Source organism: Microlunatus sp. GCM10028923, from assembly GCF_042666975.1.
In the GTDB taxonomy this organism is placed as follows: Bacteria; Actinomycetota; Actinomycetes; order Propionibacteriales; family Propionibacteriaceae; genus Microlunatus.
This window is the reverse complement of sequence record NZ_JBHTFF010000002.1, coordinates 336946-449324: the sequence shown is the minus strand read 5'-3', so window position 1 is coordinate 449324 and position 112379 is coordinate 336946. Positions and strand designations below refer to the sequence as shown.

Here is a 112379-nt window from a genome sequence, read left to right as displayed (position 1 = left end):
GCGGGCGAGCCGGTACCTCAGCCGCTGCGTGAGCTGAGGTACCGCAGGCCCTGCTTCAGCCAGGTCCTCGGGTTCGTGTCGAGGTGCCGGGTCCACGGCGCCGGCCGGAGCTCACCGCGAAGCAGGGACCAGTAGGCCAGGGCGTACCCGTACGCGCGCTCGGTCAGGTAGCCGAGCGACGACGTCCGCCAGCCCGTCGCTGAGGACCTGAACTCGAACGCTGCGTTCGCGCTGAAGATCCCGAAACCGAAGAAGACCGCGGTCAGGTCGGTCAGCGGCTCGCCGTCGGTGCGGTCCGGATCGATCCGCCCCTCGCCGAGCAGGCGCTCATGTGCCAGCTCGTGAGCCAGCGTCGCCACCAGCGCGACCGGCTGCCGGGCCTGGTCGATCCGAATGCCGATCACGGTCCGGCCGTCGCGACGACTCCAATGGCCGGCGGCACCCTCCGACTGGTGGGCCAGCGGGACGTTCGCCAGCAACTCCGGGTCCACCTCGTCCGGCTCGCACTCCAGCAGGATCCGCTCCGCCGGCACCCCCAGCCGGGCCCGGACCCGGTCGAACACGGCGGCGATCGAAGCCTCATCGGCCTGGTAGTCAGCCGGGAAGAAGGTCCGCTCGGGCAACACGGGCAGTCGCCGCAGCGGTTCGGCCCCGAACTCGCCGACCAGCCAGTCCAACGACTGCTCGATCCAGACCTGCTCCTCGGGGCTCGCCGGACAGCTCGCTCTGAACGGCCACATCGGCACCTCCTCGCTCGTCGCCGAGGACTATCGTGCCCTCCCTTCGCCGGTCACCGGACGCCCCGAGGCCGGAACTGGATGCTGATCCGCGGTCCGACCGGGCGGGCGGTCTTGGGGATCGCGTGCTCCCAGGTCCGCTGGCAGCTGCCGCCCATCACGATCAGGTCGCCGGGCGCCAGGCTCTTCCGGATCGTGACGCCGCCGCCGCGGGGCCGGAGCAGCAGCGAGCGGGCCGAGCCGACCGAGAGGATCGCGACCATGGTGTCCTCGCTGCGGCCGCGACCGATCGTGTCGCCGTGCCAGGCGACGGAGTCGCGGCCGTCCCGGTAGAGGCAGAGCCCCGCGGTCCGGAACGACTCGCCCAGCTCCTCCGCGTAGTGCGCCGACAGGGCGTCCCGGGCCTCCTCCAGCACCGGATGCGGCAACGCGTCGTGCTCGTCGTAGAAGCAGAGCAGCCGGGGCACGTCGACCACCCGCTCGTACATCTGCCGCTGCTCCGCGTACCACGGGACGTCGGTGACCAGGCTCCGGTAGAGCAGGTCGGCGCCGCTCAGCCAGCCCGGCAGCACATCGACCCAGGCCCCGCGGCCCAGCTCCTCCCGGGTGATCTGACCGAGCAGCGGGGTCAGCCCGATCGTCCCCTGGTCGAACAGGGATCCCTGAATCGGCTCCGGTGCCCAGTTGCGTGGATCCGGAGCGAGCGCCTGATGTCCAGCCATGGTTGCAGCATAGCCGAAGATTCGCTACTGTGTTCGATATTCCCGGGTGCGGCCGGACGCTTTCTGTGCAGTGTTCATCCTGCGAGGATTCGGGAGTGACCTATGAGTTCGACGACGACCCGGCGCGGCTCGACGCCGACGCGATCTGGGCCTTTCTCTCCACCGATGCGTACTGGGGCCGCTGGCGCACGCGAGCCGACTTCGACCGTCAGCTCGCCGGCGCCTGGCGCGTCGTCGGCGGGTACGTCAGCCACACCGGAGCCCAGGTGGCGTTCGCCCGCGCGGTCTCCGACGGAGTCTCGGACGCCTACCTCGCCGACGTCTACGTGCACCCCGACCACCGCGGCCAGGGCCTCGGCCGCCGGCTGGTCTCCACCATGGTCGACAACGGGCCCGGCGCCCTGTTCCGCTGGACGCTCGCCACCAAGGACGCGCACGGGCTCTACCGTTCGTACGGCTTCGCCGAGCCCGACGAAACCTTCATGGTCCGCCCGGCGGCTCTGGACCGGAGATTGCCGGACGAGCCCTGAGCCGGCGGGTGGCTCAGGAGCGCGCAGACATCAGCGGAGCCAGCCCGACCGCGCGGGCGGGCGCCTCGGTGTCGCCGCAGACCGCGAGCCAGTTGGCCAGCAGCTGGTAGCCGCCCTCGGTGAGCACCGACTCCGGATGGAACTGCACGGCCTCGACCGCCAACTCGCGATGGCGCACGGCCATGATCACGTTCTCGTCGGTGCGGGCGGTGACCTCGAGCACGTCCGGGAGCGTCTCGGGCATGATCGCGAGCGAGTGGTAGCGGGTCGCGGTGAACGGCGACGGCAGCCCGGCCAGCACCCCGTCGCCGTCGTGCAGCACGCTCGAGGTCTTGCCGTGCAGGAGTTCCGGGGCCCGGTCGACGACGCCGCCGTACGCGACGCCGATCGCCTGCAGGCCGAGGCAGACGCCGAAGATCGGCAGCCGGCCGCCATATTCGGTGACCAGCCGGACGCACACTCCGGCCTGTTCGGGGACGCCCGGGCCGGGTGACAGCAGGATGCCGGCGAACCCATCCGCGAAGTCCGGATCGTCGAAGCGACGGTCGTCATTGCGCCAGACCTCGACCTCGGCCCCGATCTGAGCCAGGTACTGCACCAGGTTGTAGACGAAGGAGTCGTAGTTGTCGACGACGAGGATCTTCACGGGCACCGCACCATTGTGCCCTCCGACCTGGGACGGTGCCCAGCTGCCCGGCCCTCGGCCGGCCGGATCACCGGGTGCCGGGAGTCCGGTTCTCTCCGCCGAGCGATCGGGCGTAGCGCAGTTCGGAGCCGGGATAGGCCGGGAACTTCGCGTTGGCGTCGAAGCCGGTCCGGTAGACGAGTCCGTACGCGTCGACGTAGCGCTGGAAGATGTTCACGAACTCGGAGTTGGCCAGGCCGTCCTCGAGCTGCCGGCGGTCCCCGATCGCCTTGATCTCGTACGGCGGCGCGTACGGGATGCCGTGCAGCACGACGGTGTTGCCGACGCATTTGATGCCCGTCGTCGAGATCACCCGCTGGCCCTGGATCGTCATGGCCTCGGCACCGGACTGCCAGAGGAGGTTGACGATCGCCTGGATGTCCTGCTGGTGCACCACGAGCAGGTCGGCGTCGATGCCGTCGGCGGCCACGGTCTCGGGAGCATCGTCGAGGGTGACCGAGACGGCCGGTCCCGCGACCCCCCGGAGCCCGGCGATGTCGGACTGCCGTTCCAGTTCGGCGATCCGGGCCGGATCGACGCCGGTCCCCTGCTCGGCCAGCTTGTCGACCTCCTGACGCAGTTCGTCGGCCCGGCCCCGGAGTTTCTCGCTGTTCCAGGCCTCCGACCGGACCAGTCCGGCCAGGTCGGTGTTCCGGTCGGGCCGGAGATCGGTGCCGCGGGCGCTCAGGCCGCCGACCACGATCATCAATCCGGCCAGCAGGCAGAGCACGGTCGTCGCGGTGCGCCCGAGCAGGCGCTTCGGGCCGGTGATCTGCTGCCGGTCGCGGGCACGACCGAGCACCCGGTTGACCCGGTTCAACAGGTCTCCGACCGGATGTCGCGACGCCATGCTCCGACAGTAGTGCCCCCGGAGCAGGCACCCGCCTGTGGCCGCAGAATGGCGCCGGTCCGGGGTCACTGACTACCCTGGGCAGCAACGAGCGAGGAGTATCTGTGCCCGAGTCCAAAACCCGAAAATCCGTCGAGAAGAAGAAGTCGAAGAAGGCGACGGAACCGAAGCCGACACCGACCCGGCGGGTCAGGCCGCCGAGCAGCCGGCGTTGGGTCCCGCCGACCTTCATCACGGTCGGGTTGCTCGGAGTCGCCTGGCTGATCGTCTACTACGTGGCCGGCCAGAACATTCCGGTGATGTCCGAACTGGGCAACTGGAACATTCTGATCGGCATGGGCGGCCTGGCCGCCGCCTTCGTCATCGCTACCCTCTGGCGCTGACACCGAGGAATCACACCGGTGTGATTCTCCACAGTTGGGGGTAACCCTGTGGACAACCACGGTGGACTGCCGACGACGTGAGTGGGTCCCCTGCCGCGCAGCGGCGTTCCGCCGGCAGATAGGGAAGAGGCCGGACGGACTTGGGGGCGCGCAGGCAGGGGACCACCAGCACCCATGGTGACACCCGCTAGCCCCGACTCCGGGTTGATTCTGCTGGCGTGTTCCCTGGTCAGGCGCACTTGATGGACCGAAGGCCGGCCTCCCGGCCGGGCCTGGGAGAATGACCGCAATGCCCCAATCCCGCGCCGGCCGCGGCCTCGGTCGTCTCTTCTCCAAGCAGGACCGGGAGATCTTCGCGCTCGCCGTACCGGCCTTCGCGACCCTGCTCTCCGAGCCGCTGCTGCTGCTCGCCGACTCCGCCATCGTCGGCCATCTCGGCACCACCCAGCTCGCCGGACTCGGGCTGGCGGCGAACGTGCTCGCGTTCCTCGTCGGGTTGGCCGTCTTCCTCGCCTACGGCACCACCGGCACCGTCGCCCGCCGCCTGGGCGCGGGGGACCGCGCGGGCGCGATGACCGGCGGCCTGGACGGCATGGTGCTGGCCGTCCTGATCGGCGTGCTGCTCTGCGTCGTGCTGCAGCTGGCGATGCCCGCGGTGCTCGGCATCTACCGGGCCGACCCGGAGGTCACCGCCGCGGCCACCAGCTATCTGCGGATCGCGGCCCTCGGGCTGCCGTCGGTGCTGCTCGTGCTGGCGAGCACCGGCGTCCTGCGCGGACTGCACGACACCAAGACGCCGCTCTTCGTCGTGATCGCGACCAATCTGGCGAACATCGGGCTGAACGTCCTCTTCGTGTACGGACTCGGCTTCGGCATCGCCGGCTCGGCGGTGGGAACCCTGATCGCCCAGACCGGCGCGGCCGCGGTGCTCGCCGTGCTGGTGATCCGCGCGGCCCGGCGGGACGGTGCCCGGCTGCGGTTCCGGCCGCAGGGCATCCTGTCCGCCGCCCGGACCGGCTCGTGGCTGGTGATCAGGACCGCGGCGTTGCAGGCCGGCTACACCGTCACCGTGATGGTCGCGGCGACCGGTGGCGCGACCGCGCTGGCCGCGCACCAGGTGGTCGGTTCCCTGTGGACGCTGCTCGCGTTCGCCCTCGACTCGATCGCGATCGCGGCGCAGGCGATCATCGGCACCGCGCTCGGCGCCGGCGACACCGAGCGGGGACGAGCGGCGATGCGCCGCATGATCGGCTGGGGCGTCGTCTCCGGCTTCGCCTTCGGTGCCGTCGCCCTGCTGGCCCGGCCGCTCTACGTCGGGCTGTTCACGCCCGACCCGGAGGTGGTCCGGCTGATCACCGCGGTGCTGGTCGTCGTCGTGGTGATCACGCCGATCGCCGGCGTGACGTACGTGCTGGACGGGATCCTGATCGGGGCCGGTGACGGCCGCTACCTGGCCCTGGCCGGTTTGGTCGCGCTGGCCGCGTACCTGCCGCTGGCGATCCTGGTCGGCACCAACCAGGCCGGGCTGGTCTGGTTGTGGATCGCCTGGGGCGGCTACATGGCCGCCCGGGTGATCACGCTGCTGCTCCGGGCCCGCGGCACCGCCTGGCTCCGCACCGGCGCGACCGTCTGACCCCTGGCGCGCTCCCCGGGGCCGGCCGACCGGTCACCCGGACACCCCGCCGGCTCACCCGCCTGGGTGATGCCCCGACCCCGTCTCCGGCGAGAAGGTCGACTCGAGAACGAGTCGAAAGGGTCACCATGATCAACTACCTGCAGCAGCCCGGCGGACCACCGCCGGACTGGTCGGACCGTCGGACGGATCGGCGGCTGATCATGCTGGCCGGCCTGGCCGGCCTGCTCTGCTCGGTGCTCGCCGCGGTCTGGCTCGCCGTACCCGCGACCAATCTGATGGCCGACACGACCGGCCAGTTCAACACCGCACTCTCCTTGCTGAACGGGCTGTTCGGCCCCACCGCCACGGCCGGCGCCCTGCTCGGGGCCGGCCTGGTCGGGGTCGGTACGGCCGTGATCCTCCTCGTCCGCGGGACCGCGTCGCTGCCGGCCGCGTTGGTGATCATGATCGGGATCGCCGTGTCCGTGGTGATCGGGATCGGGATCCTCAACGAGACCGCGATCATGATGGCCGGGTACCTGATGGCCCTGGTCGTGGTGGCCGGCAGCGTGCTGCTGGTGGTCCAGCTGGTCCGCAAGTTCAGGATCGGTCGCTGGCTGGCTCTGGCCGTGGTCGCGGGGATCGTGGTGATCTTCGCGACCGGGATCGTGCCGGCGCAGTCCCTGCTGGTGCTGGCCGGCCGGATCGCCGGCCTGCGCGATCGGCTCGGCACGGTGGCGATCATCTTCGGGCTCGCCGCCACGACCCTGCTCTGGCTGTTGGTCGCGGCCCGCATCGCCCAGCGGAACCGAATGCTGGACCGGCCGGCCGCCTGGGTGTTGCGGCATCGCCGGGTGATCACGATCCTGGCCGCGCTCGGCCCGCTCCCGTACTGCCTGATCCGGCTGACCTGGCTGACCCCGTGGCCGTACGGCGGCGCGGAGGGTCTGCCGCCCGACATCCGGATCTGGGGCGTGCTGCTCTCCTCCGGCGGCTGGGCCGGCTTGATCCTCACCCTCGGCCTGATCTCCCGGTGGGGCGAGGTGTTCCCGCGCTGGGTGCCGTTCTTCGCCGGGCGTCCCGTCCCGGTCTGGGTCGCGGCCGGTCCGGGTTCGTTCGTCGCGGCGATCCTGCTGGTGTCGGCGGTCCCGATGATCAGGGCCTTCGGAGCCGAGGGTGTGGTCAGTGGCCTGACCAGCGCGGTGATCTTCCCGTTCTGGTTCTGGGGGCCGATGCTGTCCCTCGCCGTCTGGGGGTACGTCCTGCACCGGCGAGCCGGCCAGACCGAGGCAGCCAGCGAGGTCGAGAGCGCCGCGCGAACGGCGGGCTAAGCCGGGGGGTCGGGCCGGACCAGTCCGGCCAGCGACTGCGCCACCCTGAGGAAGGTACGGCGATCGGCGGCGGGAAGAGGCGCGAGGATCCGCTCCTCTTCCCGCTGGATCGCTGCCTGGGCCCGGTCCCGGGCCCGCCGGCCCTTCGCGGTGATCGCCACCAGGCGGACCCGCCGGTCGTCCGGATCGACGTCCCGGGTGATCATCCCCACCTCCTGCAGGGTGTCCAGATCGGCGATGATCCTGGTCTTGTCCGCGCCGATCATCTCGGCCAGCGCCGCCTGGGTGCGGACCGGTTCCCGGCCGAGGGTGATCAAGATCGAGTAGCCCCACATGGTCAGGCCGTTCGCCTCCAGGATCGGCCGCTCCATTGCCATCAGCTCGCGGACGAACGGAAACAGCATCGCCGCGAGGTCGGGCCGATCACTCATCGCCATGATCCGACGGTACCCTTGAACAGATCATATGCGTGTGCCTATGATCTATGCATGCCTACTGACTCCTTGATCGCTCAGCACGCCGTGGCCGCCCGGCGGACCGTGGAACTCGCCGAACAGGCCACCCCCGAGCAACTGACCGCGCCGACCCCCTGCGCCGGCTGGGACCTGCGCCAACTGCTGGACCATCTGACCACCGAGAACCTCGGCTTCGCGGCGGCCGCCCGCGGCCACGGCAACGACCCGGCGCCGTGGGCCGGCGACCTGAACCGAGCCGACCCCGTCGCCGACTACGCGGCGGCCACCAAGATCCTGCTCGAGGCGTTCGCCGAGCCGGGCGTGCTGGACCGCTCCTTCGCCCTCCCGCTGCTGACCAAGGAGCGCGAGTTCCCCGGTGCGCAGGCGGTGCTGATGCAACTCGTCGACTCCGTGGTGCACGCCTGGGACCTCGCCCGGACCTTGGACCTGCCGCTCGAGTTCGACGACGACATCCTCCAGCCGGTGCTCGACCTGTCCGAGCAGATCCCCGACGACGCCTCCCGTACCGCCCCCGGATCTCCGTTCGGCCCCGCCGCCCCGTACGCCGAGGACGCGACCTCGCTGGACAAGATCGTCGCCCTGCTCGGCCGCTCCCCGTCCTGGCCGAACTAGCCCCAGGACCGGATCGGTGGGCCCGAAACGCCGGCCGGATCTTCGGGAGGTCCGGGCCGGCCCACTACCTCGCCGACGGTGACAACCGGGGTGAATTCCGCCGTGAGTTACCGGCGAGAATTCACTCAGGAGCAGGGCGGGAAGGCCCGAAGGTCGCCCGAGGGCTGGCGCAGGAGCGGGAGGACGACGGCACCGTGGAGTGCGCAGCAGTCGCGGCCGACCCGACCGAGCACACCGCGGAACGCCGGCCGACCTCGGACTGGGCCCGGCCCCCAGCCGGCTCCGACCTGGTCAGGGTGGACACCAGCAAGTTTCGGTCGCTGCCCAGCCTGGCCGCCCTCCACAGTGCTGGTGTCCGCCGGTTCCTCGGACCGGGCCAGGTCGACCGCGCAGCGAGCCGGTTCCGCAGCGTGCCAGATCCTCGCCCAGACAAGGGACGGCGGCGCTCCCTCGACCCCGGCGACTGCGCCGTCGGCATAGTTGATCAAGCTGGACTGGTGGGCGACACGACGTTGGCACCGCCGCGAGAGTCACCGACGGGCCCTTGACCGCGGCGACGCGCACTCTGCCAGGGTGGGATCGTGCGCACCAGGATGATCTCCGTGCTCGGCAGCCCCGGCAGCGGGAAGTCGACGCTCTGCGGCGCGCTGGCCGAACGGTACGCCGCAGCGGGACACGTGGTTGATCATTTCGCCGAGGAGCACATCCTGACCCGGCCGGCCTTCGCCGACGTGGCGGCGGAGTTCGCCGGCGGCGCGGGCAGCGTCCGGCCGGAGACCTTGATCACGGCCACCCGCCGCTATCTGCGCCAGTCGGAGCGTGACGGTGCCGAGTTGTTGATCACCGATGCGCTGCTGCCGTACATCCCCTCGCTGCTCGCCTGGGGCCATGACGAGCCGGCGATCGACACGATCGTCGCGGAACTCGCCCGGGCAGCGCCGCCGACCGAGGTGATCATCGTCCGGCTGGCCGACGACCCTCGGGCCACCCTGCTCCGGGCCGTCGACCGGGAGGGTCCCGGGTGGCTCGACTGGTACGTGAACAAGCTGCGCTCGGCCCCCGGCGCGCGTGGCGTGACCGACCTGGACTCCGCCGCCGACCACCTGCGGGCCGAGGCCGAACTGACCCGGCGGGTCCTGCAGCGGACCGCCTGGACCATGATCGAACTCGAGGTCGGCGACCGCGGCCCGGCCGACCTCGCCGACCGCGCCTGGGAGCTGCTCGCGGCGGAGGTTCGCTGAGTCAGGCGGGACGTACGAAGCGGTGTTCGTAGGCCCAGATCACGATGTGGATCCGGTCCCGAAGGCCCAGCTTGCGCAGGATGCTGGCGACGTGCGCCTTGACCGTGCTGGTGGAGACGAACAGCCGCCCCGCGATCTCCGCGTTGCCCGCGCCGGTGGCGACCAGGGTGACCACCTCCCGCTCCCGATCGGTCAGGTCCGCGGCCGCGGCCGGGTCGCTCCGTTCGACCCGGTCGGCGAGCAGCGCGACCAACCGGCGGGCGGTCGGTGGGGCCAGGACCGCACTCCCTTCGTGCACGGAGCGGATCGCGGCGAGCAGATCGGCGGCCGGCGCATCCTTGAGCAGGAAGCCGGCCGCGCCGGCGGTGAGCGCGGCGAGGGCGTACTCGTCGAGGTCGAAGGTGGTCAGCACGATGATCTTGGGCGTCGGGCCGGGTGCGGCGACCAGCCGGTGAATCACCTCGATGCCATCCAGGCCGGGCATCCGGATGTCCAGCAGCACCACGTCCACGGGCGTCTCGGCCAGGTCTCGCAGTGCCTCGGCACCGGAGCCGACCTGACCGACGACGGTCAGGTCCGGCTGAGCGTTGATCACCATAGCGCAGCCGGTCCTGATCAGCTCAGTGTCGTCCACCAGGTACACCTTGATCATGTCGGCACCGTCCCGGAATCCCTGCCCTGGTAAGGAAAGCGAGCCAGCACGCGGAAGCCGCCGTCCGACTCGGGGCCGGCGTCGACCCGGCCACCGACCGCGTCGACCCTGGTCCGGAGCCCTACCAGCCCGGTGCCGCCGGCCGGAACCGAGAAGGGCACCGAGCCGGCCTGGTTGTGCACCGACACCACGAGTTCATGATCATGCCAGGCGAGCTCCACGGTCGCCCGCGCCGTCGGCCCGGCGTGCTTGATCACGTTGGTCAGCCCTTCCTGCACCACCCGGTAGGCGGCCAGTTCGGTGCCGTCGCCCAGTCGCCGGGGACGGCCGACGCTGGTCTCCTCGATGATCAGGCCCGCCTCGCGGGTCCGCCGCAGCAGGTCCGGTACGCCCGTCAGCCGGGGCACCGGGCCGCGGTGGCCATCCCGCTCACCGAGCACTCCGACCAACGCCCGCAGCTCACCGAGCGCCGCCCGTCCGGTGTCCTCGATCGCGCCCAGGGCCGCCCGGGCGGCCGGTGGGTCCGCGTCGATCGCGAACCCGGCGCCGCGGGCCTGAGCGACGATCACCGCCAGCGAGTGACCGACGATGTCGTGGAACTCGGTCGCGATCCGGTCCCGCTCCCGGGCCGCGGCCCGATCGGCCAGCAACGCCGACTGCTGCCGCCGGGACCGCCGATAGGCACCGATCAGCCAGGCCGCCGCCATGATCACGACGAGCAGCCCGGTGACCAGCCAGGCGGTGGGCCCGGCCAGCCCGGGCGCCGGCTGCAGGAACGCCCGCAGCCCGATCGCGATCGCGCCGCCGACCGCCACCGCGGCCGCGACGATCGACTGGCGAGCCGGGCGCCGGGTGATGAAGTCGCACAGCGCGAGCGGCAGCAGCAGCACCGAGGGCAGCAGCAGGAAGTACGGACTCCCGGCCGCCATCACCACGACCGCCAGCGCGACCATGATCATCGCGGGTACCGGTGCCCGGCGCCGGAACAGGGGCGCGGTGTGGCCGATCAGCAGCCCGGACCCGATCACCAGGGCCGCCGGCCAGGGCGCCGAGACCACCGTGATCACCAGGGACGGGACTCCGAGCAGCAGGACCAGCGCGCCGGTGACGACGGCGTCCCAGCCGGCCCGGTGCCGGTCCGGCCAGGACGACCAGCGGTTCATGATCATCTGCAGGTCCGGCGCCGGCTGTTGCGGGTCGCGATGACCAGGAAGACGCCGAGCGCCGCCCAGCTTCCGTACAGCACGGCGGTCATCCAGCCCGAACCCGAGAAGGCCGCCACCGCCGCCGGCATCGGCCCGCCGAGGCCGTAGTTGATCATGCCGAAGATCGGCAACATGCCCTGATTGAGGGTCACCAGGCTCACCAGCCACCCGGTGGCGATCAAGCCGGCGTGCAGGAGCCGGCTCTGCAGGCCGCGCATGAGCAGCAACGATAGCGCCACCCCGCCGACCAGGATCACCGACTCGGCGACCGGAAAGCCCTCCGGATAAGGGACCGGCCGGGCGAAGGTGCCGCCGAGGAACCAGAAGAACTTCACGCCCGGATAGACCAGGGCCAGTCCGGCGGCCACCAGGGCGGGCCAGCGGGCGGGCGCCCGATCGGTGGACCGCGGAGCAGCGGTACGCAGCATGATCAGGGCGGTCGGGACCAGGGCGGCGGCCGCCGCGACCCGGCCCACGGCGCCGCGCCAGTCGACCAGGCCGAACTCGCCGGCCGGGATGCCGGTGAACCAGAAGAAGCCCCGGAAGAGGTCGAGCACGACACCGGCCGAGGCCCAGAGCAGCAGCACCAGTGCGGCGGCACCCGCCAGCATCGGGGCACGGCCGGTCGGGCGCCGGCGACGTACCACCAAGGTCAGCAGGCCCGCCGCGGCGGCCGCCAGCGAGACCCAGGCCGGGGTTGCGTAGCCGTACCTGGTCGCGTAGTCGTGCTCCGGGCTGAGTGCCGGCAGCCACGGCCGGACCAGCGCGGTCGCGGCGACGGCGAGGTAACCGGTCAGGGCCAGAGCGGGCAGCAGCCTGCTCGGCGGACGGACCGCTCGGATCGACGTAGGCGAGTTCTGCAGGGTTGTCATGCACCCAGCCTCGCCATCAGGTCCGGCCGCCACATCGGCCACGCGGCCAGCCGGCACTGGCCACGCGGCCACGTCAACCCCGGCGTCCCGACAACGACAGCGGCCCCGCACCCTGGTCGGGTGCGGGGCCGTTGCGGTGCTTCGGTTCAGCCGGCGGCGACGACCGTGACCGGCAGGTGCGCGGTGACGGCGTCGTGCAGCTTCACACCGACGGTGTGGGCGCCGACGGTCTTGATCGGCTTGCCGATCTCGACGGTCCGCTTGTCCACGGCGGGGCCGCCGGACTTCTTGATCGCGCTGACGACGTCAGCGGCCGTGATCGCGCCGAACAGCTTGCCGGAGTCGCCGGCCCGCCGCTCGAGCTGAACGGTCAGGCCCTCGATCTGGGTCCGGACCTCCTGGGCGTGGTCGAGGCCACGGATCTCCCGGGCGTCCCGGCTCCGCTTGATGCCCTCGATCTGCTTCTCGCCACCCTTGGTCCAACGGATCGCGAAGTGGCGCGGGATGAGGAAGTTCCGGCCGTAGCCGTCCTTCACCTCGACGATGTCGCCGGCAACCCCGAGGTTGTCCACGGCGGCAGTCAGAATGAGCTTCATCTGGTCAGACTCCTTCGACTCAGCGCGCCGTCGAGGCGTACGGCAGCAGGGCCACCTCGCGGGCGTTCTTGATCGCGATCGCGACCTTGCGCTGCTCCTGGACGCTCAGTCCGGTCACCCGCCGGGCGCGGATCTTGCCACGCTCGGAGATGAACTTGCGCAGGGTGTTGACGTCCTTGTAGTCGATGTTCTGGCCGGCCTTCAGCGGATTCGACTTCTTCTTCGGCTTGCGCTGAACAGGCGGTGATGTGGCCATTGTGGTGCTCTCCTTTACTGAGCCCGGCCAGGGCCTGTCTCCCCGGCCGGAATGTGCCTGTGAATAGTGGGAATGATCAGAACGGGGGCTCGTCGCCCTGCGGCGCCGCCCACGGATCGCTGCCGCCGCCGGACGGCTGGCCGCCGCGCGGCGCGGCCGGGGCACCAGTGGCCCACGGATCCTCGCCGCCGCCGGTGTTGCCGCCGTAGCCGCCACCACCGCCGCCGCCGCCGCTGTTGTTGCTGTAACCGCCGCCTCCGCCGCCGCCACCCTGGCGACCCTGACCGGCAGGGTTCCGGGTCACCTTGGCCGAGGCGTACCGCAAAGCGGGACCGATCTCGTCGACGTCGATCTCGAAGACGGTACGGCGCTCACCCTCGCGGGTGTCGTACGTCCGCGACTTCAGGCGTCCCTGGACGATCACGCGCATGCCCTTCTGCAGCGACTCGGCGACGTTCTCCGCCGCCTGCCGCCAGACGGCGCAGTTGAGGAACATCGCCTCGCCGTCTCGCCATTCGCTGGTCTGCCGGTCGAAGGTGCGCGGCGTCGATGCGACGGTGAAGTTGGCCACCGCCGCACCCGAGGGGGTGAAGCGAAGCTCCGGGTCGGCGGTGAGGTTGCCGACGAGCGTGATCTGGGTTTCGCCTGCCATCGTTGAGGTCTCCGTCAAGCTAGTACGGTCTGCGGTCGGTCTCTAGGGTGCCAGCATCTACTGACAACGACACCCCAAGCGGGCCGCAATCTATGGACAAGTCCCCCGACCGTGGTCGCGGGCCGATGCCCGGGACGCTCAGTGCAGTTCGGGCCGGATGACCTTGGTCCGCATGATCGTTTCGTTGATCGAGAACTGACGGCTCAGTTCCTTCACGTCGTCCGGGGCCGCGGTCAGGTCGATCACCGCGTAGATGCCTTCGGACTTCTTCCGGATGTCGTACGCCAGCCGGCGACGGCCCCAGATGTCAAGATTCTCGACCGATCCGCCACCGTTGGTGATGATCTTCAGGTACTGCTCGAGCGTCGGCTGAACGGAACGCTCTTCAGTATCGGGGTCGAGGATGACCATGATCTCGTACTTGCGCATGCGCGAACTCCACCTCCTCTGGTCTCAGCGGCCACGGGACGGCCCCGTGGCAGGAGGGCGAATGCAGCGAGTCGCTCGTTCCGCGAGCAACCCGCACGGTGGCACCGAAGCACACACCGACCCCGCAGACTACCCGCCCCCTCCTCCTCCACGCCAATCCACACCCCGCCCCACCCGACTGGTGCACCGATCCGCGACCGTTCCTCCGATCCGCGACCCGTGCAACGGTCGCGAATGAGTGGAACGGTCGCGGATCGCGATCGGGCTCGGGGTCGCGGGCCGGGCGCCAGGTCAGGCGTGGCGGCGGGCGGCGCGGGTGAAGGCCCGGCGGACGCGGGCGGCGAGTTGGGCGGGGCGGGAGAGGTCGGACCAGATCAGCCGGACGACCTCCCAACCGAGATCGCGCAGCGCGTCCTCGCGGAGCTTCTCGGCCACGATGACGTCCGAACTCGTCTCGCCCGGCTTCAGCAGCCGGCCGTACTTGATCAATCCGTCGAACTCGCCGAGGGTCCGCTGCTCCACCCAGGCGTAGTCACACCGGGCGACGAACTCACCGTGCTCGTCGTGTACCTCGTACTGCAGCGTCGGCCGCGGCAGTCCGGCAACGGCCATCACGACCCGCCCCTCCGACTCGCCGACGCTCTCGCTCCGCCCGTCGGCGAACTCCAGGACCCGGCGAGCCCGGCCGATCCCGGTGTGTCCGCCCAGTCCGCCGACCACGGCCGCGGCCTGGTCGACCAGCAGTCCGCGAGTCAGGGCCGCGTCGGCCAGGGCCACCGCACGACGCTCCGGAAGTCGGCGGGCGACATCGACGACCGTTCGGGCCAGGGAGGTCACCGGTCGGCCGTCCAGGATCACCCGATCCGCAGTCGTCAGCGGCCCGACGTGCAGATGGACGGCGCGCCTGACGTATCCGCCCGACCGGCCCGACCGAGTGAGATCGACTCGCTTCAGGGTGTCCCTGAAGATCGGCAAACCGTGCAGCACCCCGGCCGACAGGTGGCTGACGACGACGTCAGTACTGCTGAGTCGCAGCGTCGCGTCGATCAGCCGCCGATGCCGGTCCCGCTCACCGTCGGCCTCCTCGGTCACGTACCCGCCACGCCGGATCCGGGTCAGTTCACCCCGCCGGACCAACCGCGCGATCTCCGAGGGCCGATACCCCCGCGCGGCCAGCTGCCGCGCCATCACTACCTCGCTCACCTCTCGAACCCCACCACCACATCCGCGCCATCGCCGCTGCCACAGAAAATCTGTGGACACGCGAGATTCATCGCCGCCGGCTGTGGACAACCGCGCCATCGCGCGATCCGCGACCGTTCGTCGCAGCCGCGGCCCGCGCCGGGCGCCGGGCGCGACGCCACAGCCGCGACCGTTCGACGCATCCGCGACCGTTGCACCAGTCGCGGACCGGAGGAACGGTCGCGGATGCGAACTTGGGGGGCGGGTCAGGGGGTGCGGGATTGGGGGCCGCCGGTGAATTGGTCGCTGGTGAGCAGGTGGTACGGCTGGTTGGCCAGGTCGGGCTCGAAGCCCGGGTGGACGGTGACGCCCTGCTCGGCGTGGTCGACGGTGAAGAAGTACATCAGCGGGTACGTCGAGGCGGTGTAGGCGGCCGGGATGGTGCCCTGATAGCCGCCGTTCGACGGCTCCAGGTCGACGCTCTGGAAGGACTCGGCCTGGTTGACGTGCCGGTAGTTCAGCCGGACGCCGGCCACGCCGGGATCGGCCTGCACCGCGATGACCAGGTCCTCGCCGCGCGCGTACGTCTTCGGCGGCTCATGCCGCAGGCCGGTCCGGGCCGGGCGGAGCGGGTGCTCGATCGGAGCCGGTTCGTCGGCGGTGATGTGCCCCGGGCCGGTCGCGTCGGCGAGTTCGGCCTCCATCGAGATCACGTCCTGCTCCAGCGCCGGGAGCCGGTCGGCCCAGTGGCCGTGCTCGTTCCGCTCCGGGCCGAAGCGCAGGTCGATCGTGTAGATCCCGTCGACGATCGGCACGATCTCCGCGTACGCGCGCAGGGCCGCCCGGTGCTGGTCGACGGCCCGGCGCAGCGAACCGAGGTTGCCGGTCCGGCGCCACACGGCGTAGTCGGCCGCCGAGCGGAACTTGCCGGCGAAGTAGCGGCCCAGCCGGTGCTGGATCTCCAGGTCGACCAGGGCCCGGCGGAGCTGCGGCGACGGGTCGGCGACGGACCGCAGCGATTCCAGCGGGCCGGCGGCGGCTTCGGTCATGCCCTCGATCCAGGTCGCCACCTCGGCCGGCGTGTGCCGTCCGTCCAGCCGCCCGGCGGCAAGATCATCCGCGTACTGGTCGATGACGTAGAACTGGGTCGGGTCGAACGGGCTGACCGTGCCCCAGCGCGGCGGGTCGTCGGTGTCGCGGTAGTGCCCGGGATGGACGCCGTCGGTGATCGGCAGGTTGGTGTAGACCTCGGGCCAGTAGCCGTTGTTGGAGCCACCGACGCCGTGCACGACCGTGAGCAACGGCAGGATCCGGCTGAGCGGGGCGAGGGCGGCCGCGACGGCGTCGCCCGCGTCTCCGTACGTCTCGCGCAGGTGGCCCGTCCACTCGTCGGCCGGCGCGTCCGGGTTGTAGAGCAACCGGCCCCAGAGCAGATAGGTGTAGCGGTACTTGGTCCAGTCCTGCAGGCCCAGCTTCAGCTCCGGGTCGACGTAAAGCTCGCGGCCGCCGGGTCGGCCGGATCCCTTGCGTCCCTTGAAGAACAGCGGTTCGCAGACGTCGACGCCGCGCGCGCCGGCGAAGGTGGACAGTCGTCCGTAGCCCGCCGCGAGGGCCGGGTCGCCCCAGAGCAGCACCTTCTGGGTGCCCGGCCAGACCCGGAAGATCAGATCGGCCTGCCGGTCCTCGTTGAGGAAGTCGCCGTACCCGTAGCGGGTGAACCGGCGGGAGAACTCGGTGATCGCCGTCATCTCCTTGCCCGGCGGCACCGGCTTGGCCTCCTCCCGGCGACGGATCGTCGTCTGGTGGTACGGCAGCCCCTGGTGCTCCGCCCAGTACTTGGCGGACAGCACCGGCTGCAACGTGGGCTGGTCGACCGCGTCCAGCAGGGCTTGATCAACTCCCTTGGCGTGCATGTCGACCTCGAGCTCGCGTCCGGTCGCCGCCAGCGCGTCGAAGACCTTGCCCCAGAACGCCTCGTGACCTTGATCATGGATGCCGCCCTCGTAGTGCACCCGGAAGGTGAACCCGCTCAGCTCCGGGACCTCGGCCACCAGCCGGGTGATCGCGTCGGCGCAGTAGTCGGCATGGGTCTCCGGAGTCAGCCCGGTGATCGGGAACCGGTGCTCGGAGTCGCGGCCGTAGTCGTACGCGTGATTCCACAGGCCGAGCTGGAACTTGAGCCCGCGCCGCACGGCCTCGGCCGCGACGAACTTGATCATGTCCAGGTTGGCCCGCTGTTCGTCGGCGGACACGCCGTCCGCCCGGACGTCCCAGCCGTCCACGTCGAACAGGAACGGATAGGCGAAGCAGAGATAGTTGTCGGTCGCGCCGTGCCGGTCGGCCCCGTAGTTGTACTGCATGCCGAGGGCCAGGTGGAACCGGCTGAACCGGCAGCCCGCGATCCAGTCCAGGTAGTCGGTCCAGAACTGTTGATCACGGAACCAGGGCAGGTCCTCGTCGACGCTGGAGAAGGACCGCATGATCCCCCGCGTCGGTACGGCAGCGACGCCGCGCCGCCCGTCCAGGTGGCCGATCGCCGCGTCCAGCGACCCGTCCAGGGCGAGCTGGTCGGCCAGCCCGATCAGCGCGTAGGAGGCACCGACGGGAGATCCGGCCCGGACGGCGAGCCGGCCCGCCGCGGCGTCGTACCGGAAGTCCTCCGGTCCAAGATCATCCGCAGCGGTCACCGTCACCGCCGGATCGGCGCCGGCGGTGATCAGCTCCACTCCGAAGCGGTTCAGCTGCTCGGCGACGATCTGCCGGGACCAGTCGACCGGGGGGCCGGCGACCGACGCGTCGACCTCGAGGACGATCGGGGCGGGACGGGATTCCATGATCAGATGCTCCTTCGGCTCCAGAGGATTCGGGCTTGGCCCTTCGACGAGCTCAGGGCGCGTGAGAGGTCGGTCAGGGGACGGACTGGTCGACGCCGGTCAGGCTGAGCGTCTCGGTGTGGTGGCAGGCGGCGCGATGATCACCGGCCAAGGCACGCAGTTCCGGACGCTGCTGGACGCAGGCCTCGTCGTCGGCGTATTCGCAGCGGGTGTGGAAGAAGCAGCCGGACGGCGGGTTCGCCGGGTCCGGGAAGTTGTCCGGCAGCCGGTGCCGGCGTCCGCTGCCGCGCAGCCGCGGGTCCGGCCGCGGCACGGCGGACAACAGCGCCTGGGTGTAGGGATGCCGCGGCTGCCGGTACAGCTCGGCGGTGTCGGCCAGCTCGACGATCTTGCCCAGGTACATCACCGCGACCCGGTCACAGAGGTTCTCCACCACCGACATGTCGTGCGAGATGAACAGGTAGGTCAGGTCGAACTCTTCCTGCAGGTCGCGGAGCAGGTTCAGCACCTGCGCCCGCACCGACACGTCCAGCGCCGAGACGGCCTCGTCCGCGATCACCAGCCGTGGCTCGGTGATCAAGGCCCGGGCGATGTTGACCCGCTGCCGTTCGCCGCCGGAGAAGGCGTGCGGATAGCGGCGCAGGTGGCCGGGCGAGAGTCCGACCTTGCGCAGCATGATCGCGACCCGCTCCTCCAGCTCCGACCCGCGGGCGACCCCGGCCACCCGGAGCGGATCGCCGACGATCTCCAAGATCGTCATCCGCGGGTTCAACGAGGAGAACGGATCCTGGAAGACCACCCGGACCTGGTTCTGGTACGGCCTCAGCTCGCGGGCGTTCAGCGTGGCGAGGTCGACCACCCGCCCGTCCGGGCCGCGGTAGCGCAGCCGGCCCTCGGTCGGCCGTTCGCTGCGGACGATGCACCGGCCGAGCGTCGTCTTGCCGCAGCCGGACTCGCCGACCAGGCCGAGCACCTCGCCGGACCGGATCGCCAGGTCGACCCCGTTGACGGCGTGCACGTGCCCCGTGGTCCGGGCGAACAGGCCGGTGCCGCGGATCGGAAACCGCATCGACAGGTTCTCGACGCTGAGCAGGGCGCCGGAGTCGATCATGATCGGGCCGCCTCTCCCTGGTGTCGGTCGAGTCGTTCTCGATCATGGAGGACGCAGCAGGCCCGGCGGCGTTCGCCGAGTTCGATCATCGGTGGCTCCTCGACGTCGCACAGACCCGGGATCGCTTCCGTACAACGAGGATGGAAGGGGCAGCCGGCCGGGCGTTGCAGCGGCGCCGGCACCTGGCCCGGGATCGTGGCCAGCCGTTGCCGGGCACCGCGGCCCATCCGCGGGATCGAGGCCAGCAGCGCCCGGGTGTACGGATGCTGCGGGTCGTGGAAGATCTCGTCGACCGGACCCTGCTCGACCACCGTGCCGAGATACATCACCACCACCTCGTCGGCGATCTCCGCGACCACACCGAGATCGTGGGTGATGAAGATCATCGACATCTCGGTCTCGGCCTGCAGATCGGCCAGCAGGTCGAGGATCCGGGCCTGGGTGGTGACGTCCAGCGCGGTGGTCGGCTCGTCCGCGATCAGCAGCCGCGGCCGGCAGGACAGCGCGATGGCGATCATCACCCGCTGGCACATTCCGCCGGACAGCTGGAACGGGTAGCTCTCCATGATCCGTTCCGGCCGCGGGATCCCGACCCGGCCGAGCAGCTCCACGCCGCGCCGCGAGGCCTCCTCCTCGGTCAGGTCGAGGTGCACCCGGATCGCCTCCACCAGCTGGTTGCCGACCGTGTACATGGGCGACAGCGACGCCATCGGCTCCTGGAACACCATCGCGATCTCGCCGCCCCGGATGCCGCGCAGCCGTTCGCCCTCCGGGTCCAAGGCGACCACGTCCACCGGCTCGCCGGCTGCGGAATCCCCACCGGACAACAGGATCCGGCCGTCGACGATCCGGCCGGGCCGCTCGATCAGCCGCAGCACCGACCGGGCGGTGATGCTCTTGCCACAGCCGGACTCACCGACCACGCAGACCGTCTTCCCGGCCGGCACCGAGAGGCTCACCCCGTCCACGGCGCGGACCACGCCACCGTCGACGAAGAAGTGGGTCCGCAACCGGTCGATCTCGAGCAGGATGTCGTGGTCACCCTGGCGGCCCTTCGACAGGCTCAGGGCACGATCCTCGGTCATCGATCCCCCTCAGTTCTTGTACGGATCCGCGGCATCCCGCAGCCCGTCCCCGACGAAGTTCAGCGCCAGCACGGCCAGCACCACGGCCAGGCCGGGCAGCATCAGCCAGGGTGCGGTGGCGACCACCCGGATGTTCTGCGCCTCCTGCAACAGCACACCCCAGCTGACCACCGGCGCCTGCAACCCCAGGCCGAGGAAGGAGAGTGCCGTCTCGGCCAAGATCATCGACGGCACCGACAGGGTCAGCGAGGCGATCAGGTGGCTGCTGAACAAGGGCAGCAGGTGCCGGAAGATCATCCGCGGGGCCCGGTTGCCGTCCAGCCGGGCCGCCGTGACGAACTCCTCCTCCCGCAGCGAGAGGAACCGGCCCCGGGTGACCCGGGCCAGCTCGGTCCAGGCGAAGATCGCCAGGATCGAGGTGATCGCGAAGTAGCGCTGCAGCGGACCCCAGTCGCCCGGCACCGCGGCGGCCAGCCCGAGCCACAGGGGCAGCGTCGGTACCGACATGAAGAACTCGACGATCCGCTGGATCACCGTGTCGACCCGGCCGCCGAAGAAGCCGGAGATGCCGCCGAGGCCGACCCCGAGCAGGAAGGCCAGGGCGACGCCGAGCAGGCCGATCGTCATCGACACCCGGGTCCCGTGGACGATCCGGGACAGCACGTCGCGGCCGTTGCGGTCCGACCCCAGCAGATACATCGGCTGGCTGTCGTCGACCGGCCCGAGCAGGTGCCGGTTGCCCTCGAACAGCCCCCACATCCGGTAGCTCTCCGCCGAGGTGTCGAAGAACTGCAACGGGATCCGGGTGTCCGGGTCGACCCGGTAGATCAACTTCAGCGACTCCGGATCCATCTCGGAGGTGTAGCCGTTCACGTACGGCCCGAACCGGACGCCGCCGTCGGACACATCGACGAACTGGACCAGCTGCGGCGGCGCGTACGGATACGCCTCGTTGAACGAGTCGCTGTTGTACGGCGCCAGGAACTCGCCGAACAGCGCGACCAGGTAGAACAAGATCGTGATCACGGCACCGGCCATGGCCAGCTTGTGCCGCCGGAACGCCCGCCAGACCAGTCGCCCCTGGCTCGCGGTCGACAGGTCCTTCGCGGTGGCGGCCGGCGCGGGCTGATCCACCGGCTCCCGCTCTTCGACAAGCTCAGGGATCGAGGACGTCATGATCACCTCACCCGCCGATCCGGAGCCGGATCCGCGGATCCAACCAGGCCAGGGCGAAGTCGGACAGCAGGGTTCCGATCACCGTGAGCACGGAGACGATCAGGATGATCGAGCCGGCCAGATACATGTCCTGGCTGAGCAGCGAGCTGAGCAGCACCGGTCCGGTGGTCGGCAGCGACAGCACCTGGGCCACGATCACCTCGCCGGAGACCAGGGCCGGCAGCACCCAGCCGATCGTCGAGATGAACGGGTTGAGGGCGACCCGGAGCGGATACTTCATGATCAACTTCCGCTCCGGGATGCCGCGGGCCCGGGCCGCGATCACGTACGGCTTGCGCAGTTCGTCCAGCAGGTTGGCCCGGAGGATCCTGATCAGGCCCGCGGTGCCCGCCATGCCGAGGACGACGACCGGCACCCAGAGGTGACCGAACAGGTCGAGGATCCGGCCCAGGTTCCAGTTGGCGTCGGCGAAGTCGGGCGAGAACAGCCCACCGACACTGGCCCCGAAGAACCGGTAGCCGACGTACATCAGCACCAGGGCGATCAGGAAGTTCGGCACCGCGAGGCCGAGGAAGCCGATCGTGGTGGCCAGGTAGTCGCCGAACTTGTACTGCCGGATCGCCGAGTAGAGCCCGACCGGCAGCGCGATGATCCAGGTGAAGATCAAGGTACAGAGCGCGATCATGACGGTCAGCGGCAGCCGTTGGGCCAGCACGGTGGTGACCGGCCGGTTCAGTTGGAACGACTCGCCGAAGTCCCCGGTCAGGATGCCGCCGATCCACTTGCCGTACTGCACCCAGAGCGGCGAGTCGAGGCCGTATCTCAGTTCCAGGGCGGCGATCCGGGCCTGGTCCACCTCGCCGCCCTGGGCCCGCATCTGCGCGATCAGGGTGGTCAGGTAGTCGCCCGGCGGCAGCGAGATGATCAAGAACGTGACGATGCTGATCAGGAAGACCGTCGGGACCATGTAGAGCAGTCGGCGCACCACGTAGCTGATCATGATCATGACTCCAGGTAGTAGGTCGTCATGTTGGTGACCGCCGGGTACGGGCACTTGAAGGACATCCACATCTGGTCGTCGCCCGGCACGTTGCGCAACCGGTTCGTCCTGACGCAGAAGGGCTCGCCCGGCAACGAGATGCCCATCGTCCAGAACTCGGCCCGGGCGATCTCGATCACCTCCTGGATCGCCGCGTACTGCGTGTCCCGGTCGGCCGTGCCGACGACCCGCTCGCGGTAGATCGACATCTGCCGTTGCATCACGGCGGGTGGTGGTTCGTTCGGCTCGCCGCCCTCGTACCAGCGCGACCACAGCGGCGCGTACGACGATCCGCCGGTGGCGAACAGCCAGCGCGGATCGGCGAGCAGGTCGAGATAGCCGATCTCGCCCTTGTCCAGCGTGCAGTCGTAGTCGTTCGCGTCCAGCCGGGTCGAGACCAGCTCCGAGCTCGCCGTCTCGATCCGCAGCTCGATCCCGACCTGCGCCCAGGTCCGCTTGACGAACTCCATGCAGTCGATCAGGTCCTGGTAGCGCGACTGGCACAGCACCGTGATCACGATCGGCTTGCCGTCGTCGCCGAGCAGCCGTCCCTCGCCGTCCCGCTCGGTGTAGCCGGCCCGGCCGAGATGATCACGGGCCAGCTCGAGGTCGAACTCGGTGTACTGGGTGCCGAAGGCCTCCGCGTCGTAGAACGGGACCTCGGGTCGTGGTGCCGTCTGCCACGGCCGGCCCTGGCGCAGATAGACCAGGTCGATGATCTGCTGCCGGTTGATCGCGTGCGACAGGCCGATCCGGAAGTCCTTGTTCTGGAACATCTTCCGGCGGACCGGGTCCGGATGGGTCAGATTGATGCAGATCCCGACCGTGTTGTGGTTCGGCTCCTGGACCTTGATCAACTGGTAGTCGCCGAGGTCCTGTCCGTCGCTGAGCACCGGCCGGTTCTTCGGGATCGTGATCTCCTGCCGCTGGTAGAGGTCGACGTCCCCGTTCGCGGCGGCGAGCAGCAGCGGCCCCTCCTCGGCGAAGAAGGTGAACACCACCGAGTCGAGGTACGGCAGCTGGCTGCCGTCCGGATCGACCTTCCAGTAATAGGGATTGCGCTCCCACACCTGCCGGCCGCCGTCACCGTGCGGATTGCGCGGCACCCAGGCGCTGAGCACCGGCAGGTCGATGTTCTCCAGTTCGTCGATCTTGGCCAGGAAGTCCTGGCTCCAGTCGTCCGGGAGGTCGGGGTTGATGCCGCCGTGGAACTGTTCCAGGTAGTGCCGCGGCAACAGCCGGAACGGCGGCCCGTGGATCGCGATCTGCTCGAGAAACAAGGAGTTCGGGCTGTCGAAGGCGAACCGGACCTCCCAGTCGCCGCTGGCGCTGACCCGGACCGGGCGGCCGCCGGCGGTGAGCGCCCGCGGCTCCACCGGGGTCACGCTCTCGTTCCGCAGGACGTTCTCGTACCACCAGGTCAGATCGGCCGCGGTGAGCGGCTCACCGTCGGACCAGCGCATCCCTTCGCGCAGGTGGAAGACGTAGAGCGCCCCGTCCCGCTCCACCTCGTACGCCTCGGCGATGTTGGGGATGATCTCCCGGTACCCGGGATCCCAGGTGATCAGATGATCATGGACGACGGTCATCCAGAGCCAGCTGGCGTCGGTGCTCTCCAGCACGGTCTGCAGCGCGCCGCCGTACACCCCGATCTGATCGAGCGGTTCGATCACCCGGGGGTTCCGCGGCAGTCGCTGCTCGACCGGCGGCAGCGCCCCGGCGGCCACCTGCTCGGCCAGCGTCGGCGCCTCGGTTCCCTTGGGCCCGGCCTTCGCCTCGTTCCGGTCCGGCTCCAGGGAGAAGAAGGCGCAGCCGCCGAGACCGGCCGCACCGGCGGTCACGCCCGCCAGCGAAAGGAAGGCCTTGCGATTGAACACCGGCTGCCGGGAAGGTCCCCCGGGCCAGGGCGTCGAGCGACCCTGCCACATCGGCGTCATCTCCCTCGATGAGATGCCGTTAATCCGCTGTGCAACATCACTACTCCGCACTGCGGAATTCGTGATTTAAGCTTAAACGCTGATCGGTGGTCGGTCAATGGGTTGTCGCGGCACTCCGCCATCCTTGGACGCATGGAGACGTGGAGTGATCGGACCAACGGCCTGGTGGTGCTGCCGGACGGACGCCGGCTTCGCGGGCGCGGGCTCCGGCACGGCCGGCCGGAGGGTTCGGAGCGGCCGCAGCTCGGCGTCTATCTGACCGGCAAGCCGCATCGGGAGGACGGCTGGGAGTCGGTCTGGATCCGCTGGCCGGACTTCCGGCTGCCCCACTCCAGGACGGAGGCGATCCGGGTGCTGCGGCGCGTTCATGATCATTCGGCGACGCAGCGGGTCGAGCTCGCGTGCGGCGGTGGGATCGGCCGGACAGGTACGGCGGTGGCGATCATGGCCCGACTGAGCGGAGTGCCGGCCGCTGAGGCCGTCGCGTGGACCCGGGAGCACTACCACCCGCGAGCGGTGGAGACCACCTGGCAGCGCAGGTTTGTCGCCCGGGTCGACCTCGACCACGGCTGATCACCGGCCGCTGGTTCGGCCGCGGACTACCCTCGGTGCCATGACCGAAGACACCTCGCGGCCGGGGCGGGTCCGGTTCCCGGATCTCAGCCCGCGCGCGTACGAACACCCCGCCGACCGCGGTGCCCTGGTGGCGCTGCGCGCGATCCCCGGCTTCGACCAGGTGCTCAAGGCGATCTCGGGAGCGATCGGCGAGCGCAGCGTCCGGCTGGCCTTCCTGGCCACCTCGATCCGGGTGTCGCCGCGTCAGTTCTCCGAACTGCACCAGGTGCTCTCCGAGTGCGCCACGACGCTGGACCTGCAGCCGGTGCCCGAGCTGTACGTGCACCGCGACCCGGTGCCCAATGCGATGGCGATCGGGCTGGACAAGCCGATCATCGTGATCAGCACCGGCATGCTCGACATCGTCGATCATGAAGGGCTGCGGTTCGTGGTCGGGCACGAGGTCGGGCACGTGCTGTCCGGGCACGCGCTCTACCGGACGATGCTGTTGCAGCTGATCGCGATCGCGAACTCGATCCAGTGGATGCCGATCGGCGCCTGGGGCCTGCGGGCGATCATCCTCGGCCTGAACGAGTGGTTCCGGAAGTCCGAGCTGTCCTGCGACCGGGCCGGGCTGCTCTGCGGCCAGGACCCGAAGGCCGCTCTGCGCGTCCACGCCGCGCTCGCCGGGGCGAAGGATCCCGACGAGATGGACACCACGGCGTTCCTTGATCAGGCCAAGGAGTACGAGTCCGGCGGCGACATCCGGGACAGCTTCCTCAAGATCCTGCAGACGGCCGACCTGACCCACCCGATGGCAGCACTGCGGGCCGCGGAGCTGCAGAAGTGGGTCCAGGACGGCTACGAGGACGTGCTGGCCGGCAACTACCCGCGCCGCTCGGCCGACAAGGACGCCCCGCTGAGCGAGGACGTGAAGGCGGCCGCAGCCTCGTACCGGAAGGACTTCGAGACGTCGGCCGACCCCCTGTTCAAGGTGCTCAACAAGGCGGGCACGGTGATCAGCGGCGTCGGCGGCAGTGCCGCGAACCGGATGCGGGACTGGTGGAAGAGCGGTCCGGGCAGCCGGCCCAACGACGATCGCTGATGATCATGACCGGCTTTCAGGGTGCCGCGGCCGGCTGGCCGAGGTGCACGACGTTGCCGTCGAAGTCCCTGACCTGCGCCGTCCGTTCGCCCCAGGGCTGGTCGGTCGGCTCCACGTCGACCGGCACGCCCGCCGCCCGGAGTTGATCAACGGCGGCGTCGCAGTCGTCCACGTACAGCCAGAGGGCGAACCGGCGTGACGGCTCGGTCGCCTCGGGATCGCGACCGATGCCGAGCTTGGTTCCGCCGAGGGTCAGCGATACGAAGTCCGGCGGGCCTTCGTCCGGGAATTGGTAGGTCACCTCCGCACCCACCAGGTCGCGGTAGAACCGCAGCGCGTGTGCCACGTCCGGCACGGCGATGATCGGAAACGATTCCCGGTACATCCGTACTCCCTTCGTCGAGGTTCACCCCTACCACGTCCGGGCCTGCCCGAAATCGACACCGGAGCCGTGTGTACCATTTGGTACATGAAGGTGGAACTGGAGAGCGCGATCGATGCGCCGGCCTCGGTGGTGTGGTCGATCATCGCCGACGTCGAGCGCTGGCCGGAGTGGACCGCGTCGATGACCTCGATCCGGCTGCTCGACGAGGAACTCAGGGTCGGCGCCAAGGTCGAGGTCGTCCAGCCGAAGCTGCCGAAGGCGGTCTGGACCGTGAGCCGGCTCGACGAGGGCAGCCGGTTCGACTGGACCGCCGACTCGACCGGGTTGACGACGGTCGGCCGCCACTCGGTCGAACCGACCGCGACCGGTTCCCGGGCGGAGTTGGGCTTCGAGCAGACCGGACCGATGGCCGGGCTGTTCGGGCTGCTGCTCGGCAAGCTGGCCCGGAACTACGTCGCGATGGAGATGGCCGGCCTCAAGGAACGGTCCGAGGCCACTCGGTGACGGGTCGGCAGGCGCTGCTGGACCGCGCTGTCGACTATCTGTCCCGGTCCGGGATCGGTGACATCAGCCTGCGCCGGCTGGCCGAGGAACTCGGCACCAGCCACCGGATGGTGATCTACCACTTCGGTTCCCGGGACGGGCTGCTGACGGCGGTCGTCGCCGAGGTGGAGCGACAGCAGCGGGACCTGCTCGACGCCGTGATGGATCCCGACCTGCCCACCATCGAGCAGGGCCGCGACTACTGGCGGGCGGTGGTGGCGGCCACCGAGCGGCACGGCCGGTTGTTCTTCGAGCTCGGCGCCCACGCGATGCAGGACCGGGAGCACGCGCGTCCGCTGCGGCGCGGGCTGATCGATCCCTGGCTGCCGCCGCTGGAGGCGTTGTGCCGTGGGCTCGACGTACCGGAGCAGGACGTGATCCCGACCGCTCGGCTGGCCCTGGCGACCGCGCGCGGACTGCTGTTCGACCTGTTGCTGACCGGTGATCGGGTCGAGGTGGACGCCGCCGCCGAGCAGCTGAACCAGTTGCTCGTACGAAGATCGTTGCGATCTTGAACGACATTGCCCGATCTGCCGGATCCGGCGGCCCGGTGGGTGCAGAATCACGATCATGAAGCAGTACCCGGTTCGGCGGGCGACGGCGCCGACCCTCCACCTGCTCGCGAGCCCCGACGGTTCCGGCACCTCTGACCTCGCCCGGGAGCTGGAGCGGAGCAATCCTGCGGTCCGATTCACCCTCGACGAATGGCTGCAGCAGCTCTATCGGCTGCCGGACGACGATCCGGGCTACGGCAAGCTCGCCGAGCGCTGCACCGACCTGATCTGGGACATCGCCTGCCAAGTGCTCGGCGCCGGTGTCGACGCGGTGCTGGACTGGAACCAGTGGAGCCGGTCGGAGCGGGAGGCCTGGCAGGACCGGGCCCGGATCGCCGGTTTCCGGGCCGCCCTGCATCTGCTGCCCGGCCGGGCCGAGCAACCGGACCGGCGCTTCGAGGAGCCCTGCTCCGACGAGGAGCTGGAGATCAGGATCGTGAGTCCGGAGCGGAAGCTCCCGACCAGCCTGGACTGAGCCGGCGGCCCGCGGGTCGGGTGTCGGTGCCGGGCACTAGGGTCGGCCGGGTGACTGACACGCTGACAGCAGAGACCCTCGCCATCGGCGGCCACGGGGAGCAGGACGACCCGATCGCGGAGGCGGTCGCCCGGCAGGCGAACCTGGCGCAGTTCTTCCTCGGCGACCCGCAGGGCTGGAAGGCGCCGACGGTCGCCTATGCCGGCGGCGCCGCTGCGCTGCGGGAGGCGGCCGAGGCCGCCAAGATCACGTTGTACGTGCACGCGCCGTACGTGTTGAACGTGGCGACCTCGAACAACCGGATCCGGATCCCGAGCCGGAAGCTGCTGCAGCAGACGGTCACGCTGGCGGCCGAGGTCGGCGCGGCCGGGGTGATCGTGCACGGCGGCCACGGGCTGAAGGACGACGACCCGGAGGGCGGCTTCGACAACTGGCGCAAGTGCGTCGACCGGCTGGACGCGCCGGTGCCGATCCTGATCGAGAACACCGCCGGCGGCGACAACGCGATGGCCCGCCGGCTGGACCGGATCGCCCGGCTCTGGGACGCGATCGGGGAGGCCGAGGGCGGCGACCGGGTCGGCTTCTGCCTGGACACCTGCCATGCGCACGCGGGCGGCGAGGATCTGACCGGGGTGGTGGACCGGGTGAAGGCGATCACCGGCAGGGTCGACCTGGTGCATGCCAACAACTCCCGCGACCCGTTCGACTCCGGCGCGGACCGGCACGCCAACTTCGCCGACGGCGAGATCGCGGGCGAATCGCTGCTGCACGTGGTGACCACGGCCGGGGCGCCGGTGATCGTCGAGACGCCGGGCGGCCGGGAAGGTCAGGCCGCGGACATCGCGTGGATGCGGGAGCGGCTGACGTAGGCCCGCGCCGGGTTACGGACATCGCCACGTCAGCGTCGCGTCAGATCGCGGTGAGTCCCGCCTCGTAAAACGGTGCCACCGGCACCGAGCCGGCCGACGGGGCGCTGGTCAGGGTTGACGCTTCCTCGTCGTCACTGCGCGAGGAAGTGAGACTGCGATGCGAACGAATGTGCTCGCCCGACGCGAGCCCCTCAGTCTGCGCCTGGCCGCCGTTGTGGTGGCGTTGGCGCTCGGACTCTTCGGCGGGGTGGCCGCGCCGATCCTGACCGGATCCGAACGGCCGGCGTACGCGGCGGCCACCCGGGCCGGTATTGCGGAGACCGCGAACCGCCAGGTCGGCTACCAGGCACCGGGAAGCCAGTGCCAGCCGTACGGTCCGTTGTGCGATGACTGGTGCGCCATGTTCGCCACCTGGGTCTGGGAGAAGTCCGGCGTCGCCGGTGCTCCGCGGTCGACGTACGTGGCGACCGGGATCGGCCAGTGGGGCGTGTCGAAGGGCCTGTTCAAGCGGCGCCCGGCCGGCCAGCGCGGCAATCCGCTGCCCGGCGACATCGTCGTGTACGGCGAGCCCGGCTCCGGTGTCGGCGGTCACGTGTCGGTCGTCTACTCGGTGAACCGAGACGGCACGATCACCACGATCGACGGCAACTACAGCAACGCGGTCAAGAAGCGGACGATCAATCCGGCGACGGCCCGGGCGGGCGGCCGCAACGTGTTGATCTCCGGCTATGTCGCACCGCCCGGGGTGACCGACACTCCTCCTCCGCCGCCGAAGCCGACCGGCACGGTGGGCGACTTCTCCGGTGACGGGTTCTCCGACGTCCTCGGCGCCGATGCGAAGGGCAACCTCTTCTACTACCCGAACAACTCCAACGCCTCCGGGAAGTTCAAGCCCGCCCTCGGCATCCGGGCCGCGATCGACCACGGCTGGAGCAGCTACCCGCACGTGATGTCCGCCGACTTCTCCGGCGACCGGCACGCCGATGTCCTCGCCGTCGATGTCAAGGGCAATCTCTTCTACTACCCCAACAACTCACGGGCCGGCGGGAAGTGGAATCCGGCGCTCGGCAAGCGCGCCCAGCTCGGGCACGGCTGGAGCACCATGAAGTTCGTCCAGGCGGCCGACTTCTCCGGTCACGGCCACGCCGATCTCATCGCCGTCGACGCCAAGGGGACGATGTTCTACTACCCGAACAACTCCAAGGCGACCGGCACCTGGAAGCCCGCCCTCGGCAAGCCCATCGTGATCGGCCACGGCTGGAACACCATGAAGTTCGTCCAGGCCGCCGACTTCTCGGGTGACAAGTACGCCGACATCATCGCGGTCGACGCCAAGGGCGGGATGTTCTATTACCCGAACAACTCGAACGCGTCCGGGAAGTTCAAGCCGACCCTCGGCAAGCGGGCCCAGATCGGCCACGGCTGGAACACGATGAAGCATCTCCAGGCCGCCGACTTCTCCGGCGACAAGCACGCCGACATCGTCGCCATCGACGCCAAGGGCGGCCTGTTCTACTACCCCAACAGCTCCCGGGTCACCGGGAAATGGCAGCCCGCCCTCGGCAAGCGCGCCCAGATCGGGCACGGCTGGAACACGTTCCAAGCCATCGCCTGAGCTCCGACCCGGAAAGGAAATGATCATGAAGTCTCGCAAGATCTTGAGCCGGTTCCGGTCGGTGTTCGCCGCCGGGCTCGCCGTGACGGGGATCGTCGCGGCCGGGCTGGTCACGGCGCAGCCCGCCCAGGCCGATCCGCAGTCCTACTTCGCCAAGACGGTGCCCGGTGCGCAGGCGACCCAGCAGGAGTTCCGGGTGCCGGCGTCGGTGACCCTGGCGCAGTCCGCGCTGGAGTCCGCGTGGGGCGCCAGCAAGCTGTCCAAGAACGACAACAACTACTTCGGCATCAAGTGCGGCAGCGGTGGTGATCATGGTCCGATCGCGATCGGCTGCCACGACTACCCGACCGAGGAATGCACGCCGGGTTGTCACACCGAGCACGCGTACTTCCGGGTCTACCGGAGCACCACCGACGGGCTCCGCGACTACGGCCGGATCCTGTCCACACTGCCCCGCTACGCGGCTGCCTTCAAGTACGTGAACAACCCGGACCAGTTCGCCCGCGAGGTGCAGAAGGGCGGCTGGGCGACCGATCCGGATTACGCGAACAAGCTGATCTCGATCATGAAGAAGTACAACCTGTACAAGTACAACACCGGAGCCCCCAGCCCGAAGCCAGCCGGCACGGTGGGCGACTTCTCCGGCGACGGCTTCTCCGACATCCTCGGCGCCGACGCCAAGGGCAACCTCTTCTACTACCCGAACAACTCCAACGCCACCGGCAAGTTCAAGCCCGCCCTCGGCATCCGCGCCACCATCGGCCACGGCTGGAGCAGCTACCCCCACCTGATGTCCGCCGACTTCTCCGGCGACCGGCACGCCGACGTCCTCGCCGTCGACACCAAGGGCAACCTCTTCTACTACCCCAACAACTCCAACGCCACCGGCAAGTGGAAGCCGGCCCTCGGCAAGCGGATCCAACTCGGACACGGCTGGATCGGCATGAAGTTCGTCCAGGCCGCCGACTTCTCCGGCGACGGCCACGCCGACCTCATCGCCGTCGACACCAAGGGCAACCTGCTCTACTACCCCAACAACTCCAAGGCGACCGGCACCTGGAAACCAGCCCTCGGCAAGCCCATCGTGATCGGCCACGGCTGGAGCACCATGAAGTTCGTCCAGTCCGCCGACTTCTCCGGCGACAAGCACGCCGACATCATCGCCGTGGACACCAAGGGCGGGATGTACTACTACCCCAACAACTCCAACGCCACCGGAAAGTTCAAGCCCGCCCTCGGCAAGCGGACCCAGATCGGCCACGGCTGGAACACCATGAAGCACCTCCAGGCCGCCGACTTCTCCGGCGACAAACACGCCGACATCATCGCCGTCGACACCAAGGGCGGCATGTACTACTACCCCAACAATTCAAGGGCCACCGGCACATGGCAGCCCGCCCTCGGCAAACGCACCCAGATCGGCCACGGCTGGACCACCTTCCAAGCCATCGCCTGCCCCCCCCCCCCCCCCCCCCCCCCCCCCCACGACGAACCACCGGCAGCCACCCGCTGCCGGTGGTTCGCCACACTGTCTACCCTCGTGACTCGATCACCGCCCGGTCACCCGATGACGGCGAACATGATCAGCGACCGGCTCGAGGCGGCCCCCAGAGGGAAGCCATGATCAAGAAAGCGGTCGGAGTCCGGGGGTGGGTGCGCGGACGTGGACGGGCCTGGCGGGAGCCCGCATCGCAGTACTGCGGCAGCGGCACCCAGACCATCGCGGGCGGATGGTTGTCCGCGCACCCACCCCCGGACTCCGACCGCGACACCAAGCCTCCCCCTGTCCGGACCACGACGGCACTTCGACAACAAGCCCAGTGCACCGGGGAACAAAAGGCAGATGCACGAGTTCAGGTTCGCGGTTAACCTCCATGATCATGGCGACCCTGGAGATCAGAAGGCATAGTCTGCGCAAGACCGGCGGCGGGTCGCAGCTTTCCCAGGCCGGAGTCGATCTTGCTCGGCGGCTGGGCCGGACGATGGGCCCGTACGACATCGTCGCGACCAGCGTGGTGCCGCGGGCGCGCGAGACGGCGCTGGCGATGGGATTCGCCGTCGATCAGGAGATGGTGACGCTCGGCACCGACCCGGGGCTCTACAGCGAGAGCGAGCAGGCCCGGCTCGACCAGGCCGAGCAGCCGTTCGTCGCCCTGGCCGAGTTGATCAAGTACGGCGGCGCCTATCACCACTACGCCCATTCGGTGTCCGCACTCTGGCGGGACCTGATGACCCCACTGCCCGACACTGGATCGGTCCTGGTGGTCGGGCACTCCGGCGAACTGGAGGCGGCGCTGGTGGCCTGCCTGCCGACCGCCGACTACAGCACCTGGGGTGGCATGTTCGGCAGCTGCGAGGGCGCCCGGCTGACGTACACCAACCATTTCACCGACGTCGAGTTCCTCCGGCTTTGATCATGATCGAACCCGACCGCGAGCTCTCCGCGTTGCTGGCCCGGCACTGGTCGATCGACGCGGTGCTGACCGAGCCGGCCCGTGGCACGAACAACCTGATGCGGATCGTGCACGCGGCCGCCGACCCGGCCGGCCGCCCGCTCGGCCTGATCCGGGTGTACCAGAATCTTGATCTTGACCGGGTCCGCCGGGAGCACCGGCTGCTGGACCGGCTGGCCGGCGCCGGGTTGCCATTCCGGGTGCCGCGGCTCCGGCCCGCCGACGACGGCCGGACGGTGATCGAGACCGGGACCGGGCCGGTCAGCCTGATCGACTGGATCGACGGTGACCGGCCGGACCTGGACCGGCCCGAGGCGTTGCGCGCGGCCGGTCGAGCCCTGGGCCGGCTGGATGCCGCCCTTGCTGACGTACCCGCGGCGGAGGCGCCGTTCGACTGGACGACTCCCGATCTTGCGCTGGCCGGGATCGACGACGGACGGATCGACGCCCTCGCCGACGCGGGCTTGGCGGCCGAACAAGTGGCCTGGCTGCGCGACCATGCCGGACCGCCGCCCCGGCCGGACGGGCTGCCGCTACAGGTGATCCACGAGGACTTCGCCGCCTCCAACCTGCTCGCCCAGGGACCGCCAACGGTGATCGCCGGCGTGATCGACTTCGAGGTCGCGGGTCGTGATCTCCGCGCCAACGAGCTCGCCATCGCGCTGGACCAGACCGGCGCCCTGGACGGGCCGGACTGGCAACAGAAGACCCGGGCACTCGCCACCGGCTACGGCGAGGCGGTGCGGCTCGAGCAGGCGGAGATCACCGAGCAACCACGGTTGATCATGGGCCGGACCCTCGGCACGGTCGGCTGGCGGACCGGCCGCTGGCTGGCCGGCCACGACACGCTCGCCGAGGTGGCGGACCGGATCGAGGCAGCCAGGACGGCCGAGCGGTGGCTGGCCCGCAACACCACCGAGCTGGTCGAACTGCTGCACGAAGGGCTCTCCGGGGCGGACCTTGCCGTTACCCTCGACCAGTGAGCCGCACCGTCTATGTCGCCTCCGTCGAGGGGCAGACCGGTAAGTCCGCCGTCGCGCTCGGCCTGCTCGACGCGCTGATCAGAGAGGTCGGATCGGTCGGGGTCTTCCGGCCGCTGATCAGTGCCGCCGGAGAGCAGGGCCGGGACGTGATCTTGGACCTGCTGGTCAACCGGCCCGGCGTCGAGCAGACGTACGAGGAGGCCGTCGGCGTCGGCTACGAGGCCGCCCGGGCCGATCCGGACGAGGCGCTGCACCAGATCGTGCAGCGCTGCGCGACGCTGCGGGAGCGGTTCGAGGTGGTGCTCGTGCTCGGCTCCGACTACACCGACATCACCACCGCGACCGAGCTGACCTTCAACGCCAAGATCGCGGCCAACCTCGGCGCCCCGGTGGTGCTCGTGGTGCACGGCCGGAACCGTACCCCGGAACAGATCCGGGCCGCCGCCGACGGCGCGCTGGCCGAGTTCCGGGCCCAGCACGCGCAGGCCGTCGCGGTGATCGCGAACCGGGTCGATCCGGACGCCGTCACCGAGGTCGCCGCCGCCCTGGCCGGACCGCCGGAGGCGCCGCTGGTCGCCGCACTGCCGGAGAGCCCGGTGCTCTCCGCGCCGACCGTACGAACGCTGGCCCGGGCCGTCGACGGCCAGCTGGTGCAGGGCACGGAATCCTGGCAGGACCGCGAGTCGCAGGACATCATCGTCGCGGCGATGACCCTGCCCAACGTGCTGGACCGGCTCACCCCGGACGCAACGGTGATCACCGCCAGCGACCGGGCGGATCTGATCCCCGGCCTGGTCCTCGCCCATCAGTCCGGCACCTTCCCCGCCCTGGCCGCGATCGTGCTGACCGGCGGCTACCCGCTGCCGGACTCGATCCGCCGGCTGGCCCGCGGCATCGAGCAGGACCTGCCGGTGCTGCTGACCGAGCTCGGCACGTTCGACACCGCGGAGCGGCTGTCCCGGGTCCGGGGACCGATGACGAAGGACTCGACGACCAAGATCGAGACCGCCCGCAGGCTGTTCGCGGAGAACGTCGACCAGGCGGCGCTGCTGCGGGCGATCGAGGTGTCCGGGTCGCCGGTCCGGACGCCGATCATGTTCGAACATCAGGTGATGGAGCGAGCCCGGGCCGAGCGGATGCACATCGTGCTGCCGGAGAGCACCGACGACCGGATCCTCGAGGCGGCGGCGATCATCCTGCGCCGCGGCGTCGCCGAACTGACCCTGCTCGGCGACGAGACCAAGATCGGCTCCCGGGCCTCCGGCCTCGGCCTGCAGCAGGACCAGGCCAAGATCATCTCGCCGCACGACCCGGAGCTGGTCGAGCGGTTCGCAGCCGCCTACGCCGAGGCCCGCGCGCACAAGGGGATGACGCTGGAGAAGGCGCGTGAGGTGATCACCGACGGCGCGTACTTCGGCACCATGATGGTGCATCTCGGCCTGGCCGACGGGATGGTCTCCGGCGCGATCAACACGACCGCGCACACGATCCGGCCGGCCCTCGAGTTCATCAAGACCAGGCCCGGCGTCGACGTCGTGTCCAGCGTGTTCCTGATGTGCCTGGCCGACCGGGTGCTGGTGTACGGGGACTGCGCCGTGATCCCCGAGCCGACCGTTGATCAACTGGCCGACATCGCGATCGCCTCGGCCGAGACCGCCCGACAGTTCGACGTCGAGCCGCGGGTCGCCATGCTGTCGTACTCGACGGGGAGTTCGGGCACCGGCTCCGAGGTGGACCGGGTCCGGGCCGCCACCGCGCTGGTGGCCGAGCGGGAGCCGGACCTGCCGCTGGAGGGCCCGATCCAGTACGACGCCGCGATCGACCCCGGCGTCGCCGCGACCAAGCTGCCGGACTCGGCGGTCGCCGGCAAGGCGACCGTGTTCATCTTCCCGGACCTGAACACCGGCAACAACACCTACAAGGCGGTCCAGCGCAGCGCCGGCGCCGTCGCGGTCGGCCCGGTCCTGCAGGGGCTGAAGAAGCCGGTCAACGATCTCTCCCGCGGCGCGACGGTCGACGACATCGTCAACACGGTCGCGATCACCGCGATCCAGGCCCAGGCGGTGGCCCGGTGAGCGGGGAGCGCCCGGTCCTGGTGATCAACGCGGGCTCCTCGTCGGTCAAGTACCGCCTGCTCGTCCCGGACTCCGGCGAGGTGCTGGCCGACGGAACGATCGAGCGGATCGGTGAGCACGGCGGCGAGCTCAGCCACGAAGTCGGCGGCGAGACCCATGCCGGTGATCATGGTGCCGAGGACATCGGCGCCGCGCTCGAGTTGATCACCGAGCAGTTCGCGACGTACGGCCCGGACCTTGATCACCTGGACCTGCTCGCGGTCGGCCACCGGGTCGTCCACGGCGGACCGGACTTCGCGCAGCCAACCAAGATCACCGACGAGGTGCTGGCGACGCTCCGGGACCTGTCCGGGCTGGCGCCGCTGCACAACCCGGCCGCCGTCGCCGGCATCGAGGCGGCCCGGCAACGGTTCGCCGACCTGCCGCACGTCGCGGTCTTCGACACCGCCTTCTTCGCCGACCTCCCCGAGGTCGCCCGCACGTACGCGATTCCGCGCGAGCTGGCCGAGCGGCACCGGATCCGGCGCTACGGCTTCCACGGCACCTCGCACGACTATGTCGCCGGCGTCGCCCGCGCGTTGATCAAGACCGACGGTCCGGTACGGCAGATCACCTTCCACCTCGGCAACGGCTGCTCGGCCGCGGCGATCCTGGACGGTCGCCCGGTCGAGACCTCGATGGGCCTGACCCCGCTGCAGGGACTCGTGATGGGTACCCGCTCCGGCGACGTCGACCCCGGCCTGCACAGCTATCTGTATCGCGAGGCCGGTCTCGGCCCGGACGAGGTCGACACCCTGCTCAACAAGGAGTCCGGGCTGAAGGGCCTGGCCGGCGTGAACGACTTCCGCGAGGTGCTGCAACGACGCGCCGAAGATGATCACGACGCGACGCTGGCCTTCGACGTCGTCGTGCACCGGCTGACGCACTACCTCGGCGCCTACTGGGCGATCCTCGGCGGCCTCGACCAGGTGATCTTCACCGGCGGGATCGGCGAGAACAGCCCCGACCTGCGCGCCGCCGTCGCCGCCGGGCTGGCCGGCCTCGGGATTCACGTGAATCCAGAGCGCAACACGGCCGCGGCCGATCGACCCCGGGTGATCTCCCCCGACGACTCCGGCGTCGCCGTGCTCGTCGTACCGACGGACGAGGAGCTGGCGATCGCCCGGCAGACCGCCGCCCTGGCGGCCTCCTAGTGCCGGCCGATCCGGTCCAGGCCCTGCTGGTCGTCGACGTTCAACGGGCGTTCGTCACCGGCACCGGTGCGGCACCGTACAGCGAGCAGCTCCTGGTGAACCTGGGCGGCTTGCTGGACCGCGCCCGACAGGCCGGCATCCTCATCGTCCAGCTGCAGAACGACGGTCCGCGCGGAGCCGTCGACGAGCCCGGCCAGCAGGGCTGGGAGCTCTACTTTCCCGCGACGGAGTCGGACCACGAGACCGTGGTCCGGAAGTCGGCCGACGACGGATTCGACGGGACCGCGCTGGACGAGATCCTGCGGCGGCACGCTGTCGACCGGGTCTGCGTGGTCGGCTTGATGTCCGAGATGTGCGTGCTGGCCACCGCGCGCGCCGCCCTCGCTCGGGGCTTCGGCGTCGTCCTTCCGCACGACGGCCACGCGACGTTCGACATCCCACCGGCACCGGGCGCCGACGAGGGCGTACCCGCGGCGATGGCGTCCCGGCTCGCCGAGTGGGCTCTCGGCGACGAGGTGGAGATCATCGCCTCCACGGCCGACGTCTCCTTCACTCCGGGGCGAGACTGAAGCCATGGAACCCACCGTCATCTCCGTCCACCGCAGCGGCGGTCACACGTTCGGCAAGCCGGTGTGCGAAGCGATCGAACTGATCGAGGGCATCGGCGTCGACGGTGACGCGCATGCCGGCGTGACCGTGAAGCACCGGTCTCGGGTGGCGAAGAATCCGTCCACCCCGAACCTGCGGCAGGTCCACCTGATCCATCGCGAACTGTTCGACCTGGTCGAGCGCGCCGGCTATCGGGTGGCTCCGGGTGAGCTCGGCGAGAACATCACGACCGGCGGTCTCGACCTGCTCGGCCTGCCCGTCGGCACCCGGCTCCGGATCGGAGCGACGGTCCTCGTCATCACCGGGCTGCGGAACCCCTGCGAGCAGATCAACCGGTTCCAGCCCGGCCTGCTGAAGCAGGTGCTGCGGCGCAACGGCGAGGGCGAGGTCGAGCGGCTGGCCGGAGTGATGAGCATCGTGGCCCGCGGCGGTACGGTCCGCGCCGGTGACCCGATCATCGTCGAGCGGCCCGCAGACCCACACTTCCCGCTGACCCCGGTCTGACCGGGCGGCGATCAGCGGGCCGGCGGGGTGAAGTCGGCGGGGCGCTCCCGGTTGAGCCGGTCGATCGCGGCCGCGGCGCCGGCGATCCGGACCGGATACTGCAGCGAGGCCAGGGCACGGGTGAAGTGGCGGTGCGGGGCGAGGTCGTACGAGCGCCAGTACGGCAGGGTCCGGCGCAGCGAGCTGACGAAGGCCGCCGCGACCTCGTGATTGCCGTGCCGGCCGAGCTCCTCGTACATCTCGAAGACGGCCGGCGGCAGTCCGGCCGGATCGTCCTGCTCGAACCGCTCGGCGGCGAGTTCGGCGCGGGCGATGAAGCCGCCGAAGTCCTCCTCCGACATCGCGCCGAGCGCCCGCGGCAGCAGCCAGGTCTGCAGCAGGCGGAGCAGGTCGACCGCGGCGAGATACTCCTCGGCGCTGAGCACCGAGACCCGGCGGGTCCGGTGCGGCTGGCCGTCGATCAGCCCGACCGCGATGAGGACCCGAATCGCCTCCCGGACCGGCGTACTGCTGACGCCGAGCCGCGCCGAGATCTCGGTCTCGCGGACCGGGTCGCCGGGCTTCAGTACGCCACTCAGGATGTCGTCCTGCAGCTGCTCGACGACCTCCTCGTGCCGGGTCCGCCCCACGGCCTCCGGCGGCCGGTCGGGCCCTTCGGCGAGCTGCGGCAGCACGGCCCGCATCCGGTCGGCGAAGCCCGTCATGAGCTCCGTGTACGCACTCGCGGCGAGCCGCAACTGGCGGTCCCGCAGCGCCGTGGCGATCCAGCGCAGCTGCGCCGACCATCCGGACCACGGCGTCCACACCTCGGCCGGGAAGAGGATCAGCGACCCGGCCCGGCGCACGGTCTCGTTCAGCTGGCGGCCCAGCTGCGGCTGGCGGCAGGTCTCGGCGAGCAGGTCGACGAAGCCGACCGCCTCGCCGATGACCGCGCCCGGATCCTGCCGGTCGAGGGAGTTGGCCATCGCGTCGGCGCCGTCGGCGAGCCGGTCCAGCTCGACGCCGGGCGCCCAGCGCCCGGCCCGTTCCAGCGCGGCCGGGATCAGGACGCCGAGCAGTTCGACGATCCCGACGCCGCGTTCCGGGCTCAGCTTCATCACGCGGCGCCGCCGGTTCCGGCCGCCCTCGATGTAGCCCTCCGAGATCAGCTGCCAGACGGCCTCGCGGACCGGGGTTGGACTGACGCCGTACCGCTCCGCCAGCTTGACCTCGTTCACCGGGTCACCGGGCTTCAGGACGCCGGTCAGGATCTCGGCACGCAGTCTGGGCAGCACGGCCTTCGGCTCCGGCACCTCGCCCGCCTTTCACCCCGATCGGAACCTACAGAATCTCGCCTTGGCCGGCCGCATTCTGCAGCGTCCGCCGAAGCTGGAACGACCACCGTAGCCCCAACCCAGACGGGGAAACCGGGCACCCACGCCGTCAAGTTGCCGAGGCTCCGACAGAATCACCCGCCGGTCCGGTCCGGATTCTGTAGTTTTAGCACCGCTGCAGGCACCCCACGAGAGCGGCCAATTCGGGTCTGGTCAGGGCGGACAGCCGCCGCTGCTGCAGGGCTCGGACCAGCGGATCGGCCCGCAGCGCCCGCACCCGGTCCCGCACCGGAGGGCGGTTCGCCGGCGGCGACCGGAGCCACTGCTTCAGTCGCAGGCCGGAATGCTCCCGTACGGCCACGGCGAGCAGATCGAGCAGCGGGTCCGGCCGGGCCAGCGGCAGCAGCCGGACCCAGGCCGCCGAGCCCGCGATCGCCGGGGTGAAGGCCGATCCGGGCACGGTCCGGCGCACCGCCACCGAGAACCGCGCGGTCACGTCGAGCGTGATCACCGAGTAGTACGGATCGGCCGGCATCGCCGTCGCGGCCGCGGCCCAGCGGCGGCCGACGCAGAGGTCCGCTGCGCGCAACCGGGGCAGCCGCCGGGCCAGCCCGATCACGTGGTGCAGCGCCGAGAACGGCGGGTTGGCGATGATCCGGGTGACCGCGTCCAGCTCGGCCGGATCGAGGTCCTGGATCCGGGCCGAGCGCAGGTCGACGCCCGGCAAGCCACCGAGCGCGGCCAGGCAGCGGGGATCGGGCTCGACGGCGATCACCGAGCGCGGCCGGTGCCGCAGGATCGCCCCGGTCAGGGCGCCGGTGCCGGCGCCGACGTCGAGCACCACGTCGTCGGGAAGGATCTCCGCGCCGGCCACCAGGTCGGCGGCCAGGCGCGGATCGAGCAGATGTTGATCAAGGTCGGGATCGAGCGGAAAAGGGCGTGCAGGCATGCGTCTCCGAGGGCAGGGGTGGGCCCATCGGCGACAAAGGAGAGGTGCCCGGGCGGGCAGCAGCGTCCGACGGACCCGGGAAAGGTGTCGACATCGACGCCGGCGGCGCGCGTGCTCGGACGCCGGGTGCACCCTCGGTGCACCGACGGAGGAGGAGTTAGCGGGCCGACCGGCCCGTGTTGACGCGACGCATGATCCGCTCCAGCCACTCGGCATTGGGGACAGGGACACCGTCACCCTAGGCCCGCCCTCGGCGAGCCTCCACCGGTTTTCGCCGGCGCTCAGGCCAGCTCGGTGTACTCCAAGATCAACTGGCAGAACATGGCGTTGGCCCAGGAGAACCACGGGCGGGTGAACCGGGTCGGGTCGTCGACGTCGAAGCCCTCGTGCATCAGGCCGGTGCCGCCGTCGGTGTCGATCAACAGCTCGATCAGCCGCCGCTGCTCGGCGGGTTCGGCGCTGGTCAGGCCCTGCACGGCGAGCGCGATCGGCCAGACATAACGGCGCGGCGTGTGCGGGCTGCCGATACCGGAGGCCGCGGAACCCTCGTAATAGAAGGGATTCTCGGGGCTGAGCACCAGCGCCCGGGTGGCCTGGTAGACCGGGTCGTCCAGGTCGACGCAGCCGAGCCAGGGCAGCGACAGCAGGCTGGGCATATTGGCGTCGTCCATCAGCAGCGTGTTGCCGAGGCCGTCCACCTCGTAGGCGTACACCTCACCATGATCGGCATGCCGGACGATGCCGTGCCGGCGGACACCGTCGGCCAGTTCGCCGGCCAGCCGCTCCGCGTCGTCGGCCAACTGCTGGTCGCCGCCGATCGCGGTGGCCAGCTCGGCCAGGTGCCGCAGTGCGGTTGCCGCGAACAGATTGCCCGGCACGTTGTAGCCGTAGGTGCAGGCGTCGTCGCTGGGCCGGAAGCCGGACCAGGTCATCCCGGTGAAGCCGACCGGCGCACCGAGGCCGTCCCGGGACAGGGTCTCGGTCTCGATCCCGACCTCCCGCACGAAGCGGTACGCCGAGCGCCCCTCATGGTCCTGCTCGAGCCGGAGCTGATCGACGATCACCCGGGCCGCGGCCCAGAACTCGTCACCGGCGAAGTCGGTCCGGCCGGTCAGCCGCCAGAACCGGTACGCCAGCCAGAGCGGGAACGCGAAGCTGTCGATCTCGTACTTCTGCTCCCAGATCCGCGGGTCGTCACACAGATCGCCCGGGTGCCCGGACCCGGTCGGCGCCCGGTTGAAGGCGTTCGCGTACGAGTCGACGGTGATCAACCGGAACTGGGTGCCGATCACGCCGGCGATCAGGTCCGCCATCGGCTCATGATCACGGGCCAGGCCGAGATAGGGCGCGAGCTGGGCCGACGAGTCCCGCAGCCACATCGCCGGGATGTCTCCGGTGATCACGAACGGCCGGCCCTCGTCGTCGGCCTGGATCGTCGTCTCGATCGTGTTGCCGAAGCTGCGCCGGAACGCCTGCCCGATCCGCTCGCTGCCGGTGCGTTCCGTCACCGAGTTGACCAGGTCGTCCAGGAGTACGGCCGGCAGTGCCTCGGCCACGAGATTCGGCATCACCCGACCAGCCTGATATAAGTCCATCGATTTGTCATTTCTTGGGCTACGGATTTGGGCACGCCGCGGCCACCCAGTGACAAGACCTAGGGTGTCTGCCATGGCGACAGCTCTGATCACCGGCGGCACCTCCGGCATCGGCGCCGCGTTCGCGCGGGCCCTGGCCGCGCGCGGCACCGACCTCATCCTGGTGGCGCGGAACGTCGACCGGCTGAAGCAGGCGGCCGACGAACTGTCCGAGCGGTACGCCGTCGCCGTCGAGGTCCTGCCGGCCGATCTCGGCGTCCGCGAGGACGTGTTCCGGGTCGCCGACCGGCTGACCGACAATGAGCGGCCGGTCGAGATCCTGGTCAACAACGCCGGCTTCGGCCTGCACACCAAGCTGACCGCGGAGGACCCGACCGCGCACGAGCACGGCATCGACGTCATGTGCAAGGCGGTGCTGACCCTGGGCGGCGCGGCCGGGCGCACCATGGCCGACCGCGGGCACGGCCAGATCATCAACGTCTCCAGCACCGCCGGCTTCGTGGTGCTCGGCAACTACTCGGCGATCAAGGCCTGGGTGACCTCCTACTCGGAGGGACTGGCGGTCGAGCTGCGCGGCACCGGGGTCACCGTCACCGCCCTCTGCCCCGGCTGGGTCCGGACCGAGTTCCACGAGCGGGCGAACCTGAAAACGTCCAAGATCCCCGGGCCGCTCTGGCTGGACGCGGACCGGGTCGTCGAGGAATGCCTGGTCGACGCCGCCCGGGGCCGACCGGTCTCGATCCCGTACAAGCGCTACAAGGTGTTGATCTTCCTCGCCCGGCATCTGCCGCGGCGGGTGATCGGCGCCGTCTCGGCCCGGATCTCGTCCGGCCGGCGCTGACGATCATGGACTGAGGGCGGCCCGGGTGCCGTCCAGGTAGTCGGTGATCCGGACCAGGATCCGCGGATGGATCCGCAGCCCGCCGATCGCCGCCGGCCGGAACCAGCGCACCTCGTGCGACTCCGGACTGACCCGCAACGCACCGCCGACGGCACTGCATTTGACGCAGACCGAGAATTCCTGGCGCACCTCGCCGTCGTCGTACGCCATCACATGGCCGGGATCGGAATAGACGGCGATCACGTAATCGGCGACGACTTCCAGCCCGGTTTCCTCGAGAACCTCACGCACGGTGCCGTCCCGTACCGATTCACCCAATTCGATCGCGCCGCCGGGAAGAGCCCAGAGTGAATTGTCGACGCGCCGATGCAGCACAATACGGCCACGCTCATCCGTGACCACGGCCGACGACGCGACCACCAGCGCATTCGGGGCGGGACCTTCGCCGTTGTCGTAGTCGACCCGCCCCATGGTCAGGCCCAGTCCTCGTCGGGCACCGGAGTGGTGGTCAGCCAGACACTCTCGAAGTGGTCGGTGAACCTTGTGAACAAGCCATTGTGGCCGTTCCAGCGCAGCCGCAGCGTGGGCGCCTGGGCGCCGGGCGTGCCGTACAGGTGCGGGGTGACCAGCATGTGATCATCAAACCGGAAGATCGAGTTGTAGAGCGGGACATTCTGATAACGAAATTCGAGATTCGCCTGGGTTCGCAGTTTGCGGAAATACTTCAGGGTGGTCCCGATCCGGGCGACCAAGGTGATCGGATGCTGTTCCTCCTGATCCCGATTCGCGACATGCGGCGATCGCGGATCGGCAATCACCAGGCGTACCCGACAGCCCTGCGCGCATTTCTGCGCCAGCGTCGACAACAGTTCCGGATGATCGAGCGGCAGGAAATAGAGCGTGTAGCCGAGCAGGTCGATCTGGCGTTCCGCGCCGGTGATCATCGACCACCAGTCACCCGCCGGCACGCTCGACCGGTACGGATAGGCGGCAACCAGGTCGCCGGTCGGCGAACCGTCCACACTCTCCGGCCGGGACTGTGGCCACAGCCGGCCCTCGTCGGTGCCGAGGTGCTTGGCGACCAGGTAGCGCTGGCGCGGATGCGGCACCCGGCCGCCGATCCAACGACTGACCGTCTTCGGGTCCCGGCTGGTCATCGCAGCAAGATCATGAATGGACACGCCCGCCCGTGCCATGGCAGCCCGCAACTGCTCGTTCGTCATATCGACCCCGCACATCTCGAATGTTCGTGTTTCCTCAAAAATACCTCAAAAACGTCCCAAACGTCCTCAAACTGTGGTAGCGGCGTCCCCTCGACTGACGAGAGTGTTTGGGGCATGACTTCTGCGGACCCCCGATCCGTGCTCGACCGCGCCGTAATGGCGACGCACACCTCCCCCGATCTCCAGGAATGGAGCCCCGAACACGCCGCTGTCGCCGAACAGCGGGTGCAGCTCTGGTTCGGCCCGCACGTGCTGCGGACCTACCGGGCCGAGTCCGGTGCCGCCGAGGAATACGCCCGGGCCATCGGCCGGCGCTTCCCGGGCCTGCGGGTCACCCTCGACCGCGACGTGGCCGACGGCATGGAGCCGCTGCCCGGCGAACAGCTCTGGTCGCTCACTCCCTGAGCCACGCTCGGGACTCGATGGGCGGGGCCTGCGCAAGCCTGCTTTGGTCAGGCGGGATCACAGATCCGGCAGTGCGGGAATACAGTTGACCTCGTGTCGAGCACCAGCAGCTACACCTCACCGATCCGGGCGGGAGCACGGTTCGTCACCCAGCGGCTGCTGATGAAGTCCCTGGTCTGGTCGATCACGGACGTCACCGTGCTCGGCCGGGAGCGGCTGAAGGGTGTCGACTCGCCGGTGATCGTGGTGTCCAACCACGCCAGTCACCTGGACACGCCACTGATCCTCGGCTCGCTGCCGCGCAAGCTGTCCCGCTGGATGGCGGTCGGTGCGGCCGGCGACTACTTCTTCGACGTGAAGTGGCGCCGCGGCGTGACCTCGCTGTTCTTCAACCTGTTCCCGATCAACCGGGCCGGGCAGAAGGGCAAGAGCGAGCGACGCGGCATGGCCAGCATGCTGCTGGACGAGGGCGTACCGCTGCTGCTCTATCCGGAGGCCACCCGCTCCCGTACCGGCGAAATGGCGCCGTTCACCGCCGGACCGGCCGCGCTCTGCCGCAGCCGCGGCGTGCCGTGCCTGCCGATCGGCCTGGTCGGCGCCTACGACGCGATGCCGTACGGCGCGAACTGGCCGAAACGCGGTCGCCCGTCCGTGTACGTCAACTACGGCGCACCGATGACCGCCGAGGATGACGAGACCGTGCCGGAGTTCGCGGCGCGGATGGCCAAGGAGGTTCGTGGCCTGATCGACGAGGCGGAAGAGCACCGGGCCGCGCGCGGCCGCTGATCACCACCGGCGCGCCAAGGGGCGGCCTACGAAGGGATGTTGGATGCCAAACGTCAAGCACATGAAGTGGTGGGGCTGGGGAGTCGAGGGTGTCGGCTTCCACCACGAGGACAAGCCGGGCATGGCGCCGTTCGTGATCAAGGCCGTCGACCTCGATCTCAACGAGGTGCCCGAGCTGACCGTCGACTTCGACGGGCTGGACATCCCGGAGTCCAGGATCGGCGCCGATCTGCTGGCCCGGCTGACCGACGTCGTCGGCGCCGAGAACGCGGTGACCGAGCCGATGGACCGGATCGTGCACACGTACGGGAAGAGCCTGCGGGACCTGGTCCGGCTGCGCAACGGCGACATCCCGCGGGTGCCGGACGTGGTGCTGTACCCGGCCGACGAGGACGAGGTCCGGGAGATCGTCGACGCGGCCGTCGAGGCCGACGCGGTGCTGATCCCGTTCGGCGGCGGCAGCAACATCGCCGGTTCGCTGGAGGCCCCGACCGGTGAGACCCGGCCGGTGATCTCGCTCGACCTCGGCCGGCTGAACAAGGTGATCGACGTCGACGAGACCTCGGGCCTGGCCCGGATCCAGGCCGGCACCCTCGGCCCCGATCTCGAGGAGCAGCTGGGCCAGCGCGGCTGGACCCTCGGCCACTTCCCGGACAGCTTCACCCACAGCACCCTCGGCGGCTGGGTGGCCACCCGGTCGTCCGGCATGCAGTCGGACAAGTACGGCGACATCGCGCAGATCGCCCGCGGCCTGCGGGTCGTCCAGCCGGGCAAGCTGCTGGTGCTGCGGCCGTTGCCGGGCACCTCGACCGGGCCCAGCGTGCGCGAGATGATCTTGGGCAGCGAGGGCCGGCTCGGCGTGATCACCGAGGTGACCGTGCAGGTGCACCGGCTGCCGGAGGAGCGGCTGGTCCTCGGCTATCTGTTCCCGAACTGGGAAGCCGGCCTGGACGCCATGCACGCGATCTCGAAGAGCGACGCCACCCCGTCGATCACTCGCGTCTCCGACTCCCACGAGACCGGCTTCTCCTTCGCCACCAGGAAGAAGAAGCCGGGCTTCTCGCTGTCGTCCATGATCAGCAAGGGCCTGATGTCGGTGCTGGAGAAGCGCGGCTGGGACCTTGATCAGGTCTGCCTCTCCTTCATCGGGTACGAGGGCAGCAAGGAGCATGTGGCCCGGCAGAAGAAGCTGGTCAAGGACATCGTGAGCAAGCACGGCGCGATCGTCCTCGGCAAGGGCCCGGGCGAGCTCTACGATCAGAAGAAGTTCGACACCCCGTACCTCCGCGACTTCCTGCTCGACCGCGGCGCGGCCGGCGACGTGTCCGAGACCGCGGCGCCGTGGTCGCAGCTGAAGACGCTCTACTACGCCGTGGTCGCGGCCGCGAACTCCGCCTTCGACGAGATCGGCGTCAAGGGGTGGATCATGTGCCACCTCTCCCATTCCGAGCACTCCGGCGCCTGCCTCTACTTCACGTTCGCGTTCAAGTTCGACAAGATCGATCCGCTGAAGCAGTACGACGTCGTGAAGCAGGCCATCCAGCAGGCGTTCGTCGACAACGGCGGCACCCTGTCGCACCATCACGCGGTGGGCGTCGAGCACGCTCCGTGGCTGGTCGAGGACCTGTCGCCGGCGGGTGCCGAACTGATGACCGGGCTGTTCACCTCCTTCGATCCGAAGGGCAACTTCAACCCGGGCAAGATCACCGGCTAGGGCACCGCTAGAGGGCGCTGGCCTGGGCGGCCAGGTCGGCGCCGAAGTCGCGCAGGATCGGGACCAGCTCGGCCGGCCGGAGCAGGTCGAGTTCTTGATCATCCAGCCCGATCAGTACGGTCTCGTACCGCCCGCGGGCCGGGTTCTCGAACTCGGGGCCGTGGCGGGCGCCGTCGTCCAGGGTGATCAACTTCGCCAGGGCGTAGCGCTGGATCGCCCGGCGCGGTGTGTTCACGTACGCGACGTAGGCGGTCGGCCCGATGATCACCTCGGCTCCCACCTCCTCGCGGCACTCGCGCGCGGCCGCCTGGTCCCAGGTCTCGCCCGGCTCGACTCCCCCACCGGGCGTGGTCAGGTACGGCGCCCGGCCCGACCGGATTCGCCTGATCAAGATCAACTCGTGCGCCGGCCCGAAGAGCAGCACCCGGCTGGACCGACGCAGCGGCTTGGCGTTCATGATCATCCTTCCTCCGCAGGATCGGTGACGGACGCCGCCACCGCGGTCAACTGATCCAGTACCACCCGGACGGCCTGCCGGGCCGCCCGGTCGGGCCGAGCCAGCGCGCCGAGATAGCGGGCCGCCCGTTCGTCGCGCAACGGGACCAGGGCGAACCGGCCGGCACTGCGGTCCCGGGTCGTGTAGCGCGGCAGCAGCGCGATCCCGTGGCCGCCGGCCACCAGCCGCTCCATCAGCGGCAGGTGGGTCGTCCGCAGCAACACCCGCGGCGCCACCCCCGCCTGGGCGGCGATCGCGGTCAGCACCCGGTCGATCGGGAAGCCCTCCGGCGGCGCGATCCAGTTCTCGTCCATCACGTCGGCCGGGGCGACGCTGCGCCGACCGGCCACCCGGTGCCCGAGCGGGACCGCCACATCCATCGGCTCGCGGAGCAGCTGGACCACTCGCAACCCGCCGCGGGCGGTCCGTCGCTGGTCCGAGCGATGCGCGACCACGATGTCGTAATCCCTGGTCAGCGGCGCGAACTCGGTCTGACCGACGTCCTCGTCGCCGAACTCGAGCGCGATCTGCGGAAACGCGCGGAGCCGTTCCAGCAGCCCGGGCAGCAGCAACTCCGACGCCGAGTGGAAGAACGCGATCCGGACCCGGCCGCTCGCCTCGGTGCGGTACGCCAGCCAGGCCGACTCGGCCTCCGCCCACGCGGTCAGCACGCCGACCGCGCCGTCGGCGAGGGCCCGGCCGGCGTCCGTGAGCCGTACCCCGCGGCCGGATCGCTGCACCAGCTCGGCGCCGACCTGCCGTTGGATCACCTTGAGTTGCTGCGACACCGCCGACGGGGTCCGGCCGGTCGCGCGCGCCACGGCGCTGACCGAGCCACGGTCGGCCAGCTCGCGGAGCAGCACCAGGTGGGCCCGGTCCAGTCCGCGCCACGAGCCGTCCATGAAGCCAAGCTACAACTACCTGGCAGAGAATTGTGATTGTCCTTCACGATCATCGGGGCGCAGACTGGCCGCGTGTCCGTCCGCGATCGCCTACTCGCCCTCTTCGTCGTCGTCTGCTGGGGTCTCAACTTCCCGGCCACCGCGATCGCTCTGCAGCACTTCCCGCCGTTCCTGATGGGTTCCCTGCGGTTCGCCCTGATCGCGGTCCCGACCCTGCTGCTGGTGCCCCGGCCGAAGGTGCCGCTGCGCTGGCTGCTCGGCACCGGGCTCGGGCTCGGCGTACTGCAGTTCGGCTTCCTCTACGTCGGCATGGCGGCCGGGATGCCGAGCGGGCTCGCGTCGCTGGTGCTGCAGGCCTCGGCCCCGTTCACCGTGATCATCGCCGCGGTCGCGCTGCGGGAACGGCTGTCCGGGCGGCAGGTGGCCGGCATCCTGGTCGCGGTCGGCGGGCTCGCCGTGATCGCGTTCCACCGGGCGCAGTACGCCAGCCTGCTCCCGGTGATCTTGACCCTGTGTGCGGCGCTGGGTTGGGCGATCGGCAACATCTGCAGCCGGCAGGCCGGCGCGCCATCACCGTTCCGGCTCACCCTGTGGATGTCGGTGGTGCCGCCGATCCCGTTGTTGATCATGTCGTTGATCTTCGAAGGCCCGGCCCGGATCGGCCAGACCATGATCACCGTGATCACTCCGGAGGCGGTGCCGGCCGTGTTCGGTCTGCTCTACATCGTGTTGATCGCCACCTTGATCGGGTACGGACTCTGGAACGGCCTGCTGGCCCGGCACCCGTCCAGCGAGGTCGCTCCGTTCTCGATGCTGGTGCCGATCGTCGGCGTCGCCTCCTCCTGGCTGGCCTTCGGCGAGCAGGTCGGGCCGGTGGTGATCATCGCCGGCCTGGCGGTGATCGGCGGCGTGCTGTGGGCGTCGAGAAAGGGGCGACTCAGGGGCGTCCCGGACCCGGTTCCGGCGGCCACGGCTCTAGGCTCGGAGCATGGCAGGCTTCTCTCGCGTGGCCTCCCGGCTGTACGCGCTGTTCACCCGGAATCCGTCGACGGCCCGAGTGGTGGTCGAACAGGCCCGGCTGCAACCGACTGACCGCGTCCTCGAGGTGGGCTGCGGCGCCGGCGGTGCGGTCGACCTGGCCGCCCAGGCGCTCGGACCCGATCGGGTCGCCGCGGTCGATCCGTCACCGGCCTTCGTCGAGATGGTGTCCCGCCGGGTGCCCGGCGCCGACATCCGGGTGGCCGGCGCCGAGGACGTACCCTTCGATGATCAACGGTTCACGGTGATCTTCAGCGTCGCCTCGATGCACCACTGGGACGACCGCGCCGCCGGGTTGGCCACCCTCACCGCCAAGCTCGCCCCCGGCGGCCGGATGCTGATCGCCGAGCGGCTGCTCAAGCGGCCCGGGCACGGCATCACCCCCGATCAACTCGCCGAGGTCGAGGCCGAACTGACCGAGCTGGGCCAGATCGGTGTCCACACGGTCGAACGCAAGGCCGGACCGCGCCAGCTGGCGATCATCCGCTCCACCCGGCCGCTCGCCGCGGCCTGATCAAGGTTCCGAGCGTGCGCGGTGATCAACTGGTGGTACTGGTCAACGGTGTCCCCGCGGCCGGCAAGTCGACCCTGGCGCCCCCGCTCGCCGAGGCGCTCGGGCTGCCCTTGATCAGCAAGGACGTGATCAAGGAGGCCCACGCCGACATCCTCGGCGCCGAGCCGCCGGACGGCCGGCCGCAACGGGACTGGAACCGGGCCCTCGGTGCCGCGGCGTCGGAGACGATGTGGGCCCTGCTGGCCACGGCGACGCCGGGTGCCGTGCTGGAGAGCTCCTGGCGCGCTGACGTACGGGAGCTGGTCGTCGCCGGCCTGGCCCGCGCCGGCGTCGACCGGGTGGTCGAGGTCTGGTGCGACGTCCCGGCCGAGCTGGCGCGGCGTCGCAACGAGGAACGCTGGCCGTCCCGGCACCCGATCCATGGTGTCCGGATGACCGACCAGGAGCGGACCGGAGTGGAGCGGCACGCCGAACCGCTGCGGCTCGGGCCGGTGATCCGGGTCGACACCACGCATCCGGTCGACGTGGCCGGGCTGGCCGCCCAGGTCAGGGCTGCGCGGGCCTAGTCGGCCCCCTCTCGACCGGGTCTCTGCCGGCCGCGGTGTCGCCAGAACTCTTGAGCTGGACCGCTGGAGGCCGTTCCAACGTTGAACCGGTCGAGTTCAAGAGCTTTCGCGACAGCCACCCGACGCGACCTCAGTTCACGCGACCTCCGGGCCGGCGGTCGCGACCCGGTCCAGCCAGTCGCCGAACAAGGCCCGAGCCAGGGCCGGCTGCTCGGCGTCGAGGCCGTGGCCGGCCTGGTCGAGCACTGCGAACGTCGCCCGCGGATAGCGCTCCAGGATGGTCAAGGCGTCGCGGTACCCGGTGATGTGGTCCTGCCGGCCGGCCATGATCAGGCAGGGGTGCGGGAAGTCGGCGACCTCGACCGGGAAGCTGCCCTGGTAGCCGGCCGCGATCCGAGCCGTCACCTCCGGGTCGGCCAGGTCGAGCCCCGGCTGGACGTACGTCTGGAAAGCCCGCCAACTCTGCTCGGTCTGCACGACCAGCAGGTCTTCGGTGTCGAGGTCGGCGCCGAGCCGCTCCGCCAGACCCGGGTCGCGGACCAGCACCTGACGCGGCGGCAGGTCGCGCTCCTCGTGCCGCGGCAGGATCACCGGGACGATGATCGCCAGCCCGTCCAACCGGTCGGCGTGCGCGACGGCGAGACCGCGGGCCAGGTAGCCGCCGTAGGACTGGCCGACGACGGCGTACCGCCCCGGGACCAGGGCCTCGACCGCCGCCCGGAGCACCCGGAACACGTCGTCGCTGCTGGCCACCTCCGGCGCCGCGGTCCGCCCGTGACCGGGCAGGTCGAGATAGATCCGGCGCCACTCGGGCCGCTCCTCGAACACCGGCTCGAACGGCCCCGAGAGCACCCGGTGATCCACCGTGAACCCGTGCACCAGCACCACCGTCGGCGCCGCCGGATCGTCCGGCCCGGTGATCACGTGGTGCACCCGAACACCCTCGACCTCGACAAACGGCATGCTTCTCCTCCCCTTGGTTCGCATCGCTATATCCCCCGGTCCCACCATGCTCCCCCACCGCCACGACGGGAGTGGTGCGGTCCAGCCCAGCGGCCGCGGCCGGGCCTCCTCCTGGCGCGGCCGGATCAGGAAGCGATCGAAGACCACCGGTCCACGTCGCTCCCGAGTCGCCGCGATCTCCAACCCTTCGTGCCGACTCGTCCCGCACCGGATGCTCGCCGACTGTGAGGTTGCGACCCCGAACGGGCGCCGCAGGGCGGTCACAACCTCACACTCGATGAAGGACCGCCGCCATGACCCCCACCCCGGCCAAACGCCCACCCGTCACCTCCGCAGCGACACGCCGCAGAAACGCCTGCTTTTGTGCCCAGTCGGCGGTCTGTTTATTTGGGGTTAGAGGGCGAGGGTCCAGCGGATGGGGTCGAGGCAGCGGAAGGAGGCGATGCCTCGGTGGTGGATGCGTTCGCCTTCCGCGGCCTCGCCGAGGGCGGAGACGGCGAACAGGCGGTGGGCGAAGGGGCGGCCGTGGTGCGGGGCGGTCATGGTGTTGAGGAAGCGTTCGGCGCCGAGGCGGATCAGCAGGCTGCGGACCTCGGCGTCGAGCAGGGCGCCGTCGTCCTCGTCGTAGCGGAGGGCGGTCAGGCCGGGGTCGCGTTGGAAGGCGGCGCCGGGGTTGGCCATGATCCGGCTCCATTCGGTGCCCTGGACCAACCGGAGCGCCTGCATGGTGTCGAACTTGGACAAGATCATCGCGATCGGCGGGGTAGCGGAGCCGAGCAGCAGGATCAGATTCTCGAGTACGGTCTCGGGGCTGCCCGCCTCGTGCAGCTGCGGCGGCAGCAGGTCCTTCAGCATCTCCCGGACCTGGTTGACCGCGGTCGGGTCGAACATGAAGAAGACCGAGTCGGCCTGGGCGAAATAGCTCAGGTGATCAACTCCGACGGTGCTCGCCTCCAGGTCCTCGCCGGCCACGTCCCGGATCACCAGGTAGCGGCGCTGGCCGTCGATCACGCCGAGGCTCAAGATCAACGGCTCCCGCTGGTACGCATCCGCCACGCCGGCCGCGGCCGTCGGCGGCATGATCCCCCGAGCCTCGAACAGGGGCCGCTGGTAGACGTCGGTGTAGATCCGGCGCGAGGTGTCGGTGGCGAACTTGAGCGACGAGCCCATCCGGGCCAGCAGGTAGTCGAGCTGTTTGATCATGACGCCGATGTAGACGCTCTTGCCGGTCGCCCGGGCGCCGGCCAGCGCGATGCAGGTCGCCGACCCGAGCCGCCACTCCGGCGGCAGCCCGTAATGACAGTGCGGGCAGACCTCGACGCCGGGCTGCTGGCAGGAGTGGCACAGGTGGGCGTCGTCGGGCAGCCGCCAGTGCTTCACCTCGGGATTGCGCCGGACGCTGTGCATCGGCCCGATCCGGACCGCGATCCCGGTGTGCGCGGAGCCGACCGGGTCCTCGTACTCCTGGCAGCGGCCGGACCGGCAGGCGAACACCCACTCGCCGTCCGGCAGTCGCCGGAAGCAGCGCGGGCACTTCGTCATGATCATGGCGTTCCGATCAGGTTTTCGGCACCGATCAACGCCCCGGCGGCGGCCAGCAGCGAGGCGACGATCCGCCCCACCTGGTCCCGGTCCAGCCGTTGATCATCAGAGAGTACGGGCACCCCGGTGGATCCGTCCCGCAGGGGTCCCGGCGACTGTGCCTCCCCGACCACGACGGTGCCGGCGAGCCGCTGCCCGGGCCGGGCCGGCGGGACGGCGTCGGTGATCAGAAAACACGCCACCCGTTCGCCGGCACCGGCAGCGAACTCGCCGATCCGGCAGCCGATGTCGAGCGGTCGGTCGGCCAACCCGGTGATCATGGACTCGGCGAACTCGGCGGCCGGGCCGGCCGGCACCGGTACCGGCTCCCAGCCGACCAGCGTGCCGTGCGCGGTCTGGTCGCCGGCAATCACCACGCCCAGGCCGGCGAAGAGCTCCAGGCAGGGCCGGACCAGCCGGTCGGCCGGCAGTCGTCGCATCGAGGCCGAGGTGTCCAGCCCGACCACGAGCCGGACCTGGCGCTCGGCCGGGAGCCGGGGCACGCCGAGCACGCCGCGGGCCGCGTCCCGGGCCATCTCGGCGGTCGCCGGCAGTGCCTCGTCGTTGACCATGCCGATGGTGCTGATCTTGATCCGGCCGGCGTCCGGTTCCATGATCACGATGTCCCGGCGGCGCAGCCCGGACAGGTCGACCGCGTCCAACACTGCCCGGTCCGCCTCGCCACCGGCCGGGCTGTCCGGTCCGAGCGCGACCGTGACCACGCTCTGCGGCCCGAACGCCTCGCCCTCCGGCAACAGGCTGACCTGGACCGGCTGGTCGATCACCGGCACGATCACCTGGTCCGGCCGGCGCACCGTACGGACCGGGCCGTTCCGGCCGGCGACCTCGACCCGGTGACCGAACGGCCCGCCGCCGACCGGCTGGACCCGGATCGCGATCGGCAGCGCGTCCACCCGGACCGAGTGGCCCTCCCGGAGCAGATAGGTGGTCATGATCAGTTGTTCCTTCCGCGGCGGAGGAAGCCGGGCCGGTCGCCCTGCGCGATCACGCGCAGCCTGGCGTCCGCCTGCCGTTCCAGAGCTCGCCGGTCGACGTCCATCCGGGCGTACCGCTGAGCCAGCCGTTCGGCGGTGACCCGACGCGCCTGTTCCCAACGGTTCCCGATCTGGTTCCCGGCCCAGTCCTGGACCAGGGTGTTCAGCAACGACTTGCGGCTCGAGGTGAGCGAGCCGACCCACTGCTGCGCGGTCCGGTCCACCCCGCCGAGCGCGAAGCCGCTGTCGGCCAGCAGCGCGGCCCGCAGCCAGCGTTCCTTGCGCTCGGCCGAGAACAGGTTCTTGATCAACAACGCCGAGTCCAGCTTGAGCTCGAACCCGCGGCCGGAGTTGATCTTGCTCCGGAGCCGCTTCGCGGCGGGCAGGCCCAGCTCCCGTACGGCATCGAGGACGAGGGCGCAGAGCAGCGCATCGGACGCGTCCTCGGCCAGCCGGCCGGGCAGGTCCCAGGCCCAGAGCGCCCCCGAGATCACCGCCTGCACCTCGGCGTCCGGCGGGCTGCGCCGGTTCTGCAGCCAGTACTGGTCCCGGGCCAGCAGCCGCAGCACCAGCAGGTCGGCACCGACCTGGCGATCCTGGTCCAGGCCGCGCAACAGCGGGTCGCGGAGGTCGTCGATCAGCCGGGTCAGGTCCTCGCTCGGCGGGGCCGACTTCACCGTCGGCGCCCACTGCCGGACGCCGACCGCGGCCGGCCAGCGGCGCCGGATCAGCAGCAGATCCCCGGCCGGCCAGGCACCGCCCTCGAACGCGCGTTCCAGCTCCGGCGGCGGCGACTGGTAGGGCGCCAGCGCCCGGAGCGCCGACCAGGCCACCAGCGGGCGCTCGGCCGGATGCCGGTCCGGGTCCGTGGTCCACCGGTGGTACGCCAGCTCGGAGCGCAACGGGTCGTCGTCGCCGACGGCCAGCCGGCCGAGCGGCGGCGGCGCACCCTCCTCCGGGTACAGCCACTCGGCGACGGGCGCGGCGAGGCGGCGGCCGATCGTGCTGCGGACCACCCACTCCTGCCCGGCCAGCACCGGCCGGATCACCCAGGTCAGGGCCCGTTCCGAGACCGGGCCGGTGCGTTCGATCAGGGCAGGCCCGAGCTGTTCCGGGCCGAGCAGGTGGCAGCAGCGTTCGAAGGCGTCGACCAGCGGCTCCGGCGGCTCCCGGTGGTCCAGGCCGCTCCGGGCCAGCAGGTCGATCAGGTGCAGCACCGCGGTCGCCCGGTCCGCGTCGGTCAGTTCGGCCGCGGCGATCGCGGCGCAGGCGTCGGCGACCCCGGCGATCAGCTCGCGCTCGGTCACCGCGGACAGTCGCGGGACCGGGTCGGGCAGGGCGGCGGCGCCGGGCCGGGCCAGCCAGGCCGGGTCCGCCACCGCCCGACGGACGTACGCCTCCATGATCAACTGGGCGGTCTGGCGGCCGACCCGGGCCAGCGCCGCCGGATTGCCGGCGACCCGCCAGGCGTCGACGACGGACTGGCCCAGGCCGCGCCCGATCAGCTCTCGCGCGGTCCGGTGCAGTTCCTCGTCGTCGGGCAGCGCCGACCGGCCGGCGGCCTGCTGCGGCCCGGTCCGGGTGACCACGGCGGCCGCCTCGCGGACCGCGTCGGCGAACCGTTCACCGGCCCGGCCGACCGCCATCGCCAGCGGCCAGGCCACCGCCTCGGCCGGCAGTTCGGCCCCGCCGAGCCGGCCGGCGACCCGGTCCAGTTCGGCCAGCGCCCAGGCCGCGCCCGCTTCGTCGCCGAAGATCACCTGGGCCAGCACCGACCACTCGGTCACGGTGATCCGGTCGCCGGCCGCGGTCCGGTGCGGCTCGCCGTCAAGATCACCGATGGCCAGCGGTTCCGACTCGTCGATGATCACCACCGGCGTCTGGGCGCGCAGCGGACTGCGCGGGTCGACTGCGGCGGCGTTGATCTGATCTTGGTCGACGACCGGTACACAGACCAGTTGCACCCCTTGATCGAAAGCGTTCGGGACGGCAGGGATCCGTTCCAGGGTTGAGAAGGAGAACCCGGCGGCCTGCCGGGCCGCCATCAGCAACGACACCGCACCCGTCCACAGCGCGGCCCGGTCGGTCGATTCGGTGATCAACACGATCCGCGGCCCGCCAGCCAGGGCCGCGGCGGTCGCGTCGAGCAGCGCCGCCAGCACCCCGAACCGGAACTGGGTCGGGTCGAGCAGGAATGTGATCACCGAGTCCGCGGTGATCATGGTCCCCGGCTCCGGGCGCGGCCGGTCGCCGAGCCGGGCCCGGCTGACCTGATCGGCACCGTACGGGGCGAGCCAGTCCGGCGAGCGCCAGAGCTGGATCGGCCGCACCGCCGCCGGCTCCGCGACCCCGGGCTCCCGGTCCAGCACGACGTGGGTGAAGACGTTGCCGGGCCGGCCGGTCGCGTCCGGGCCGGCCGGGCCGGCGTGCCACCAGGCCGTCGGTCCGGCCCCGGCACCGGGCTCGACCGGCGCGTAGACCATCCGGCGCGGCAGTTCGGCGATCTGCTCCGGGGTCGGGAACCGGGGAATCTCCACCCCGGCGTCGAACTGGGTGGCCACCCGGGCCCGGAGCTGCTCCCGTTCCTCCCGGCTCAGCGCACCGTCCTCCTGGACGATCTGCCAGCCGCCGGAGCTGATCCTGGTGCCGGCGGCGTTCACCCCGTGCAGCGAGGTGTAGGTCAGCCGCCCGTACCGCGGCGAAGTGTCGGGCATCGGTCAGCCCAGCCGCAGCGCGTCGACCGGCGGATCGAGGATCGCGACCAGCGAGGTCCGCTCCGGCGGCAGGTCGGCGAACAGTCGCACGTAGCCGGTCCGGCCCCGGACCGAGGCCTTCCAGGCCACCTCGCTGGGCCGGGTGCCGATGCCGTCCGGCCGGAACCGGAGCACCGGCCGGGTCACCTCCTCGATGTCCTCGGTGACCTCCAGTTGCTGGCCGTCGCCGGGGTGGAGCGGCAGCCGGGTCGGATGGTGCACCAGCACCAGCGGCGGGCAGTTGCCGATGTCGGACTCGCTGTACAGCCGGACCAGCACCCGGTCCGGCTTCAGCAGCAGGGTGCGGCGCAGCTCGAGCACGTACCGGATCCGCATCAGGCCCGGATAGCCCACCTCGACCGGCACGCTCTCCCGCCGTTCGCCGCCGACGAAGGAAACCCCGGTGATCCGGACCGTCGCGCCCCGGTTCGGCAACGGCCGGCCGAACTGGACGCCGCCGAGCTGGTTGTAGAGGTCGGTCGAGCACTCGACCGTGCCGGTCACGTCGCCGCCCTGCAGGATCTCGGCCAGGACGGTGGCGGCGCCCGGCGGCCAGCCGAACTTGAGCACCTGCTGGTCGCACCGCTCGACGATCACCGGATCGTGCACCGGCCGGACCCGGACCGCCGGCACCGTCCGGCCGACCCGGGCAATGCCGTCCAGCACCACCACCGGGGTGAAATAGGCGCGGTCCCAGCGGCGCGGCCAGGGCACGTTGCGCATCCCGACCCGGCCGTCCGGCTGCGGGCTGATCGGGTGGGCCAGCCGGTCGGCGTCGGCCAGGTTCATCTGCGGCAGCGCCGACTCCGGGTGGCTGCCGTGTTCGGCGCCGGCCAGCGGCCGGTTCTCGGTGCGGTAGACGAACACCCGGCCGGCCGGCTGCGGCGACCAGAGCAGGTCGAACTGCCAGTCGTCATCGTCGCCGTGCTGGGAGACCTCGAGATCCTCGATCGGGTCGACCACGGCCGAGACGCCGACCTCGACCGTGACGGCGCCGGACAACTGCGGGACGCCGTCGACCTCCGCCTCGGTGCAGAACTGGTACAGGTAGCGGCGGCCGCGCTCGGCGTCGTTGTCGACGAAGCCGCCGAGGTTGGGGTCGCCGGCCAGGATCCGGTACTGCGGGTCGGGCTGGCCGGGCCGGGCCCGTTCCACCGGGGTCCGGTAGATGTGCACCCGGTCGATCCCGTACCAGACCGACCACTGGCCGATCACCCGTCCCTCGTCCTCGCGGAGTTCGACGTCGACGACCCGGCTGACCACGGCCTTCTCGGCGATCAGCCGCGGCTGGCCGCGCCGGGCCAGCGCCAGCGTCGGGCCGGTGTTGCACCAGACCTGGTAGTAGCGGATCGCCGCCGTGAACGGGCGGGTGTCGAGCGTGCCGCGCTCCGCGTCGCCGAGGACGACGCCGACCAGGTCGGCCCGGTCCGGGGAGTACGGCCGGTGCTCGTCACTGGACACCACGCGGTACGCCGTCGCGCCGGCCAGCCCGCTCGGCTGGTCCCAGGCGAGCCGGACCCCGTCGGCACCGGTCAGCGACCGCAGCACCACCGACGACGGTACGGCCTCGCCGGCGAACCCGGCCGCGTCGAGATCGGAGCCGAACTCGTACGGGGCGAAGCCGGCCGCGAGATCCGGTGGCTGCACGCCGGTCGGCGCCGCGTTCAGGTCGGCCGCCCGGCGCGGCCCGGGCCGGTCCAGGCCGAAACCTTCCGGTTCCGGCGGATGCTCCGGCCGCGGCGGTACGGGCTCGGGCGGCGGCACGGACACCGGAACCTCGGCCGCGCTCGGCGCCGAGCTGGGTGGAACCGACGTCGGGCTGGGCGACGTCGCGGGGGGCGCCGGACTGTGGCCGCTCGGCACCGGGCTGGTGGGGTTCGACGACGGAGCCGCCGTGTGCTGGCTCCCGCTGACCGGCATGTCGTCCAACTCGGCCGGCAGCGTCGGCGTCGCCGGGCCGGACGAGGTCGTGACCAGGCGCTCCAGGTCCGGCGCGTACTTGCGCAGGGCGGCCGGCAGCATGGCCGCGATCTCCGCCGCCCGGCGCTGGCCGGACCGGGCGACCGCGCGCAGGTAGGTGTCCTTGATCTCGCCCAGCTGCAGCCGGCTCTCCAGCACCTCGCGGTCCCGCCAGGCCTTGAGCCGCTCGAAGGTCGGGTCGACCGGCGGCGAGCCGCCCAGGGTGTGATCGTCCATCAGAACACCTCGTCGATCTCGGGCATCGGCCACCGCGTCCGGTCCCGATCGGCGTCCGGGGTCCCGGAGCCGGGCACCGCGGCGAGCTCGTACGCGGCAAAGGCCTCGGTCAGCTGGACCAGGACGGCGGCCCGGCTCAGCTCGCGGCCGGTGCCGCGGAACCAGTGGCTGACCACCCGCTGCCGGCCGGCCACCCTGGCCTCGGCACCGAACCCGACCGGGTCGAGCTGCTGGCCGTGCCAGGCCTCGGCGGGCTGGTCCAGTCCGGCCATGAATTCCGGGTACGGCCGCGGGGTCTGGTCCTGGCCGGCGATCCGGACCGCGGCCACCAGGGACCGGCCCAGCTCGCTCTCCGGCAGCGACCGGCCGACGGCCTGCCACAGCGCGCGGCCGCCGTCACTCAGCGGATCACCGTCCGCCGCGCCGGCCGTCTCGAGCAGATCGGCCCAGCGGACCAGCAGGCTCCCCTCGCCGGCCTGCTCGGCGTACATCCGTTCCGGGGCGTGAGCCAGATCGATCGCCTCCGGGCCCAGCCGGCCGGGCGCCGATTCCAGCAGCGCCTGCCAGGGCCGACTCAGCCAGCCGGCCCGGAACACCTCGCGCCGGATCACCGTGGCCGCCTTCGCCACCGCGTCGGGCTGCAGCTCGGCCACCCCGATCCGGGCGGACAGCGGCAGTCCCGCGGCCGGCAGCCGCAGCAGCGGAGCGCCGGAGCCGGGCACCGCCGGCCGGCCGAACGGTGCGGCCAGCACCACGCCGGCGATCCGGGACCAGGCCAGGAACTGCTCGTACCCGGCGGCCAGCCGGTTCAGGTCGCGCAGCACGTGGCCGAGGTTGACCCGGTTGGCATCGGTCTGCGAGGCGGCGTCGCGGCGCCGGTTCAGCTCGCGGAACAACTCTCGTTGACTGACGAAGAACACGGCACAACTGCCGAGCAGCCAGACCACCACCGCGGCCACGATCGCGATGGTCACGGTCTCCCAGGTCAGCCCCTCGAACCCGCCGAGCAGCAGCAGGATGATGATCACCACGGCCAGGCCGATCAGCAGCCCGCGCATCCACCAGGTCAGCCGCTTCATCTTCCGACGCAGGTCGTCCGACGGTTCGTCATCGGTGCCCGCCTGGGCGAGCGAGCTCAGGATCGCCTGCGCCTCGTCGCGGACGTCGGAGACGGCGCGGCCGAGTCGCTGCCCCACCTTCACCGCGTACGCCGAGCGATAGCGACCCTGCCAGCCGTCCAGTCCGGCCCGGGCCCGGTCCAGGTCCGGGGTGAGCTGGCCCTCCGGCGGATTCAGCCGGGCCTGGGTGGCCTGCATCCCGAGCAGGTCGTACGGCGCCAGCTCGCCTCCGCCTGCCTGGCCGGGCGCCTTCCACCGGTGCTGCGGGCCCGGCACCACCTGCGCCGGATCGGCCAGCACCGCGCGGTCCGCCCCGACCTGGAGCGGCGGCAGGTCACCGATCCGCTCGCCGCCGTCGGCCAGCGTGTACGCGCCCGCGAGGTAGTCCTGCCAGAGCGTCGACAGGTCGTGCCGGCCCGCGGACAGGCCCTCGCCCGGCCCGGCCGACTCGCCGATCACGCCGGCCAGCTCGTTGGAGGCCCGGGCCCAGTCCCGCCAGTCGGCGCCGGTGCCGTCCGGGCGGATGCCGCGGACCACCACCGAGTACGCCGACGGGGCGCGGCCGAACACGCTGCCGTGCACCGCGGCCGCCGCGGACGAGGCCAGCTTGTTGGTGATCGCGGCGCGCCACCGCATCGGGGTGTTCTTGATCGCCGCCCAGATGAACGAGAACAGCATCCGCAGCGCGGCCAGCGCGCCGATGTCCTTGACCGGGCTCGGCGCCGGCTGGACGCGGGGCCCGCGCAGCACCGCGCCGTGCTTGCGCCACAACGCGTCCGCCATCGTCCGGGTCGCCGTGTCCACGTCGTCGCTGCCGGCACCGTTTCCGCCCTGGGGCTGGCCGATCCGGAGCGACTGGGCGCCGGCCACCCGGACCGCGGGCAGCCCGCCGGCCACCGACGTCACCCCGTCCCGGATCGCCTGCTCGACCTCCGACGCGTCCAGCGACCGGAAGAAGACCCGGCCGACCCGGACCGTCCGGCCGGGCGGGACCGCGACGTCGTCCAGCGGCGCGTCCGGCACCCCGGACCAGAGCCCGGTCAGGCCGGCCACCGCCGTCGCCGCCGGGCCGCCGATCACGGCCGGATCGTCGCTCGGCTCCAGCACCTGGTGGCCCAGGCCGGGACCGCGGGCGTCCTCCGGCGAGATCACCACCGTGTGCCAGCCGTCCCGACCAAGATCATCGGCGGCTGCCGTACCGCCGGGTCGGGTGATCACGCAACGCAGCCGCTCGATCTGGCTGGCGCCGCTGGAGCGACGGACCAGGTCGACCAGCTCGCGTTCGGCTTCCACGTGTTCGTCGACCGGCTCGGGGCCGGGCAGCACCGCGGCCAGCGAACAGACCCGGACCCGGTCGTACTGCCGCCCCGCGAGCACCTGCTGCACCGTCACCGGGCGACCGGCGCCGTCCTTGATCAACTCGCCCGGCGTGACCAGTTGATCATGGGCAAGTTGATCATGGATTCCGTCCAGCCGGACCCAGCAGAACTCCTCGACCAGGCCGAGCGCCGACAGGTCACGCAGCGCGTCCCGGGCGCCGGTGAGCACGCCGTCCGGGGCGGCCAGCAGCACCAGATTCGCACTCATGGAACTCAGTACACCCCGCCCTCGGGCAACTCGATCGTCGTCCGCGGCGCCGGGCCGGGCTGGCCGTCCAGGCCGCCGCGGGCCGCGTCCGGGGCGGCGACCGCAAGCTGGTACGCGTCGTCCAGGAGCCGGGTCAGCTGCCGGGCGGCCCAGTGGATGTCCGGCGCAAGATCACGGAAGATCGGCGTCTGGCTGGCCTGGTCCCGGCTGCTGATCGTGGCGAACGCGCCACCGCCCGGCGCACCGTCGACCCCGGCCGGCATGAAGTGCACCGACGCCAGCGTGCCCGGCCCCTTGGCGCCGTTCAGCCATTCCTTCGCGGCGTCCCGGCGCTGCTCCGGCGTGGTCGCGTCGGCCAGCGTCTGGACCCGGGAGGCCACGCCGGTCTCGGCGCCGCCGTCGCGGATCCAGGCCGCCAGCCGTTCCCGGCCAGACAGCGGCACGATGCCGCCGGCGGGCCGGAGCGCGTTGCTGTCGTACAGGGCCCGGAGCAGGCGGTACGGCCGCAAGGACGACAGCACCGGCGACTCGTGCACCCGGGCGATCGCCAGCAGCTGGGACTCCAGCACCGCGGGCAGCCAGTCGTACGGGGCGACGAACTGCTGCGGCGGCGTCAGCATCGGGTACGGGAACTCGACCCACTCGCCGGCCGCGCGGTCCAGGATCCGCACCCCGCTGTCGTACGGGGACGGCGGGATGATCAGCTCGCCGACGATCTGGCCGAGGTACCAGCCGGCGACCAGGGTGCGCCGCTCCACGTTCGCCATCGGCAGTGCCGCATCCAGCGGCCGGGACCGGCGGTGCGACCAGAAGGCGTCCCGGCCCTGCGCCGTGGTGGCCCCCCACTGCTCGGCGATCGGCCGGAGCACCGAGGAGAACGCCAGCGGCGAATACAAGGGATAGGAGCCGAAGATGTCGATCCGGCGCGGGTTGCCCTGATCGGTCAGCGCCGCGCCCAGGTTGTCCCGGCTGGACGAGTCGATGCTCGGGTTGTCGACCAGCACCCGCTCCAGGTCGTCGGCGATCGGCAGCTCGGCGAACGGCACGTCGGAGAACTTGTAGCGGTACTCGACCGGCTGGCCGCCGTGCAGCAGCCGGACCACCTGCTCGTCGACGCCGATCAGCGGCATCGCCAGCGCCAGCGCCTCGGTGAACTTCGTGGTCACGTCGCGGATCCGGGCCAGCCGTTCCGACTCGGCGACCTCCGGGCCGTTGATGAAGTCCCGCAGCGAGACCGCGCAGAACCGCTGGAACGACTGCTCGGACCGGGCCACGAACGCCCGCGCCCGCTCCAGCACCTCGCCCGGCTTGGCGTGCACCTGGAACCGGGCCCGGCTCGGGATCAGCGCGTCACCGGTGGCCGGATTGGTCGGGAAGACCCGGGACCGCCAGGGCGCCGTCTGGACGACCAGGTTCGGCTGGTGCGGGTCCAGGGCCGGCGGCCGCTCGCCGCCGGTGGTCTCCCAGATCCCCTCGATGACCTGGGTCGGGACCAGCTGGGCCGGGCTGTTGCCGGCGTCGTCGGTCGGCACCGCACGGGCCAGGTCCGCCGCGTACTGGGCGGCGAAGTCGCGGGCCGGGGTGAGCAGCACCTCGTTGCCGGCCTCGTCGAACCGGCTCGGCACCTTGACGTCGGCGTCGGACGGCCAGGCCGCGTACTGGTCGGTGGCGAGGCGAGCCAGGCCGTCGTGCTTCACCTGGGAGCCGCGGCCCTGCTCGAGGATCCGCTGGGCTTCCCGGATCGCCTCGGTGAGCGGGGTCAGCACATCCGGGATGAACGTGGCCAGCGCGTCCGCGGTCAGCGCCGAGGCCCGGGTATAGAGCTGCGTCCGTACCTTGATCCGGACCCCGTCGACCAGCCGCTCCACCAGCGTGTCACCGCCGGTGATCGCGCCCTTGATCGCCGCGACCGCCTGCTGCAGTTCGGACGGCAGCTCGGCCAGGCTGCCCGGATCGGTCCGGCCGAGCGCCTCGGTGCCGGGGATGACGACGCCGCGCAGGTGCGCGTCGAGGCGTTCCAGCACGGCGGCCGCGTACGGCAGGCCGAGCCGGCTGATCCCCTCGGTGAGGACGGTGACCAACCGGTCCAGCAGACCCTGCTGCCAGGCGAACGCCCAGTCGTAGGCGGCCTTGCCGGCGGCCTCGGCCAGCACGTGGCCGCGGGACCGTGATCGTTGCTGGACGGCCTCCAGCCACTGCCGGGCCTGCTGCCCGCCCGGAGCCGGAAGATGCGGTACGTATTCGGCGTCGACCACCCGCCGGGCGGCCGCGTCGGCGTCGGCCCGGGGCAGCGCGACCGTGGTCATCCAACTGCCCAGCTCGGCACCGGCCCGCTGCCCGGACCCGAGGCCGACCGGCAGCTGCAGCCGCTCGCAGAGGCGGGCCCACTGGCTGTCCACCAGGGCCTTCACCTGCTCGGTGCCGGAGGCCGAGTTGCCCGGCTGCAGGTGGCCGTCGAGGAGCCGGTCGACGGCGCCGCGGGCGATCCGCTGCGCCGCGTACTCCGCGTACCGTTCGCGGCCCATGCTCAGGCTCGCGAAGCCGTACGAACCCCAGGGGATCGGGTCCAACTGGGCGCCCCAGGCCAGGTAGTCGCTGTCCGGCGGGACGCTGCCGGTGTTGCCGAGGTCGAACGAGACGAACTGGGTACTCGCCACCTCGCTGATCATCATGCCGCCGAGGCCGCGGGCCAGCCCGCGATAGATCGCCTTCGAGCTGCCGTCGCCGAACATGGTGCGCTGGGCGCCGATGAACCGGCCGATCGGGAACACCCGGGCGAACGGGATCTCGGTGCCCTGGCCGTCTCCGTAGCCGAGGCCGGAGAGGATCTCCACGTCGTGCCGGCGGGCGGCGCCGGTCTGGCCGGCGACGATCTCGCCGAGCATCGCCAGCGCGTTGGCCCGGACCCCGCTGCGGGCGGACGGCGGCAACGAATCGAAGATGTCCGGCGCGACCATGAAGACCGCGGTCAGCTTGGGGTTTACGCCCGGGATCAGGGTCAGCAGCCGGCACACGTCGAGCGCCATCGAGGCCCCCGAACCACCGGCCATCGACGTCACGACCAGCACGATCGGCGTCTCGTTCGCGTTGAACGTCGACCCGACCGCGTCGGCCAGGTGCCCCATCTCGGTCAGCGTCTCGACCCGGGCCAACTGCTCCCACGCCGACTGCAGCCCCTGGTGCACCTCGCCGGCCCGAGCCAGCGTGATCATCCGGCCGATCGAACGATACTGCCCCGCCCCGACATCGATCGGCGTCGCCACCGACTGCGGCTGCCGCGGCGCCCAGCCGGCCAGTTCGTCCAGCGCCCGCGCGCCGAGCAGCTTCTGCGACACCGCATAGTCGAGGTCCGAATAGGAGCCGCCCTTGGGCCCGAGCCCCAGATAGCGCCCGCCCTGCTGCGGCACGTTGCCCAGCCCGTCCGGGCCTGGCTCGGGGCCCGACGGCACGTCCAGATGGACGAACTGCCAACCCGCCGGCAGCGTCAGCCGCCGGTCGATCGCAGCCAGGTCGGAGGCCAACTGGTCCATCAGGTAGGCCAGGGTTGCACCGCCGGAGCCGCCGCACCCCACCACCAGAAACCGTCTCACGCCTACCGCGCCCCTTTCGTCGGTTCGGGACCCCAAGTTTTTCACGCTCATCCCGTACGGACCCCAGGAATCACCCGGACCCCCAACCCCAATTCCGCCGACCCGGCACAACCGCAGCCCTTTTGACGGCGTGTCGCTGCGGAACTGCCGTGTGGATGGGCGGTGGGAGTCCGGGGTGAGGGGTGCGCGCGGAGTCAGATCAGGCGGCGCCGATGCCGCCTTGCCGAGGCTGCCGGGTAGTACGTGGCCCGGCGCGACAGCGCACCGATCTTGATCACCGGTCGCCGCCGCTGTGCTTTCATCAGGATGCAGGCCGAACGGTTACCTCGGCACCTCGGGACTCGTCATGAGCATGACGGAATTCGCGCAAGGAAGGTAACGAGATGACCGGATCAGGTCCGCACGAAGCACTGGCGGGAGCCTTCGAACAGCAGCGCGAGCGCCTGGTGGCGGTCGCTCACCGGATGCTCGGGTCACGGGTGGATGCCGAGGACGCGGTGCAGGAGGCCTGGATCCGGCTGGCCCGACAGGACGCGGACGCGATCGACAACCTGGCCGGCTGGCTGACCACCGTGGTCGGCAGGGTCTGCATCGACGTGCTGCGCTCGCGCAGGACCCGGGGCGAGCTGTCGTACGACGACGAGTGGCCCGAGCTGGTGGTGACCATGCACGGTGGCACGGCACCCGAGGATGACGCTGTGCTCGCCGAATCGGTCGGTACGGCGCTGCTGGTGGTGCTCGACACTCTCACGCCCAACGAGCGGCTGGCGTTCGTCCTGCATGACATGTTCGCGGTGCCGTTCGCCGAGATCGGCGAGGTCATCGGCCGGTCGACCGACGCGACCAAGATGCTGGCCAGCCGGGCCCGCCGGAAGGTGCAGGGCACATCGCGGCCGGCGGAGGAGCCGCGGCGGCAGCGCGCCGTGGTCGACGCGTTTCTCGCCGCGGCAAGAAACGGGGACTTCGAGGGCTTGGTGCGCGTGCTCGATCCGCAGGTGACCTGGCGCACCTATCACCCGCAGGGCGTGCTGACCACAGTCGGGGCGGCCGAGGTGGCTGGTCCGATCCTGCGCGGCATCCGGTCGATGACCTCTGCGCTCCCGGTCCTGGTCAACGGCGAGCCCGGGTTTGTCGCCTGGGGTGCGAGAGGCAAGGTGCTCGGCGTGGTGGCGTGCACGGTGGTCGACGGCCGGATCGTGGAGATCCTGACCGTGAGCGACCGCAAGCGCCTCGACACCATGGATCTGCCCGCGCGACCCGAGTAGCGCAGGTCGAGCGCGGGGCCTGTTACGTCTTGGCGGGGCGCTTCGTCTTAGTGGTGCAAGCAACCGAAGACGAAGGAGATCGCGATGGAAACCCGGATCAACCCCATGCACAACGAGGTCGGGTCGAAGTGGGCCAGGCACATCATCTCGTCGAACAAGACCATCGCTGACTCCGCGCTGCCGAAGGCGGTGCAGGAGCTGGTGAAGATCCGCGCCAGCCAGATCAACGGGTGCGGGGGCTGCCTCGACATGCACACCAAGGACGCCGCAGCCGCCGGCGAGAGCCTGGTGCGGATCAACTTGGTCGGCGCCTGGCGGGAGACGACCGTCTACACCGAGGCGGAGCGGGCGGCGCTGGAACTCACCGACCAGGGCACCCGCCTCGCCGACTCCAGCGGCGTCACCGATGAGGCGTGGGCGAACGCGGCGAAGCACTTCGACGACGATCAGCTGATGGCCCTGGTGGCACTGATCTGCACGATCAACGCCTTCAACCGGCTGAACGTGATCACCCGGACGCCCGGCGGCGAGTACCAGCCCGGACAGTTCGGCTGACCCGGACCTTCCCCCTCAGGCTGCCTCCGGCGCCTCTAGATATTTCCAAGGAGAAGACACATGAACCTCGCACTGTGGATCGTCGCCGGCCTGCTGGCCGCCGTCTACCTGTTCTCCGGCTTCGGGAAGCTGTTCGTGCCACGGGAGAAGATGGCAGCGATGACCGACTTCGCGCGCTGGGTCCTCGACTTCAAGCCCGGCACCCTCAAGGCCATCGGAGCACTCGAGATCCTCGGTGCCGTGGGCCTGATCGTGCCCGCCTTGGTCGGCATCGCGCCGATCCTGGTACCGCTGGCGGCCAGCGGCCTGGCGCTGATGATGACCGGCGCGGTGATCATGCGGATCCGCCGTGGCGAGACCAAGGCCGCGCTGGCGGACGGGCTCTACCTCGTCCTGGCCGCCTTCGTGGCGATCGGCCGCTTCGCCCTCACGGCGTGAAGCAGGCGTGCTCGTACACGCCGCCCCACCGCCGGAGCTGACATTCGGCCCGGTCGCGGCCCAACCCGCTCGGCCCACGCCACCGTTGGGCCCAACTCATCGCTCGGTCAGGGCCGGCGCTCGGGACCGGAAGCGTCGTCGTCGAGGTCGTCGAAGTCGAAGGACCAGTCGTTGTCGCCGGCCCGGGCGGGCGGTGCCGGCTGATCGTGCCGTGGCGGCCCGGCGGGCGGTTGTTGATCTTGGCCGGGTTGAGGATGCGGGCTCAGTGGAGCCTGCTGATCTTGACCAGGTTGAGGATGCGGGCTCAGCGGTGCCTGCTGAGCTTGGCCAGGTTGAGGGTGCGCGCTCGGCGGTGCCGGTTGATCTTGACCGGGTTGAGCGTGCCAGCCCGTCGGCGCCTGCTGAGCTTGACCGGGTTGAGAGTGCCAGTTCGTCGGCGCCGGTTGATCTTGGAACGGCTGATCGGTGGACGGCGTCGGGGCAGGCCCGTCGAACGGTCCGGCGGCCACCGGTACGGGCGCGTCCGGCCCGGCGCCCGAGGCATGGAGGCGGGCTACCAGGTCGGGGACCTTGCGTTCGATGTCCTCGGCCATCGCCTGCAGCCGGTCCGGGGTCAGATCGGCACCGATGAAGATCAACAGCTCGGCGCGGTCGGGCGGGCCGGACGGGTCGTGCTGCACCACCCAGGTGTTGTGGACGGCGAGCGGCAGGCGGGCGTCCCGGCCGGGACCGTACGGATTCGCGTCGGTCGACGAGGCGCCGATCAGGCCGGGCGAGGTCACCACGACGAAGCCGGCGCCGAAGGGCGACCGGCCGATCGTCGTACGCAGCGTCGCCCCGTCCGCCTCCGCGGTCCGGGACCCGGAGTTGGACAGCCGCACCATGTCGGTGAAGTCGGCTTCGGTGAGCCGGAACGGGCCGCCGTCGCGGAGCACCCGGCCGCCGGTCGGGCCGGCCTCGACGGTGATCGGGATCCGCCGGGCCAGCAGGGCCCGGCTCGGGATCGTCGCGGTCAGCCACTTGGCCAGGTAGAGCAGGCCGAGCGGGATGCCGGGGCCGAGGATCAGTGCCGCGATCAGCGCGGCGGCGAAGTTGATCGGGTTCAGCGGCCGGCGCAGGTCGGCGGTGAAGTCGATCTTGACGTCCATCGTCCGGCCCGGCTCCCGGTCCGGCGACAGTTTGATCGTCACGGCCCCGTTCAGGCTGCCGTTGCCGCCGTCGGCGGTGGTCAGCCGCAGCGGCAGGTCGGCCGTCTTACCCTCGTCGATCCAGAGACAGTTGCGCGGTTCGTTGTTGCCGGAGGTGATCTTGACCTCGCCGATGCCCTCCGGACCCGACTGGATGTCCAGGTCCGACCCGGCCTCGGCCCAGACGCAGCCGGGACCGGTCACCGGCAGCGTCGCCGTCAGGTCCGCCGGACCCTCGGCCGAGCCGAAGTTGATCTTGCCGGCCGGCACCGGGAAGCCTTTCGCGGGGCCGATGGTGACCGGGACATCCACGATCCGCGGCGCCAGCTGGGTGCCGGGCACCCGCTTGCCGTTGGCGTCGACGGCCGCGGCCGTGGTGATCGCGAGGCCGAGCCGGAGGGTGGCCCGGCCCGGGGGCACCTTGGTCAGGTCGATGGTCCGGGGCGCCGTGATCTCGCCGGCGCTCGCCTGGTCGGCCAGCACGATCTGCTTGCCGCCCGGCACGGTCAGCACCGCGCCGAAGTTCGCCGTACCCAACAAGGAGCCCGGGTCGATCGCCTTGCCGTCGGCGTTGACCAGGCCGAACCTGACGTTCTTGATCGTTTCGCCGGCCCGGAGCGTGCTCTTCTTCGCGTCCGGCCAGGCCGGGTAGATGTCGCCGGACACCTGGATGTTGGTACGGGAGCGGGCCTTCGGCGACTTCGCCTTCGGGTCGACGAACACGACCGCCCACTGACCGGTCCAGTCCGCCCGGCCCGGCCGGGCCAGGTCGATGCTCACCGTACGGTTCGACTGCCAGCTGTAGTTGATCTTGATCCCGCCGGACTCCAGCTCGGTGGCCCGGCCCGGCTCGCCGCGCTTCAGCGTGATCAACTTCCCGTCCGGCCGGACCAGGACGACGGTCAGCCCGTCGACGTTGGCCGAGCCGAGGATGTGGACCGAGTTGAGCGAGTTGTCCAGCACGAAGGCGTGCCGCTGCCGGCAGACCTCGCCCTGGCAGACGCCGGCCTCGGTCTGGGTCGGCTCGCTGGACGGGTCACGCAGCCGGTCGAACGCGAACAGCAGGTCGTCGATGTTGCTGGCCAGGGTGAATTCGCCCGGCGGCGGTTCGGTGATCTTGCCGCAGGTCTCCTCACCGGAGGCACCGGTCGCGATCGACCGCATGGTGTCGAAGTCGGACGCCTTCGCGTCCGCCCCGCGCAGCCCGATCGCGAACAGGGTGACCCGGTTGCCGCGCAGCTGGTCGGCCAGCCCGCCGGGCCGGCAGAGGTCGCGCCGCGCGGTCGTCTCGGCCTCCCGGACCCGGTCCTCGGTGTCCAGGTCGAGGTCGGGCGCGTACGGCTTGTGCTCGCCGTACCGTTCCCGGTCCTCGGCGGTGCGGCGCAGGTCGAGATCGAGGGTGCCGTCGGTGAACCAGACGATCGCCTGGCACCGGTCCGGGTCCTTCGCGGTCCGCGCGGCGAGCGCCTGCCGGGCGCCGTTCAGCCCGTTCCAGTAGTCGGTCTCGTAGCCGGAGTTGCGGTCCCGGAACGAGTCCAGGGCCGAGGTCAGGGTGCGGGTGCCGTCGCCGGCCAGCCGGACCCAGCCGCCGACCTCGTTGTAGTCGGAGGCGAACCCGGCGACGGAAACGTCCAGGGCCACCTTTCCCTTGCCGGTGAACGCCTCGAGCTGGTTCAGCAGATAACCCGCCGCGGTCACCCGCGCGCCGTCCGGGTCGGTGGTCTTCAGGCTGCCCGACTCGTCCATCAGCACCACCAGGTCGCCCTTCTGCTGCGACATCAGGCAACCGCCGAAGACCTCGATCGCCGACTTCTCCTTCGCCGCCGCGGGGGTCGCCGGGAGCACCACCAGACCCAGCACCGCAAGGGCGTACGCAAGCACACCCAGCATCAGCCTGTGGGTCCGGCGGCGGGTCGTGATCACAGGCGACCCACCCAGAAGGCGATCCGCAGCGCCGCGACGATGACGGCCACACCGCACAGGACCAGCGCCGCGACATAGGCGGGCCGCACCCAGGTCGGCGCCGCGTACACCGGCCGGGCCCGTTCCGCCGTGTCCGCCTTGATGAAGTACGCCAGCACGCCGATCGCCACCGGCCCGGCCAGCACCCAGGCCGTGATCGCGAGACCGGGGATCGCGCCGAGCAGCGCGGCCAGCAGGAGAGCAACCAAGGAGATTCCCGCCGCCAGACCCAGGTACGGCAGCGGCGGCCGCGCGATCTCCAGCGCCGCAACGCCTCCGACCGTTCCGGAACCGGTCCAGTCGGTCCCAGCGAGGCCACCCTGGTCGCCGCCCCCGCCGAACGGATCACCCGACGCCACACCACGCGAGACGTCCTGGCCACCCGGGCCGAGCAGACCGGAGCCGCCCGGGTCGCCCGCGCCGGAACCGTCCGGCCGCCGAGCCTGCTGCGGATCCGGATCGGCGAACTCGGAGAAATCCCACGGGTCGGGGTCAGGCACTCCGCCACCTCCAACCGTCTGTCGTCAGGTGGAAAAGCTACCCGAGTCGGGAAAGCCCGTGGGCCCGCCTTCCCGGGCTCGGACGGTTTTTCACGTTGCGTGAAAAACTGGCGCTTCCCGCGAGAAGTAACTCACGGGAAGCGACAAGAAGTGTGGGGAAGTAGGGCCAGTGGGATGCGTACGCTGACCGTATGAGCCACGACCCGGCCGGCTCGCCGCGACCGTTCGACTTCGGCGACGACCCTGCGCCCGCGGAGCCCGGCCGTCCCGCCAGTCATCCGTTCGAGGACCAGGCGGTCGAGCCGCCGGGCCGGCGCCGGTTCTCCTGGGTGGCGCTGATCATCGCGGTCGGGGTCGCCGTCCTGGTCGGCGTCGGCGGCTACGTCCGTACGGCCGCGTACGCCGACGGCTGGGACGTCGACTCCGGGATCCGCTGGATCGCACTCACCGTGCTGTGCGTGATCGCGATCCTGGTGGCCATCGTCCTCGGCATTGTCGCGGTGGTGCGGGGCCGGCCGTCCGCGTCGGGCGGGTCGCGGATTCCGCTGCTGATCGGCGTCATCGCGCTGGCCGCCGCCCTGGTGCTGCCGTGGGTCGCGTTGGTGCTCGGCTCCTCGCTCGCCCCGCTGCCGCCGGCCCGCTGAGGCCCGGAACGACCGGCCCGTACCCACAAGACAGTCGCCGGAACGGTTCGGCGGGAGCGGCGGACGGCAGTATGGTCTTGCCCCGTGGCCATCACCGTGCGCACCATCACGACCGAGGAGCATGTCGCGTTCAATCGCGAGCAGCCCAGCGTGAGCTTTCTGCAGACACCGGCGTGGGCACGGGTCAAATCCGAATGGCGCGGCGAATCCCTGGGCTGGTTCGACGAGGGCGGCAAGCAGATCGGGGCCGGGCTGATGCTGTATCGCCAGCTGCCCCGGATCAAGCGCTACCTGGCGTACCTGCCGGAGGGCCCGGTGATCGACTGGGAGTCCGACGACATCGGCGCCTGGCTGACCCCGCTGGCCGAGCACGCCCGCCGGCAGAAGGCGTTCGGGATCCGGATCGGCTGCCCGCTGGTCGCCCGTCGCTGGCACACCGAGACCGTCAAGGCCGCGATCGCCGACCCGAAGCTGTCGCGACTCAGCCAGGCGTCGCCGGATGTCGTCAACCACGCCGCCACCCGGACCCGGAACCAGCTGCGCAGCCTCGGCTGGCGCCCGCCGAACGCCGAGCAGGGCTTCGCCGCCGGCCAGCCGCAGTACGTGTTCCAGCTGCCGATCGCCGACCGCACCACGGCCGAGGTGCTGAAGGGGATGAACCAGCTCTGGCGGCGCAACATCAAGAAGGCCGACAAGCTCGGTGTGACGGTCCGGCAGGGCACGGTGGACGACCTGCCCGCCTTCCACACGCTCTATGTCGAGACCGCCGAGCGTGATCACTTCGGCCCGCGCCCGCTGTCGTACTTCCAGACCCAGTTCCGTGAGCTGCAGGCCGAGGACCCGGACCGGATCCGGCTCTACCTGGCCGAGCACGAGGGCGACCTGGTGGCCGCGACGACCTGGATCCGGGTCGGCGACCACGCCTGGTACTCGTACGGGGCAAGCTCGACGGCGAAGCGTGACGTCCGTGGCTCCAACGCGATCCAGTGGCGCATGATCACGGACGCGATGGTCGCCGGCGCGACGGTGTACGACCTCCGCGGGATCACCGAGAGCGTGGACGCCGACGATCCGCACCTCGGCCTGATCCAGTTCAAGGTCGGCACCGGCGGCGACGCGGTCGAGTATCTGGGCGAGTGGGATCTGCCACTCAATCCCGTGCTGTACAAGGCATTTGACCTGTACCTCAAACGGCGCAGGTAACCTGATCGCCGTGACGGGACTTACGCTGCGTCTGGACGCAGCCCGCTGGCGGATGCATCTGCAGACGGTGGCCGGTGCCACGCCCGGCCTGGTGCCGGTCGCCAAGGGCAACGGTTATGGGTACGGGCTGCGTCGGCTCGCCGCCGAGGCGGAGCAGACGATCGGGGTGGACACCATCGCCGTCGGGACCGCCGTCGAGGTGGCCGAGGTGCACGACGTGTTCGGCGGCGACATCGTGATCTTGACGCCCTGGCGGCCGGACGACGAGCTGGCGACCGAGCTGGCCGGCGACCCGCGGATCATCACCACGGTGTCCCGGGTGGCCGACCTGGAGGCGTTGACCGACCTCAACCGGGATCCCCGGGTGCTGCTCGAGGTGCTCACCTCGATGTGCCGGCACGGGATCTTCCCGGACGAACTGCGCCGGGTCCGGCCGCTGCTGGAGCACATCAGGTTCGAGGGCTGGACGATCCACCTGCCGATGCTCGACGAGGGCCGGTACGCGGAGGCGGAGCGGCTCGGCCGGACGGCGCTGGAGGCGGCCCAGGGTCCGCTCTGGTTCTCCCACCTGCCGGCCGAGGACGTGGCCGCGGTGGCCCGGCAGCTCGGCGGCGCCGGCGCGGCCGCGGTGCCGACCCGGCTGCGGCTGGGCACCCGGCTCTGGCTCGGCGACCCGTCCAGCCGGACCTCGACCGCGACCGTGCTGGACGTGCACCGGGTCAAGCGCGGCCAGCGGGCCGGCTACCGTCAGCGCCCGGTCTGGGCCGACGGCTGGATCCTGGTGATCGCCGGCGGCACCTCGCACGGGATCGGGATGGAGGCGCCGACCCCGGCGACCTCGGTCCGGCAGCGAGCGGTCTCGGTGGCCACCGGCTCCCTCGCGGCGGCCGGCCGCGCCCTGAGCCCGTTCACCGTGAACGGGAAGAAGCGCTGGTTCCTGGAGCCGCCGCACATGCAGTCGAGCCTGGTCTTCCTGCCGGCCAAGGAGACCCCTCCGGCGGTCGGCGAGGAGGTTCCGGTGGAGCTGCGGCTGACCACGGCGACCGTCGACCAGATCGTCGAGGCGTAGCCTCCGACATCCCCCGGTGCGGCACCGTTCTGTGCCAGTCTGTGCCGCGTGACCCAACCCCCTCCGCAGTACGCGGCGCAGCCCCCGGCCAAGGATCCCGCTATGGTGATGGGGATCGTCGGTCTGATCCTGGCGTTCTTCTGCGCCATCGTCGGACTGGTGATCAGCATCATCGCGTTCCTCAAGTCGAGGAAGGCCGGCTTCACCAACATCCCGGCCCTGATCGGGATCATCGTCGGCATCCTGGCGACCGTCGGCTGGAGCATCGGCGGCGTCAACCTCGGCAACGTCGTCGCCAAGTGCGGCGAGCTCGGCCCGGGCGTGCACCAGGTCGACGGCGTCACCTTCACCTGCAGCTGATCCGTCGAACCTGATCGATCAGGTTCGAAGAAGCCTGCGGGGACCGGACGAATCTAGAGTCCGGTGCCATGAGCACGACTGAGGCGCCGGCCAACCTCTCGTACCGGGAGGTGCTGCGGGACCGTCGGGTGGCCGGCCTGCTGCTGGGCGATCTGCTGGCCGGGATCGGCACCGGGATGATCATCGTCGCGATGCCGATCCAGACGCTCGCCATCCACGGAACGCTGCCGCGGGCGATCGCGATCGGGCTGGTGGAGGCGGCACCGTTCGTCCTGTCCACCCTGCTGGCGCTGGCGATCGGGCTGGGCCGGATCCGGGTGCCGCCGCGGCTGCTGCTGATCGCCGACTGCGTGCTGCGGTCCCTGACCTTCGCGACCTTGGGGGTGCTCGGGATCACCGGCCGGCTGACCCTGCCAGTGCTGATCGGCGGGCTGCTGGTCGGCGCCGTGTTCCGGATGGCCGGCTCGTCCAGCCGGCGACTGCTCGCCACCGAACTCGCCGGCGACACCGGCCGCTACGCCGCCAACGGGCTGCTCGGGCTGAACGCCAGCTTCGCGCTCTACATCGTCGGCCCGGTGCTGGGCGGCGTGATCGCGACGACCACCGCACCCGGCGTCGCCCTGCTGATCGACGCGGCCGGCGCGCTGGTGCTGCTGGCCGCGGTGATCATCGTCGTACCCCGTTCGGTCCGGCCGCCGCAGCCCGATCCCGCGGACCCCGCGCGGCCGAGGTCCGGCTGGCAGATCCTGTTGCGCCGTCCGGTGGCCGCCCGGCTGCTGCTGGTGGTGTTCTTCTTCAACCTGCTCTACATGCCGATCGAGATCGCGCTGCCGCTGCTGGTCCGGGACCGGCTGGCCGCCGACGCCGCCGCGCTCGGCCTGCTCTGGGGCGCGCTCGGCGTCGGCGCGCTGGTCGGTGCGGCGCTGGTCAACCAGCTCCGCCGGCTGCCGCAGCAGCAGTTGCTGATCATGATCATCGGCCTCTGGGCGCTCTGCCCGATCGCCCTCGCGTTCGTCGGCTCACTGCCCCTGGCCCTGGTCGTGTTCGGACTGGGCGGCCTGGTCTGGGCACCGTTCACCCCGGTCGCGTACAGCTTCCTGCAGGCCGGCCTGAAACCGGACGAGCAGCAGCAGGTGGTGACCCTGTGGACCACCGGCTCCGTGGTCGCGGCACCGCTCGGGTTGTCCCTCGGCGGCCCGCTGGTCGAGGGTGCCGGAGTCACCGGCGGCCTGGTCCTCTCCGGCGCGCTGACCCTGCTCCTGGTCCCGATCGCAGCGCTGGCGGTGCTGCGCAGAGCCGAGCATCCGGAGTGAAGTTCCGCCGTGACCAACGAGCATGACCATGCGGTTGCGTCTGCTGCGAATATTGCGGATACTTCGGATACACGGATCGGAGACCATTATGAGTACTGCATCGCTTCCCCCGTCGCTGCCGGATGAGGTTGCGGTCAGGGAGGCCGATGTCGCGCTACGACGCATCAAGAGGTACCTGTCCAGCCACACCGAGGAGCAAGTGATCCGCGTTGTCGTCGGGGGCGACCCTGATGAGACGCTGGCGGTCCCGCGGAATGCCATCGAGATCCTCGCCAGGATCCTGACCCACATGGCTGCTGGGCAAGGGGTCTCAGTCGTTCCGGGACGCGCCGAACTCACCACGCAGCAGGCGGCCGATCTGCTCAACGTGTCCAGGCCGTACCTCATCAGCCTCCTGGAGAGCGGCAAGATCGCCTTCCGGAGGGTCGGTAAGCATCGCCGGGTTCGAGCGGACTCCCTGATGGAGTACAAGCGCAAAGATGATCATGAACGGCGCACAGCCGCCGATGAGCTGTCGGAGCTCAATCAGGACATGGGACTGTACTGATGCCCTTCGTCGTCGTCTACGACGCCAACGTCCTCTATCCGAGCTGCGTCCGCGACCTCCTCCTCCGAGTTGCGCGCGCCGGATTGGTTCAGGCCAAGTGGACCGATGAGATCCTCGACGAGGTCTTCCGCAACATCAAAGCGAACCGACCGGATCTGGACCATGCTCGGCTCGACCGGACACGGACACTCATGAACAAGGCCATCGCAGACGTCCTGGTCACCGGCTACGAGCCATTGATCGAGGTCCTCGATCTTCCCGACCCAGATGATCGCCATGTCCTCGCAGCGGCGATCAAGTCCAGTGCGCAAGTGATCGTCACAGAGAACGTGAAGCACTTCCCGCCGGAAAGGCTGAAAGCGTGGACCGTCGAGACTCAGGGAGTCGATGACTTCGTCCTGGGCCTGATCGACCTCGACCTCCCGAAGGTCTACGCCGAGGTGCAACTCATGGCCAGCATCTGGAAGAACCCGCCGAACTGCACCGTCGAGGATGTGCTGAATGCCCTCGAACACGCTGGTCTGATCGAAAGCGTGGCCGCGCTACGCGAACGGGGCCCGTTCAGGCCCTGAGCTTGGCGCGCAGGCGGGCGGTGTCGGCGTCGGTCCAGCCGATCGACGTCAGGTACGGCAGCACGCCGCCATGGTTGCGGTCCAGGTGGCCGAGCACGTGTTCCATGGTTTCCGGGCGGGTGTGGTGCGAGGACAGCGGCCGGCCCTCAAGATTCGCCGCGTACGTCTTCGAGCTGCGCAACCGGTCCACGATCTCGGCGACCTTCTCCGTGCTGGCGGCGTAGTCGGCGATGATCTCGGCGCGGTCGGCGCCGGCGACGGACAGGGCGAGCGCGACGACGGTGCCGGTCCGGTCCTTGCCGGCGGCGCAGTGCACCAGGGCGGCGCCGGGCGCCTCCGCGATGTCGCGCAGCGAGGCGAGCACCGAGTCGGGCCGGTCGGCCAGGTAGGACAGGTAGAACGAGGCGGAGGCGTCGGAGACCTGGACGCTCGGCTCCAGGTCGATCCAGGGCAGCGCTTCGGCCGGCGCGGCCTCGACCTTGTCGTGCGGCTGGTCGCCGCGGACGTCGGGATCGCCCTCGCGGAACATCGAGTGGTGGTGGATCCGCACATCGCCCCGGCCGTTCAGCGGTCCGGGGCCCTCCGACTGCACCTCCAGCGTCGAGCGCAGGTCGATCACGTCGGTCAGCCCGTACTGGAGCAGGGCGGCGATGTCGTCGACGGTCAGGGACTGCAGGTTGTCGGACCGGAGCAGCCGGCCGGACTTGATCTTGTCCCCGTCGTCGGTACTGATCCCGCCGACGTCACGCAGGTTCACCAGGCCATCAAGATCAATCCAGTTCGGAGTCACGCCTGTGAGTCTAGTCGGCGGCTTTCTCAACCCCGGCGGTCGTAGGAGCGCTGCGCCCGGTCCACCTCGTCCATGTTGGCCTCGGCCCACACCTTGAACTGGCTCATCAGCACCGCCAGCGAACGACCCAGCGGAGTGAGCGCATAGTCAACCCGGACAGGGACCTCGGCCGTCACGCGGCGGGTGATCATGCCGTCCCGTTCCAGCGTGCGCAGGGTCTGCGTGAGCATCTTCTGGCTGACCCCGACCAGCCGTTGGGCGAGACCGGAGTAGCGCAGATCGCCCTCGGCCAGCGCGGTGATCACCAGGGTCACCCACTTGCTGCTCAGGCTGTCCAGCAGCCGCCGGCTGGGGCACTCGGCGAGGTACGCGTCGTACGCGATCTTCGCCTCCTGCCGGCGCTGCGTCGCGGTCCGGGTGGCCATCGGACTCACCTTCTTCCCACTTACGCACTTTCAGGTGCCTACTTCCCGATGGGAAGTTACCTGCTCAGACTGAAGGGCGTCAACCGAAACGAAGGGAGTTCCCATGAAGGCCGTTGTGATCACCGAACCCGGCGACGTCGAGGCGCTGCAGCTGATCGAGGTGGAGCCGCCGGAGCCGCGGACCGGCGAGGTCCGGCTCCGGGTGCTGGCCGCCGCGGTCAATCCGGTCGACCTGGACACCAGGGCCGGCTTCTTCCACCGCGCCGGCTGGATCACCGGCGACCGGGTCGGCCTGGGCTGGGACGTGGCCGGGATCGTCGACCGGGTCGGACCGGACGTCGCCGGCCTCCGGCCCGGACAGCTCGTGGCCGGGCTGTTGGACCGGCTGGACGTTCCGATCGGCACGTACGCGGAGCAGCTGGTGCTGCCGGCCGCCTCCGTGGCCCCGGTGCCGGACGGGCTGGGCGCGGTCGCCGCGGCCACCGTTCCGCTCAACGCGACGACGGCGATCCAGGCGCTCCGCCTGCTCGACCGCTCGGCCGGCGACCGGTTGTTGATCACCGGTGCCGCCGGGGCCGTGGGCGGTTACGCCGTGCCGCTGGCGAGCGCCCAGGGGTGGCGGGTCACCGGGCTCGCCCGGGCCGAGGACCGCGAGTTCGTGCTCGGCGCCGGGGCGTCCGACGCGGTCACCGAGGTCGAGGACGGAGCCTTCGACGCCGTGCTCGACGCCGCCGTCCTCAACGACGCCGCGCTGGCCGCGGTCCGGGACGGCGGGACGTACGTCAGCCTGACCCCGGCCGCCCTGCCGGCCACGGACCGTCCGGTCAAGATCACGGCGGTCCGGGTCTCGGCGAACGCCACCGATCTCGCCGAGGCCCTCCGGCTCGCCGCCGCCGGCACGCTCTCGGTCCGGGTCGCCGGCACATTGCCGCTGGCCGAGGCCGGCACCGCACACCGCTGGCTGGCCAAGGGCGGCGCCCGCGGCCGCTGGGTCCTGCTCCCCTGACGTACGTCAGCTGGCCCAGTGGCCGGTGAAGAACAGCCAGCACCACCAGAGCATGATCAATACCGACAGCGTGAACGCGGTCACCACCAGCACCCGGTGCACGATGGCCAGGGCCGGCCGGCGCGGCTTCCAGGTGCCCCAGCTGGCCACCATCAGCCAGAGCGGGAACCACAGCAGCACGGCGCGATTGACCGAGAAGAACCAGTACGACATCGAGAACGCCAGCACCTGCACCGCGACCCAGCTGGCCTCGGCCCAGAGCCGCCGGACCAGGCACCAGACGGTGACCACCACGCCGAGCGCCATCGACGCGACCTCGAACCGGAACACCTCGGCCCAACCCGGATGATCGGCATACGCCCCCGGCTCGATCGCCGGCAGCGTGTTCAGGAAGGACTGCCAGGGCCAGGTGAAGCCGCGCGCCCAGCCGGACTCCTGGGCGGCGAACCACGCCGTCCAGGAGCCGGTCAGCAGATAGAGGAAGATCACGAAGCCGGCCAGCACCGAGGCCGGGATGATCAAGAACGCCAACCGCCGGAGCCGGGCCGGCCAGCCGATCTTGCGGGTGGTGATGATCATGACGAACAGGGCGCCGATCAGGAACAGCCCGGACACCCGCAGCGTGCAGGCCAGCGCGGTCAGGCAGGCGGCGGCGAACCAGCGGTCGGACCGGGCGCGATCCCAGGCCCAGAAGGCGGCGGCGCAGAACAGCGACTCCGTGTACGGGACGGTGGTGAACACCGCCGTCGGCGCGAACAGCCAGGCGATCGCCGCCCACTGACCGCCGAGCCGGGCCAGCGCCGCGGCCGCGAAGGCGGAGCCGATCGTCGACAGGATCACCCCGGTCACCGCGACCGGGATGCCGAACAGCAGGCCGAGCGAGAGCAGCCCGGGCAGTCCGGGGAAGAACGCCATCAGGTTGGGCGCCGAGAGATAGCCGCCCTGGGCCAGCTGTCCGAAATGCTGGACGTCCCAGTTGCTGACCATCGAGGTCAGGGTGCGCTGCTGGGTCAGCGCGAGCAGCAGCGCGACCAGGCAGATCAGGCCGCGGCTGAGCAGCCAGGCCTGGACGACCGCCCGGCCGCCACTGCGGGCCAGCAGCCGTTCCGGCAGTCCGGTCGCGAACGCCGGCAGGCCGCGCGGCGCCGGCCAGCGCCGGGACCGGACTCGGGAACGCGCCGGGCGGGCCCGCGCCGGGGCCGCCGGCGTCGGGTCACCCATCGGGGTCGGGGCCGGCCGCCCGGGCCGGCACGGCCGAGGTCGCCGCCGGCCTGGACCACAGCCCGGCCAGCGACCAGCCGCGGTCGGTCGCGCGGTCCAGCACCCCGCCGCCCGGATCGTCGGCGCCGCCGGCCCGGACGATGTCCCGTTCCGGGCGCAGCGCGTCCAGCACCACCTGCACGACGAGGTAGCACTGGACGACGATCCGCAGGATCACCGCGACCCAGTAGAGCCGGTCCGCCGAGCCGTCGGCCGGCTTCAGGACCCCGGCCAGGTGCCACCAGATCGCGGCGAAGTAGAAGAGTTCGGCGGCCGTGAACAGCCACCAGTCCCGCCAGCGCGGCCGGGCCAGGATCAGCAACGGCAGCAGCCAGAGCACGTACTGCGGCGAATAGACCTTGTTGGTGATCAGGAAGGCCGCGACGACCAGGAACGCCATCGCCCCGAACCGCGGCCGGCGCGGCGCCGCCATGATCAGCCAGCCGATGGCCAGGCAGGCCGCCAGCAGCAGCACGGTGTTGACCAGATTGAGCGCCGGGACCGGGTGGCCGGCGAGCTCGAAGACGTACCAGAGCGAACCGAGATCACCCTGCCGGTCCGAGTTGAAGGTCCAGAACGCCAGCCAGGATTCGGGCGCCAGCAGCACCACCGGCAGGTTGACCAGCGACCAGCTGATCATGAAACCGCCGAGGGTCGCGAACAGGTCGTTCAGCTTCTTCGTCCGTACGCAGAGCAGGATCAACGGACCGAGCAGCAGCACCGGATAGAGCTTCGCCGCCGTGGCCAGGCCGAGCAGCACCCCGGCGACGATGGGCCGCTTGCGGGCCCAGAACAGGCAGCCCAGGGCGGTCAGCGCGATCACCAGCAGGTCCCAGTTGACCTGCGCGGCCGCCGCGACACACGGCGAGGCGGCCAGCATCATCGCGTCCCACGGCCGCCCTTCGACCGTACGCACCTGGGCCCAGACCGCGACCAGGAACAGCACCCCGAGCAGGACCTGGTTGACGTCGACGAACAACAGCGTGGAGGCGACCTGTTGCTGATCGCTCAGCCCGGTGCCCTGCGCGCCGCCGAGGAACCGGGTGATCAGCCGCTCCAGCTCGAGGAACCAGCCGGTCAGCACCGGATACTCCAGCACCGGGAAGTCCGGGCTGGACTGCAGGTACGGCGTCAGGCCGGCCATCAGCCCGCGGCCCTGATAGAGCAGCCCGATGTCGGAGTAGCACATCAACCGGAAGTGGTCCGGCGCCTGCCCCGGCATCGTGATCCGGCACGGGATCCGGAAGATCATCCCGACCAGGTACGTCAGCGTCGCGACCGCCAGCGTCACCCGGACCGGACTCCACCAGACCCGCCCAGCCGCCGCCCGCCGCCCGAGCGGCCCGCCGAGCCGGTGACTGACCAGCCGGACGAACCCGTCCTCGGCCGACGGCTCCGTCACGACATCCCTGGGCCGGGCCGGCTGATCAACAGTCATCGGAGGTGACTTTACTCATGACATGCCAGACTGGCGCATGAGCGATTTCGACGGCCGGACGGTGTTGGTGACCGGAGCGAGCGGCGGGATCGGCGGCGCGACCGTACGGCAGCTGGTCCGAGCCGGCGCCGAGGTGATCGCGAGCGGCCGGTCCGAGGAGAGTCTGGCCGCGATCGTCGAGGAGACCGGGGCGCGGCCGCTGCCCTTCGACCTGACCTCCGAGGACAGCATCCGGACCGCCCTGGACGGCGTCGACCTGTGGGGCGTGGTGAACTGCGGCGGCTTCGGCGGCGAGATCGCAACCCCGACCGAGACCGACATCGCCGTGTTCGACCAGGTGATCAACGTCAACGCCCGCGGTGCCCTGCTGGTGATCAAGTACGCCGCCCGGACCATGCAGCGGCTCGGCCGGGGCGGCTCGATCGTCAACGTGTCCAGCCAGGCGAGCCTGGTCGCACTGCCCGGCCACATCTCGTACGGCTCCTCGAAGGCGGCCCTGGACAACATCACCCGGGTCTCGGCGCTGGAGCTCGGCAAGGACGGCATCCGGGTCAACAGTGTGAACCCGACCGTGGTGATGACGCCCATGTCGGCCTGGTACTGGGGGCGCGAGGACATCGAGCGCCCGTTCCTGGAGGCGATGCCGCTCGGTCGTTGGGCCACCGAGGACGAGATCGCCGCGCCGATCGTCTTCCTGCTCAGCGACGCCGCGTCGATGATCACCGGCGTGAGCCTGCCGATCGACGGCGGCTACAGCTGTCGCTGACCCGGCGCACCGCTCAGCCGGTGCCGTCCGATGTCGCGTCGCTGCCGAGGATCGTCCCGCTGGAGTCCGAGCGGCCGCTGCTGCCCGAGTCCGACGATCCGCTCGAGTCCGAGCTCCCCGAGGAACCGCCGGAGTCGTCGGTGGACCCGCCGGAATCGCTCGAGCCGTCGGAATCGGACTGGTCGTTCGAGCCGCCTGAGTCGGAGCTGCCGTCCGAGCTGCTGTCGGAGTCCTGGCCATCCGAATCGGCGTTGCCGCTCGGCTCCTCGCTGGGTTGTTCCGACGGCTCCTCACTCGGCTGCTCCGACGGCTCCTCGGTGGGCTCCTCCGACGGCTCCTCGGTGGGCTCCTCCGACGGCTTCTCGGTCGGTTCCTCGCTCGGCTTCTCGGTGGGCGTCTCGCTCGGCTTCTCGGTGGGCGTCTCCGTCGGCTTCTCGGTCTCCGGCTTCTCCGTCTCCGGCTCCCGGGTCTGCTCCTGCTGGTCATCGCCCGGATCGTCGTCCCGGGGCCGGTCCAGATTGACCCAGGCCGGCTCCTCGAAATCCTCCACCGGCTGGTCCTTGGTGGCCTTCTTCATGTAGTCGGCCCAGGTCAGCGCCGGATACGTACCGCCGAAGAAGGTCTTGTCACCCGGCCGGGCGTAGTCGTCCAGATTCGCGTTGCCGCCGTCGCCGGCGACGTACATGACCGAGGTCGAGATCTGCTTGGTGTACGCGACGAACCAGGCCGACGTGATGTCGTTCTTCACGCCGTCCTTGGTGCCGGTCTTGCCGGCGACCGGACGGTCCAGCGTCTGCACGGTCTGGCCGGTGCCCTCCTCGACCACGCTGGACAGCGCGTACGTGACGTCGTGCGCGATGTCCTCGCTGACGGCACGCTTCTCGGCCGGCTTGGCCTCGTAGATCACGTTGCCGGCGGCGTCGGTCACCGAGTCGACCACGTGGTTGCCGACGTGAATCCCGTCATTGGCGTACGTGGCGTAGGCGCCGGCCTGGTCGAGCGGGCTCACCTCGGCCGCACCGAGGGCGATCCGGGTGTTCTCGTCCCAGCCCGGTCCCTTCGGCGCCCCGGCCGCCTCGGCCGCCTTGCTGATCTTGCTCGGGCCTTCGTCCATCTCCACGGTCAGGTCGACGAACGCGGTGTTGATCGACTCCGCGGTGGCCCGGCGCAGGCTGACCGAGCCGTACTCGTAGTCGAACTCGTTGCGCACCCTGACCGGATCGCCGTCCGGGGTGAACGAGTTGCCGTTGAAGTACGAGCGGAGGCTGTAGCCGTCTTCCAGGCCGGCCGCGAGCGCGTACGTCTTGAAGGTCGACGCGGTCGGCCGCGGGGTGGTCGCCCAGTTCCGCGAGTTCGCGACGTAGTCCGGGCCGCCGTAGGCAGCCAGCACCCGGCCGGTGCCGACCTCGACCGACGCGATGGCCGCGTGCAGATCGGACTTCTTCTCGTCGGCCGCGTCGGCGGCCTTCTTGGTCCACTTCTGCGCCGACTTCACGGCCGCGTTCTGGGCCGCCTTGTCGAACGTCGTGGTGATCTTGAGGCCGCCGCCGTTGATCGTGCTGGAGTCGAAGCCGGCCGCCAGCAGCTCGGCCTCGACCATCTTGAGCAGGAAGCCCTTCGGCCCGCCGTACCGCTGGTTCTTCTCGATCTCCGGGAACTTCGGCAACGCCTTGGCGTACTTGGCCGCCTCGGTCGGCGTGATCGCGCCGGTCTCGGCCATGCTCTGGGTCACGTACCGGTAGCGCTCCAGCAGCCGCGGATTGTGGCCGTCGTCCACGTCCGGGTCGAACACGGTCGGGTTGTTCAAGATCGCGGTCAGCGCCGCCGCCTGCGGCACCGTGAGGTCCTTGGCGTCGACGTCGAAGAACGACTTCGCGGCCGCCTGGATCCCGTACGCACCACGACCGAAGTAGATCGTGTTCAGGTAGCCCTCGAGGATCTGTTCCTTGGTCAGGTCCTTGTTGAGCTTGTAGGCAAGGAAGACCTCCTTGAACTTCCGGGCCAACGTCTGCTCGGAGGTCAGGTACATGATCTTGATGTACTGCTGGGTGATCGTCGACCCGCCCTGCAGCGAACCACCGGTGAGGATGGACCAGGCGGCTCTGATCATGCCCGGGATCGAGATCCCCGGATCGGTCCAGAAGTCCCGGTTCTCCGCCGACACCAACGCGTCCTTGATCGACCGCGGCATCTCGTCGAACGTCAGCGGCTGCCGGTTCTGGGTGGCGAAGCTGCCCAACTGGGCCTTGCCGTCGTTGTAGTAGACGAAGCTGGTCGCGGTCTGGAAGTCGGCGTTCGGGTCGGGCAGTTCGGTGGTCTGATAGCCGACCACGACGATGGCGGTGGCGCCGATCAGCCCGATCAAGATCAGGGCGACCAGGCTGCGGACGATCCGGCGGGCCCAGCGGCGGCCCTTCGTCTGCTTCTTCCCCGACGTGCTGGCGTTCTCGCGCGACCCCGAAGGGCGCTCAACCATAGATGTCCTCGACGGTTTGCTGCCGACGCGGGGGCTTGCGCTTCACCCCGTCCCCGAGCAGGTACGACATGATCATGAAGTTCCAGCTGCAGCCCCGGCACACTTCGACCACGACGACCTTGAACTCGCCGAACTCGTGCGCCATCTCCTCCAGCTCGGCGGTCCGCTTGATCCGGCCCGAGTACTGCCCGAGCTGGTCGCCGAACACGTAGTGCAGCTGGGTGAGTTCGGTCGAGTCGCAGACCGGGCAATTCCCGTCCACCGACTCGCCGTGATGCTTCGCCGCCCGCAGCAGCATGGGGTCGGCGTCACAGGCCTCGCGCCGGGCCAGCCGACCGCCGGGACGCCGCAGCGAGGCCAGGGTCGACCGACGCTGCAACGCGTAATCGACGACCTCCCGCTGGGACCACATGGGCTCAAGGGTACGTGCCGATTTCGGCGTTGGCGATATCGAAGTTGGGGTCGGACGGAGAGGACGCACAAGCAGAAATCACGGACGGGGCGGTGCCAGAGTTCCCGAGCGAGTGGACATCGTCGGCCGTCGGGCGGCGTGTCGTGACGACCGTCACGCTCTCGTACGGTAATGCGGTCCGGCACCTTGTCACGATGAATTTCCAATTTGTACGATGAATTCATGTCCGACCGCATTCGTACCCTGAAGCTGTCCCTGGCCTACCTGCCGCTCGCCGTACCGATCAGTGACGCGAAGGTGCTCACCGGCCGGCAGCGCCCGTTGACCCAGGTGGCCCTGCTGTTCGCCGAGATCACCACCGAGGAAGGCTTCGAGGGACTTGGCTTCAGCTATTCGAAGCGGGCCGGCGGGCCCGGGCTGTTCGCCCATGCGCGGGAGATCGGCGGCGACGTGATCGGCGAGGATCCGAGCGACATCGGCAAGCTCGGCACCAAGCTGGTCTGGGCGGGGGCGTCGGTCGGTAGGAGCGGCCTGGCCACCCAGGCGATCGCCGCGATCGACGTGGCGCTGTGGGATCTCAAGGCCAAGCGAGCCGGCTTGCCCTTGGCCAAGTTGCTCGGCGCGCACCACGATGCGGTGCCCTGCTACAACACCTCGGGCGGATTCCTGAACGCGCCGCTCGAGGAGGTGCTGGAGAACGCCGCCGGTGCCGTGGAGCGGGGCATCGGCGGGATCAAGATCAAGGTCGGGCAGCCGGATCAGCTGGCCGACCTGGCCCGGGTCGAGGCCGTCCGGACCGCGTTGCCGTCGTCGGTCGCGCTGATGGTGGACGCCAATCAACAATGGGATCGCGGGACCGCGCTGCGGATGGGCCGGCAGCTCGAGTCGTTCGGGCTGGTCTGGATCGAGGAGCCCCTGGACGCGTACGACGCCGCCGGGCACGCCATGCTCAGCGCGCGGCTGGACACCCCGATCGCCAGTGGCGAGATGCTGACCAGCGTGGCCGAACATCGGGCCCTGATCTCGCAGAATTCGGTGAGCTTCCTGCAGCCGGACGCGCCGCGGGTCGGCGGGATCACGTCCTTCCTGCGGATCCTGGCGCTGGCCGACGAGGCCGGACTGAAGGTGGCGCCGCACTTCGCGATGGAGCTGCACCTGCACTTGGCCGCGGCGTATCCGGGTGCGGTCTGGGTGGAGCATTTCGACTGGCTGGAGCCGCTGTTCCAGGAGCGGCTGGAGATCGCGGACGGGCGGATGCTGGTGCCCGATCGGCCCGGGATCGGCGTCTCACTCAGTGATCAAGCCCGGGCCTGGACCGTCGAGGCGGCCGAGTTCGGTGGCTGAATCCCTGACTCAGCGGGTCGTCGGAGAGTTGACCCGGGAGATCGCGGACGGGGTGGTGGCGGCCGGCGAGCGACTGCCGACCGAGGCGGCCCTGATGCAGCGGTTCTCCGTGTCGCGGACCGTGGTGCGGGAGGCCGTGGCGCGGCTGCGGGCCGCTGGGCTGGTGGATTCACAGCAGGGGCGCGGGACGTATGTGCTGACTCGGCCCAGCGGCGTGCGGTTCGAGTTCGGCGAGGCTGCCGCGCGGGGCGTGCCCGAACTGCTGGAGCTGGCGGAATTCCGGATCGGGGTGGAGTGCGAGGCGGCGGCCCTGGCGGCGCGGCGGCGTGATGATCAAGATCTGGTACGGCTTCGGAAGGCGGTCCAGGAGCAGCGGGCGGCCGTCGATGCTCCCTCACGTTCCATCCAGGCCGACTTCGACTTCCATCATGGGATCGCTCGGGCTTCGCGCAATCGCTACTACGCGGACCTGCTGTCCGCGATCGGGCCGATGATGATCATCCTGCCCAAGGGGCGACGGAAGGCCGGGCGGCCGGCCGACCCGGTCGGAGCCGAACACGACGCGATCCTGACCGCGATCGATGCCGGCGATCCCCAGGCCGCCTCGGCCGCGATGCGTACCCATTTGATCAACTCCGCCCACCGCCTCCGCCGCGAGTGACTCTGTCAGTGCGGGAATCTAGAGTCGGATCATGATCGACACCGCAGCCCTCGCCGAACGCTTCCTGACCACGCTGGAGGCGCGGGACTGGGAAGCCTGGCAGGCCTTGCTGGCCGAGGACGTCGTGTACGAGTTGCCGCAGACCCGAGAACGGATCCGCGGCCGAGCGGCGTACCTGAGGTTCAACGAGACCTACCCCGGCGACTGGCACCTGACCCCGAAGGTGATCATCGGCGACGGGCAGCGGGCCGTGATCTGGTTCGGCTGGCTCGTCCGCAGCCCCGAGGGCGACGAAGCCGCGGATGCCCAAGTCTTCTTCGAGTTCAACGATGCCGGCATCATCACGAAGGTGACGGACTTCTGGCCGGAACCCTACGAGCCACCGGCCCGCCCGGAGGGCCTCATCGAGCGCTGGTGATCACCGAGCGGCGCGCGCCCGATGGCGCCGGACGGCGTCCCGGTTGGCGCAGGCCGGACTGCAGTACCGCTGCCGCCCGTTTCGGGTGAGATCCACGTACACGCGATCGCAGTCGTCGACGGCGCAACGCCCGAGCCGGTTCATGCCCCGCCCCGCCAGGTGCAGCGCCGTGCCGGCCGCCATCATCGCCCCCACCTGATGCCCGACAGTGATCTTGTCCGGCCGATAGTGCAGATGCCACCCCGTACCGGCGTGATCGGTCAACGTCGGAAAGGAGCAGTAGGCCTCGGTCATCGCATTCACCCGCCTCCCCCGCTCGTCGGAGTCCGCGGCATCGACGACCGCCAGCCACTCCCCGACCGCCCGCTCCACCTTCCCGAGATCGTCGTCGGTGATCGGCAGCTCCCGTACCAGGCCGTGATCATCACAAACCTGCCGCAGCTCGTCCGTCGAGGTAGGTGGCCGGTTCGCCAGATCCAGTGCCATCACCACACCATCGACGCCGTAAGGGTTGAGTTGCATAATCCCATTACAGCATCCTTGGTGCATGACCGCGACCCGCGACCACGAGCACCACTGGCAGACCGCCTCCGAACACACCACCAGCCAAGGCCGCCTCGCCTACCAGTCCTGCCCCTGCGGCCGCTGGCGCATCCTCCGCCTGCACACCCTCAGCACGGTCGTCGCCGGAGCCCGCTGACCCCGGGTTTCGCGTTGGCCCGACCCGCCCGCGATGCCGTACCATCGAGCGTCGAGCAGCTTCGGCCGCTCACGGGGCCATGGCGCAATTGGTAGCGCATCTGCTTTGCAAGCAGAGGGTTAGGGGTTCGAGTCCCCTTGGCTCCACCAGGCGAGTTCGTGCGAGGTCAGCTACGGCAGCTGATCAACGAGCGAAGGGGTCCCGTTCATGAAGCAGTTGCTCCTGTCCGAGAAGCCCCGCCCACCGTGGCGGGGACTGTCACGGACGGAGTTCCTTCATGGCTCATTCTCCCCACAAGCAGTGGAAAGGCTGTCAGCTCTGCAAGCCGCACAAGCACCGCGCTCACGGTAGGTCGGTACGTGAACCGTGGTCGGTGCTGCGCAAGTTCGGCAAGAAGCGTCGGGTGCGCCGAGGCGATCTCGGTCGGTACGAGTGGTGATCAACGGTTTGCCCGGACCGTGCGCGACAGTGGTGGCCGGCTCGAAGTGACCATCCGGCCGAGCAGTACCGCGACGGGCGGCCGACGCCCGCCGTGGACCGGCTCGAAGTCCGAATCTCGATGCTTTTCGCCAGGGCGCAAGGGTCGTCTCGCCTAAGCTGCTGATCAGCCGCCGAGGAAGGGCCTGATGATCAAGCAGATCGATGTTGTGGGAGCCGTGGTGATCAGGGAGGGCAAGGTGCTGTGCGCACAGCGAGGTCCCGGTGGCGCGCTCGCAGGGCTGTGGGAGTTCCCTGGTGGCAAGATCGAGACCGGCGAGACTGCGCGGGAGGCATTGGAGCGCGAGATCCGCGAGGAGCTCTGCTGTGACATCACGGTCGGCGACGAAGTCACCACCACGGTCCATGACTATGACTTTGGGCGCGTGACCCTGACGACCTACTTCAGCGATCTGATCTCGGGCGACGTCCGGCTCACCGAACACTCCGATGTCCGTTGGCTTGAGCCAAGGAGCCTGGCCGACCTCGACTGGGCTCCGGCGGATCTACCGGCTGTTGAACGCGTCATCAAAGCCTTCGCTTCATGAGACCGGACCTCAACTGGGCCAGCCAGTTCCGAGTTGCCGTCGACTATGGCTATCTCGAAGCAGAAGGACGAGAGCCTCCCCAATACCACCCGAAGCTCGTTATCAATGAGAACGAGCTCTCGATGCTGCATGCCCTCCGCGCCGAACTAGTACGATCGTCCGAGTTTCTGTTCTCAGTCGCATTCGTCAGTCCGCGCGCGATTGCTCTGCTCAAGCAGGAGCTTGTTGAGTTCAAAGGCAGCGGAAGCATCGTGACATCCGACTACCTGTCATTCAACTCGCCCGCGGCGTTCCTTGAGTTGCTCGCCCTACGGAAGGTGGGCATTGATGTGCGCCTTCACCGATCTGACAAGTTTCACCCGAAGGGTTACATCTTCAAAGATGGGCGTGCCGTCACCGCGCTCGTCGGTAGCTCCAATCTGACGGAGAATGCCCTAGCCCGAAATCACGAGTGGAACCTCAGGGTAACTGCCGCCCCAGCCAGCGATCTGGCGCACCAATTCGACCATCTCATGAGAGCACAGCTCGAGGACTCCGAGCCGCTCACCCAAGAATGGATCGACGCCTACTCCGACACCTACTCGCCGCCGCCCTCTCGCCAAGGCCGGGGTTCCAATTCGGTGATCACACTCGACCTTCCGGGTCAGATCACCGCAAACGCGATGCAGGAGTCCGCACTGGCTGCGCTTGCGCAGGTACGAGAAGCAAACGAACAGCGAGCGATCATCATCTCCGCGACCGGAACCGGCAAGACCATTCTCTCGGCTCTGGACGTGCGGGCGTTCAATCCTCGTCGACTACTCTTCGTAGTTCACCGTGAACAGATCCTCGACAAGACCATCGAAGAGTATCAGTTGGTCCTTGGTGGCATTCCGACCGAATACGGAAAGCTTACGGGTGGCGCCAAGCAGAGTTCATGTCGATACGTCTTCGCGACAGTGCAAACTTTGTCTCGGCCCGACGTTCTCAGCTCCTTCGATCCCGAAGATTTCGAATATGTGATCATCGATGAGGCTCACCGATCCGCGGCACCCACGTACCGGCGAGTGCTAGACCATTTCAGGCCAGCCTTCCTTCTCGGAATGACGGCGACTCCCGAACGAACGGACAGCCTCAACGTCTACGAGCTGTTCGACTACAACGTGCCATACGAGATCCGCCTCGGCGAAGCACTCGAGGCGGACATGCTCGCACCATTCCACTACTACGGAATCACTGACATTGCGGCACAGGACGGAACCATCCTTGACGCCGATACAGACCTCACCCAGCTGACTTCATCGGAACGTGTCCAGCACCTCCTGCGCACGATCGACACGTACGGTCAGGCTGCCGTTCGGCCACGCGGGCTGATCTTCTGCAGCCGAAAGGATGAGGCCAGGGCGCTTTCCGCGGCGCTCAATGAGCTCGACCTCCACGGGCAGCGGCTTCGTACCGCTGCAGTCACCGGCGACGATTCGACCGAGCAACGAAATTCGGTCGTTCGATCCCTGGAGCGCGGCGATCTCAATTACATCCTCACCGTCGATGTCTTCAACGAGGGTGTCGACATCCCCACGGTGAACCAAGTCATCATGCTACGGCAGACTCAGTCAACGACTGTCTTCGTGCAGCAGCTCGGGCGAGGACTCCGTAAGGCTGCCGGCAAGGATTACCTCGTCGTGATCGACTTCATCGGAAACTATGCCAACAACTTCATGATCCCGATGGCTCTTTTCGGCGACGAGTCCCTCAACAAGGAGTCGCTACGCCAGAAGCTGATCTCCGCCGAAGAGATCGGCGTCCTCCCCAATCTGTCGAGTGTGCGCTTCGACCAGGTCGCCCAGGAGCGTGTGCTGCGCTCGATCGCGTCGACCAAGCTCGACAGCTTGCCCCGGCTGAAATCTGCACTTGAGACGATGCGTAACCGTGTCGGTCGCATCCCTTCACTCTGGGACTTCCTGCGCTTCGAGGCCACCGATCCGGTGTTGCTGGCGACGAGGCGGCGGCACTTTCCCGAACTCGTACAGGCTCTGCTGAAGGAGCCTACCGGGCTGACGGTGTATGAAGACAAGCTTCTGTACGCCTTGTCGCACGAAATCTTCACGGCGAAACGCCCTCACGAACTGGCGCTGCTGTCTCAACTCCTTGATGGAGCAACGACGGTCGAGGCCGCCATCGACCGCCTGGAGTCCGAAGGAATCAGCACCACGCCTTCCCAGATCGAAAGTGCCATTGACTCCCTGACCTTTGCGAAGCATGCCGAAGCTGACCGCGCGAAGTTCGTCCCGCTCGCCGTCAGGCGGTCTAATGGCTCGATCCAACTGGTTGATCCGTTCCGAGTGCGGTACCTCACCTCAGATGCCTTTGCCAGCGCCGTTGACGATTTGATCCGCACGGGACGCCAACTCGTATCCTCTCGCTACGGCCTGCGAGGGCTCTTTGCGCCCGGCAGGCAGTACACCCGAAAGGAGACAGCTCGAATTCTCGGCTGGCCACGCTCGTTCGCCGCAACGATCTATGGGTACAAGGTCGACGCGAAGACGGGCGTGTGCCCGATCTTCGTCACACTCCAGAAGTCGGAAGATATCTCTGCAACGACCGCGTACGAAGACGCGTTGCTGGGTGCCTCGACGATGCGATGGTTCAGCAGGAGCAAACGGACCCTTCGGAGTGCCGAGGTACGCGCCGTTGTCTCCGGCGAGGTCGATTTGCACGTGTTTGTCAAGAAGAACGACAGCGAGGGTTCCGACTACTACTACCTCGGGCAAGCAACACCTGCAGATCCTGAGGAAACGACGATGAAGGACAGCGAGGTCAGCATCGTTCGCATGCTCTTGCACTTCGAGACACCCATTGATGCCGCGATGGTCGACTACTTCCGACCGGAGATCACTGGCTGATCGGACTCCTCTATTTGAGGATCACGGTCCGGTCATACGCATCCAGGTCCTGCAGGGTCTCCAGGTAGACGGAATTGATTTCAGGCAGGTTCGAGCGGGCGAAGAAGCGTGCATCGACGGTTTCGTCGGTCTCGCTGAGCAGCGATCCTGACCAGCGGTCGACTCGAAAGGCAACAGTGAACAGCTGGTGCTGCCCGCCGTAGGCGTTGGTGAACCAGAAGCGCTTCTCGGTGTAAAGCGCGAACGGGGTGGCGGCTTCGACGGTCAGGCCGGTCTCCTCGCGGACCTCGCGGACGAGGGCCTCCCAGATCGATTCGCCTAGCTCCAGCCCGCCCGCCGGCATGGCCCAGGCGCCGTTGTCGGATCGGCGGATGAGGAGAAGTCGATCTTGGTCGTCCATGATCACGGCGCGCGGGCCGGGGGTGATCAGTCGGCGATCGCCGACCACCTGACGCAGGGATCCTACGTAGGAGTCCTCGTACGACATGGGCTACCCGCGCAGCTCTCGTACGCGTACGGCCAGCCGCTTGGCCTCGTCCTCCGACAGCTTCGCGCCGGCCCGCTCGAGGAGGTCGGGTAGATCGTCGGGGTCGTAGTCCTGCCGCTTCGGTTCCTCGCCCACGCGCCCGATCGCCGTGTAGTCGAGGGTCACGGTAAGGAGGGTGGGAGTGCCGTCCGGGTCAAGGCCGTGGCGGTTGAGCATCAGGGAGGAGCGGAAGTGGGTGGTGGGGGCGGTGCTGGTCCAGTGGTGGCCCATCTCGACGTCGACTCGGCGGACCGGGAGCTCGTCGGTGGAGTGCATGAACTCCCAGTCGCCGGCCCGTTTGCGCCACAGTTGCCAGGCTCGGCCGCCGAGCTCCTCCGAATCGGAGACCCGGATCTGGTGGGGCCAGAGTCCGCCGTCGATCTCGGCTCCGTCGGCTAGCTCGATCGGGATCAGGGGTGGGATGCCGATGCCGGGGTCGCTGAGGTAGCGCCGGCCGTCGAGGGTGACGATCAGGACCAGGTGGGTGCGCGGCGACGCCGCAGCGTCGCCGACGCGGGCTAGGCGGGGTTCGACGTCGTAGCCGAGTTCGGTCAGGACGGCGTGGAAGAGGGTGCCGTGCTCGAAGCAGTAGCCGCCACGGTGCCTGCGCACGAACTTGTCCTGTACGGCAGCGAGCGAAACTCCGGGGTGCTGCTCCAGCAGGACGTCCAGGTTCTCGAACGGGAAGGTCCGGACGTGTGCGGTCTGGAGGCGGCCCAGGGCCTCCAGGGAGGGCGGTTCGGCGGTGGCGCCCGTCCGGGCCAGGTAGGCGTCGAGATCGAGGTCGGCGGTGTCCCAGGTCATGGAGACATCATCCATGGTGCGAAGCTTGATCATCATGAAGACCGTGTACGTCGTCACGCATCCCGAGGCCACCCATCATGTCGACGGCCTGGTCGGCGGGTGGTACGACTCCGACCTGACCGAGCGCGGCATCGCCCAGGCCGGCAAGATCGCGGAGGCCCTGGCCGCGGAACTGGGCGACGCGACGCCCACCCTCTTCACGTCCGACCTGCTCCGCACGCGGCGTACGGCCGAGATCATCGCCGGCCGGCTCGGGGCGCCGCTGACCGTTGATCCCGATCTACGGGAGCGCTCGTTCGGCGAGGCGGGTGGGAAGCCGCAGGCCTGGCTTCAAGATCATCTCGTGCCGGCGACAGACAACGAGGACTGGACGCGCCACGACGAGGGCATCCCGGGTACGGAGACCAGGATGGCCGTCGTCGAGCGCGTCTATGCCGCCCTGCAACGGATCCGGGACGATCCGGCCGAGCACCAGGTCGTCGTGACGCACGGCGGTACGGCGAGCTACCTGTTCGCGGCCTGGATCGGGATGCCGGTCGAGGCCGCGGCCGGCGCCTACTTCCGGGTCACGTCCGGTGGGATCAGCCTGCTCCGCAAGGATGATCACCATCGTGCGTTCGAGCTCGCCCGGCTCAACCGGACCGATCACCTCGGCTAGGACCAGGTCACCGGGAGGGCGTGGACGCCGTAGAGGTTCATGTCGGACTTGACCTTCACCTCGTCGGCCGGCACGGCCAGCTTCAGGGTCGGGAAGCGGCGCAGCAGGCCGGTGAAGCCGGCGCGCAGCTCGATTCGGGCCAGCTGCTGGCCGAGGCACTGGTGCACGCCGTGGCCGAAGGACAGGTGGCCGCGGGCGTTCCGGCGAAGATCAAGATCGTCGGGATTCTCGTACCGCAAGGGATCCCGGTTGGCCGCCAGCAGCGACACGACGACCGTGGAGCCGGCCGGGATGGTCTCGCCGCCGACCTCGAGATCCTCGGTGGCGTACCGGTAGAAGATGTCGGCGATCGACAGATACCGCATCAGCTCCTCGACCGCACCCGGCATCAGCTCCGGATCGGAACGCAGCGCCTCCAGTTGATCAGGATGCTCCAGCAGCGCGAAGGTACCCAGGGCCAGCAGGTTGGCGGTGGTCTCGTGGCCGGCCAAGATCAACAGGAAGGCCATCCCGACCAGTTCCTCGATGCTCAGATCCTCCTGCACGGCAAGATCGGAGAGGATGTCCTCGCCCGGTTCGGCACGCTTAGCGATCACCAGCTGGGCCAGGAACGATGACATCGCGCCGAACGCGGCCATCTTGTCCTCGAGGTTGATGTCCCGCTCGAGGAACCTGGCCGAGTTCACCTGGAACGTCGCGCGATCTTCGTACGGGACGCCGAGCAGTTCGCAGATCACCAGCGACGGGACCGGCAGCGCGAACTCCTTCACCAGGTCGACCGGCGGGGTGAGCGTGGCGAGATGATCAAGCTGCCGTTCGGCGATCTCGGCGATGTGGTCCTCGAGCTGCTTCATCCGGCGCACCGTGAACGCGCCGGTCAGCTTGCGGCGCAGCCGGGTGTGGTCCGGCGGATCCATCGCGATGAACAGCCCCGGCTGCTGCGGCGACGGCTCGGTCTGGACGGGCATGCCGGGCGTCTCGAACGGGACGTGGACGATGCCGAGGTCCTGCCGCGAGCTGAACCGGGTGTCGGCCATCACCTGCCGGACCGCCTCGTAACCGGTGATCAGCCAGCCGTCGTGGCCGTCCGGAAAGCGCATCGGACAGACCGGCCGAGCCTCGCGCAGGCGGGTGATCTCGCGCGGCGGGTCGAACGGACCGGCGTCGCGTTCCGTGGGGAGGACTTGCGGGACGGGTACGGACTCAGTCACCGGATTTCCTTTCGTAGCTGTCTGCTGCGACCAGCCTGTCCGCCGGACCTGACACGGGGCTGACACGGCTCAGTCACCGGCCCTGTGCGAGGGTACGAACGTGGATGATCATGCCGGAAAGGTCGCGCTCGTCACCGGATCCTCCCGGGGAGTCGGCGCCGAAACCGTTCGAGGTCTGGTACGTCAGCGGGTCGCGGCCGTCGTCAACTATCGCGACAAGGCCAACCGGGCCAACGCGCTGGCCGAGGAGCTCCGCGCCGAGGGCGGCACCGTGCTGACCGTCCAGGCCGATGTCACCGAGCCCGCGTCCCTCGCACGGCTGCACGACGAGATCGCCCAGGAGTTCGGCGGCCTCGACTTCCTGATCTTGAACGCCTCCGGCGGAATGGAACGCGACGCCGACGAGACGTACGCCATGCGCCTGAACCGCGACGCCCAGGTCGCCCTGGTCGACACGATGCTGCCGCTGCTGCGGCCGGGCGGGCGGATCGTGTTCGTGACCAGCCACCAGGCCCACTTCTACGGTCAACGTGCCGTTCCGGACGCGTACCGGCCGGTGGCGGAGAGCAAGCAGGCCGGCGAACGTGCCCTGCGGGAGCGGATCCCGGCCCTGGAGGCGGCGGGCGTCAGCCTCACGGTCGTGTCCGGCGACCTGATCGCCGACACGATCACCGTGAAGATGCTGGAACGCGCCCAGCCGGGCACCGTCGCTGCCCGCGAAGCCGGCGCCGGCCGAGTGCTGACCGTTCCGGAGTTCGCCGATGCCGTCGTCGCGGCCGCCCTCGATCCGGCGGCGCCGAGCGGGGAAACGATCTTCGTCGGCGGCGCCGACTATCTTCGCCAAGCCGACGGGTGATCCGATGTCACAGGCGGGCGGGCCGTTTCGTCTTCGGGGTGGTCACGCATCCGATTTCGACGGAGGAGTCACTATGAACGCTCGACTGCAGCTCATCGGCAACCCGGCCGCCATGCCGGTCATGAAGGCCATGATGGGCGCCCACAAGGCCCTGGCCGGCTCGTCGCTGCCGGCGAGCCTGCAGGAGTTGGTCTCGCTGCGGGCCAGCCAGCTCAACGGCTGCGGGCCCTGCATCGACATGCACACGAAGGAGGCGGCGGCCGCCGGCGAAACGTCGGAACGGCTCAACCTGGTCGCAGCCTGGCGGGAGGCGACCGTGTTCACGGACGCGGAGCGGGCCGCCCTCGAACTGACTGAGCACGGCACCCGGCTCGCCGACAGCCCGGAAGGGGTACGCGACGATGTCTGGCAACGTGCCACCGAGCATTTCGACGAGGATCAGTTGACCACCCTGGTCATGTTGATCGCCATGATCAACTCGGCCAACCGGATCAACGTGATCACCCGGCAGCAGGCCGGCGGCTACCAGGCCGGTGCTGCGGCGGCACATCTGGCCGCGGCCGGCTGAGTCCGAGCGGAGTGATCGAGATGGGTCGGGCCGAAGAGTTCCAGGAGCTGCGGTCGCTGCTGTTCGCGATCGCGTACCGCATCCTCGGAAGTGTCAGCGAGGCCGAGGACGCGGTGCAGGACACCTGGCTCCGTTACGAAGCGGCGGACGTCACGCCGACGTCGCCGAAGGCCTATCTGTCGACCGTGGTGACCCGGATCTCGATCGACCTGCTCCAGTCTGCGCGGTCCCGGCGGGAGACCTATGTCGGCCAGTGGCTGCCGGAGCCGCTGCTGACCGACCCCTACCAGGATCCGGTGCGATCGGCGGAACTGGCCGACTCCGTGTCGATGGCCGCGCTGCTCCTGCTGGAACGGCTCAGCCCGCTGGAACGGGCCGTGTTCGTGCTGCGCGAGGTGTTCGGGTACGGCTACGAGGAGACCGCCACCGCGGTCGGCCGCTCGGCTGCGGCCTGCCGTCAGCTCGTCGTACGGGCTCGGCGGCACATGGCCGACGGCCGGACCCGGTTCGAGGCCGACAGCCGGGCCCACGACGAGCTGGCGAACCGGTTCTTCGACGCGATCCGGATCGGTGATCTTGAAAGCCTGCGCGAACTGCTGGCCGCCGACGTCCAACTGGTCGGGGACGGCGGCGGCAAGGCCCCTCAGCTGGCCCGGACCGTCCACGGCGCCGACAAGGTGGCGCGGGTGGTGGCGAGGAACTTCCCGCCCCTGTTCGAACTCGACATCACGCTGGACCGGCACGCGATCAACGGACAACCCGGCGCCATTCTGCGGGTACGGGACGGCGGCGTGATCGGGACGATCACCCTCGACGTCCTGGACGGACGGATCCAGGCGATCCAGTCCGTGATCAACCCGGACAAGCTCGGTCACCTCGGCCCGGTCGCCGATCTGTGGGCTATCCGGGACGAGGTCAATCGGCGGGGTCGGTCGCAGCCCTCGTGAGGCTCGATGTCGCCGACAGCGCTTCGACCCAGGCGAAGTCGTCGGCCGTGTCGCGAGCCGGGGCGATCCAGCGCAGATAGGGCTCCGCGACGGCCAGCAGTTGATCATGCCGGGTGCCGGGTGAGCGCAGGCTGAGGCCAACCCCGTACTGGGTGCCGTTGGTCGCCAGCGGCCCGGACAGACCGGCGCAGTCGAGGCCCGAGCGCGCGAGCAGCGCCGGCCCCTCCGCGAAGATCCAGCCGACGCGTCGGCCGGTGGCGGCGGAGTCGAGCTGGTCCAGGAAGGCGACGCGCTGATCTTCGCCCAGATAGCTGAGCAGGGACGCGGTGAAGACGAGGACCGGCTCGTCGCCGGGCCGTTCGGTGATCAGTGCCGCGGTGTCGGTCACGGCGTCGCCACGAACCAGGCGGACGTCGGCCTCCGTGTCACGGAAGGCACTCACGGCGTCCTGCAGGGTGGCCAGGTCGTCGATTCGCTCCGGCCAGATGAACGCCTCCAGCCAGTCCCTCGCGTCCGGATCCTCGAGGTCGACCGGTTGTTGATCAAGGCCGACTCGCTGCCGAACGTCGAGGGAGTCGTCCGCCCAGAGTGCGCCGGAACCGGGACCGCGGTGCGCCGTGGAGATGATCACGGACGAGTCGTCGGCGCCGGGCAGCGGAGTGCCGTCCAGGTGATAGGCGTACCGGTCGAAGATCAGATTGAGTCCCGCGCTCGCTCCGACCTCGACCAGGTGGCCCGGGCCCGGCCAATGCCGACCGACCTGGTGCAGGCCGAGCCGCAGCGCGAAGCACCGCCGGATCTCGTTGGTCTGGGTCGACCGGGTCGCCAGCACCTCCCGCAGGGCGGGTTCGTGGTCGCGGCAGAAGCCGGCGAAGGTCCGGAACAGCCTCGCGTCGACCGCTCGGGTGCCACCGTGGATCGGATAGTACGCGCGCAACTCGGCGGCCGGGTCCGCGCTCAGGAGCAGGTTCACCGCGGCGAAGAGCAGGCTCGGCCGGCGCTGGTCCGGCGGCGCCGTCGACGTCAGGTCCAGGAGTTGATCATCGTCAGCGATCGACTCGCTGAGCGCCGCGTACACCTCCGACCGGCCGCGGCACTGGGTCTCACCGAAGATCCGGAACAGCCTGCTCAGTCGCTCGGTCGACATCGGCACTGCTCCAGCCTAGGCCCTTCGACAGGCTCAGGGAACGTTCGGCTTCGACTGGCTCAGGGCGCTGCCGGCGTCGGGTCGAACTGGCCGCCGGCCAGCTTGATCACGCCGGATTCGATCAGGATCGGGAGGCTGAGCAGGGCGCCCCAGGAGTGGAAGGGTTCGCTGTTCGGGCGGTCGCAGCCGTGGCCGTGTTCGCTGGAGTAGTTCTCGTGGATGTGGCGGCTCTCCCGCCATTCGACCATGGCCAGTGCGCCGGAGCGTTCGGCGAGCCAGCCGGCTTCCTCGGTCAGGCCGGCCCGGCGGAGGCCGAGGTAGGTGAGGAAGTTGATCGGGGGCCAGGCTCGGCCGATCCAGTACGAGTGCTCCCGGTCGGAGATCAACAACTCGGACCGGGGCGAGGACGGGAGGACCCACTCGCCGCCGAAGCCGTCCTCGGTACGAAGGTAGGCGTCGGTCATGATCTTGGCCCGGCCGTCCGTGCCGCAACCGGCGAACAGCGGGAAGAAGCTGGCCGGCGACAGGAACTCCGTCGGCTGGCCGGACTCGGTGAAGTGCCCGCGGTACGTGCTCGACGGCTCGTCCCAGAGCAGTTCCTCGATCAGACCGCGCACCGTGGCACCACGCGAGGCCAGCTCTGCTGCCTCCTCGGTCCGGCCCAGCTCGGAGGCGATCTTGCTCAGCGCCTCGCAGTCCATCGCGTACTGGGCGTTCAGGCCGACGTCGTGGACGCCGAGCAGGCCGGTCTCCGCGTCGAACGGGATGTCACGGAAGGCCGGATGATCATCGGCGCCGGTCTCGCAGGTGGCGCCGAAGTGTTTGCCGATCCGCGGGATGTCCTGGGGTGACGGGAATTCCGGCTCGAAGACCGTGGTGCCGGGGCTGATCATGGTGCCGTTGTGCCGGACCCGCCACCACCAGCGGTTCCAGCCGAGCAGGATCGGGTAGACCTCGTCCAGCAACCAGCGTTCGCCGTGCCGGCGGTACAGCTCCCAGCAGACCATCGAGCCGACCGGCGGCTGCGAGCCGTCGTACGTCTTCCGGCCGGTCCCCTGCGCCACGTTCGGCACGAAGCCGTCCGGCACCACTTCGCGGCACATCTCGACGACGTTGGCGTACGCGACGTCGGTGCTGGTCAGGTCGGCGAGCAGGGCGTTGAAGAAGTTGTCCCAGCAGAACAAGGCGAAACCGCCGCGCTTGCCGACGTTCCAGAGTCGGCTCACCGTCGTCACGACCCGGTCCTTCGACGGCTCGTAGACGTTGTTCCAGGAGATCGCGTCGCGGACCAGGTCGCGGTGCTCGGCAAGCTCATCACCGGCCGCGGGCGCCGGGCAGTGCCGCTGCTCAGCCTCGGCCAGGATGCGGTCGATTTCCTCCAGGCTCCGCCGCGGCCCGGTGCCGATCCCGATCGGCCCGGTCAGTTCCACGGCCAGGTACGGCCCCAGCTGATCGGCGTACGGATCCTCGATGACCGGGCCGGTCGACCAGACGGTGGCATGATCACCGACCAGGGTCTCGTCCCCGCGTCGCACGGTCCCTCGCTTGTTCCACAGGTACGCGGCACCGATGATCAACAACGCCGGGCGACGCTGATTCGTCAACGGGTCGACCTTGATCACCAGCTCGTCGGTGCCGGGCACCTGCGCCGTCGTCACCTCGATGGTGATCTCGGCCCAGCGCACCGTGACCCGGGTGTACTCCCCCAGCGGCGCGTGCGGGCCGAGCGTTACGTCCTCGTCGTCCCAGCCGCCTTCGACGGTGCCGCGGCGGCCGATCTGGGCGGTGGTCAGGGTGGTGCCGCGGTAGAGCTCGTGCAGCCCGAGCGAGATGCCGAAGCCGTACGGGAGCAGGACCTGGCGCAGCACGCTGCGGGTGTCCCAGGTGTTCCAGCCGGCGCGCAGTCGATCTTGAACCGCGGTGTAACTCACGAGACGTCCTTCAAGTCCAGGGCGGCGTCCAGCAACGCCTGCGTGTACGGGTGTTGCGGTGCGTTGAACAGGTCCTCGGTCATCCCGGTCTCGACGATCTCGCCGGACTTCATCACCAGCACCCGGTCGGCGATCTGGCGTACCACGGCAAGATCATGACTGATGAAGATCATCGCCAGCTCGCGCTGCGCACGCAGGTCGGCGAGCAGCCGGAGCACTTGGGTCTGCACGGAGACGTCCAGGGCCGACACGGCCTCGTCGCAGACCAGCAGTCGTGGCTGCAGGGCCAGGGCGCGGGCGATGCTGACCCGCTGGCACTGGCCACCGGACAGCTGCCCGGGATAACGGTCCACCAGGTCCGCGGACAGCCCGACCGCGCCCAGCGCCGCGGCAATCGCCTCCCGGCGATCACCGGCCGGGGCCACCGCCGGGTGGGTCTGCCAAGCCTCGTTGATCAGGTCCGCCACCCGCATCCGCGGGTTCAGCGACGACGCCGGGTCCTGGAACACCATCTGGATCGCGCGGCGGTCCGCCGCCCGGCGACGGCGCAGCAGCGGCCGGCCGTCGAAGATCAACTCGCCGGCATCCGGGCGCTGCAGCCCGACCACGCTGCGAGCCACGGTGGACTTCCCGGAGCCCGACTCCCCCACGATCGCGACCGTCTCCTCCGGCCCGACGGTGACGTCGGCACCGGCCACGGCGACGGAGCGGTCCCGTCCGAATCCCTGTCCAGGAACGGGAAACGTGACCCGGAGACCCCGGACTTCGAGCAACGGCATGGTCATCGTGACACCTCCTCGGCGACGTGGCAGGCGGCCATCCGGTCGGTGCCGACCATCCGCAGCACCGGCCGTTCGGTGACGCAGCGATCATGGGCCAGCGCGCACCGGGTCCGGAACGGGCAGCCGGTCGGCCGGTCCGCCGGCGTCGCCGGAGCGCCGGGCAGCGGATCGGCGATCGCGGTCCGGGTCCGGACCGCCGGGACGCTGGCCACCAGCGCCCTCGTGTACGGATGCGCGGGCCGACGCAACACCTCGACGGTCGGCCCCTGCTCCATGATCGAACCGGCGTACATCACCGACACCCGGTCGGCCACATGCGAGATCACCCGCAGGTCGTGACTGACGAACAGCATCGCCGAGCCCTGGTCGGCCCGGACCTGGCGCAACATCTCCAGCACCCGCGCCTGCACGGTCACGTCCAGCGCGGTGGTCGGCTCGTCGGCCAGCACCAGCGACGGCCCGGTGATCATGGCCATCGCGATCATGGCGCGCTGACGCATGCCGCCGGAGAATTCGTGCGGATAGTTGCCGATCCGCCGCTGCGGTTCGGGAATCCCGACCCGGTCCAGCATCTCGATCACCCGGCGCTGGACCTCGGCGGCCGGCACCCCGCGCCGGCGCAGCACCTCGCCGACCTGGCGGCCGATCTTCATGGTCGGGTTCAGGCTGGACATCGGGTCCTGGAAGATCATCGAGATCTCGGTGCCGCGCAGCCGGCGCCGCTGGGCCGCGGACGCGGTCAGCAGCTCCTGGCCGCGCCACACGACCGAACCGGACACGTCCATCGCCGTCGGCAGCAGCCCGATGATCGCCCGCGACGTCAGCGACTTGCCGCTGCCGGTCTCGCCGATCAGGCCGAGGGTCTCGCCGGCGTCGATGGTCAGCCCGACGCCGTCCAGCAGGGTCAGCCCACCGACGCTCACGGTCAGGCCGTCGACCGTGAGCAGCCGCTGACCCGGCTCGGTCACGGTCGGCTCGGCCCTGGTGTCGGAGGCGGACATGATCACGACCCGGCGACCTTCGCGGCGCGGAAGTCGGGCAGGCCCTGCGGGTCGAGGGTGAAGCCGCTCACCTTGTCGTTCCAGGCGTAGGAGGTCTTGACGAACATCGGGAACATGCCGACGGCGTCCTCCCAGATGATCTTGCCGGCCTGCGCGTAGAGCTCCTCGCGCTTCGCCTGGTCCGGGTTCGAGCCGGCCTCGGCGAGCAGCTTGTCCAACTCCGGATTGCAGTACCCGTTGCGCTTCGCGGCGCAGGTGTAGAGCCGGCCGAGGTTGGTCGACGCGTCGAAGCCGGCGGTGCCGACCTGCTGGAAGTTGATGTCCCAGCGCATCGCCAGCAGGTCCTCGATGAAGACCGCCTGCTCCTTCTCCTTGGCATCGACCTTGACACCGATCTTGGCCAGATCGGAGACGATCGCCGAGACGAACGGCTTGAATTGCGACTGGTACTGCAGCTCGTAGGTCTTGTCGAAGTCGAAGCCGGCCTTGGTCAGCGCCTGCTTGGCCGCCTCCGGGTCGTACGTGACCGGAGTCTGCGCCGCGTAGCCGAGCACGGTCGGTGCGATCGCCGAGTCGGCCGGCGTCCCGGTCTCCGGGTAGATCTGCTTGATGATCGTCGCGAAGTCGACCGCCTGCCAGAGCGCTCGCCGTACCTCCGGCTTGTCCTTGAAGAACGGCTTTTCGCTGTTGAACCAGATCAGCACGGAGCCGGCGCTCTGCACGGACTCGGTCTTGATCGTTCCGGCGCCGCGCAACTCGGCGAGTTGATCATCGGGGACGCCCCAGACCACGTCCACCTCACCGGTCTGCAGCGCGGTGAGCCGGGTCGAGATCTCCGGGATCGTCCGCAGCGTCAGCTTGGTCAGGGTCGGCGCCCCGCCGAAGTACTTGGCGTTGGGCACCAGCACGACGTCCTGCCCGGCGGCGAACGACTCCACCTGGTAGGGCCCCGAGCCGACCGGCTTCTCACCGACGGCGCCGGCCTTGGCCGGGGTCTCGGACGGCAGCACGTAGAACGTGGTCAGCTTCGACGGCAGTGCGGCGTCCGGCTTCTCCGCCTTGAAGATCACCGTAGTCGGGTCGGGCGCGTCCACGGTCACGCCGGGGAAGTTGGCCGCGGGCGGCGAATCCAGCTCGAGGAAGCGCTTGAACGAGGCGGCCACGTCGGCCGAGTCGAGCGCGCTGCCGTCGGTGAACGTGGCGCCCTCGCGCAGCGTGAAGGTCCAGCTGTCACCGGTGTCGCCGGCCTTCCACTCGGTGGCCAGGTCGCCGACGATCTTGCCGGTCTCGTCGGTGGCGGTGAGCCGGGAGTAGATCTCCTTGGCCACCAGGTCCATGCCGGCGGAACCGCCGCTGGCCGAGTGCGGGTCGAGGTTCTCGACCGGATACTGACCGCTGGCGACGACCTCCTGGGCCGCGGCGCCGCCGCCGTCGCCCCCGGTCCCGCCGGTGGTCGTCGTACAGGCGGAGAGAGGAAGCAGCAGTGCGGCTGCCGCGACCAGGCCTTGAACCAGTCTGACGCGGGTCATGATCATGTACCTCCGTTGGTTACGTGGGAGAGCAAGGTCATCGGCTGCGGGCCCGGCCGAAGCGGGCGGTGAGTTGATCACCGAGGATGCCGACGCTGACCACCAGGACGGACAGCGCCAGGCCGGGCCAGGCGGAGATCCACCAGGCCGTGGCGAGATAGGCCCGACCGGCGGCGACGGTCTGGCCCCAGGAGACGATCGAGGAAGGCAGGCCGATGCCGAGGAAGCTCAACCCGGCCTCGGCCAGCACCACCAGGGCGAACTCGAGGGTGGCCATCGCCACCAGCGGGCCCGCCGTGAACGGCAGCACGTGCCTGATCAACAGCAGCGGACCGGGCACGCCCATCAGCCGGGCCGCATCCACCCAGTACCGCTCGCGCAGGGTGAGTACGACGCCGCGGGTGACCCGGGCGAACGAGATCCAGTTGGTCACCGACAGCGCGATGATCACCAGCAACAGGCTGCGGGCGAAGATGCCGGCGATGACGATGGCCAGCACCAGACCCGGGAACGCCTGCAGGATGTCGATGCAGCGGGCCAGCACCGCGTCCACCCAGCCGCCCCGGAAGCCCGCCACCGCACCGATCAGGACGCCGACGCCGAGGCTGATCAGGACGACGCTGACGCCGATGATCACCGAGGTTCGGGCCCCGTGGATGATCTGGCCGAACAGATCCCGGCCGAGCGCGTCGGTGCCGAGCAGGGCCGTGCCGCCGGTCGAGGTCACCGCTCCCGGTGGCTTGAGCCGGTCGGTGAGCGGCGTGGTGATCGGGTCGTACGGAACCAGGGCCGGCCCGATCACGGCGGCCAGCAGGTAGAGGCCGATGATCACCAGCGGGCCGATCATGCCCGGCGACCGCAGCCGTACCCGCCGCTTGGCGGCAGGCTGGGCCGAGGCGACGTCGTCGGCAGCAAGGGTCGCCGTCATGCCGTCCTCCCGGTACGGATCCGCGGGTCGAGGACCCGGTAGACGAGGTCGGTGGCCAGGTTGAGCAGGACGATCACGCCGGCCACGATCAAGGTCGCCGCCTGCACCACCGTGTAGTCGCGGTTGCCGACGGCCTCGACCATCAGCGTGCCGAGCCCCGGCCAGGCGAACACGTTCTCCACCACGACCGCGCCGCCGAGCAGCGCGCCGATGTGCAGGCCGATCACGGTGATCACCGGGATCAGTGAGTTCTTCAGCGCGTGCCCGAGCACGGCCTGCCGGAGCGTCAGGCCCTTCGCGTAGGCGGTGTCCAGGTAGGCCTCACCCATGTTCTCGACCAGACTGCTCCGGGTCACCCGGGCGACGATCGCCACGAACGGGAACGCCAGGGTCACCGCCGGAAGCACCATGTGCAAGGGCGTTCCGGTGCCTGCACTCGGGGTCAGCCGCAGCCACAGCGCGAAGATCAAGATCAGCATGATGCCGATCCAGAAGGTCGGGAACGACTGCAGCATGGTGGTCAGCCCGGAGACGATCCGGTCCGCCCAGGTGTTCGGCCGCATCCCGGCCAGGATGCCGAGGGTGAGCCCGACGGCCACCGCGAGCGCCGTCGAGGTCAGGGTCAGTTCGACCGTGGCCGGCAGCCGGTCGAAGACGGCCTCGATCGCCGGCATCCGGAGCCGGTACGAGTCGCCGAAGTCGAGCCGGACCGTGTCCAGCAGGTAGTTCCCGTACTGCACGAAGATCGGCTGATCGAGCCCCAGCTCCGCGCGCAGCCTGCTGATCTGGTCGGGCTCGGCGTCCGGGCCGAGCAGCACGGCGGCCGGGTCGCCGGGCGCGACCCGGATGATCACGAAGATCAGGGTCGCGGCGCCCCACATCACCAGCAGCCCGATCGCGAGCCGCCGGATGATCATGCCGATCATGGCGATCCTCCCGGTTCTCCGCAGGAGTTGCCGATCACCAGCGTGCAGTCCACGATCGTCTGCTGCGGCTCGGCGGCGTCCAGCATCCCGATCAGCGCCTGCACCGCCCGGCGGGCGATCTCCTCACGGGGCAAGGCGAACCGGGTCCAGTCCAGGTGACTCGGTTCCCAGGACGGCGGATCGCCGAGCAGCGCGATCGACACGTCGCCGGGGATGCTCAGGTTCGATCGTTCGGCCAGCGCGTCCAGCGTCGAGACCAGCGTGTGATCTTCGCTCGGTTCGATCAGCAGCGCGGTGGCGCCGTCGGCGAGCCAGCCGCGGACCCGTTCCTCGGTCAGCTCGGCGGTCGACGACAGCTCGTCGACGATCACGGCCTCCGGTGCGAGGTCGTACCGCTTCCGGGCACTGGCCAGGCCGGCCAGGCGGTCCAGGGTCGGTGCCGTGTCCTCCGGCTGCCGCAGGTAGATCATCCGGCGGTGGCCGAGGCCGACCAGGTGACCGATCAGTTCCTCGGTCGCGGCGATGTAGTCGGGCGCCACGTACGGGATCGCCGCGCCGGGCGCCTCGCGGCGGCCGATGAAGACGAACGGGAAGTGTTCGGCGGTGAGCTGCTCCAGGTCGGCGGTCCGGACGTGCCGGCCGATCATGACGCAGCCGTCGGCCATCCGCAGTCGCTGCAGCCGGTCATCGGCCAGCGGCCGTCGGCCGCGTCCCGCCGAGGTGAACAGCAGCAGGTCATAGCCCTGCTCTGCGCACTCCTCCTCCACCCCCTGCAGGAACGGGTAGTAGAAGTCGCGGTCGTCGGTCGGGAACACCGACTCGAACGTGTACAGGCCGATCAGGTGGTTCCGGCCGCCACGCAGGCTGCGGGCCGCCGGGTTCACCGTGTAGCGCAGCTCGGCGGCCGCGGCCAGCACCGACTCCCGGGTCGACTCCTTGATCAACTGTGCGGAGGCGCCGCCGTTGATCACCATCGACACGGTCGCTTGGGACACCCCCGCCAGCTTGGCGATGTCGAGCTGGGTCGGCCTGCTGCGCCGGCCCTTCGGGGTCGCCGGCTCGGTCTGCTTGGTCATTCGATCCGCTCCCATCTGATCGCGTCCGCGGCGACGTAGCCGTCCGCGTCGTCGCTCAGACTGATCATGGTGGACAACCCGGCGTCGAGCTCGAACTCACCGAGTGTCTGCCATTCCGTGCCGCGCGGATCCCAGGTCCCGTGCTGTTGTTGATCAATCCGTACGACCTCGTCCGGACGGCCGTCCCGGTGCACGGTGAACGGCGCGTTCGTGGCCCGGTTGGGGAACGGCAGGATCGCCGACTGGATCCGGTAGCGGCCGGCGGCCGGGATCGACGGCTTCCAGCGCACCACGGACGAGCCGGTGCCGGCCGGGTGGTGCCGGTAGTTGCTGCTCCACGCGCCCTGGGTGCCGGCGGAGGAGGTGCCCCAGGTGCCGCTGACCAGCTCCCAACCGAGCTGGACATTGTCGATGATCAACTCGGTCGGCCGGTCCGGCGCCGCCGCCTTGATCAGGGACAGGCTGTCCAGGCCGAGGGCCGTGCCGCCGCCGCGACCGGCCCCGGTCACGGTAACCCGGAGCCGGTTCGCGCCGCGGGCCAACCGCACGGTGCCGAGATAGGCCGGCTCGTAGCCCGGCGCGGACTCGCCGGTGGAGTCGAACGCGGTGGCCACCGGCAGCGGTGCGCCGTTCAGGCTGATCGTGAAGGCGGCACCGTCCAGCGGTCGGAAGTAACGCAGCTGCAGCTGGTAGTCGCCCGGGTCGGCGGCGAACTCGTACTCGACGAACTGGCCGGCCGTCGCGCCGGCCACGTGCACCCGGGCGCCGTGCCGGGCGATCGGGTCGTTGATCTTGGTCGGTCGCAGGTCTCCGGCGACCGGGCGGGTGGCGGCGAAGGCGATCACCCGTTCCCGGTACGGCATCGGGTCGCCGAGCCCGTCCCGGCCGCGGGTCAGCCACTCCAGGTTGAACCGGGCCAGCGCCACCCGCCGCGGGAAGCTCGCGATGTCGCCGTCGCAGCCGTACAGTGCGATGATCGTGCCGTCGGACAGCCGAGCCAGATCACAGTAGTAGGAGCGTTCCGGCGTGATCACCCGGGAGAACCAGAGGCTGTTCGCCTCGTCGTAGCTGACCGACACGGTGAGGTTGCGCCGCACCGGCGCGTCCGGCCGGGCGAAGAGCATCCGGTCCAGCTCGTCGCTCCCGGGCCCGCCGGTGTAGCGGACCAGCGACGCGTCGACTGCGTTGAACACCCCGGTGGCGCCGTCCAGCTTCGGGTCCGACCAGGTCTCGCCGCCGTCCGGACTGATCGCGACGATCCGCGGCCGGTTGCCGCCGGAGCTGGCCCGCGCGTTGACCAGCACCGTGCCGTCGGCGCGCTGCACCAGCCGGGCCTCGTTCAGCGGATAGTCCAGCGACACCGGGATCTCGGCGCCGGCCACCCAGGTCGCTCCATGATCATCGCTGTAGATCGCGGAGACGCCGTAGTAGCGCTCGTTGACCGGCGTACCGAGGATGATCCGCCGGTGCGACACGTTGATCAACAACCGGCCGCCGGCGAGCTGGATGCCGTGGCCGGGTCCGGGGCCGTGCAATGCCCACTGGTAAGGGAAATGCTCGAACATGCCGGACAGGTCGCGCGGCTCGCTCCAGGTCGCGCCGTCGTCGTCGCTGGAGATCACGTACAGGTCGCCGCGATCACCGGAGCAGGTGGTGTTGCCGTCCAGCCTGATCGAGAGCATGTAGAAGCAGAAGACGGTGCCGGTCTCGGCATCGACGACGAAGGCCGGGTTGCCCCAGGACTGCCCGTCGATGGACGGGACCAGCACCTGGGTCGGCTGCCAACTGTCGCCGCCGTCCAGGCTGCGCCGCAACAGGAGGTCCCGCGGCCCCGCGTCGCACACCTCGTAGCGGCCCTCGGTCGCGGCCAGGATCACATCGCCCGGCAGAACCGCGAGGCCGTGCACGTGGTAGTTCTCCAACGGGTCGAGCTCGGCGTCCCACAGCGTCACTTCGTCGAACGACGGCGGGCGCCGGCCGGCGGCGACCGCGACACCGGGCAGCCCGGCCCCCAGCGCACCCAGGGTCAGGGCACCAACGGTCGAGGCGGTGAAGGTGCGGCGGCTCAACGTCGGGCCTCCTGCGGAAGCGGTCATGCGGGTGTCACTCCTTCGTGTCACGGTCAAGCGGAGAAGTTGATCAAGGCCTCGTCGTGCGGTTGGACGAGATCGAGCAGGCGGCGGCGTTCGTCGTCGTCACAGGCGAGCAGCGGCGGCAGTGAGTCCTCGTACGGCAGCACGCCGCGGGCCGCCAGCAACGCCTTGATCGTCGGCACGCCGCGCCGGATCCGGTGCACGCCGACCAGCTCGGTGATCAGCGCCTGGGCGGCAGCGGCGTCCTCGATCCGCCCTTCCTGGTAGGCGGTCCAGAGCTCCGCGACCGGCCGCGGAGCCAGGTTGGCGATGCCCAGCACGATGCCGTCGGCACCGGACTGCAGCGCGCTCAGCGCTACAGTCTCGCCGCCCTGGGCGACGCCGACGCCGGCCGCATGGGCGGAGTCGATCAAGGTCCGGTGCAGCTCCGGGTCGCCGGAGCTGTCCTTCATCCCGACGATCCCGGGCAGCTCAAGCAACCCCGCCAGGGAGCCCTCGGTGAGCGGCGTCGCGTAGGTCGGGCTGTTGTAGATGATCACCGGCCGGCCGAGCTCGGTGATCGCGGCGAAGTGCTTGATCACTTCGGCGTCCAGATGCCGGAAGTACGTCGGCGGGCTGCAGACCAGGCCGTCCGCGCCGGCGTCGGCGATCGCCTCCGCGCGCAGCAGCACCTCGGCGGTGCCGGGCGCGGTGATGTTGACGAGGATCGTGTGATCGGAGCCGTACGCGTGCCAGGCGGCGACCGCGTCCCGGACGAACGGGCGCAGCCACTCGGTCGGCACCAGCGGGCCCTCGCCGTTGCTGCCGAGCAGCATGATCCGTCGGATGCCGGCGGCGGCGAACGCCCCGTACAACTGCTTCAGGCCGGTCGCGTCGGGCCGCATCACGCCGGCCACCGGGGCCAGCGGCGTGATCACCGGAACGGTCACGCCGGTGACCAGGTCGCTACCCTCCCTCTTCATGATCATCAGTAGCCCTTGATCTCCGGCCAGGCGGTCTCCACCCCGGCCTGGTCCAGCAGCGTGGAGAACTCGGCGAACAGCTCCGGCTTCTCGCCCACCTCGCCCGGTGACCGTCCGGTCGCCAGACAGTGCGCGGCGAGCCGGCCGGCGACCTCGCCGACGTTCCACTCGACGGGGTGCAGCCGGTAGCAGCCGTTGGTGATGTGGGTGGTGCCGAGGTTCTTCGCGGCGGCCAGCACGTTGGTCACCCGAACCGGCAGCAGCGCGCCGAGCGGGATCTGGAACGGACAGCTCGCGACGTCGATGTAGTTGTCGCCACCGGTCGACGGATGCAGGTCGATCCGGTACATCCCGACGCCGACCGAGTCCGGATAGCTGCGAGCACCGGCGTCGCCGCGGACCGCGTACGACAGGTCCTGCTCGACGATCGTCGTCCGCGCGGCGAGCCGGCGCGATTCACGGATGTAGGGCAGCTTCGCGAAGCCGTCCTCGGTGCCGAGCACGTCGCCGCGCAGCCGCAGTCCCGGCCAACCGGTGCCGCCGTCCGGCCGCGGCGCCTCGGTCTGCAGCCAGTAGAGCATCGAGCGGCTGAGTTCGCGGGCGCCGGCCAGGTGGCGCTGCCGTTCCTGCTCGTCCGCGCCGATCAGGCTGCCGTCGAGGTAGTCGATCATCGGCCAGTTGACCAGCGTCACGTCGCTGGCCAGGAAGCCGGGCCGGAACACCCGGCGGGACAGCACCCGCCGGAACGCCCACAGCTCCTTGTCGCCGGGGTCCTTGCTCTGGTCGGCGACCACCGGGCCGGTCTCGGCGTTCGGCAGGAACTGCCGGGTGACGGTCTCGAGCGTGCGCGGGTCCGGCGCGGTCAGGCCGACCTGCGGGCCGGGCCAGCCGTTCGGCACGAAGGAGGCGATCCGGGCGTAGTCGGCCGGCCGGTCGATCGTGTGGTCCTCGCCGTCCCGGTGCTCCAGGGCGAAGATCCAGGACATCGCCTGCTGGTTGTCCGGCTGGGCGACGTCGGGCGCGGAGGGTTCGCCGGTCACATCGCGCGACTCGAACCCGGTCACGTGCTCGACCCCGGCCAACGCCAGCAGGTCACCCAGCTCGGTCGCGTCCAGGAAGTAGGGCGCCGTGACCGTGGTCTCGACCCCCGCCAGGTCGCGCACCGTGACGGCGGTGACCCGGTCCCCGTCGGCCGCCGCGGCGACCGGGCGGTGCTCCCGCAGCACGGTCAGCCGGCCGGCCGCGATCAGCGGTCCGACCAGGGACTCGATCACCAGAGCGGCGACCCGCGGTTCGTGGCAGAGGCGGCTGACCCGGCCGTCACCCGGATTGAGGTACGGATCGGCGGCCGCCTCGGCGGTCAGCGGATACCAGCGGCGGTAGTGATCGCGGATCTCGTTGCGCAGCCGGCGGTAGCTCCGGGTGCAGCCGAACTGCTCGATCCAGGCGTGCTCGTCCGGCGGCACGCCCTGGCTGGTCAGCTGCCCGCCGAGCCAGTCGGACTCCTCGGTCAGCACGACCCGGGCTCCCGACTCGGCGGCGGCGAGCGCCGCGGCGACGCCGCCCAGCCCACCGCCGATCACGGCGATGTCTGCGTCCAGCTCTGCCACGGTCACCTCTTCGTCCGACGTTTGTTGGTACGTATAAAACCTCGGTCTGACCTTCCTGTCAATACGTATCAAGACCCCTAACTTCCGCCGACCGGGCACAAAAGCAGGCGTTCTGGCGGAGTGTCGCTGCTGTTGTGCCCAGTCGGCGATCGGGCTTGGTTGGGTGAACTCGGGGGCCAGCTGGACCGGCTTCACGGCCGGGCCGAGCGACCCTGTGGTGGAGCTTGAATCAGTTGCCGAGTCGGCTAGGCGCGGCACGGGACCGTGCAAGGTTGCGCGCTGAGCTATCCGGTCACAACTGAACAGTCCGCGCCGAAACAAGTCCCGTGCTTCGGACCGGCGCGCAACCGTAGAT

106 protein-coding genes and 1 tRNA gene are annotated in these 112379 nt (G+C 70.1%); 50 read left to right on the top strand and 57 right to left on the bottom strand.

Annotated features, from left to right (window positions below; genetic code table 11):
• Positions 1-17: 17 nt before the first annotated feature.
• Positions 18-740: a hypothetical protein gene (locus tag ACFQU4_RS06280; protein WP_377488225.1), complete on the bottom strand. Its 723-nt coding sequence runs from the start codon at positions 738-740 to the stop codon at positions 18-20.
• Between the two features lie 50 nt (positions 741-790).
• On the bottom strand, positions 791-1459 hold the full coding sequence (locus ACFQU4_RS06275; RefSeq protein WP_377488222.1) for an alpha-ketoglutarate-dependent dioxygenase AlkB: 669 nt from the start codon (positions 1457-1459) through the stop codon (positions 791-793).
• 95 nt (positions 1460-1554) lie between these two features.
• Between ACFQU4_RS06275 and ACFQU4_RS06270 the strand changes: the two genes are divergently transcribed.
• Positions 1555-1989: a GNAT family N-acetyltransferase gene (locus ACFQU4_RS06270; RefSeq protein WP_377488220.1), complete on the top strand. Its 435-nt coding sequence runs from the start codon at positions 1555-1557 to the stop codon at positions 1987-1989.
• Between the two features lie 13 nt (positions 1990-2002).
• Here ACFQU4_RS06270 and ACFQU4_RS06265 read toward each other — a convergent pair whose 3' ends face one another.
• Positions 2003-2641 carry an aminodeoxychorismate/anthranilate synthase component II gene (locus ACFQU4_RS06265; RefSeq protein WP_377488218.1) on the bottom strand — a complete coding sequence of 213 codons (639 nt, stop codon included), beginning with the start codon at positions 2639-2641 and terminating at the stop codon, positions 2003-2005.
• 61 nt (positions 2642-2702) lie between these two features.
• A complete protein-coding gene (locus ACFQU4_RS06260) occupies positions 2703-3524 on the bottom strand; it encodes a DUF881 domain-containing protein (RefSeq protein ID WP_377488215.1) in 822 nt (273 codons plus the stop codon).
• A 104-nt stretch (positions 3525-3628) separates the two neighbouring features.
• Here ACFQU4_RS06260 and ACFQU4_RS06255 point away from each other — a divergent pair, with 104 nt between their 5' ends.
• The 3 genes from ACFQU4_RS06255 to ACFQU4_RS06245 all read left to right on the top strand — a co-directional run bounded on the left by ACFQU4_RS06255 (position 3629) and on the right by ACFQU4_RS06245 (position 6853).
• Positions 3629-3907 (top strand): cell division protein CrgA, encoded by a 279-nt coding sequence (locus tag ACFQU4_RS06255; RefSeq protein ID WP_377488212.1) that lies wholly within the window; start codon positions 3629-3631, stop codon positions 3905-3907.
• Between the two features lie 289 nt (positions 3908-4196).
• Positions 4197-5540: an MATE family efflux transporter gene (locus ACFQU4_RS06250; RefSeq protein ID WP_377488209.1), complete on the top strand. Its 1344-nt coding sequence runs from the start codon at positions 4197-4199 to the stop codon at positions 5538-5540.
• A 128-nt stretch (positions 5541-5668) separates the two neighbouring features.
• Positions 5669-6853 carry a hypothetical protein gene (locus tag ACFQU4_RS06245; RefSeq protein ID WP_377488206.1) on the top strand — a complete coding sequence of 395 codons (1185 nt, stop codon included), beginning with the start codon at positions 5669-5671 and terminating at the stop codon, positions 6851-6853.
• Here the strand turns inward: ACFQU4_RS06245 and ACFQU4_RS06240 are convergent.
• Positions 6850-7290, bottom strand: coding sequence for a MarR family winged helix-turn-helix transcriptional regulator (locus tag ACFQU4_RS06240; RefSeq protein WP_377488203.1), 441 nt, complete (start codon positions 7288-7290; stop codon positions 6850-6852). The two genes, ACFQU4_RS06245 and ACFQU4_RS06240, sit on opposite strands and share 4 nt — an antisense overlap.
• Positions 7291-7341: 51 nt before the next feature.
• Here ACFQU4_RS06240 and ACFQU4_RS06235 point away from each other — a divergent pair, with 51 nt between their 5' ends.
• Together ACFQU4_RS06235 and ACFQU4_RS06230 are read left to right on the top strand one after the other, a co-directional pair.
• A complete protein-coding gene (locus ACFQU4_RS06235) occupies positions 7342-7941 on the top strand; it encodes a TIGR03086 family metal-binding protein (protein ID WP_377488200.1) in 600 nt (199 codons plus the stop codon).
• A 581-nt stretch (positions 7942-8522) separates the two neighbouring features.
• The gene (locus tag ACFQU4_RS06230) at positions 8523-9182 is read left to right on the top strand and encodes a hypothetical protein (protein ID WP_377488197.1); all 660 of its coding nucleotides are present in this window, start codon (positions 8523-8525) and stop codon (positions 9180-9182) included.
• 1 nt (position 9183) lies between these two features.
• Here ACFQU4_RS06230 and ACFQU4_RS06225 read toward each other — a convergent pair whose 3' ends face one another.
• The 14 genes from ACFQU4_RS06225 to ACFQU4_RS06160 all read right to left on the bottom strand — a co-directional run bounded on the left by ACFQU4_RS06225 (position 9184) and on the right by ACFQU4_RS06160 (position 24112).
• Positions 9184-9834, bottom strand: a complete 651-nt coding sequence (locus ACFQU4_RS06225; protein WP_377488194.1) for a response regulator transcription factor — start codon at positions 9832-9834, stop codon at positions 9184-9186.
• Positions 9831-11003, bottom strand: coding sequence for a sensor histidine kinase (locus tag ACFQU4_RS06220; RefSeq protein ID WP_377488191.1), 1173 nt, complete (start codon positions 11001-11003; stop codon positions 9831-9833). The genes ACFQU4_RS06225 and ACFQU4_RS06220 overlap by 4 nt, the downstream gene beginning before the upstream one ends.
• Positions 11000-11911: a hypothetical protein gene (locus ACFQU4_RS06215; RefSeq protein ID WP_377488188.1), complete on the bottom strand. Its 912-nt coding sequence runs from the start codon at positions 11909-11911 to the stop codon at positions 11000-11002. Before ACFQU4_RS06215 ends, ACFQU4_RS06220 begins: the two co-directional genes overlap by 4 nt.
• A 146-nt stretch (positions 11912-12057) precedes the next feature.
• Positions 12058-12507: a 50S ribosomal protein L9 gene (gene rplI, locus ACFQU4_RS06210; protein WP_377488185.1), complete on the bottom strand. Its 450-nt coding sequence runs from the start codon at positions 12505-12507 to the stop codon at positions 12058-12060.
• Positions 12508-12526: 19 nt separating this feature from the next.
• Positions 12527-12763 (bottom strand): 30S ribosomal protein S18, encoded by a 237-nt coding sequence (gene rpsR / locus ACFQU4_RS06205; protein ID WP_179752559.1) that lies wholly within the window; start codon positions 12761-12763, stop codon positions 12527-12529.
• A gap of 76 nt (positions 12764-12839) precedes the next feature.
• A complete protein-coding gene (locus tag ACFQU4_RS06200; RefSeq protein ID WP_377488181.1) occupies positions 12840-13415 on the bottom strand; it encodes a single-stranded DNA-binding protein in 576 nt (191 codons plus the stop codon).
• 138 nt (positions 13416-13553) lie between these two features.
• On the bottom strand, positions 13554-13844 hold the full coding sequence (rpsF, locus tag ACFQU4_RS06195) for a 30S ribosomal protein S6 (RefSeq protein WP_377488178.1): 291 nt from the start codon (positions 13842-13844) through the stop codon (positions 13554-13556).
• Between the two features lie 291 nt (positions 13845-14135).
• Complete coding sequence (locus tag ACFQU4_RS06190) at positions 14136-15047, bottom strand: type IV toxin-antitoxin system AbiEi family antitoxin domain-containing protein (protein WP_377488175.1); 912 nt, start codon at positions 15045-15047, stop codon at positions 14136-14138.
• A 245-nt stretch (positions 15048-15292) separates the two neighbouring features.
• On the bottom strand, positions 15293-17860 hold the full coding sequence (locus ACFQU4_RS06185; RefSeq protein WP_377488172.1) for a hypothetical protein: 2568 nt from the start codon (positions 17858-17860) through the stop codon (positions 15293-15295).
• 73 nt (positions 17861-17933) lie between these two features.
• Positions 17934-18971 (bottom strand): ABC transporter ATP-binding protein, encoded by a 1038-nt coding sequence (locus tag ACFQU4_RS06180; RefSeq protein WP_377488169.1) that lies wholly within the window; start codon positions 18969-18971, stop codon positions 17934-17936.
• Positions 18968-20056 (bottom strand): ABC transporter ATP-binding protein, encoded by a 1089-nt coding sequence (locus tag ACFQU4_RS06175; RefSeq protein ID WP_377488166.1) that lies wholly within the window; start codon positions 20054-20056, stop codon positions 18968-18970. Before ACFQU4_RS06175 ends, ACFQU4_RS06180 begins: the two co-directional genes overlap by 4 nt.
• Before the next feature lie 9 nt (positions 20057-20065).
• Positions 20066-21232, bottom strand: a complete 1167-nt coding sequence (locus ACFQU4_RS06170) for an ABC transporter permease (protein ID WP_377488163.1) — start codon at positions 21230-21232, stop codon at positions 20066-20068.
• A 7-nt stretch (positions 21233-21239) separates the two neighbouring features.
• Positions 21240-22238, bottom strand: a complete 999-nt coding sequence (locus ACFQU4_RS06165; RefSeq protein WP_377488160.1) for an ABC transporter permease — start codon at positions 22236-22238, stop codon at positions 21240-21242.
• Entirely contained in the window at positions 22235-24112 is a 1878-nt protein-coding gene (locus ACFQU4_RS06160) for an ABC transporter substrate-binding protein (protein WP_377488157.1), read from the bottom strand. The genes ACFQU4_RS06165 and ACFQU4_RS06160 overlap by 4 nt, the downstream gene beginning before the upstream one ends.
• Before the next feature lie 228 nt (positions 24113-24340).
• On the opposite strand from ACFQU4_RS06160, the gene ACFQU4_RS06155 reads away from it, so the two are divergent.
• The gene (locus ACFQU4_RS06155; protein WP_377488154.1) at positions 24341-24781 is read left to right on the top strand and encodes a protein-tyrosine phosphatase family protein; all 441 of its coding nucleotides are present in this window, start codon (positions 24341-24343) and stop codon (positions 24779-24781) included.
• Positions 24782-24821: 40 nt separating this feature from the next.
• Complete coding sequence (locus ACFQU4_RS06150; protein WP_377488151.1) at positions 24822-25868, top strand: M48 family metallopeptidase; 1047 nt, start codon at positions 24822-24824, stop codon at positions 25866-25868.
• Between the two features lie 16 nt (positions 25869-25884).
• Here ACFQU4_RS06150 and ACFQU4_RS06145 read toward each other — a convergent pair whose 3' ends face one another.
• Positions 25885-26253: a VOC family protein gene (locus ACFQU4_RS06145; RefSeq protein WP_377488148.1), complete on the bottom strand. Its 369-nt coding sequence runs from the start codon at positions 26251-26253 to the stop codon at positions 25885-25887.
• 84 nt (positions 26254-26337) lie between these two features.
• On the opposite strand from ACFQU4_RS06145, the gene ACFQU4_RS06140 reads away from it, so the two are divergent.
• The 12 genes from ACFQU4_RS06140 to ACFQU4_RS06085 all read left to right on the top strand — a co-directional run bounded on the left by ACFQU4_RS06140 (position 26338) and on the right by ACFQU4_RS06085 (position 38126).
• Positions 26338-26757: an SRPBCC family protein gene (locus ACFQU4_RS06140; protein WP_377488145.1), complete on the top strand. Its 420-nt coding sequence runs from the start codon at positions 26338-26340 to the stop codon at positions 26755-26757.
• Positions 26754-27311: a TetR/AcrR family transcriptional regulator gene (locus tag ACFQU4_RS06135; protein WP_377488143.1), complete on the top strand. Its 558-nt coding sequence runs from the start codon at positions 26754-26756 to the stop codon at positions 27309-27311. Before ACFQU4_RS06140 ends, ACFQU4_RS06135 begins: the two co-directional genes overlap by 4 nt.
• Positions 27312-27366: 55 nt before the next feature.
• Entirely contained in the window at positions 27367-27825 is a 459-nt protein-coding gene (locus ACFQU4_RS06130) for an AAA family ATPase (RefSeq protein WP_377488140.1), read from the top strand.
• A gap of 50 nt (positions 27826-27875) precedes the next feature.
• On the top strand, positions 27876-28694 hold the full coding sequence (locus ACFQU4_RS06125; protein ID WP_377488137.1) for a deoxyribonuclease IV: 819 nt from the start codon (positions 27876-27878) through the stop codon (positions 28692-28694).
• A 157-nt stretch (positions 28695-28851) separates the two neighbouring features.
• Positions 28852-30309, top strand: coding sequence for an FG-GAP-like repeat-containing protein (locus tag ACFQU4_RS06120; protein ID WP_377488134.1), 1458 nt, complete (start codon positions 28852-28854; stop codon positions 30307-30309).
• A 25-nt stretch (positions 30310-30334) separates the two neighbouring features.
• Entirely contained in the window at positions 30335-31933 is a 1599-nt protein-coding gene (locus tag ACFQU4_RS06115; RefSeq protein ID WP_377488131.1) for a glucosaminidase domain-containing protein, read from the top strand.
• 250 nt (positions 31934-32183) lie between these two features.
• Positions 32184-32723 carry a hypothetical protein gene (locus tag ACFQU4_RS06110; RefSeq protein WP_377488128.1) on the top strand — a complete coding sequence of 180 codons (540 nt, stop codon included), beginning with the start codon at positions 32184-32186 and terminating at the stop codon, positions 32721-32723.
• A gap of 2 nt (positions 32724-32725) precedes the next feature.
• On the top strand, positions 32726-33745 hold the full coding sequence (locus ACFQU4_RS06105) for a phosphotransferase enzyme family protein (RefSeq protein ID WP_377488125.1): 1020 nt from the start codon (positions 32726-32728) through the stop codon (positions 33743-33745).
• Positions 33742-35820 (top strand): phosphate acetyltransferase, encoded by a 2079-nt coding sequence (gene pta / locus ACFQU4_RS06100; protein WP_377488122.1) that lies wholly within the window; start codon positions 33742-33744, stop codon positions 35818-35820. Before ACFQU4_RS06105 ends, pta begins: the two co-directional genes overlap by 4 nt.
• Positions 35817-37013 (top strand): acetate/propionate family kinase, encoded by a 1197-nt coding sequence (locus tag ACFQU4_RS06095; protein ID WP_377488119.1) that lies wholly within the window; start codon positions 35817-35819, stop codon positions 37011-37013. The genes pta and ACFQU4_RS06095 overlap by 4 nt, the downstream gene beginning before the upstream one ends.
• Entirely contained in the window at positions 37013-37582 is a 570-nt protein-coding gene (locus ACFQU4_RS06090) for an isochorismatase family protein (protein WP_377488116.1), read from the top strand. Before ACFQU4_RS06095 ends, ACFQU4_RS06090 begins: the two co-directional genes overlap by 1 nt.
• 4 nt (positions 37583-37586) lie before the next feature.
• The gene (locus ACFQU4_RS06085; RefSeq protein WP_377488113.1) at positions 37587-38126 is read left to right on the top strand and encodes an MOSC domain-containing protein; all 540 of its coding nucleotides are present in this window, start codon (positions 37587-37589) and stop codon (positions 38124-38126) included.
• A gap of 11 nt (positions 38127-38137) precedes the next feature.
• On the opposite strand, the gene ACFQU4_RS06080 is transcribed toward ACFQU4_RS06085, so the two are convergent.
• The 3 genes from ACFQU4_RS06080 to ACFQU4_RS06070 form a co-directional block, all read right to left on the bottom strand.
• Positions 38138-39418, bottom strand: coding sequence for a GntR family transcriptional regulator (locus tag ACFQU4_RS06080; RefSeq protein ID WP_377488110.1), 1281 nt, complete (start codon positions 39416-39418; stop codon positions 38138-38140).
• A gap of 187 nt (positions 39419-39605) precedes the next feature.
• On the bottom strand, positions 39606-40388 hold the full coding sequence (locus ACFQU4_RS06075; RefSeq protein WP_377488107.1) for an rRNA adenine N-6-methyltransferase family protein: 783 nt from the start codon (positions 40386-40388) through the stop codon (positions 39606-39608).
• A 281-nt stretch (positions 40389-40669) separates the two neighbouring features.
• Positions 40670-41956: a glycoside hydrolase family 125 protein gene (locus ACFQU4_RS06070; protein ID WP_377488787.1), complete on the bottom strand. Its 1287-nt coding sequence runs from the start codon at positions 41954-41956 to the stop codon at positions 40670-40672.
• A gap of 100 nt (positions 41957-42056) precedes the next feature.
• Here ACFQU4_RS06070 and ACFQU4_RS06065 point away from each other — a divergent pair, with 100 nt between their 5' ends.
• Positions 42057-42824 carry an SDR family NAD(P)-dependent oxidoreductase gene (locus tag ACFQU4_RS06065; protein ID WP_377488104.1) on the top strand — a complete coding sequence of 256 codons (768 nt, stop codon included), beginning with the start codon at positions 42057-42059 and terminating at the stop codon, positions 42822-42824.
• Positions 42825-42827: 3 nt separating this feature from the next.
• Here ACFQU4_RS06065 and ACFQU4_RS06060 read toward each other — a convergent pair whose 3' ends face one another.
• Entirely contained in the window at positions 42828-43295 is a 468-nt protein-coding gene (locus ACFQU4_RS06060) for an NUDIX domain-containing protein (protein ID WP_377488101.1), read from the bottom strand.
• 2 nt (positions 43296-43297) lie between these two features.
• The gene (locus tag ACFQU4_RS06055; RefSeq protein ID WP_377488098.1) at positions 43298-44020 is read right to left on the bottom strand and encodes a hypothetical protein; all 723 of its coding nucleotides are present in this window, start codon (positions 44018-44020) and stop codon (positions 43298-43300) included.
• A gap of 141 nt (positions 44021-44161) precedes the next feature.
• Between ACFQU4_RS06055 and ACFQU4_RS06050 the strand changes: the two genes are divergently transcribed.
• The 3 genes from ACFQU4_RS06050 to ACFQU4_RS06040 all read left to right on the top strand — a co-directional run bounded on the left by ACFQU4_RS06050 (position 44162) and on the right by ACFQU4_RS06040 (position 46952).
• The gene (locus ACFQU4_RS06050; RefSeq protein WP_377488095.1) at positions 44162-44452 is read left to right on the top strand and encodes a hypothetical protein; all 291 of its coding nucleotides are present in this window, start codon (positions 44162-44164) and stop codon (positions 44450-44452) included.
• Positions 44453-44545: 93 nt separating this feature from the next.
• On the top strand, positions 44546-45238 hold the full coding sequence (locus ACFQU4_RS06045) for a lysophospholipid acyltransferase family protein (RefSeq protein ID WP_377488092.1): 693 nt from the start codon (positions 44546-44548) through the stop codon (positions 45236-45238).
• A 43-nt stretch (positions 45239-45281) separates the two neighbouring features.
• A complete protein-coding gene (locus tag ACFQU4_RS06040) occupies positions 45282-46952 on the top strand; it encodes an FAD-binding oxidoreductase (RefSeq protein ID WP_377488089.1) in 1671 nt (556 codons plus the stop codon).
• A 7-nt stretch (positions 46953-46959) separates the two neighbouring features.
• Here ACFQU4_RS06040 and ACFQU4_RS06035 read toward each other — a convergent pair whose 3' ends face one another.
• A complete protein-coding gene (locus ACFQU4_RS06035; protein WP_377488086.1) occupies positions 46960-47415 on the bottom strand; it encodes an NUDIX domain-containing protein in 456 nt (151 codons plus the stop codon).
• The gene (locus ACFQU4_RS06030; protein WP_377488083.1) at positions 47412-48350 is read right to left on the bottom strand and encodes a LysR family transcriptional regulator; all 939 of its coding nucleotides are present in this window, start codon (positions 48348-48350) and stop codon (positions 47412-47414) included. The genes ACFQU4_RS06035 and ACFQU4_RS06030 overlap by 4 nt, the downstream gene beginning before the upstream one ends.
• 72 nt (positions 48351-48422) lie before the next feature.
• Here ACFQU4_RS06030 and ACFQU4_RS06025 point away from each other — a divergent pair, with 72 nt between their 5' ends.
• The 3 genes from ACFQU4_RS06025 to ACFQU4_RS06015 are packed head-to-tail and all read left to right on the top strand — an operon-like array spanning position 48423 to position 50468.
• Positions 48423-49442 (top strand): EamA family transporter, encoded by a 1020-nt coding sequence (locus tag ACFQU4_RS06025; protein ID WP_377488080.1) that lies wholly within the window; start codon positions 48423-48425, stop codon positions 49440-49442.
• Positions 49339-49902, top strand: a complete 564-nt coding sequence (locus ACFQU4_RS06020; protein ID WP_377488077.1) for a class I SAM-dependent methyltransferase — start codon at positions 49339-49341, stop codon at positions 49900-49902. The genes ACFQU4_RS06025 and ACFQU4_RS06020 overlap by 104 nt, the downstream gene beginning before the upstream one ends.
• Before the next feature lie 14 nt (positions 49903-49916).
• A complete protein-coding gene (locus ACFQU4_RS06015) occupies positions 49917-50468 on the top strand; it encodes an AAA family ATPase (protein ID WP_377488074.1) in 552 nt (183 codons plus the stop codon).
• Positions 50469-50603: 135 nt separating this feature from the next.
• Here ACFQU4_RS06015 and ACFQU4_RS06010 read toward each other — a convergent pair whose 3' ends face one another.
• The 7 genes from ACFQU4_RS06010 to ACFQU4_RS05980 form a co-directional block, all read right to left on the bottom strand.
• Positions 50604-51431: an alpha/beta fold hydrolase gene (locus ACFQU4_RS06010; protein WP_377488071.1), complete on the bottom strand. Its 828-nt coding sequence runs from the start codon at positions 51429-51431 to the stop codon at positions 50604-50606.
• A gap of 393 nt (positions 51432-51824) precedes the next feature.
• A complete protein-coding gene (locus ACFQU4_RS06005) occupies positions 51825-52979 on the bottom strand; it encodes a hypothetical protein (RefSeq protein WP_377488068.1) in 1155 nt (384 codons plus the stop codon).
• Complete coding sequence (locus ACFQU4_RS06000) at positions 52976-53965, bottom strand: hypothetical protein (protein WP_377488065.1); 990 nt, start codon at positions 53963-53965, stop codon at positions 52976-52978. The genes ACFQU4_RS06005 and ACFQU4_RS06000 overlap by 4 nt, the downstream gene beginning before the upstream one ends.
• 2 nt (positions 53966-53967) lie before the next feature.
• On the bottom strand, positions 53968-56721 hold the full coding sequence (locus ACFQU4_RS05995; RefSeq protein WP_377488062.1) for a hypothetical protein: 2754 nt from the start codon (positions 56719-56721) through the stop codon (positions 53968-53970).
• A 3-nt stretch (positions 56722-56724) separates the two neighbouring features.
• Complete coding sequence (locus ACFQU4_RS05990; protein ID WP_377488059.1) at positions 56725-58956, bottom strand: hypothetical protein; 2232 nt, start codon at positions 58954-58956, stop codon at positions 56725-56727.
• A complete protein-coding gene (locus ACFQU4_RS05985; protein WP_377488055.1) occupies positions 58956-61661 on the bottom strand; it encodes a hypothetical protein in 2706 nt (901 codons plus the stop codon). The genes ACFQU4_RS05990 and ACFQU4_RS05985 overlap by 1 nt, the downstream gene beginning before the upstream one ends.
• 5 nt (positions 61662-61666) lie before the next feature.
• Positions 61667-65251 carry a tubulin-like doman-containing protein gene (locus ACFQU4_RS05980; protein WP_377488052.1) on the bottom strand — a complete coding sequence of 1195 codons (3585 nt, stop codon included), beginning with the start codon at positions 65249-65251 and terminating at the stop codon, positions 61667-61669.
• A gap of 383 nt (positions 65252-65634) precedes the next feature.
• Between ACFQU4_RS05980 and ACFQU4_RS05975 the strand changes: the two genes are divergently transcribed.
• The 3 genes from ACFQU4_RS05975 to ACFQU4_RS05965 all read left to right on the top strand — a co-directional run bounded on the left by ACFQU4_RS05975 (position 65635) and on the right by ACFQU4_RS05965 (position 67509).
• Positions 65635-66516, top strand: coding sequence for a sigma-70 family RNA polymerase sigma factor (locus tag ACFQU4_RS05975; protein ID WP_377488049.1), 882 nt, complete (start codon positions 65635-65637; stop codon positions 66514-66516).
• Positions 66517-66600: 84 nt separating this feature from the next.
• The gene (locus tag ACFQU4_RS05970) at positions 66601-67071 is read left to right on the top strand and encodes a carboxymuconolactone decarboxylase family protein (protein WP_377488046.1); all 471 of its coding nucleotides are present in this window, start codon (positions 66601-66603) and stop codon (positions 67069-67071) included.
• 60 nt (positions 67072-67131) lie between these two features.
• Positions 67132-67509 (top strand): DoxX family protein, encoded by a 378-nt coding sequence (locus ACFQU4_RS05965; protein WP_377488043.1) that lies wholly within the window; start codon positions 67132-67134, stop codon positions 67507-67509.
• A gap of 107 nt (positions 67510-67616) precedes the next feature.
• Here ACFQU4_RS05965 and ACFQU4_RS05960 read toward each other — a convergent pair whose 3' ends face one another.
• Together ACFQU4_RS05960 and ACFQU4_RS05955 are read right to left on the bottom strand one after the other, a co-directional pair.
• Positions 67617-70586 carry a VWA domain-containing protein gene (locus tag ACFQU4_RS05960; protein ID WP_377488040.1) on the bottom strand — a complete coding sequence of 990 codons (2970 nt, stop codon included), beginning with the start codon at positions 70584-70586 and terminating at the stop codon, positions 67617-67619.
• A gap of 29 nt (positions 70587-70615) precedes the next feature.
• Positions 70616-71158 carry a hypothetical protein gene (locus ACFQU4_RS05955; RefSeq protein ID WP_377488037.1) on the bottom strand — a complete coding sequence of 181 codons (543 nt, stop codon included), beginning with the start codon at positions 71156-71158 and terminating at the stop codon, positions 70616-70618.
• A gap of 191 nt (positions 71159-71349) precedes the next feature.
• Here ACFQU4_RS05955 and ACFQU4_RS05950 point away from each other — a divergent pair, with 191 nt between their 5' ends.
• From ACFQU4_RS05950 to ACFQU4_RS05920, 7 genes are all read left to right on the top strand, one after another.
• The gene (locus ACFQU4_RS05950) at positions 71350-71802 is read left to right on the top strand and encodes a hypothetical protein (protein ID WP_377488034.1); all 453 of its coding nucleotides are present in this window, start codon (positions 71350-71352) and stop codon (positions 71800-71802) included.
• A gap of 84 nt (positions 71803-71886) precedes the next feature.
• Entirely contained in the window at positions 71887-73005 is a 1119-nt protein-coding gene (locus ACFQU4_RS05945; RefSeq protein WP_377488031.1) for a lipid II:glycine glycyltransferase FemX, read from the top strand.
• 10 nt (positions 73006-73015) lie between these two features.
• Positions 73016-74074 (top strand): alanine racemase, encoded by a 1059-nt coding sequence (locus ACFQU4_RS05940; protein WP_377488028.1) that lies wholly within the window; start codon positions 73016-73018, stop codon positions 74072-74074.
• Positions 74075-74122: 48 nt separating this feature from the next.
• Positions 74123-74434 (top strand): hypothetical protein, encoded by a 312-nt coding sequence (locus ACFQU4_RS05935; protein WP_377488025.1) that lies wholly within the window; start codon positions 74123-74125, stop codon positions 74432-74434.
• 68 nt (positions 74435-74502) lie between these two features.
• Entirely contained in the window at positions 74503-75747 is a 1245-nt protein-coding gene (locus ACFQU4_RS05930) for an MFS transporter (RefSeq protein ID WP_377488022.1), read from the top strand.
• 88 nt (positions 75748-75835) lie between these two features.
• The gene (locus tag ACFQU4_RS05925) at positions 75836-76294 is read left to right on the top strand and encodes an excisionase family DNA-binding protein (RefSeq protein ID WP_377488020.1); all 459 of its coding nucleotides are present in this window, start codon (positions 75836-75838) and stop codon (positions 76292-76294) included.
• On the top strand, positions 76294-76866 hold the full coding sequence (locus ACFQU4_RS05920) for a PIN domain-containing protein (protein WP_377488018.1): 573 nt from the start codon (positions 76294-76296) through the stop codon (positions 76864-76866). Before ACFQU4_RS05925 ends, ACFQU4_RS05920 begins: the two co-directional genes overlap by 1 nt.
• On the opposite strand, the gene ACFQU4_RS05915 is transcribed toward ACFQU4_RS05920, so the two are convergent.
• Positions 76856-77656 (bottom strand): tyrosine-protein phosphatase, encoded by an 801-nt coding sequence (locus ACFQU4_RS05915; RefSeq protein WP_377488016.1) that lies wholly within the window; start codon positions 77654-77656, stop codon positions 76856-76858. The two genes, ACFQU4_RS05920 and ACFQU4_RS05915, sit on opposite strands and share 11 nt — an antisense overlap.
• Before the next feature lie 26 nt (positions 77657-77682).
• A complete protein-coding gene (locus tag ACFQU4_RS05910) occupies positions 77683-78081 on the bottom strand; it encodes a winged helix-turn-helix transcriptional regulator (protein ID WP_377488014.1) in 399 nt (132 codons plus the stop codon).
• A gap of 103 nt (positions 78082-78184) precedes the next feature.
• Here ACFQU4_RS05910 and ACFQU4_RS05905 point away from each other — a divergent pair, with 103 nt between their 5' ends.
• The gene (locus ACFQU4_RS05905) at positions 78185-79087 is read left to right on the top strand and encodes an NADP-dependent oxidoreductase (protein ID WP_377488012.1); all 903 of its coding nucleotides are present in this window, start codon (positions 78185-78187) and stop codon (positions 79085-79087) included.
• Positions 79088-79093: 6 nt separating this feature from the next.
• Here ACFQU4_RS05905 and ACFQU4_RS05900 read toward each other — a convergent pair whose 3' ends face one another.
• On the bottom strand, positions 79094-80308 hold the full coding sequence (locus ACFQU4_RS05900) for a hypothetical protein (RefSeq protein WP_377488010.1): 1215 nt from the start codon (positions 80306-80308) through the stop codon (positions 79094-79096).
• Positions 80301-81785: a glycosyltransferase family 87 protein gene (locus ACFQU4_RS05895; RefSeq protein WP_377488008.1), complete on the bottom strand. Its 1485-nt coding sequence runs from the start codon at positions 81783-81785 to the stop codon at positions 80301-80303. The genes ACFQU4_RS05900 and ACFQU4_RS05895 overlap by 8 nt, the downstream gene beginning before the upstream one ends.
• Before the next feature lie 22 nt (positions 81786-81807).
• On the opposite strand from ACFQU4_RS05895, the gene ACFQU4_RS05890 reads away from it, so the two are divergent.
• Positions 81808-82551: an SDR family oxidoreductase gene (locus tag ACFQU4_RS05890; protein WP_377488006.1), complete on the top strand. Its 744-nt coding sequence runs from the start codon at positions 81808-81810 to the stop codon at positions 82549-82551.
• A gap of 13 nt (positions 82552-82564) precedes the next feature.
• Here the strand turns inward: ACFQU4_RS05890 and ACFQU4_RS05885 are convergent, their stop codons facing one another.
• Both ACFQU4_RS05885 and ACFQU4_RS05880 read right to left on the bottom strand, forming a co-directional pair.
• The gene (locus ACFQU4_RS05885) at positions 82565-85027 is read right to left on the bottom strand and encodes a transglycosylase domain-containing protein (RefSeq protein ID WP_377488004.1); all 2463 of its coding nucleotides are present in this window, start codon (positions 85025-85027) and stop codon (positions 82565-82567) included.
• Positions 85020-85439 (bottom strand): DUF5318 family protein, encoded by a 420-nt coding sequence (locus ACFQU4_RS05880; RefSeq protein ID WP_377488002.1) that lies wholly within the window; start codon positions 85437-85439, stop codon positions 85020-85022. Before ACFQU4_RS05880 ends, ACFQU4_RS05885 begins: the two co-directional genes overlap by 8 nt.
• A 222-nt stretch (positions 85440-85661) precedes the next feature.
• Between ACFQU4_RS05880 and ACFQU4_RS05875 the strand changes: the two genes are divergently transcribed.
• From ACFQU4_RS05875 to ACFQU4_RS05865, 3 genes are read left to right on the top strand one after another with little or no spacing between them, the layout of a single operon-like run.
• Positions 85662-86783 carry a mandelate racemase/muconate lactonizing enzyme family protein gene (locus tag ACFQU4_RS05875; protein ID WP_377488000.1) on the top strand — a complete coding sequence of 374 codons (1122 nt, stop codon included), beginning with the start codon at positions 85662-85664 and terminating at the stop codon, positions 86781-86783.
• Entirely contained in the window at positions 86776-87444 is a 669-nt protein-coding gene (locus ACFQU4_RS05870; protein ID WP_377487998.1) for a FadR/GntR family transcriptional regulator, read from the top strand. Before ACFQU4_RS05875 ends, ACFQU4_RS05870 begins: the two co-directional genes overlap by 8 nt.
• Positions 87445-87475: 31 nt before the next feature.
• Positions 87476-87862 carry a nuclear transport factor 2 family protein gene (locus ACFQU4_RS05865; RefSeq protein ID WP_377487996.1) on the top strand — a complete coding sequence of 129 codons (387 nt, stop codon included), beginning with the start codon at positions 87476-87478 and terminating at the stop codon, positions 87860-87862.
• On the opposite strand, the gene ACFQU4_RS05860 is transcribed toward ACFQU4_RS05865, so the two are convergent.
• Positions 87863-88348: a CGNR zinc finger domain-containing protein gene (locus ACFQU4_RS05860; protein ID WP_377487994.1), complete on the bottom strand. Its 486-nt coding sequence runs from the start codon at positions 88346-88348 to the stop codon at positions 87863-87865.
• Between the two features lie 61 nt (positions 88349-88409).
• Here ACFQU4_RS05860 and ACFQU4_RS05855 point away from each other — a divergent pair, with 61 nt between their 5' ends.
• The 4 genes from ACFQU4_RS05855 to ACFQU4_RS05840 all read left to right on the top strand — a co-directional run bounded on the left by ACFQU4_RS05855 (position 88410) and on the right by ACFQU4_RS05840 (position 92469).
• Positions 88410-88562, top strand: a complete 153-nt coding sequence (locus tag ACFQU4_RS05855; RefSeq protein WP_377487992.1) for a hypothetical protein — start codon at positions 88410-88412, stop codon at positions 88560-88562.
• Positions 88563-88635: 73 nt separating this feature from the next.
• Positions 88636-88711: transfer RNA gene (locus tag ACFQU4_RS05850), tRNA-Ala, on the top strand.
• 477 nt (positions 88712-89188) lie between these two features.
• On the top strand, positions 89189-89587 hold the full coding sequence (locus ACFQU4_RS05845) for a (deoxy)nucleoside triphosphate pyrophosphohydrolase (RefSeq protein ID WP_377487990.1): 399 nt from the start codon (positions 89189-89191) through the stop codon (positions 89585-89587).
• Positions 89584-92469 (top strand): DUF3427 domain-containing protein, encoded by a 2886-nt coding sequence (locus ACFQU4_RS05840; RefSeq protein WP_377487988.1) that lies wholly within the window; start codon positions 89584-89586, stop codon positions 92467-92469. Before ACFQU4_RS05845 ends, ACFQU4_RS05840 begins: the two co-directional genes overlap by 4 nt.
• A 10-nt stretch (positions 92470-92479) precedes the next feature.
• On the opposite strand, the gene ACFQU4_RS05835 is transcribed toward ACFQU4_RS05840, so the two are convergent.
• Both ACFQU4_RS05835 and ACFQU4_RS05830 read right to left on the bottom strand, forming a co-directional pair.
• Positions 92480-92956: an NUDIX domain-containing protein gene (locus tag ACFQU4_RS05835; RefSeq protein WP_377487986.1), complete on the bottom strand. Its 477-nt coding sequence runs from the start codon at positions 92954-92956 to the stop codon at positions 92480-92482.
• Between the two features lie 3 nt (positions 92957-92959).
• Positions 92960-93814, bottom strand: coding sequence for an arylamine N-acetyltransferase (locus ACFQU4_RS05830; protein WP_377487984.1), 855 nt, complete (start codon positions 93812-93814; stop codon positions 92960-92962).
• A gap of 19 nt (positions 93815-93833) precedes the next feature.
• Between ACFQU4_RS05830 and ACFQU4_RS05825 the strand changes: the two genes are divergently transcribed.
• Positions 93834-94457, top strand: a complete 624-nt coding sequence (locus ACFQU4_RS05825; protein ID WP_377488784.1) for a histidine phosphatase family protein — start codon at positions 93834-93836, stop codon at positions 94455-94457.
• Here ACFQU4_RS05825 and ACFQU4_RS05820 read toward each other — a convergent pair.
• Entirely contained in the window at positions 94454-95668 is a 1215-nt protein-coding gene (locus tag ACFQU4_RS05820; protein WP_377487982.1) for a cytochrome P450, read from the bottom strand. The two genes, ACFQU4_RS05825 and ACFQU4_RS05820, sit on opposite strands and share 4 nt — an antisense overlap.
• A gap of 100 nt (positions 95669-95768) precedes the next feature.
• Between ACFQU4_RS05820 and ACFQU4_RS05815 the strand changes: the two genes are divergently transcribed.
• From ACFQU4_RS05815 to ACFQU4_RS05805, 3 genes are all read left to right on the top strand, one after another.
• Positions 95769-96524, top strand: coding sequence for an SDR family oxidoreductase (locus ACFQU4_RS05815; RefSeq protein ID WP_377487980.1), 756 nt, complete (start codon positions 95769-95771; stop codon positions 96522-96524).
• A 73-nt stretch (positions 96525-96597) separates the two neighbouring features.
• A complete protein-coding gene (locus tag ACFQU4_RS05810) occupies positions 96598-97092 on the top strand; it encodes a carboxymuconolactone decarboxylase family protein (RefSeq protein ID WP_377487978.1) in 495 nt (164 codons plus the stop codon).
• A gap of 20 nt (positions 97093-97112) precedes the next feature.
• On the top strand, positions 97113-98039 hold the full coding sequence (locus ACFQU4_RS05805; RefSeq protein ID WP_377487976.1) for an RNA polymerase sigma-70 factor: 927 nt from the start codon (positions 97113-97115) through the stop codon (positions 98037-98039).
• Here ACFQU4_RS05805 and ACFQU4_RS05800 read toward each other — a convergent pair.
• Genes ACFQU4_RS05800 through ACFQU4_RS05750 form a run of 11 tightly spaced genes read right to left on the bottom strand, consistent with a single transcriptional unit; the run spans position 98008 to position 112024 of the window.
• Positions 98008-99186 carry a DUF2332 domain-containing protein gene (locus ACFQU4_RS05800; RefSeq protein ID WP_377487974.1) on the bottom strand — a complete coding sequence of 393 codons (1179 nt, stop codon included), beginning with the start codon at positions 99184-99186 and terminating at the stop codon, positions 98008-98010. The two genes, ACFQU4_RS05805 and ACFQU4_RS05800, sit on opposite strands and share 32 nt — an antisense overlap.
• A 59-nt stretch (positions 99187-99245) precedes the next feature.
• The gene (locus ACFQU4_RS05795) at positions 99246-101117 is read right to left on the bottom strand and encodes a trehalase family glycosidase (RefSeq protein ID WP_377487972.1); all 1872 of its coding nucleotides are present in this window, start codon (positions 101115-101117) and stop codon (positions 99246-99248) included.
• Complete coding sequence (locus tag ACFQU4_RS05790; protein WP_377487970.1) at positions 101114-101902, bottom strand: ATP-binding cassette domain-containing protein; 789 nt, start codon at positions 101900-101902, stop codon at positions 101114-101116. Before ACFQU4_RS05790 ends, ACFQU4_RS05795 begins: the two co-directional genes overlap by 4 nt.
• Positions 101899-102900, bottom strand: a complete 1002-nt coding sequence (locus ACFQU4_RS05785; RefSeq protein WP_377488781.1) for an ABC transporter ATP-binding protein — start codon at positions 102898-102900, stop codon at positions 101899-101901. Before ACFQU4_RS05785 ends, ACFQU4_RS05790 begins: the two co-directional genes overlap by 4 nt.
• A 2-nt stretch (positions 102901-102902) precedes the next feature.
• Positions 102903-104429, bottom strand: a complete 1527-nt coding sequence (locus tag ACFQU4_RS05780) for an ABC transporter substrate-binding protein (protein ID WP_377487968.1) — start codon at positions 104427-104429, stop codon at positions 102903-102905.
• Between the two features lie 37 nt (positions 104430-104466).
• A complete protein-coding gene (locus ACFQU4_RS05775; protein ID WP_377487966.1) occupies positions 104467-105357 on the bottom strand; it encodes an ABC transporter permease in 891 nt (296 codons plus the stop codon).
• On the bottom strand, positions 105354-106283 hold the full coding sequence (locus ACFQU4_RS05770; protein WP_377487964.1) for an ABC transporter permease: 930 nt from the start codon (positions 106281-106283) through the stop codon (positions 105354-105356). Before ACFQU4_RS05770 ends, ACFQU4_RS05775 begins: the two co-directional genes overlap by 4 nt.
• Entirely contained in the window at positions 106280-107359 is a 1080-nt protein-coding gene (locus tag ACFQU4_RS05765) for a LacI family DNA-binding transcriptional regulator (RefSeq protein WP_377487962.1), read from the bottom strand. Before ACFQU4_RS05765 ends, ACFQU4_RS05770 begins: the two co-directional genes overlap by 4 nt.
• Entirely contained in the window at positions 107356-109455 is a 2100-nt protein-coding gene (locus ACFQU4_RS05760) for an exo-alpha-sialidase (protein WP_377487960.1), read from the bottom strand. Before ACFQU4_RS05760 ends, ACFQU4_RS05765 begins: the two co-directional genes overlap by 4 nt.
• Positions 109456-109481: 26 nt before the next feature.
• Positions 109482-110420, bottom strand: coding sequence for a dihydrodipicolinate synthase family protein (locus ACFQU4_RS05755; RefSeq protein ID WP_377487958.1), 939 nt, complete (start codon positions 110418-110420; stop codon positions 109482-109484).
• Positions 110420-112024 (bottom strand): FAD-dependent oxidoreductase, encoded by a 1605-nt coding sequence (locus tag ACFQU4_RS05750; protein WP_377487956.1) that lies wholly within the window; start codon positions 112022-112024, stop codon positions 110420-110422. Before ACFQU4_RS05750 ends, ACFQU4_RS05755 begins: the two co-directional genes overlap by 1 nt.
• Between the last annotated feature and the right edge of the window lie 355 nt (positions 112025-112379).

Excerpts from the sequence above, each read along its gene's own strand:
- ACFQU4_RS06280 (WP_377488225.1), bottom strand. The coding sequence starts at position 740 with ATGTGGCCGTTCAGAGCGAGCTGTCCGGCGAGCCCCGAGGAGCAGGTC.
- ACFQU4_RS06275 (WP_377488222.1), bottom strand. The coding sequence starts at position 1,459 with ATGGCTGGACATCAGGCGCTCGCTCCGGATCCACGCAACTGGGCACCG.
- ACFQU4_RS06260 (WP_377488215.1), bottom strand. The coding sequence starts at position 3,524 with ATGGCGTCGCGACATCCGGTCGGAGACCTGTTGAACCGGGTCAACCGG.
- ACFQU4_RS06250 (WP_377488209.1), top strand. The coding sequence starts at position 4,197 with ATGCCCCAATCCCGCGCCGGCCGCGGCCTCGGTCGTCTCTTCTCCAAG.
- ACFQU4_RS06245 (WP_377488206.1), top strand. The coding sequence starts at position 5,669 with ATGATCAACTACCTGCAGCAGCCCGGCGGACCACCGCCGGACTGGTCG.
- ACFQU4_RS06240 (WP_377488203.1), bottom strand. The coding sequence starts at position 7,290 with ATGGCGATGAGTGATCGGCCCGACCTCGCGGCGATGCTGTTTCCGTTC.
- ACFQU4_RS06235 (WP_377488200.1), top strand. The coding sequence starts at position 7,342 with ATGCCTACTGACTCCTTGATCGCTCAGCACGCCGTGGCCGCCCGGCGG.
- ACFQU4_RS06225 (WP_377488194.1), bottom strand. The coding sequence starts at position 9,834 with ATGATCAAGGTGTACCTGGTGGACGACACTGAGCTGATCAGGACCGGC.
- ACFQU4_RS06220 (WP_377488191.1), bottom strand. The coding sequence starts at position 11,003 with ATGATCATGAACCGCTGGTCGTCCTGGCCGGACCGGCACCGGGCCGGC.
- ACFQU4_RS06215 (WP_377488188.1), bottom strand. The coding sequence starts at position 11,911 with ATGACAACCCTGCAGAACTCGCCTACGTCGATCCGAGCGGTCCGTCCG.
- rplI (WP_377488185.1), bottom strand. The coding sequence starts at position 12,507 with ATGAAGCTCATTCTGACTGCCGCCGTGGACAACCTCGGGGTTGCCGGC.
- rpsR (WP_179752559.1), bottom strand. The coding sequence starts at position 12,763 with ATGGCCACATCACCGCCTGTTCAGCGCAAGCCGAAGAAGAAGTCGAAT.
- ACFQU4_RS06200 (WP_377488181.1), bottom strand. The coding sequence starts at position 13,415 with ATGGCAGGCGAAACCCAGATCACGCTCGTCGGCAACCTCACCGCCGAC.
- rpsF (WP_377488178.1), bottom strand. The coding sequence starts at position 13,844 with ATGCGCAAGTACGAGATCATGGTCATCCTCGACCCCGATACTGAAGAG.
- ACFQU4_RS06185 (WP_377488172.1), bottom strand. The coding sequence starts at position 17,860 with ATGGAATCCCGTCCCGCCCCGATCGTCCTCGAGGTCGACGCGTCGGTC.
- ACFQU4_RS06180 (WP_377488169.1), bottom strand. The coding sequence starts at position 18,971 with ATGATCGACTCCGGCGCCCTGCTCAGCGTCGAGAACCTGTCGATGCGG.
- ACFQU4_RS06175 (WP_377488166.1), bottom strand. The coding sequence starts at position 20,056 with ATGACCGAGGATCGTGCCCTGAGCCTGTCGAAGGGCCGCCAGGGTGAC.
- ACFQU4_RS06170 (WP_377488163.1), bottom strand. The coding sequence starts at position 21,232 with ATGACGTCCTCGATCCCTGAGCTTGTCGAAGAGCGGGAGCCGGTGGAT.
- ACFQU4_RS06165 (WP_377488160.1), bottom strand. The coding sequence starts at position 22,238 with ATGATCATGATCAGCTACGTGGTGCGCCGACTGCTCTACATGGTCCCG.
- ACFQU4_RS06155 (WP_377488154.1), top strand. The coding sequence starts at position 24,341 with ATGGAGACGTGGAGTGATCGGACCAACGGCCTGGTGGTGCTGCCGGAC.
- ACFQU4_RS06150 (WP_377488151.1), top strand. The coding sequence starts at position 24,822 with ATGACCGAAGACACCTCGCGGCCGGGGCGGGTCCGGTTCCCGGATCTC.
- ACFQU4_RS06145 (WP_377488148.1), bottom strand. The coding sequence starts at position 26,253 with ATGTACCGGGAATCGTTTCCGATCATCGCCGTGCCGGACGTGGCACAC.
- ACFQU4_RS06140 (WP_377488145.1), top strand. The coding sequence starts at position 26,338 with ATGAAGGTGGAACTGGAGAGCGCGATCGATGCGCCGGCCTCGGTGGTG.
- ACFQU4_RS06130 (WP_377488140.1), top strand. The coding sequence starts at position 27,367 with ATGAAGCAGTACCCGGTTCGGCGGGCGACGGCGCCGACCCTCCACCTG.
- ACFQU4_RS06120 (WP_377488134.1), top strand. The coding sequence starts at position 28,852 with ATGCGAACGAATGTGCTCGCCCGACGCGAGCCCCTCAGTCTGCGCCTG.
- ACFQU4_RS06115 (WP_377488131.1), top strand. The coding sequence starts at position 30,335 with ATGAAGTCTCGCAAGATCTTGAGCCGGTTCCGGTCGGTGTTCGCCGCC.
- ACFQU4_RS06110 (WP_377488128.1), top strand. The coding sequence starts at position 32,184 with ATGATCATGGCGACCCTGGAGATCAGAAGGCATAGTCTGCGCAAGACC.
- ACFQU4_RS06105 (WP_377488125.1), top strand. The coding sequence starts at position 32,726 with ATGATCGAACCCGACCGCGAGCTCTCCGCGTTGCTGGCCCGGCACTGG.
- ACFQU4_RS06085 (WP_377488113.1), top strand. The coding sequence starts at position 37,587 with ATGGAACCCACCGTCATCTCCGTCCACCGCAGCGGCGGTCACACGTTC.
- ACFQU4_RS06075 (WP_377488107.1), bottom strand. The coding sequence starts at position 40,388 with ATGCCTGCACGCCCTTTTCCGCTCGATCCCGACCTTGATCAACATCTG.
- ACFQU4_RS06070 (WP_377488787.1), bottom strand. The coding sequence starts at position 41,956 with ATGCCGAATCTCGTGGCCGAGGCACTGCCGGCCGTACTCCTGGACGAC.
- ACFQU4_RS06065 (WP_377488104.1), top strand. The coding sequence starts at position 42,057 with ATGGCGACAGCTCTGATCACCGGCGGCACCTCCGGCATCGGCGCCGCG.
- ACFQU4_RS06060 (WP_377488101.1), bottom strand. The coding sequence starts at position 43,295 with ATGGGGCGGGTCGACTACGACAACGGCGAAGGTCCCGCCCCGAATGCG.
- ACFQU4_RS06055 (WP_377488098.1), bottom strand. The coding sequence starts at position 44,020 with ATGGCACGGGCGGGCGTGTCCATTCATGATCTTGCTGCGATGACCAGC.
- ACFQU4_RS06050 (WP_377488095.1), top strand. The coding sequence starts at position 44,162 with ATGACTTCTGCGGACCCCCGATCCGTGCTCGACCGCGCCGTAATGGCG.
- ACFQU4_RS06040 (WP_377488089.1), top strand. The coding sequence starts at position 45,282 with ATGCCAAACGTCAAGCACATGAAGTGGTGGGGCTGGGGAGTCGAGGGT.
- ACFQU4_RS06035 (WP_377488086.1), bottom strand. The coding sequence starts at position 47,415 with ATGATCATGAACGCCAAGCCGCTGCGTCGGTCCAGCCGGGTGCTGCTC.
- ACFQU4_RS06030 (WP_377488083.1), bottom strand. The coding sequence starts at position 48,350 with ATGGACGGCTCGTGGCGCGGACTGGACCGGGCCCACCTGGTGCTGCTC.
- ACFQU4_RS06020 (WP_377488077.1), top strand. The coding sequence starts at position 49,339 with ATGGCAGGCTTCTCTCGCGTGGCCTCCCGGCTGTACGCGCTGTTCACC.
- ACFQU4_RS06010 (WP_377488071.1), bottom strand. The coding sequence starts at position 51,431 with ATGCCGTTTGTCGAGGTCGAGGGTGTTCGGGTGCACCACGTGATCACC.
- ACFQU4_RS06005 (WP_377488068.1), bottom strand. The coding sequence starts at position 52,979 with ATGATCATGACGAAGTGCCCGCGCTGCTTCCGGCGACTGCCGGACGGC.
- ACFQU4_RS06000 (WP_377488065.1), bottom strand. The coding sequence starts at position 53,965 with ATGACCACCTATCTGCTCCGGGAGGGCCACTCGGTCCGGGTGGACGCG.
- ACFQU4_RS05995 (WP_377488062.1), bottom strand. The coding sequence starts at position 56,721 with ATGCCCGACACTTCGCCGCGGTACGGGCGGCTGACCTACACCTCGCTG.
- ACFQU4_RS05990 (WP_377488059.1), bottom strand. The coding sequence starts at position 58,956 with ATGGACGATCACACCCTGGGCGGCTCGCCGCCGGTCGACCCGACCTTC.
- ACFQU4_RS05985 (WP_377488055.1), bottom strand. The coding sequence starts at position 61,661 with ATGAGTGCGAATCTGGTGCTGCTGGCCGCCCCGGACGGCGTGCTCACC.
- ACFQU4_RS05975 (WP_377488049.1), top strand. The coding sequence starts at position 65,635 with ATGACCGGATCAGGTCCGCACGAAGCACTGGCGGGAGCCTTCGAACAG.
- ACFQU4_RS05970 (WP_377488046.1), top strand. The coding sequence starts at position 66,601 with ATGGAAACCCGGATCAACCCCATGCACAACGAGGTCGGGTCGAAGTGG.
- ACFQU4_RS05965 (WP_377488043.1), top strand. The coding sequence starts at position 67,132 with ATGAACCTCGCACTGTGGATCGTCGCCGGCCTGCTGGCCGCCGTCTAC.
- ACFQU4_RS05960 (WP_377488040.1), bottom strand. The coding sequence starts at position 70,586 with ATGCTGGGTGTGCTTGCGTACGCCCTTGCGGTGCTGGGTCTGGTGGTG.
- ACFQU4_RS05950 (WP_377488034.1), top strand. The coding sequence starts at position 71,350 with ATGAGCCACGACCCGGCCGGCTCGCCGCGACCGTTCGACTTCGGCGAC.
- ACFQU4_RS05930 (WP_377488022.1), top strand. The coding sequence starts at position 74,503 with ATGAGCACGACTGAGGCGCCGGCCAACCTCTCGTACCGGGAGGTGCTG.
- ACFQU4_RS05925 (WP_377488020.1), top strand. The coding sequence starts at position 75,836 with ATGAGTACTGCATCGCTTCCCCCGTCGCTGCCGGATGAGGTTGCGGTC.
- ACFQU4_RS05920 (WP_377488018.1), top strand. The coding sequence starts at position 76,294 with ATGCCCTTCGTCGTCGTCTACGACGCCAACGTCCTCTATCCGAGCTGC.
- ACFQU4_RS05910 (WP_377488014.1), bottom strand. The coding sequence starts at position 78,081 with ATGGCCACCCGGACCGCGACGCAGCGCCGGCAGGAGGCGAAGATCGCG.
- ACFQU4_RS05905 (WP_377488012.1), top strand. The coding sequence starts at position 78,185 with ATGAAGGCCGTTGTGATCACCGAACCCGGCGACGTCGAGGCGCTGCAG.
- ACFQU4_RS05900 (WP_377488010.1), bottom strand. The coding sequence starts at position 80,308 with ATGGGTGACCCGACGCCGGCGGCCCCGGCGCGGGCCCGCCCGGCGCGT.
- ACFQU4_RS05895 (WP_377488008.1), bottom strand. The coding sequence starts at position 81,785 with ATGACTGTTGATCAGCCGGCCCGGCCCAGGGATGTCGTGACGGAGCCG.
- ACFQU4_RS05890 (WP_377488006.1), top strand. The coding sequence starts at position 81,808 with ATGCCAGACTGGCGCATGAGCGATTTCGACGGCCGGACGGTGTTGGTG.
- ACFQU4_RS05885 (WP_377488004.1), bottom strand. The coding sequence starts at position 85,027 with ATGGTTGAGCGCCCTTCGGGGTCGCGCGAGAACGCCAGCACGTCGGGG.
- ACFQU4_RS05880 (WP_377488002.1), bottom strand. The coding sequence starts at position 85,439 with ATGTGGTCCCAGCGGGAGGTCGTCGATTACGCGTTGCAGCGTCGGTCG.
- ACFQU4_RS05875 (WP_377488000.1), top strand. The coding sequence starts at position 85,662 with ATGTCCGACCGCATTCGTACCCTGAAGCTGTCCCTGGCCTACCTGCCG.
- ACFQU4_RS05865 (WP_377487996.1), top strand. The coding sequence starts at position 87,476 with ATGATCGACACCGCAGCCCTCGCCGAACGCTTCCTGACCACGCTGGAG.
- ACFQU4_RS05860 (WP_377487994.1), bottom strand. The coding sequence starts at position 88,348 with ATGGCACTGGATCTGGCGAACCGGCCACCTACCTCGACGGACGAGCTG.
- ACFQU4_RS05855 (WP_377487992.1), top strand. The coding sequence starts at position 88,410 with ATGACCGCGACCCGCGACCACGAGCACCACTGGCAGACCGCCTCCGAA.
- ACFQU4_RS05845 (WP_377487990.1), top strand. The coding sequence starts at position 89,189 with ATGATCAAGCAGATCGATGTTGTGGGAGCCGTGGTGATCAGGGAGGGC.
- ACFQU4_RS05840 (WP_377487988.1), top strand. The coding sequence starts at position 89,584 with ATGAGACCGGACCTCAACTGGGCCAGCCAGTTCCGAGTTGCCGTCGAC.
- ACFQU4_RS05835 (WP_377487986.1), bottom strand. The coding sequence starts at position 92,956 with ATGTCGTACGAGGACTCCTACGTAGGATCCCTGCGTCAGGTGGTCGGC.
- ACFQU4_RS05830 (WP_377487984.1), bottom strand. The coding sequence starts at position 93,814 with ATGGATGATGTCTCCATGACCTGGGACACCGCCGACCTCGATCTCGAC.
- ACFQU4_RS05825 (WP_377488784.1), top strand. The coding sequence starts at position 93,834 with ATGAAGACCGTGTACGTCGTCACGCATCCCGAGGCCACCCATCATGTC.
- ACFQU4_RS05810 (WP_377487978.1), top strand. The coding sequence starts at position 96,598 with ATGAACGCTCGACTGCAGCTCATCGGCAACCCGGCCGCCATGCCGGTC.
- ACFQU4_RS05805 (WP_377487976.1), top strand. The coding sequence starts at position 97,113 with ATGGGTCGGGCCGAAGAGTTCCAGGAGCTGCGGTCGCTGCTGTTCGCG.
- ACFQU4_RS05800 (WP_377487974.1), bottom strand. The coding sequence starts at position 99,186 with ATGTCGACCGAGCGACTGAGCAGGCTGTTCCGGATCTTCGGTGAGACC.
- ACFQU4_RS05790 (WP_377487970.1), bottom strand. The coding sequence starts at position 101,902 with ATGACCATGCCGTTGCTCGAAGTCCGGGGTCTCCGGGTCACGTTTCCC.
- ACFQU4_RS05785 (WP_377488781.1), bottom strand. The coding sequence starts at position 102,900 with ATGTCCGCCTCCGACACCAGGGCCGAGCCGACCGTGACCGAGCCGGGT.
- ACFQU4_RS05780 (WP_377487968.1), bottom strand. The coding sequence starts at position 104,429 with ATGACCCGCGTCAGACTGGTTCAAGGCCTGGTCGCGGCAGCCGCACTG.
- ACFQU4_RS05775 (WP_377487966.1), bottom strand. The coding sequence starts at position 105,357 with ATGACGGCGACCCTTGCTGCCGACGACGTCGCCTCGGCCCAGCCTGCC.
- ACFQU4_RS05770 (WP_377487964.1), bottom strand. The coding sequence starts at position 106,283 with ATGATCGGCATGATCATCCGGCGGCTCGCGATCGGGCTGCTGGTGATG.
- ACFQU4_RS05765 (WP_377487962.1), bottom strand. The coding sequence starts at position 107,359 with ATGACCAAGCAGACCGAGCCGGCGACCCCGAAGGGCCGGCGCAGCAGG.
- ACFQU4_RS05760 (WP_377487960.1), bottom strand. The coding sequence starts at position 109,455 with ATGACCGCTTCCGCAGGAGGCCCGACGTTGAGCCGCCGCACCTTCACC.
- ACFQU4_RS05755 (WP_377487958.1), bottom strand. The coding sequence starts at position 110,420 with ATGATCATGAAGAGGGAGGGTAGCGACCTGGTCACCGGCGTGACCGTT.